Raw genomic sequence first — 112,866 nt, forward strand, 5'->3', positions numbered from 1 at the left:
GGCCGCGGCCCGCGAGGTCCCACACGGTGGCGCCGGCGACGAACTCGGCGCGCCCGCCGCGCAGTGCGACGTACTCCTCGATGCGCTCGCGCCGCACCTCCTTCACCTCGCGGAGGATCGCCACGTCGATGCCGTCGGGGTCGTACACGGCCCCTGAGGAGTCGGATGCGCCGAGGACGGTGCCGCCGAGCTCGTGCACCTTCTCGATCGCGTAGATCGCGACGTTGCCCGACCCCGAGACGAGCACGCGAGCGCCGTCGAACGAGCGGCCGCGGGTCTCGAGCATGTGCTGCGTGAAGTACACCGCGCCGTACCCGGTCGCCTCGGTGCGCACGAGCGAGCCGCCCCAGGTGAGGCCCTTGCCGGTGAGCACGCCCGACTCGTACTGGTTCGTGATGCGCTTGTACTGGCCGAAGAGGTAGCCGATCTCACGCGCGCCGACGCCGATGTCACCCGCGGGCACATCGGTGTACTCGCCGAGGTGCCGGTAGGCCTCGGTCATGAACGACTGGCAGAAGCGCATGACCTCCGCATCCGACTTGCCCTTCGGGTCGAAGTCGCTGCCGCCCTTGCCGCCGCCGATGGGCATGCCGGTGAGCGAGTTCTTGAAGATCTGCTCGAAGCCGAGGAACTTCACGGTGCCGAGCAGCACGCTCGGGTGGAACCGCAGCCCGCCCTTGTACGGCCCGAGCGCCGAGTTGAACTGCACGCGGAACCCGCGGTTGATCTGCACGCGCCCTGCGTCGTCGACCCACGGCACCCGGAAGATGATCTGCCGCTCGGGCTCGCAGATGCGCTCGAGGATCGACGCCTGCACGTACTGCGGGTTGCGCTCGAGCACGCGGTCGAGCGAGCCGAAGACCTCGCGCACCGCCTGGTGGAACTCGAGCTCGCCCGGGTTGCGGGCGAGGATCTGGGTGTAGACGTCGTCGATGGCAGTGCGAGATGCGGTCACGCGCGCTCCTTCATGGTCGAACGGATGCCACGTGGTGCAGTCGCGCGCGGCGTCCTTCCAACATACCCAGTGCTGAGGAAGCCTCTGACACTGTGACGCGATCGGCGCCCGGGTCGCTCAGTGGCCGTGCGCGAGCTGCTGCAGCACCACGACGCCGAGGCCGAGCGCGACGAGCGCGCCGAGCGCGACGACCTGCTTCCACCAGTCGATCCGCGTGCGCCGTACGGCGATGAATCCGATGACGCCGAGCGTCGCGACATAGACGATCGAGGCGGCGCGCAGCGCGTGCTCGAGCTGGATCACGCCGAACGCCGCGAGGCCGAGGAGGAGCAGCGGGACCCCGGCGGAGGCGATCGCCGATCCGGCGATGCGGAGCATCCGGCCGACCTCGGCGCGATCGGGGAAGGCGGCGTGCACGGCGAGATGCGAGATGACGTCGGCGACGAACCCCGCCGTGGTGATCGCGACGATGCCGACGAGCAGCGTCACGACCGCGCGGGGCGCCTCGACGTGCTCGACGTTGGCGTGCTGCACGAGCACGATCGCGAGCCCGGTGAAGGTCGCGTAGACGCGCTCCTTGAGGGCGTCGACGCGCTCGTCGGTCGGCCGGTCGTGACGGTCGTGGCGGTGCCGGCGAGCCTCGCCCCGCTCGCCGTCGACCTCGGGAGCGTCGGCCGCGTCATCCATGCGCGCAACGGTAGCAGCGACGTGCGCGTCTGCGAGGATCGGAGGATGGATGCCCCGCTCCTCGTCTCCGTGCCCGGTGCCACCCTGCGCGATGCCCTCGGCACGCCGCCCGACGGGGTCGACGTCGTCGTCTGGGATCTCGACGGCCCGCCCCCGGCCGAGCACCTCGACCTCGTCGTGCCGCCCTACATGGGCGCCGCCGACCGGCTCGGCGCACTCGCCGGGGTGACCACGCGGCTCGTGCAGTCGCAGTCGATCGGGTACGACGACATCCCCGCGGCCCTCCCGCCGGGGCACGTGTTCGCGAACGCGGCGAGCGTGCACGAGACCTCGACGGCGGAGCTGACGCTGGCGCTCGTGCTGGCGTCGCAGCGAGGCATCCCCGATTTCGTGCGTGCAGCGACCGAAGGCCGCTGGGCGCCGGCACGGCACGCGAGCCTCGCCGACCGGCGCGTGCTGATCGTCGGCTACGGCGGGGTGGGCCGCGCGATCGAAGACCGGCTCGTGCCCTTCGAGGTCGAGATCACGCGCGTCGCCGGGCATGCCCGCGACGACGAGCGCGGGCGCATCCACGGCGTCGACGAGCTGCCCGCGCTGCTGCCCGAGGCCGACATCGTCATCGTCGGGGTACCGCTCAACGAGGCGACGACGGGGCTCGTCGACGCCGGCTTCCTCGCCGCGCTCCCCGACGGCGCGCTCGTCGTGAACATCGCCCGCGGGAAGGTCGCCGACACCGAGGCGATCCTCGCCGAGGCGCGGTCGGGCCGGCTGCGTTTCGCACTGGATGTCACGGACCCCGAGCCGCTCCCCCAGGGGCATCCGTTGTTCGCGCTGCCGAACGTGCTCGTCTCGCCGCACGTCGGCGGTGCGTCGACGGCGATGATCCCCCGCATGGCGCGGTTGCTGCGCGAGCAGATCGAGCGGATGCTCCGGGGCGACGAGCCGCTCAACGTCGTGCTGCGCAGCTGACCCCTCTGCCGCCTCCGGCGAGCGGGGAGACCCGACGGCTCAGCGCGTCCAGGTGCCGAGTCCGCGGGTGTCGAAGAACTGCAGCGTCATCGTCGCCCCCGTCGGGCCGAGCACGAACGTCGCCGAGGAGCGCGATCCCTCGGGCGCGTTCTCACCGCTGGGGGTGAACGCGAAGACGTCGCCGTCCCACGGTTCGAGCGGCACCTCGTAGCCGCCGTCGGGCCCGAGCCGCACCACCAGCGCCTCGCCCTCGACCGAGACCTCGGCGGGGCCGAAGTACTCGTTCGACCACGTGCCGGCGAACGCCTCGAGCGGGGCCGAGGGTTCGGCGGGCGACGACGGCGCGCTCTCGTCGATGAGGTCGCCCGCGGGTTCGCGGTAGTGCGCGAGCGCCTGCCCGTACGCCTCGACCCAGTCGCGCGTCGTCTCGCCGTACTGCACGAGGTCGAGGAACTCGCTCACGATCGCCTCGGCCGCGCCCACGGGCGCGCCGTTCGTGAGGGCCACGACGCCGAGCCCGAGCGACGGGACCAGCTGGAAGTTCGTGCCCGCCCCGAGCACGAAGGCCCCCGAGTGCGAGGCCGTGGCGCGGCCGCTCGTCTGCGTGCCGACGTTGAAGCCGAAACCGTACGAGCCCGACCGCATGCCCGGCTGGTTCGACGGCGCCGAGGTCACCTGCGGACGAAGCGCGGCGGCGAGGTCGGGGGTGTCGATGAGCGTCGCGCCGTCGTGCTCCCCGTCCGCGAGCACGAAGTTCATCCACTTCGCGATGTCGACGGCGTTCGAGCTCACGCCGCCCGCGGGCGACTGCGCGTCGGCGTCGCGCTCGTAGAGCTGCTGGAACTCGCCGTCGACGAGGGCGTGCAGGGCCGCACGATCGTCGCGCGCGAGGAAGTCCTCGTAGCGGGAGCTCGTCGAGGTCATGCCGAGCGGTTCGTAGATCTCGCGCTCGGAGAGGGTCTCCCAGTCGACGCCCGCGGCGTTCGCGACGGCCTGCGCCCCGGTCGTCATGCCGAAGTTGGCGTAGCCGTAGCTGATGCGGAACGGGTCGAGCGGCATGTACCGGAGATGGTCGATCACGTACTCGCGGTCGTAGCCGACGTCTTCGAGGTCGTCGCCGGCGGCGAGCGGCAGGCCCGACCGGTGGGCGTAGAGGTCGCCGACGGTGAGCTGCTCCGTCACCCACGGATCGGCGAGCGCGAAACCGGGCAGCAGCGGCGCAACCTGCGTGTCCCAGCCGACGACGCCCTGGGTGACCTGCGTGGCCACGACGGTCGCGCCGATCGGCTTCGACATCGACGCGATCTGGAAGACCGTCTCGGCATCGACGGGCGCGGGTTCGCCGGCCCCGAGGTCGCGCACGCCGAAGCCCTCGGCGAAGACGGTCTCGCCGTCGTGCACCACCGCGACCGCTGCGCCGGGGACGCCGGTCTCGTCGAGCACGCGCTCGACGAGATCGGGAAGCGACTCGAGGGCGGGGTCGAGCGCTCCCTCTGCGAGTTCGACCGCATCCGCCGGAGGTGCGTCGCCGAGCTCGATCCTCGGCGCGTACGGCTCGGCCGCCGTGCAGCCCGCGAGCGCCACGGCCATGATCACGACCACCGGAACGGCGACCAATCGGACACTGCGCATGGCGTTCCTCCCCATCGCAACGGGCTCCCCGGAGCCCCGGCTCCCCCAAGAACCCGACGAGCGCAGCCTAACGTCGTTCCCGGCCCGGGCGCACCCATCGAGGTCGGACGGGCCCGGTTATTCGGTCACGCTGCCGACCGGCTGCACCGCCGCGTACCCTTCGAGCACGTGCTGGATGCGGGCGAGCGAGGCCGCGTCGAGCCCGCCGTCGCCGGTGACCGCCTGCCATCCGTCGAGCACGACGTCGCCGTAGTTGTGGCCGTGGCTCGCCGGCACGCTCTCGCCCATGAACATGTCGATGACCACCTGCAGCGCGGTCACCGCGGGAATCCAGCGCATGGAGTCGCTGACCTCGTCGGCACGCTCGCCGGGCTTCAGCCAGTCGGGCTCCGCCCAGATCAGCTCGAGACCGAGCCACGTGACCGGGTCGTTCGCGTGCTGCAGGTAGGCGACCCGCGGCTGCTGCCAGTCGGGTCCGAGCGCGTGGAAGTCGCCGGGCACCGAGAGCCACCGCACCTCCGTGCCGCCGTCGACGACGGGCTGCCATTGCGGGCTGCCCGCGTCGCGGCCCTCGGTGAGCGTGCGCCACATGGTCGAGCCGTTCGGGCTGCCGACCAGCAGCGCACCTTCGGTGCGCGCGCGCATCTCGTCGAGTCCGGCGAACGCCTCCTGCGTGCCGTGCGCCCCGAGGCTCAGCCCGTAGACCACGAGCTGCGGGCGCGTCTCCTCGGGCAGCGTCTCCCACTTGGCACGGACGGCGTCGAAGAGGGCGACGGACGACGCGACCGGCGCGTCGGGGTCGAAGACGAACGAGACCCAGCTCGGCGTGTAGGCGTACTGCATCGAGACGATCGCCGTGTCGCCGCCGTGCAGGTACTCGACGGCGTCGACCGCCTGCGGTTCGAGCCATCCCGAGCCGGTGGTCGTCGCGACCACGAGCACCTCACGGTCGAACGCCCCGGTGCGCTCGAGCTCGCGCACGGCGATCGCCGCGCGCTCCTCGACGGTGGGGGCGTTCGCCTGGCCGACGTAGACCCGCACCGGTTCGAGCGCGGGGCGGCCCGTCAGCTCTTCGATGTCGGCCGCGGTCGGACCGCCGCCGAGGAAGGCGGTGCCGTGCCGGCCGACCACGTCCCACTCCACCTCGGAGTCGGGGCCCGACGAGCGGAAGGCGCTCATCGGCTCGGTGACCCACGGCGCCGCCGGACCGTTGTTCGCGAGGTAGAGCCGGTCGAGGCCGAACATCACGACCGAGACCACCACGACGGTCGCTCCGACGACGATCGCCGTGGCGGCCGTCGCACCCCACCCGCGCCCGAGGCGCGCGGTGAGGCGGGTGCCGAGCCGGTGCACGGCACGACCGAGGGCGATGCCGATGAGCACGACCGGCACGAAGCCGAGGAAGAACACCAGTGCGTCGAAGCCGTCGATCTCCGGCAGCTCGACGGTGCGGCGCACCTCGTTCTGCCAGCCCACCGAGGCGAAGCCGAGCACGATCACGAGCAGCACGGCGATGCCGGCCCAGACCCACCACCCGATGCGGCGCTGAGCCGGCGTCGGGCGCCACGTCGTGAAGCGGCGCACCAGCCACCACACCCCGGCCCCGATGCCGTAGCCGATGAGGAACGCGAGCGCGGTGATGATGCCCTGGAACAGCGCCGGGCGCGGCAGCAGGGAGGGCGTCATCGAGAGCGCTGCGGCGAGCAGCCCGACGAGGGCTCCCCCGGGGTCGAGCCGCCACCAGTGAGCCTTCACGCCTGCCCCCTCCCCAGGGTCGCCTCGGGCGGCGACGTCACCGCATCATGGCACGGCACCCGCGCCCGTCCGCGGCGCCGCGGCCCGTCGTGGGCCGTGTCGCCGCGAAACGCGACGGTCGGTCGCTCAGACGGAGGCGTCGGCCAGGGCCGCGAGCTCCGCTCCGGTCAGCTCGAGCCGGATCGACGCGAGCAGGTCGCCGAGCTGCTCGACGCTGCGGGCGCTGGCGATGGGCGCCGCGACGGTCGGCTGCTGCCGGAGCCACGCGAGCGATACCGCCGCGACGGATGCCGCGTGGGCGGCCGCGACCTCGTCGAGCGCGTCGAGCACCCGGCTCCCGCGCTCACCGAGGTACGGTGCCGCACCGCCGGCGCGCACACTCGCGCCGGCGGCGGTGACGTCCGCCTCCGAGCGGTACTTGCCGGCGAGGAACCCCTTCGCGAGCGAGAAGTACGGGAACACCGCGAGCCCCTCGCGCTCCGCCCGTTCGCGCAGGCCGTTCGTCTCGAAGTCGCGCTCGACGAGGTTGTAGTGCGGCTGCAGGGCGACCGCACGGTGGAAGCCGTTCTCGTGCGTCACCCGGAACCACTCGTCGATGCGCTCGGGCGAGTAGTTCGAGATGCCGATCGCGCGCACCTTGCCCGCGTCGACGAGCGCGGACAGCGCGCCGACCGTCTCGCCGAGCGGCACCTCGGCGTCGTCGAAATGGGCGTAGTAGAGGTCGATCACGTCGGTGCCGAGGCGCCGCAGCGAGGCATCCGCCGCTGCGCGGATGTTGGCCGCCGCGAGGCCCTGGTACTCGGGGTGCGTGCTCACCTTCGTCGCGATGACGACGTCGTCGCGCGAACCGCGCGACGCGAGCCACTCGCCGATGAGGCGCTCGCTGTCACCGCCGGTGTTGCCGGGAACCCAGTGGGAGTAGCCGTCGGCGGTGTCGAGGAAGTTCCCGCCTCCGGCGGTGAACGCGTCGAGCACGGCGAAGGTGGCGTCACGGTCGGCGGTCCAGCCGAAGACGTTCGTGCCGAGCGAGAGCGGGGCGATCTCGAGGTCGGATGCGCCGATGCGGGCGCGTGCGGCGGCGGTTGCGGTCTCGGTCATCGGTGCTCCAGTCGAGTCGATCGTCAGGGTCGGCGCCGGCAGGGGCGAGCCCTCCGGCAGTGATCACAACCATGGAGCGGAGCCCGTATTCCCGTGTTGCGCCCCGGGTCGACGGAAGCCCGGCGGCGCGCACCCGACCGGTGCGACCGGCCGGTCGCGCCCGCTCCCGGATCCGTTCAGGTGGGCGGCGTAGCATCGGAGACACACCCTCGATGGAAGGTCTCCATGCCCATCTCGGCAGAACCCCGCGTGGCGCTGTACTTCGACTTCGACAACATCGTCATCTCGCGCTACGACCAACTCCACGGCGACTTCGCCTACCGAAAAGACACCTCACGCTCGAAGGCGCCCTCCGCGGGCACCAAGACGGCCGAGAAGCTGCGCGAGGCGACGGTCGACATCGACGCCGTGCTCGACTTCGCGGCGACGTTCGGCACGATCGCGATCGCCCGCGCGTACGCCGACTGGTCGACGCCGGTGAACGCGAGCTACCGCGGCCAGCTCATCGACCGTGCGGTCGACCTCGTGCAGCTGTTCCCGCTCTCGGCGACGAAGAACGGGGCCGACATCCGGCTCGCGGTCGACGCCGTGGAGGACATGTTCCGCATCGACGACCTCTCGCACATCGTGATCGTCGCGGGCGACAGCGACTACGTCGCCCTCGCGCAGAAGGCGAAGCGGCTCGGCCGCTACGTCGTGGGCATCGGCGTCGCGGGCGGCACGAGCCGCGCACTGACGGCGGCGGTCGACGAGTTCGCCGACTACGACGCGCTGCTCACGACCGACGCCGAGGTGGGCGACGACGCCGACGACGAGCAGGCCGCCCCGGCGGTGGTGGAGCCCGCGCCGAACCGGCGCCGTCGGGCGACCACGAAGACGGCGGATGCCACGCCCGACGCCGCGCCCGAGGCATCCGGCCGCGCCCGTGGTTCGCGACGTGCGAAGTCCGAGCCCGACGAGCCGGCCGAGTCGGCCGAGCCCGTCACCCCGGCCGAACGTCCCTCGGCCCGGGTGCTGCAGTTCATGGCGCCGGGCGACCCGGCGCCGTCCGACGAGACCGGCAGCGGCAGCCCGCGCAACCCCGGGCGACTGCTGCAGAAGGCGATCGAGCTCCTGCACGCGAAGAACGACGAGGAGTGGCAGTCGTCGAGCGCGGTGAAGAACCAGATGATGCGCATGGACCCGTCGTTCCAGGAGCGGCGGCTCGGGTTCGCCTCGTTCACCGAGTTCCTGAAGTCGCGCGGCGGCGTGGTCGAACTCGACGAGACGGGTCGCGGACGCGTGCGCATCCGCCCCCGCAAGGACTAGCGCCCACCTCCTGCGCCATGTGGTCTGACCACACGTGATACCGTGTGGTCAGACCACGCGGCGACCACGGGAGGCATGAGCATGAGCGAGACGCGCGCCTGGCGCACCGTGCTCGAGCACATCGAGACGCAGCTGCTCGACGGCGCGCTCCGCCCCGGCGACCGCCTGCCCGGCGAGCGGGCGCTCTCGGCCGAGCTCGGCGTCGGCCGCTCGAGCGTCCGCGAAGCGCTGCGGGTGCTCGAGGTGCTCGGACTCATCCGCACCCAGGCCGGCTCCGGGCCGAACGCCGGTGCGGTCATCATCGCGACGCCCGGCGGCGGCATGAGCGCGCTCATGCGACTGCAGGTCGCGGCCAGCGGCTTCCCGGTCGCCGACATCGTGCGCACCCGATTGATCCTCGAGAGCGCGGTCGCGGGCGAGCTCGCCGAGCGGGTGGGCCGCGAGGCATCCGCCGCCGTCGAGCTCGGCGCGGCCGACCGCCTGCTCGACGCGATGGACTCCCCCGATCTCGCGCCCGCCGAGTTCCTCGCGCTCGACGCCGGGTTCCACCTCGCGCTGGCCGAGGCCTCCGGCAACCAGGTGATCACCGCCACCATGGCGGGGCTCCGCAGCGGCATCGAGGGCTACGCCCTCGACGGCCTCGCCCGCCTCGACGACTGGCAGGCGACCTCGCGACGACTTCGCGGCGAGCACCGCGGCATCGTCGCCGCGATCAGGGCGGCGGATGCCTCGACGGCACGCGCCCGCACCCACGACCACATCTCGGGGTACTACGCCGAGACCTCGATCCACCAGCACTGACCCCAGTTCGACCAGCACGAGAGGCAGCACCCCGATGGTCCAGCGCCAGTTCCCGAACCCGAAAGAGCTCGCAGAGCTCATGCGCTTCAAGAAGCCCGAGCTGAACGCGACGAAGCGCCGGCTCGACGCCGCGCTGACGATCGCCGACCTCCGCACGATCGCGAAGCGCCGCACCCCGAAGGCGCCGTTCGACTACACCGACGGCGCCGCCGAGGGCGAGCTGTCGCTCGCGCGCGCCCGGCAGGCTTTCGAGGACATCGAGTTCCACCCCGGCATCCTCCGCAACGTGCCCGAGGTCGACACCAGCCGCGAGGTGCTCGGCGGACCGACGGCGCTGCCGTTCGGCATCGCCCCCACGGGCTTCACCCGCATGATGCAGACCGAGGGAGAGATCGCCGGCGCAGGAGCCGCGGGCGCGGCGGGCATCCCGTTCACGCTCTCGACGATGGGCACCACCTCGATCGAGGACGTGAGGGCCGCGAACCCGAACGGGCGCAACTGGTTCCAGCTCTACGTGATGCGCGACCGCGAGCGCTCGTACGAGCTCGTGCACCGCGCCGCCGCCGCCGGCTTCGACACGCTCTTCTTCACGGTCGACACGCCCGTCGCCGGCGCGCGCCTGCGCGACACCCGCAACGGCTTCTCGATCCCGCCGCAGCTCACGCCCGGCACCGTCGTCAACGCGATCCCGCGCCCCGCGTGGTGGGTGAACTTCCTCACCACGCCGAAGCTCGAGTTCGCCTCGCTGCAGTCGACGGGAGGTACGGTCGGCGAACTCATCGACGGCATGTTCGACCCGACGATCGGGTGGAACGACCTCGACACGATCCGCGCCATGTGGCCGGGCAAGATCGTCGTGAAGGGCGTGCAGACCCTCGCCGACGCGAAGGAGCTCGCGGCCCGCGGCGTCGACGGCATCGTGCTCTCGAACCACGGCGGCCGCCAGCTCGACCGCGCGCCCATCCCCTTCCACCTGCTGCCCGAGGTGGCGCGCGAGGTCGGCGGCGACCTCGAGGTGCACCTCGACACCGGCATCATGTCGGGTGCCGACATCGTGGCCTCGGTCGCGCTCGGCGCACGCTTCACCCTCATCGGCCGCGCCTACCTCTACGGCCTCATGGCGGGCGGCCGTGCGGGCGTCGACAAGACCATCGAGATCCTGTCGAAGCAGGTCGTGCGCACGATGAAGCTGCTCGAGGTGCAGACCCTCGACGAGCTCGGGCCGCAGCACGTCACCCAGCTCGCCCGGCTCACGCCGATCGCGCGCCCGGTGCAGGATGCCGCGGCCCAGGCCGCATCGGCCGCGCCGAAGACGGTTCGAGCCCCGCGCGCCACCAAGCCGGCCGCGACGAAGCCCGCCGCAGCGAAGCCGGCCGCGAAGCCGCGCACCGCCGCGAAGAACTGAGTCGCGGGCGGCCGGCCGTGGGCCGGCCGCCGCTCAGCCGCGCCGCGCGTACTCGCCGAACGTCACCCCCGACTCGAACGCCCGCGCCTCGACGGTTTCGAACGCCTGCGGCGCGTACGCGCGCGGCCCGAACAGCGGAACGCCCGCCCCGAAGAGCACGGGGTAGCGCTTGATCACGAGGCGGTCGATCTCGTCGGCGAGCGCCGCTGCGAGCGCCCCGCCGCCGCAGAGCCAGATCGAGTTCCCCTCCTCGGCCTTGAGCTCGCGCACGAACGCGACGGGGTCGCGATCGGTCACCTCGACGCCCTCGACCGGTTCGGCCGAAGCCGCGGCCGCGTGCTCGCGGGAGAACACGATCTGCCGGAGGTGCCGGTACGGGCTCGTGATGCCGTACGGCAGCCCGACGGCGTAGGTGTTCCACCCCATGAGCACGGTGTCGAACATGCGCCCGTCGGCCTCGACCCCGAACGCCTCCGCGACGTGCGTCGCCACGGTGTCGGAGTACCGCTCGTTGATCGCGGTCATGTGGTCGCCCTCGACGGCGAATGCGTCGTACTCGCCGTTCGGCCCGGCGATGAAGCCGTCGAGGCTGACGGCCACGTAGTACACGAGTTCTCGCATCATCTTCCTATCCACTACTGATGTCGTGGTTGCGAAACTACTACAGCTGTCGTGATCTTGTCTAGACTCGGACCATGGCCCGAAACGACGACCGCCGACGCCTGATCGCCGATGCTGGACTCGCCGTGCTCGCCCGAGAGGGCGCCCGCGGCCTCACCCATCGAGCCGTCGACGACGCGGCCGGCGTCCCGACGGGAACGACCTCGAACTACTTCCGCAGCCGCGACGCGCTCATCGCGGGACTCGTGACGCGCATCGGCGAACGGCTCATGCCGACCGAGGCCGACCTCTCGCGCCGCGCTGCGCAGCCGCCGAGCCGCGCCCTCTTCGCGGACTACGTGCGCGACATCGTGAGGCGGCTCGGCGAGCACCCCGATGTGACGCTCGCGCTCTTCGAGCTCCGCCTCGAGGGTGCCCGCCGCCCCGAGGTCGCGGCGATGCTCGCCGAATGGCAGCAAGCCGGCTTCGCGGCCGACATCGAGTTCAACCGCGCCGCGGGCCTGCCGGGCGATGCGCGCGAGATCGCGCTCTTCCACTACGCCATCGACGGCCTCATGCTCGACCGGCTGACGACGCCGATCGACCCGGGCACGACGACCGACGAGGTCATCGACGATCTCGTCGCGGGGCTCCTGCCCGAGGGTTGACCGGCTCGCCCGAACCCGGTGCGTCGTGCTCGTCCGGCATGACGATCACCTGGCCGATCGTGAGCGCCACGACCTTCTCCGCCATCTTGCGCGCCTGCTCGGCCTGCTTGCGACGGCGCTTCACGAGCTCGGCTCGGGCCTTCGCCCGAACCGCGGCATCGGCGCCGACGAGACGCTTCCGGTCACCTCGGCCCGCCTCCGCACCTGTGCTCGACCGCGGCCCGAACCGGATCGACGCCCGGTCGAGTCGCGCAGCCGCACGCTCGGCCCGCCTCGCGGCGAGACCAGGGGCATCGCGTCGCGCTGCTTCTGCAGCGGTCATCTCGGCGTCCGCGAACCTCACCGCAGCCTCGAGGCGCGACCTCGACCGTGTGCCCGCCGGCGATCGCTTCGCCATGCGCCGCACCTCGGCCTCGACCGCCCTGGCCGAGTCGATCGCCCGCTTCGCCTCCCTGCGCTCCCGCCGCATGCCTGCATCCCCTCCGTGATCCCGGACACCTCCGGTCTACGTCACGCGCGTGCGTCCGGCAAGGGGTTGCGGGGGTCGGGAGGCTTCTTCACCCTCGCCCGCGGCGACGAGCGGTAGCGCACGAACCACACGAGCATGAGCGCCGAGGCGAGCAGGTAGAACGTGTGCAGGAACCAGATCGGCCCGAACGGCATGCTCAGCACGTACACCGTGTAGAGCCCGTTGGCGAGATTCGTGATGACGAGGTTGCCGACGCTGTACGACGACAGGTCCTTCGAGCGCGCCGCCTTCACCAGCATGGGCAGATAGCTCATGGCGAAGAGGCCGGTGGAGATCGCGCCGGCGACGACGGCGACGTTCATGCTGCGAACGCTACGAGGGCGAGGGATGCCGCGCACCGGGACCGACCCGCGGACTCGGACGCCGCGCGGAGCCGATCGGATCGGTGAGGCCCCCGACCCGGCCTGCGGGACTACGTCACTGATACCACTGACGGATCAGTGACGTAGTCCCCGCACCCGGCCCGGTCGGGGCTCGCCGCGCGCTACCGGGCCTCGGTCGCCCCCGCGTTCGCCGCGGCGATGAGCTGCTCGATCTGCTCGTACGACACCGGGATGCCCGGGAACCCGACGAGCCGCCCGATCGGGAACGACGCCATCATCTTCGCCATGCCCTCGTCGGTGAACACGTCGGTGTCGGCCATGCCGCCGGCGAGCGAGGCGAGCGCCTGCGCGGCGACCGGCCCGGCGATCGGGTCGGCCATGACGTCGGCGATCGACGACTCCATCGACAGCGGCAGGCGCACGTCGTCGCCCTCGATCGCGACGGTCGTCGCGAGCCGGAGGTCGCGGCTCGACGCCCCGACCTCGACCGAGAGCTCGCCGCCCTCGACGACCCAGCGATCGACGCGGACGTCCCAGTACGCGAGGTCCTCGCGGCGCACCCGCACCTCGACCTCGCGCGATTCGCCTGCGGCGAGCTCGACCGAGGCGAAGCCGGCGAGCACGCGGGGTGCGCGCTGCACCGCCGAGTCGGCGTGGCCGGTGTAGACCTGCACGACCTCGCGCCCGTCACGCGACCCCGTGTTCTCGACCGTCACGCGCACGGCCAGCCCCGAGGCATCCGATGAGACCGAGAGCCCCGAGTACGCGAACGTCGTGTACGAGAGGCCGTGGCCGAAGGGGTAGCGCACGGCCGCGTCGCGCGCGTCGTACCAGCGGAAGCCGACGAAGAGGCCCTCGCCGTAGCGGACGTGTCCGAACTCGCCCGGGAAGTCGAGGAAGGCCGGGGTGTCCTCGAGCCGCAGCGGGATCGTCTCGGCGAGCCGCCCCGAGGGGTTCACGACGCCGTAGAGCACGTCGGCGATGCCGCTGCCGCCGGCCTGGCCGCCGAGCCAGCCCTCGACGATCGCGGGCACGTCGCCGGCGAACGGCAGCTCGACGACGCCGCCGTTGGCGAGCACGACGACGGTGTTCGGGTTCGCGGCGAGCACGGCCTCGACGAGTGCGAGCTGGCCCGAGGGCAGCCGCAGGTGCTCGCGGTCGAAGCCCTCCGACTCGGCCGCGGCCGGGAGGCCCAGGAAGAGCACGGCGACGTCCGCCGCGGCGGCTGCGGCCACCGCCTCCTCGATGAGGGCGGATGCCTCGGCGTCGCCGCCGTTCCCGGCGATCGTGAAGCCCGGTGCGAAGACGACCCCGGCCTCGGCCTGCTCCTCGATCGCTGCGAGCGCGGTGTCGAGGCGGGTCGGGTTGATGAGCGACGATCCGGCGCCCTGGTAGCGCGGCGTGCGCGCGAACTCGCCGATCACGGCGATGTTCTGCGCGGGCGCGAGCGGCAGCAGGCCGCCCTCGTTGCGCAGCAGCACGGCGCCGCGCGCGGCCGCCTCGCGGGCGAGGGCGTGGTGGGCGTCGACATCGTAGCCCGCGTCGGCCGAGGCACCGGCGACGGCCTTCTGCGCGAGCTCGACGGCACGGCGCACCGCGAGGTCGAGCGCGGCCTCGTCGAGCCGGCCGTCGCGCACGGCGGCGACGAGCTGCGCGTCGGTGCGACCGTCGGAGGCGGGCATCTCGAGGTCGAGCCCGGCGGGCAGGCCCTCGACGCGGTCGTTCACCGCACCCCAGTCGCTGACGACGAGGCCCTCGAAGCCCCATTCGTCGCGCAGCACGCTCGTGAGCAGCCATGGGTCCTCGCTCGTGTAGACCCCGTTGAGGCGGTTGTACGAGCACATGACCGTCCACGGCTGCGCGTCCTCGACGACCCGCTGGAAGCCGCGCAGGTAGATCTCGCGGAGCGGCCGCGGGTCGACGTCGCTCGACGCGCGCATGCGGTCGTGCTCCTGGTTGTTTGCGGCGAAGTGCTTGAGCGAGGCGCCGACGCCCTGCGACTGCAGACCGGTGACGAGTGCCGCACCGAGCACGCCCGAGACGAGCGGATCCTCGGAGAGGTACTCGAAGTTGCGTCCGCAGAGCGGCGAGCGCTTGATGTTGATGCCCGGGCCGAGCAGCACGCCGACGCCTTCGGCGCGCGCCTCCTCGCCGAGCGCGCGGCCGACGCGCTCGAGCAGCTCGGGGTCGAAGGTCGAGCCGAGCGCGACCGCGGGCGGGAAGCAGGTCGCCGGCACGCTGTCGCCGATGCCGAGGTGGTCGGCGCTGCCGCGCTGGAGGCGCACGCCGTGGGGACCGTCGGTGAGCACGATCGACGGGATGCCGACGCGTTCGACGGCCTTCGTCGTCCAGAAGCTCGCTCCGCTCGTGAGCGAGGCCTTCTCCTCGAGGGTGAGCTCGGCGACGAGCTCGGCCGCGTTGCGCGCGGCGAAGCCCGTGCTGTCGTCGAGGGCGGTCGGTTCGAGGGTGTCGGTCATGATGCTCCTTCGTTCACCGACGCTGCGATCCCGCGCCGGAAGAGTGGTTTTCCGTAGTCCTTCTGCAGCAGGGTCGCGAACGCCCACCAGATGACGAGCGTCGCGGAGGCCCCGCCGATGATGCCGAACAGGGCGTCCGAGAGCCAGTGCGCGTTGATGAGGGTGCGCTGCCAGATCATGCCGACCACGAGCAGCGCGCCGACGATCCACCAGACGAGCCGCTTCGCCGGCGGCAGCAGCGCGGCGACCGCCACGACGAGGATGCCGGTGCTCACCGCGTGCCCCGAGGGGAACGATCCGTGGTCGACCTGGAACAGCGGGCCGAAGAGCCCCGCGGCCGCGTCGTCGGCCGGACGCGGCCGGTCGACGAGGTTCTTCGTGAGCTGCGAGACGCCGAAGTTGCCGACGAGTTCGGCCGTGAGGAAGAACAGCGCCGAGCGCCAGCGGCGGATGACGAACAGCCACGCCGGGATGAGGAGCATGGTGAGCACGGCACCGGGGATCTGGCCGAGGTGCTGGAAGAGCATCGGCAGCGCCCAGCTCTCACCGCCCGTGCCGGGTGCGAGGCCCACGAGGGCACGCCAGGCGTCGTCGACGGGCTGGGTGAACGGCGCCTCGACGTTCTGCGCGACCGCGAACCCGAAGGCGATGAAGGCGGCCAGCCCTACGAGGCCGGTGACGAGCAGCGCGCGCGGCCGCTTCGGTCGGGCGGATGCCTCGCCGGCATCGGCCCCGAGCCGCTCGGGCGACGAGGAGACCGTGGAGCTCGTGGCATCCGACATCACTTCACCGCCTTGATCGGCCAGACGGCGAACGCGCCGAGGATCGAGAGCACAATCGCGACGGGGAAGAGGCCTTCGAACCCGAATGCGATGACGATCGCGCCGGCGACGCCGGGTGCGAGGGTCTGCGGCAGGGTGGCCGCGATGTTCACGACGCCGAGGTCCTTCGCGAAGGACTTGGCCGACGGCAGCACCTCGCTCATGAGCGCGGTGTCGACGGCCTGGAACATGCCGAAGCCGAGGCCGGCGATGAAGGTCATGATCATCCAGGCGGTGAGGTCGGGCCAGACCCACGGCAGGAGGAATGCCAATCCGGTCACGGCGGACGACACGAAGACGAAGATCTTGCGGCGACCGAGCTTGTCGGAGAGCGGCCCGGAGATGATCGTCGCGATCAGGATGCCGGCGAGGCTGATGAGCCCGAGCATGGGGATCACGTCCTGCGGCCGCTCGACACCGAAGTAGTCGGTGAGGAGATAGAGCTGGTACCCGGTGACGGCGAAGTAGCCCGTGTAGAGGAGGAGTCGGCCGGTGAACGCCCAGAAGAAGTCGGGGTGCTTGATCGGGCTGACCCAGAACGTGCGCAGGAAGTCGCCGAACTTGAAGGGCTCGGGCTCGAGGTCCTTCGAGGAGTAGTCGGGGTTGAAGACGATGAACAGCGTGAGCATGACGAGCGAGAACGCGGCGAACGTCACGTACCCGGCGGCGATGCTGCCGTAGAAGATCGAACCGACGATCTGGCCGCCGAGCGCGCCGACCATGAGGCCGATGCCCGAGAGCGTGGCGAAGGTGCCACGGCGCTTGACGGGCACCCGGTCGGGCATGACGGCGCTGAGCGGGCCCTGTGCGAAGTTGTACGTGATCTGCACGAGCGTCCAGGCGATGACCACGCCGACGAGACTGTTCGCGAAGGCGAGGCCGACGAGGGCGAGGCCGCCGGCGAGCGAGCCGATGAAGATCCACGGTGCGCGACGGCCGAAGCGCGAACGCGTGCGGTCGGAGATCTGGCCGGCGATCGGCTGGGCGATCATGGAGAAGAAGGCGCCGATCGTCATGACGATCGCGAGGTTGCCGATCTTGTCGGCCTCGCCGAACTGCGCGGCGACCTGGGCGGGCAGCAGGATGCCCGGCACGGCTCCCCAGATCAGGAAGATGCCGAGGTTCGCCGGGATGATCCAGCCGAGGAGGCGGCGGACGCCCGTTCTCGGGGCGGGCGGGTCTTCGTTGCCTGCGCCGTCGATGAAGTCGACCGCGTCGTCGGGGTCGTCGAGGAGCTGGCCGGTGGCGCGTTCAGGGGTGGACGCCGTCGTCATGGGGGTTCCTTCTCGATGCGGCCTCGCCGATGAGACCGAGTGCGAAAACCATACGACACTCGGTTTTAGAGTGCAAGCGACTACCATTCAGGTATGGCACGCAGGGGTTCGTACGCGAAGGGGATCGCGAAGCGGGAGGAGATTCTCACCGCGGCGCTCGAGGTGATCGCCCGAGGCGGCTACGGTCGCGCCTCGGTCCGCGAGCTCGCCGACGCCGTCGGCCTCAGCCAGGCCGGCCTCCTGCACTACTTCTCCTCGAAGGAGGAGCTGTTCGCCGAGGTGCTGCGCAAGCGCGACGAGGTCGACCGCGAGACGATCGCCGCGGCCGACGCCGACCACGAGCTCAGCATGCTCGACGGCTTCGTCGGGGTGGTGCGCCACAACGTCGACGTCCCGGGGCTCGTGCAGCTCTACGTCCGCCTCTCCGCCGAGGCGACCGACTCCGAGCACGCCGCCCGCCCGTTCTTCGACGAGCGCTTCCGCGCGTTCCGCGAGATGGCGGCCGAGGGCATCCGCGACGCCCAGCGCGACGGCGACCTGCCCGGCGACCTCGACCCCGAACAGGTGGCGACCATGCTGCTCGCCCTGGCCGACGGCCTGCAGACCCAGTGGCTGATGGACCCGTCGATCGACATGGCCGCGCACATCTCGGGCTTCATCGACATCCTCCGCCGACCGACCGCCTCATGAGCTCGCTCGCGAGCGCCGACGTCCGCCGACACAACCTCTCGCTCGTCGCGACTCGCCTCGCCGAGCTCGGCTCGGCCTCGCGCAGCGATCTGGCGGATGCCACGGGGCTCGCCCGCGGCTCGGTGACCGCGCTCGTGCGACAGCTCGAAGCCGCCGAACTCGTCCGCGAGACCGAACTCGTCGCCGCCTCGGGCAAGGGGCGCCCCCGCACACTGCTCGAGCTCTCGGGCGACCACCTCGCGATCCTCACGATCCTCATCGACGCCGACCACGTCAGCGCCGTCGCCTCGACGCTCGGCGGCGAGCGCCTCGTCCGCGCCGAACGGCGGCACGGCCGCCCCATGGGCGATCCGGGGCGGGTGCTCGACGTCGCGGCGGCGACGGTCGACGCCGCCCTCGCCGAGCTCGCCGGGCGAGAGGTCGCCGAGGCCACGGTCGTGGTGTGGGCACCCGTGGGCGGGGAGCCCGCCGTCGTGCTCGCCGACACCGATCTCGGCTGGGGCCGGGTGGATGCGGTGGCGCTGCTCGCCGAACGCTCGCCGCGGTTCGCCGAGCTCGCGGCGGCGGGGCGCGTGCGGCTCGTCGCCGACACCGATGTGGCCGCGTTGGCCGAGTACGCGGCGACGGGGCGCCCGAGCGAACTCGTCTACCTGAAGAGCGACTCGGGCATCGGCGGGGCGATCGTCGTCGACGGCGCGCCGATCGAGGGCGGGCGCCATCTCGCCGCGGCGCTCGGGCACCTCCCGGTCGTGCCGAACGGGGTGCGCTGCGAGTGCGGCCAGCACGGATGTCTCGTGACCGTCGCCGGCCCCGACGTGCTGCTCGAGCGGGCCGGCCTCGCCGAGTCGGCTCGCGAGGAGGGCCTCACCGCGGCGCTCGACGCCTTCGTCCACCGCATTCGCGAGGGCGAAGCCGCCGCGGTCGCCGCGTGGGACGCGGGCGCCGCCGAGCTCGTACGCACCCTGCAGATCGTGTCGCTCACCGTCGACCCGTCGGTCATCGTGGTCGGCGGGTATCTCGCCGCCCTCGCCGACGATCTCGGCGATCGACTCGCGAAGATCCAGCCCGGCGCCGACGGTGCCTTCCTCGCCGCGCCGCCGGTCGTCGGCAGCGCGCTCGGGCGCGATGCCGCCCTCGTCGGAGCGGAACAGGCGGCCGTCTCGCGCCTGCTCGCCGACCCGGCGGCGCTCGCCCGCGGCTGAGCAACCTCGGCTGAGCGACCTCGGCTGAGCGACCGCGCCCGAGCGGCCTCGCCCGCGGCATCCGCACATAATTCATGACTTGAATTTTCAAGCTGCACGCGTCACACTGATTCCGAATACCGCTCGGTATTCAAGCTTCACGTTCCCCAGAAGACCGCCCGGCCGTCTCAACGAAGAGGAGCCCCCGTTGTCCGTTCAGCCCCCCAGCGATCCCGCCACCGAAATCGCGCCGACCGGCGCCATCTCGGCCACCGAGCCCCTGCCCGGCGACCCGCCCGCGAGCCCGCCCCCGACGAAGCGCACGCTGCCCGGCCTGCTGCTCGTCTCGCTCGCGCTCTTCGCCACCTACGCGGGCCTCATCGCGATCCTGCTGCCCATCCAGGTCGCCCTCATCGATGAGCAGAACAAGGTCGCGAACCTCGCGATCATCGTCACGACGTCCTTCGTGTTCACCCTCTTCGCCCAGCCCATCGTCGGCGCGATCAGCGACCGCACCCGCTCGCGCTTCGGCCGACGCGCCCCATGGATGGTCGGCGGAGCACTCATCGGCGGCGTGCTGCTGTTCGGCATGGGCTACCTCGACTCGATCCTGTGGCTCACGATCTTCTGGGTGCTCATCCAGGTGTCGCTCAACGCCCTCCAGGGGCCGCTCTCGGCGATCACGCCCGACCGATTCCCGCGCGACAAGCGCGGCATCGCGAGCGCCATGATGGGGCTCGGCATGCAGATCGGCGCGACCATCGGCATCGTCCTCGCGGGCCAGTTCGCCGAGAACTTCGGCATCGGCTACTCGGTGTTCGGCGTCATCGTGATCGTCATGACGATCGCCTACGTCGTCATCGACCGCGACTGGTCGTCGAAGGAGGCGACCGTCGCGCCGTGGAGCTGGAAGCAGTTCTTCAGCGGCTTCTGGATCAACCCGAAGCAGCACCCCGACTTCGCGTGGGCGTTCTCGGCCCGCTTCCTGTTCATGCTCGGCTACTTCGTCATCGCGGCCTACGGGCTCTACATCCTCACCGACTACATCGGCATGGGGCTCACCGAGGCGGCCGGCGCGCAGGTCCAGCTGACGCTCGCCGGTCTCGTGCCCACCCTCGTCGCCGTCGCCGTCTCGGGCTGGTGGAGCGACAGGATCGGCCGCCGCAAGGTGTTCATCTACGTCTCGTCGGCGATCATGGTCGCGAGCCTCGCGATGCCGTTGCTCATGCCGAACATGACGGGCATGCTCGTCATGAACATCATCATCGGCTTCGGATTCGGGTTCTACATGTCGGTCGACACCGCGCTCATGACCGAGGTGCTGCCCGGCGGCGGCACCGACGCAGGCAAGGACCTCGGCATCCTGAACATCGCCACCAACATCCCCCAGGCCATGAGCGCGGCCGTCGCCGGCGTCATCATCAGCTCGCTCGGCGGGTACCCGATGCTGTTCGTCTTCGCGATGGTCTTCGTCGTGATCGCCGCGATCGCGGTCGCCCCCATCAAGAGCGTGCGTTAGGAGTTCCACATGTCGCACACCCCCTCCCCCTCCCAGCAGGCCACCGGCATCCAGACGGATGCCACGGCGCCGACCCCGTTCGTCGAGGTCGACACGCTCGCGGGCCGCGTGCGCGGCGCATGGCGCCCGACCGTGCGCCACGCGGGTGACGCCACGGGCGGCGCAGGCGCCGAGGCATCCGCCGCGTTCCTCGGCATCCCCTTCGCCGAGGCGCCCGTCGGCGAGCTGCGATTCCTCGCACCGGTGCCGAAGGCGCCGTGGGAGGGGGTGCGCGACGCCCTCGAGTTCGCGCCGACCGCGCAGCGCGGCGACCCCGGCGTGACGCTCATCCCCGAGCCGTCGGTCCCGGGCGAGTCGACCCTCAACGTCAACGTGTTCACCCCCTCGCCCGAGCGCCCCGCCGACGGCGAGCAGGGCCTCCCCGTGCTCGTCTGGATCCACGGCGGCGGCTACTTCGCCGGCTCCCCCGCGAGCCCCTGGTACGACGGCCGCAACTTCAACCGCGACGGCGTCGTCACCGTGACGCTCTCGTACCGCCTCGGTTTCGACGGCTTCGGCGCGATCGAGGGCGCCCCCTCGAACCGCGGCATCCGCGACTGGCTGCTCGCCCTCGAGTGGGTGCAGCAGAACATCGCGGTGTTCGGCGGCGACCCGTCGCGGGTGACGATCGCCGGCCAGTCGGCGGGCGGCGGCGCCGTGCTCACCCTGCTCGGCATGGAGGTCGCACAGCACCTCTTCCACGGCGTCTACGCGATCTCGGGCGCGACGGCCGACGTCACGCCCGAGCGCGCCGACGCGCTCGCCCGCAAGATCGCCGGCTCGCTCGGCGTCCCGCCGACCCTCGAGGGCTTCCGCTCGGTCGGCGAGGAGCGCCTGCTCGAGGTGCAGAAGGCGGCCACGGCGTTCAGCGGGCCCGAGGAGCTCGAGGAGATGCTGAAGGAGGGTCTCGGCCTCGGCCCGACCATCGACGGCGAGCTGCTGCACCGCCCGACGATCGACTCGCTCGCCGCGGGCGTCGGCGCCGAGAAGCCGCTCGTGCTCGGTGCGACCGACGACGAGTTCTCGATGGCGCTGCTCGACGCGCCGAAGGTGCTGCGCTTCGTGCCGAAGTCGATGCTGCTGAAGAGGTCGGGGCTCACGAAGCCGGTCGCGCGCGAATACCTCGCCGCGAACGGCGACGTCGCGAAGCTCGGCAACACGCGCCTGCTCGGCCGTCTCATCACCGACCGGATGTTCCGTTCTGCGATGCTGAAGCTCGTCGCCGCCCGCGAGACCGGCGCGGCGGCCGGCACCTGGCTCTACCGCTTCTCGTGGCCGTCGGGGCACTTCGGCTTCGCCGAGCACTGCCTCGACGTGCCGTTCTTCTTCGACTGCCTCGACGGCCCCGCGATGGAGCCCCTCGCCGGCCCCAACCCGCCGCAGACCCTCGCCGACGAGGTGCACGCCGCCGCGGTCGCGTTCGTCGCGACAGGCGAACCGGGCGCCGAGTGGCCTCGTTGGTCGGATGCCACGCGTGCGACGCGGGTCTACGACACCCCCTCGCACGTGGTCACCGACGGCTACGCGAGCGTGCGTCCGCTGCTCTGACCCCTCCGTCCGGGCCGGCTACCCCCCGAACGGGGGATACGGCCCGGACGGCTCTGCGCAGCATGCTGGCGACATGACGGCGTCCGGCGACACCTCGGCTCCCAGCACCTCAGGCGTCTCGACGAGCACCGGCCCGCTCGACGCGGTGCACCGCGAGCAGTCGGCCAGACTGCTCGACCATCTCGTCGTGCACGGGCCGGCCACCCGCTCCGAGCTCGCGTCGGCGACGGGGCTCGGTCGCGGCACGATCGCTGGGCTCACCTCGCGCCTCCTCGACGCCGGGGTGCTCCGCCCCGGCGACGCCGCGGCGTCGGGCGACGGCCGGGCCGCGCCGCTCGCCCTCACCGCCGCCGACCGGGTGCTCGTCACCGCGATGCTCGCGCCCGACGAGGCGATCGCGACCGTCGCCACCCTGAGCGGGCACGAGATCGCGCGCTTCGTCGAACCGTTGACCGTGCCCGACGGCGGCGCGGCCGACCCGCTCGAGCTCCTCGCGATCGTCATCACCCGCGCCGTGGCCAAGGCGCAGCGCGCGGGGCATCCGATCGCCGAACTGACCGTGCTCGTCGACGGCGCCGTCGTCGGGCGCCCGGCCGTCGTCGTGACCGACGCGCGACTGGGCGCCGAACCGGTCGATGTGCTCGGCGCCCTTCGCCTGCTCGCGCCGAGCCTCGCCGAACTCGAGCCGCGCCTGTCCCTGCCGATCACGATGCAGCCGGCCGCGGCGGCCGCCGCGTACGCCGAGCACGCCGAGCTGCCGGGCATCGACGAGCTCCTGTACCTCGCGGGCGACGACGCCGTGACGGCCGCCGCGATCTCGGGCGGGCGACCGCTCGCGGGCGCGCACGGCCTCGCCGCGACGTTCGCGCACCTCCCGGTCGTTCCCGGCGGGGCGCGATGCCGCTGCGGACAGCTGGGCTGCCTCGCCACCGTCGCCTCCCCCGAGCTCGTGCTCGAACGCGCCGGGCTCGCCGAGTTCGCCGCGACGAACGGACGCGCCGCCGCCCTCGCCGAGCTCATCGCCCGGGTCGAGGCCGCCGACGACCGCGCCCGCTGGTCGTGGCTCGACGCCGCGCACTGGGTGGGTCGCGCGCTGCAGCTCGTCGTGCCGACGCTCGACCCGTCGGCCGTCATCGTCGGCGGGTACTGGGGGGTGCTGATCGACGACATCGAGGCCGCGTTCCGCGCGAACCGTCCGTCCATCGGCGGCGGGGCGCTCGAGGCGATCCCGACCCTGGCGCCCGCACGGCTCGGGCCGTGGGCGGCGTTCGCCGGCGCACGTCGTCAGGCGCGCGAGCGCCTCGTGGCCGAGCCGTCGCTGCTGGCCGGCTGAGCGGCTCGGCGCTCGCGCCCGAAACGACTCGCGATCCCCCATGCGGTGACATGGAGCATCGCCTCGACGACGATGCCGAGGCTCATCTTCGAGCGGCCGTGCTCGCGTTCGACGAAGGTCACCGGCACCTCGGTGATCGTGAGGCCCGCCTCGCGAGCGTGCCAGAGCATGTCGACCTGGAACCCGTAGCCGCGGGTGTGCACATCCTCGAGCGGAACCCGGCGCAGTGCGTCGGCGCGGAACACCCGGTACCCGGCGGTCACGTCGCGCGTCGGCAGCCGCAGCACCCAGCGGGCGTAGGCGCTGCCGCCGCGCGAGAGCAGCTGACGACGCCTCGGCCAGTTCTCGATCGCGCCGCCCGCGACCCAGCGCGAGCCGATCACGAGGTCGACGGGCTCGCCGGCGGGGTCGACGCCCGAGAGAGCGGCGAGCATCGCGGGCAGCTGCTCGGGCTGGTGCGAACCGTCGGCGTCCATCTGCACGATCGGGTCGTAGCCGTGCGAGAGTGCCCAGTCGAAGGCGGCGAGGTACGCCGCACCCAGCCCCTCCTTGCCTGCCCGGTGCAGCACGTTGACGGCGCTGTCGGCGGCGGCGAGCTCGTCGGCGAGCACCCCGGTGCCATCGGGCGAGGCGTCGTCGACGACGAGCACCGAGGCATCCGGAACCGCCGTGCGCACCCGGCCCACGATGGTGGCGAGGTTCTCACGTTCGTTGTACGTGGGGATCACCACGAGCGGTCGGGACATCCCTCGAATCGTAACCGCTCACGCCGGTCGCGCGCGCCGACTCAGCGCACCCCCGACATGAGCTTCAGCACGCCGCGGCTGCCGACGGCGAGCGCGAGGCCCAGCACGATCGCGATCGCCCCGAGCACGCCGAAGTAGGTCGCCTCGTTCACGAGCGTGTAGAACGCACCCAGCTGGCCCGCGATCGCGGTGCCGAGCGCGACCGACAGGAAGAACAGGGCGACCATCTGCGCGTGGAAGATCGACGGCGCGAGCTTCGTCGTGACCGAGAGCCCGACGGGCGAGAGCAGCAGTTCGGCGATCGTGAACACGAAGAGGATGAGCACCATCCAGAGCAGCGGCGTCGAGTTCGCACCGCCGTCGGCGAACGGCAGGAACAGCAGGAACGCTACACCCATGATCGCCGTGCCGAGGGCGAACTTGATCGGCGTCGAGGGCTGCCGGTCGCCGAGCTTCGTCCAGATCGCGGCGAACACGCCCGAGAGGACGATGATGAAGATCGGGTTGATCGACTGCACCCACGAGACGGGCATCGTCCATCCGAAGATCGTGCGGTCCAACTGCTCGTCGGAGTAGATCGTCAGCACCGTGAACTGCTGCTGGTACAGCGACCAGAACGCCACGCTCGCGATGAACAGCGGGATGAAGCCGTAGACCCGGCGGCGTTCGACGTGCTCGATGTGCTTGCTCGACAGGATCACCGCGAACATCGAGACCGCCGCGACGACGGTGCCCCCGATGACCCAGGTCACGAGGTTCTCGGCGGTGATGAGCCCGGTGAGCACGAGCACCGCGATCGCGATGACGGCGGCCACGGCGATCGCGATCGCGAGGCCGAACTTCGAGCGCGGCAGCGGGTGCGGCACGACGGATGCCTCAGGCGGGAGGCCCTTGCGACCGAACGAGTACTGCAGCAGGCCGAAGCCCATGCCGACCGCCGCGAGCCCGAAGCCCAGGTGGAACCCGAGCGCCGGCGGGTAGCCGTTCTCGGCGGTGAAGGTGTTCTGCAGCAACCCCGTGAGGATCGGCCCGAAGAACGCGCCGAGGTTGATGCCGAGGTAGAAGATCGAGAAGCCCGCGTCACGACGGGAGTCCTTCGCCGAGTACAGCGTGCCGACGACGGTCGTCGCGTTGGCCTTCAGCCCGCCCGAGCCGAATGCGACGAGCACGAGGCCGACGCCGACGCCCCAGAAGCCGGGCAGCAGGGCGAGGGCGATGTGCCCGGCCATGATGACGATGGCGCTCGCGAACAGCACCTTCTCGGAGCCGAGCAGGCGGTCGGCGATCCACGCCCCCAGCACGGTCGAGAGGTACACGGCTCCGCCGTACGCGCCGACGATGCCCGCCGCGACGGCCTTGTCCATGCCGAGGCCGCCCTCGGCGGCCGAGTAGTACAGGTACAGCAGCAGGATGCCCTGCATGCCGTAGAAGCTGAACCGCTCCCACATCTCCACCCCGAAGATGTGGACGAGCGGTCGAGGCTGCCCCAGGAAGCCGTGGTCTCCCCGGGTGTCGCGCTCTCCGCCGTCGGCCACGCCTGGCTCAGGCGGGCCGTACTCCCCCGGGGCCGGTTCTGTGACACTGCCCATGTCGGTCAAGCCTACCGGAGCCCCCTCCGGCGGCGACTCCCGGATCGTCAGTCGCGAACGATCCAGCCGCGCTCGGAGGCATGCCACCCGAGCTGCAGCCGACTCGACACCCCGGCGAGCTGCATGAGCCCGCCGACGCGCCGCTGCACGGTGCGCAGCCCCATGTCGAGGTGCTTCGCGATGCTCGCATCGGTGAATCCGCCGAGGAGGAGCGACATGATCTGGAGGTCCAGCGCGTCGAGACCGCTCTCGCCCTCGACCACCTCATCGGAGCCCGGACCGCCGAGCACGAGGGGCGTGGCATCCCGCCAGACCGACTCGAACAGACCCGACAGCGAGTCGACCAGCCCGCTGGCGTGGATCACGAGGGCGGCCGGCTCGGAGTCGTTGCCGCTGCCGTTCAGGGGCACCATCGCGAGGTTCCGGTCGGCGATCATGAGCTTCGACGGCACGCGATCGACCACCCGGACGACGACGTCGGGTCCGAGCGCGGCCGAGACCTCCGCGAAGTCCGCCGGCGAATCGAGCACGGCGCGTTCGACCACGACCCGGTACGAGACGCCGCGCGAGACGGCCACGCCTTCGGCTTCGTTGTCGGGGCCCGACACCGCCACCGAGTGCTCGGTCACGAACGACATGACCTCGCGCGCGGCGCCCAGGTGCAATTGCAGGAACCGCTGCGACACGGCCGCGGCGCCGACGACCACCTCGACGAGATCACGGGCGTCCGACTCGGCGGCCTCGGCGAGGTACTCCTCGGCGAGCGCGACCGCGGTCAGCTCGGCCTGCTCGAGCTCGATCCGCTGCTGGATGAGGAGCGGACGCAGTGCCACCCCCGGGGGCGCCGCCACCCAGCGCCCACCGGACTCGACCGAGGACTGCGTGGCCAGTCCGCTCTGCTCCAGCGCCCGCAGCCGCCGCCCGACCTCGCCCTCGCCCATGCCGAGTCGCCGATGCAGGTGGCCGACGTCGGCTGCGCCGAGCGCGAGCAGCAGTCGGTAGACGGCTTCCTCGCCATCGTCGAGCCCGATGGCTGACAGCATGCGAACACTCCTCGGCCGCGGATGTCTCAGGGTGGCGGGTAGCGGCCACGGCGTACTCCCGCCTGCCCCATTCTCCCGTTCGGGCCGCCGATTCTGCGAGCCTGACGGCCAAGCCCAGCAGACGCAAGCCGATCCGGCCGTCGTCGTGGGCTCCCCAGAAGGAAGGAAACCGATGCGCCCCATCTGGCGTAGCACCATCACCGCGGCCACTGCCGCCGTGCTGGTCGCAACCACCGCAAGCCCGTCCCATGCCGTCGAACCGAACGGAGCCGACGAGCAGCCCCCGATCGTCGGCAGCGCCGCCTGGCTCGGCAAGAAGGCCGAGCCGCCCGTCACGGTCACCCTGGTCAACGGCGACCGGGTCGTCGTAACCAACGGCAGCACCGTCGCGGTCCTCCCCCGCGAAGACGGCTCGCAGCCGCTCGTGGAGACCCGCCAGGTCGGCGACGACGTCTACGTCTATCCGGCCGACGTGGTCGAGGCGCTGGCCGCCGGCAAGCTCGACGAGGAGCTCTTCAACGTCACCGGCCTGGTGCGGCAGGGCTACGACGACGCTCACAGCGACTCGCTGCCGCTCATCGCGCAGTACGCCGATCCCGCTGCGGCGACGGTGACGCCCCGCGGCGCCGAGACCGGCGTCGTGCTCGCCTCGATCGGCAGCGCCGCGCTCAGCGCGGACAAGGCGACCGCCACGGACTTCTGGGCCGACCTCACCGCCCCCGAGAGCCGCTCAGCCGGCTCGATCGAGAAGCTCTGGCTCGACCGCAAGGTCGAAGCGACGCTCGACCAGTCGACCGCGCAGGTCAATGCGCCGGCAGCCTGGGCGGCCGGGCTCGAAGGTGCGGGCTCGACCGTCGCCGTCCTCGACACCGGCGCCGACGCCGAGCACCCCGACCTCCAGGGCCGCATCGTCGCGGGCGCTGACTTCACCGACTCGGGGTCGTGGAACGACGGCAACGGGCACGGCACCCATGTCGCCTCGACCGTCGGCGGCACCGGCGCGGCCAGCGACGGAGCGAAGCGCGGCGTCGCACCGCAGGCCGAGCTGTTCGTCGGCAAGGTCCTCTCCGACGCCGGCTCCGGCTCGACGTCCGGCATCATCGCGGGCATGGAGTGGGCCGTCGCACAGGGCGCCGACATCGTGTCGATGAGCCTCGGCAACTCCGGCCCGGCCGACGGCTGCGTCGACCCGATGGCGATGGCCGCCGAGTCCCTCTCGGCGAGCAGCGACAGCCTCTTCGTCGTCGCGGCCGGCAACGTCGGCCCCGGCAACAACACGATCTCCTCCCCCGGTTGCGCGCCGTCGGTGCTGACGGTCGGCGCGGTCGACCGCGACGACAGCACCGCGGTGTTCTCCAGCCGCGGGCCGATCGAGGGCACCCACGTGCTGAAGCCCGAGATCACGGCGCCCGGCGTCGGCATCTCCGCCGCGGCGAGCGGCGGACGCGGCCAGTACGCGTACCAGTCCATGTCCGGCACGTCCATGGCGACGCCGCACGTCTCGGGAGCGGCCGCGATCCTGAAGCAGCGCCACCCCGAGTGGGACGGCGAGCAGCTCAAGGCCGCCCTCGTGTCGTCGGCCGAGACCGACATCCCCGGCGACGTCCGCGAGACCGGCGGCGGCCGCCTCGACGTGATCGCGGCGGTGAACGAGACGGTGACCGGTGCACCAGCGCTGCAGGCGGGCACCTTCGACTGGCCGCACGCGAACGACGAGGCCGTCACGATCGACGTGCCGTACACGAACCTCTCGGACGCTGCGGTGACGCTGCGGCTCGAGGTCGAGGGGGTCACCGGCAACGACGGGTCGCCCGTGAAGGGCAAGCTCGCGACGCTCGAGCAGGACACCGTGACGATCGAACCGGGCGCGACGGCGACCGTGCCGCTGCGGGTGAACCCGGCGGCGAAGCTGGCCGCCGAACAGTACGGCGACGTCACCGGCCGGATCGTCGCCACCGGCGACGCCGACGTCTCGACGCCGTTCTCGCTGTACGTGCAGCCCGAGACCGTGCGCGTGACCGTCAAGGTCATCGACCGCAACGGCAACCCCGCGAGCGGCGCGTCGTCGCTCGACATCGTCAACATCGACACGAGCAGCGGCAGTCGCCGGGCCAACGGCGGCGCAGGGGAACACGTCGTCGAGGTCCGCCCCGGGCGCTACTTCGTCTCGAGCTTCGTCGCCACCCCCGATGCCGAGGGCACCACGAAGCTCGTCGACTCGGTCAGCTACCTGGCACGGCCCGAGCTCAAGATCTCGGAGGACACGACCGTCGTGCTCGACGCCCGCGACGCCGAGCGCATCACCGTGAAGACCGATCGTCCCAGTGAGACCCGGGCCATGAGCCTCGCCTTCGTGCGCAGCTGGGACGACACGTGGCGCCACTCGGGCACGCTCACCGCGACCTCCACCGTGAACGCGGTCTACGCCGACGTGCAGGGCAGGGCGCGCGACGGCGAGTTCGAGTTCCGGCACTTCTGGCGCAACGCCGCACCGCTCATCGACGATCTGTCGGTGGTCGGCGGCGACGAGCTGCACCCGACTCCGGCGAGCTACTCCGCGAACAACCTCTCGGGAACGGGACGACTGCCCGTCGCCGACGCGGGCAACGGCACCGCCGCCGAACTCGCGACTGCCGACGTCGCCGGGAAGATCGCACTCGTGCGCATCGCCGACGGCGCCACTTCGGTCCAGGCCGCGGTGTCCGCAGCGCACGCGGCGGGAGCGAAGGCCGTGCTGGCCTTCCACGCCGCGACCGGGCGCTGGCAGCCCAAGACCGGCGCGGGCGCCCAGCTGCCGGCGTACGCGATTCCGTCCGAAGAGGCCGCTGCGCTGCAGGCCCGGCTCGCTGCCGGCCCGGTCGAGCTGCAGTGGGACTTCACCGCGTCGAGCCCGTTCGTCTACAACCTCGCGTTCAGCCAGGACACCCCGTTCACCGATGCCAAGCAGTTCGTCGTACGCGACAAGAAGCTCGGGCGAACCGAGGCCACCTACCAGGCGATGGGCGCGGCGGTCGAGCGTCTCGACATGGCCTCCGCGGTCGACGCCGCCGGCTACGGCGTCTCGGTGGGTTCGTTCCAGCCGGTGCAGGCGCCTTCGACCCGCACCGAGCTCTACACGGCCGCCGGTGGCGTCCGGTGGCAGTCGGCCGTGCTCGGGTACTTCCCGTTCGGCGAGGTGATGCTCGATGAACTGCGCGGGTACGAACCGGGCAGCGTGCGCTCCGACAGCTGGTACGACGGGGTCGTCAGCCCCTCCGCCATGGAGTCGTACACGGGCGAGGTGATGCTGGCCGCCGAGCGACAGGGCAACCTGATCGGCTTCGCGAGCGGCATGTGGGCCGACGGTTCCGGTCATTGGGCCGGCCAGGGTTCGTTCGGCGACATCGGCAACCTCAAGCTGCGTCGGAACGGCGAGGAGATCGGGCGATCGATCTACACCTCCGACGTGTTCGAGGTCCCCGCCGACGACGCGGAGTACGAGCTGGAGCTGTACACCCAGAAGATCGGCGGCCAGCTGGCGACCTGGCAGCGCTCCACCGAGGTGACGACGGTCTGGAAGTTCCGCTCCCAGCTCGACGAGAACGTCCACTCGCAGGGCCTGGCGGTCATGTTCCCCCGCGTCGACCTCCCCGAGGACGGGATGAAGACGCTCGCGGCGAAGGCCGGGCAGGAACTGCAGCTGAGCGTCACCGGTCACGCGGGCTACACGCCCGGCACGATCACGAGCGCGAACCTCGCCACCTCCACCGACGGGGTGACCTGGGTCGACGCCCCGACCGCCGAGAAGGACGGCGAGTGGGTCGCCGTCGTCGACCACTCCGGTGCATCCGGCCGGCCGGTGAGCGTTCGCGTGACGATCACCGACAGCAACGGCAACTCGGTGACGCAGACCGTGGTCCGGGCGTACGACGTGCGCTGATCACCGCTGCGCCCGACGGGACGGCCCTGCGGCCGCTCGGACTCTCGAGTCCGGGCGGCCGCGGGGCCGTTCGTTCGTCGGGCGGCGCGCGCCCACTCCCCCCGCGAGAAACGGGGGCCAGCCCCCGTTCGCCCGCGCGGCGGCATGGCTAGCATCGCTCGTGGGCGGCGGTTTCCGCCCACCGGCGAATGGGGAAGACGATGTCTCGGATGAAGCGCACAGCACGGGCGGGCGCGATCGTCGCGGTCGCGACGACGGCGGCGCTGGCGATGGGCGGATGCGCCTGGCTCGCCCCGCTCGAACAGTTCAGCGACGACACGGCTCTCGACGCGCAGGTGCAGGCGATCGAGATCGAGCACCCCGAGGGCAGCATCACGATCACCGGCAGCGCCGGCACCACGGGCGTCTCCGTCTCGCGAACCGTGTCGTACCGCGGCGAGCGCGAGATCGACGAGACGTTCGAGATGCAGGGCGAGACGCTCGTGCTCGGCGGCTGCGGCCGCAACTGCTCGGTCGACTACACCGTCGAAGTGCCCGCGGGTGTCGAGGTACGCGGGGCGACCTCGAACGGCGCGATCACCCTCACCGGTGTCGGCGACGTCGAGGTCGAGACGTCGAACGGGCGCATCGAGCTCGACGACGTCACGGGCTCCGTCGAGGCGAGCACCTCGAACGGGCGCATCGAAGGCCGCGGTCTCGCGGGCGACGGCATCTCGGCCGAGACCTCGAACGGCGGCATCGAGCTGCGACTGTCGGTGCCGCAGCGCGTCGAGGCGCACACCTCGAACGGCTCGATCGACCTCGCCGTGCCGAACGCAGAGGGCGGCTACCGGGTCGAGACCGACACGTCGAACGGCTCGGTCGACGTCGACATCGACGACCTCGCCGACGGGGAGTTCGTGCTCGACCTCTCGACCTCGAACGGGTCGATCCGCGTCGGGCGGGCGACGGGCGGTTCGGGCGACTGAGCGCTCAGCCGTTGCGGGCGTCGCGCCAGGCGAGCCAGCGCTTCACCGGCCCGAGGTCGTAGTCGGGCCCGTCGACGCCGATCGTGAAGAGCCGCACGCCCGCGTCGAAGAGGGCATCGGCGTGCTCGACGTCGAGCCCGTGGCGGTCGAGCTCGTTCGAGATCGTGATCTCCGTGACATCCCGCCCGACCTCGTCGCCCCAGCGACGCAGCACGTCGAGCTTGTGCGCGATCTCCTCGGGCGCGACGAAGGAGTGCCAGATGTCGGCGTGCTTCGCGACGATCCGCAGGGTCTTCTGCTCGCCCTTGCCGCCGATCATGACGGGGATGGGCCGGGTCGGCGCCGGGTTGAGCTTCCCCCAGCGGGCCTCGATGCGGGGCAGCGCCTCGGCGAGCGCGTCGAGCCGCGACCCGCGGGTGCCGAACTCGTAGCCGTACTCCGCGTAGTCGCGCTCGAACCAGCCGGCGCCCGTGCCGAACACGAAGCGCCCCACGCCCGTGCCCTTCGCCGAGATGTGGTCGAGGGTACGGGCCATGTCGGCCTGCAGGTCGGCGTTGCGGTACGAGTTGCAGTTCACGAGCGTGCCGAACTCGATGCGCTCGGTCTGCTCGGCCCAGGCGCCGAGCATCGTCCACGCCTCGAAGTGCCGGCCCTCGCGGTCGCCGTGGAGCGGGAAGAAGTGGTCCCAGTTGAAGACGAGGTCGGCCCCGAGCTCTTCGAGCCGCAGCACGGCGTCGCGGATCGCGCCGTACTCGGCATGCTCGGGCTGCAACTGCACGCCGAGGCGCACGCGGTCGTCGTAGGGCATGCGGACAGCCTATGGCTGGCAGCGGGTCGGTCGAGTAGCGGAGCGTATCGAGACAATGAGGACCATGGCCTCGATACGCGCTTCGCGCTACTCGACCGGCCGGCTCACTCCTTGAGGTCGAGCATCGGCGTCGGGCGGCGGAAGCCGCGCGTCACGATCGCGAGGATGATCACGCCGACAGCGAGCCACGAGAGGCCGATGATGAACGTGCGGCCCGAGAGACTCGTCCACAGCCACACCGTCAGCGCGAAGCCGATGAGCGGCAGCACGAGGTTGTTGAGCACCGCGAGGCCCGAGCGCTCGCGGCCGTCGATGAAGTAGTGCTTGATCACCGAGAGGTTCACGACCGAGAACGCGATGAGCGCGCCGAAGCTGATCATCTCGCTGAGCAGCATGAGGTCGAACACGAGCGCGAGCATCGAGATCGCCGAGACGATGAGCACCGCGATGACGGGCGTTCCGAAGCGCTTGCTGAGGCGGCCGAACACCGAGCGCGGCAGCACGCCGTCGCGCCCCATCGCGAAGAGGATGCGGGCGACCGAGGCCTGCGAGGTGAGCGCCGAGCCGGTCGCACCGGCGACGTAGCCCGCGATGAACAGCGTCGACAGCCATTCGCCTCCCGCGGCGGCCACGACATCGAGGCCCGCCGAGTCGACGTCGGTGAACGCGTTCGACGGGAACACGAGCTGCGCGGCGTACGAGATGACGATGAAGATCGCCCCGGCCGTGAGCGTCGTGATCATGATCGCGCGCGGCACGCTGCGCTTCGCGTCCTTCGCTTCCTCGGCGAGCGTGGAGACCGAGTCGAAGCCGAGGAACGAGAGGCAGAGGATCGCGGCTCCGGCGAACAGCGCGCCGAAGCCCTCGACGGTGCCGTCGCCCGTGAACGGCAGCAGCGGGTCGACCGCGTTGCCGGCGGCCGTCGAGAATGCGAGCGCGAGGAACACGACGATGAAGATCGTCTGCACGGCGATGATGACGAGGTTCGTGCGGTTCACCGAGACGATGCCGACGACGTTGAGCACCGTCACGAGGGCGATCGCCGCGACGACGAACACCCACGCGGGGATGCCGGGGAACGACGCCGACAGGTAGATGCCGAGCACGAGGTAGTTGATCATCGGCAGGAACAGGTAGTCGAGCAGCAGAGCCCAGCCCGACAGGAACCCGACGGCCCCGCCGAAGCTGCGCTGCGTGTACACGTACGCAGAACCTGCGTACGGGTAGGCGACCGACATGCGCGCGTACGAGCGGGCGGTGAACACCATCGCGACGAGCGTGATGAGGTACGCGAGGGGCACGCGCCCGCCGGTGAGCTGGGTGACGATGCCGTAGGTCGTGAACACGGTGAGCGGCACCATGTAGACGAGCCCGAACAGCACGAGCGAGGGGGTGCCGAGCACCCGCTTGAAGCGGCCCTGGGTCACCTGCGCGGTGGCCTCGGTCGGGGTGATCAGCGGTTCGGGGGTTCTGGGACGGGACATGGACGGGGGGATCCTTTCGTGGTGCGCGGCTACATTGCGGCGCGGTATCGGGGACTTCCTGCGAGATAGGTGGCGATGACGGGGAGGCCGGCGAGCTCGCCGGCCTGCACCTCGCGCGGGTCGCGCGCGAGGTGCACGAGGTCGGCGCTCGCACCGGGTTCGATGCGACCCCATGGGGTGGATGCCTCGTCGGCGAACGCCTGGTGGGCGACGGAGGTCGAGTACGCGTCGAGGGCGCGGGCGACCGGCAGGATCTCGCCGGGAGTCCACCCGCCGGCGGGCACGCCCTCCGCGGTCTGCCGCGACACGGCGATCGCGAGGCCGTCGAGCGGCGCGCCGGAGCTCACGGGCCAGTCGGAGCCGAAGGAGAGCACGGCGCCCGAGTCGTCGAGGGTGCGCATGCGGTACTGCCGGTCGGCGCGCTCCTGCCCGAGGCGGGGCACGGTGAGCACGGTCATGAGCCCGTCGAGCTGCGCCCACAGCGGCTGCATGCAGGCGATGACGCCGAGTTCGGCGAAGCGGGCGAGGTCGGCGTCGTCGACGAGCTGGGCGTGCGCGATGACGGGGCGCCGGTCGCGGGGGCCGTTCACGTCCATCGCGCGTTCGATCGCGTCGAGGGCCTGCCGGACGGCGGCGTCGCCGATCGCGTGGATGTGCACCTGGAACCCGGCCGCGTCGACCGCCCGCACGGCTTCGGCGAGGTCGTCGCCCGGCCACACGGTCATGCCGAGCTTGCGGTCGCCGTGGTCGTGGAGGCCGGTGCAGTAGGGCTCGAGCAGCGCGCCCGTCTCGGACTCGATGACCCCGTCGGCGAAGAACTTCACGGTGTTGGCGGTGAGCATCGGCGAGCCCAGCTCCTCGACGCGGCGGCGCGACGCGCGCATGACGGGCAGCTGCGCGGCGAAGCGGCGCGGGTCGGCGTAGAGCGCGAGGTTGAATCGCACGGGCAGGATGCCACGCGCCGCCGCGTCGACGTAGCTGTCGACGTCGCCCGGTTCCACCCAGGCGTCCTGCACCCAGGTGACGCCCTGCGCGAGGTAGTACTCCCCCGCACGCTGGAGGGCGCGCAGGCGCTCCTCGGCGGGCCGCACGCCGGCGGCGTCGAGGATGAGGTCGACGGCGCCCCACTCGCGCAGGGTGCCGAGCGGGCTGCCGTCGGCGCGGCGGGTGATCTCGCCGAGCACGGGCTCGGGGGTGTCGGCGTCGATGCCGGCGAGCTCGAGGGCCCGCGAGTTCACCCACACCGTGTGGTAGTCGTAGGCGCGCAGCACGACGGGGCGGTCGGCGACGGCGGCGTCGAGCCAGCGCGCGTCGAAGAGCCCCTCCTCGACGAGGCTCGGGTCGTAGGAGGCGCCGATGATCCACTCGTGGTCGGGGTGGGTCGCGGCGTAGTCGGCGACCGCGGCGACGATCTCGTCGACGGTGCGGCAGTCGCGCACGGCGGGGCCTTCGGCCTCGAGGCCGCCGAAGAGCGGGTGGGCGTGCCCGTCGCCGAACGAGGGCATGAGGAACCCGCCGTCGAGGTCGACCGCCTCGACGGGGCCGTTCTGGAGTGCGGCGTCGGCCGCGGCATCCGCCTCGTCGTCGAACGCGACGATCGCGCCGTCCTGCACGAACAGGGTGTGCGCCGTGGGCGCGCCCTCGCCGCGCCAGATCGTTCCGCCGGAGAAATGGGTCGTCGTCATGCTTCGTTGCCTTCGTGGACCGCCGGGTCGAATGACCGCGACGTTGCGAACAATGTTCGTACGAACACTGTTCGTACCGAGTGGTGTGAGGCTACACTCTCGGCAGGGCTGACGGAAGAGGCGGGGAGGATCCGATGGCGACGATCAATCGCGAACAGCTCGTCACCGCCGCCCTCGCGATCATCGACGAGCAGGGCAGCGACGCCCTCACCATGCGCACACTCGCCGCCCGCGTGGACCGACAGGTCTCCTCGCTCTACAACCACGTCGGCAGCCGCGACGAGCTCATCGAGCACGTGCGCGCCCGCATCGTCGCCGGCATCGACGCCTCCGCCTTCGCCGACGAACCGTGGGACGTCGCGCTCGAGGCGTGGGCGCGCTCCTACCTCACCGCGTTCGCCGCCCACCCGAACGTCATCCGCCTCCTCGCGACGACCCCCATCCGCGACCGCTCGACCCTCGCGTTCTACGACCGCGTCATCGGCGCCCTCGTCGAAGCCGGGTGGCCGCTGCGCGACGCGGTCGCCGTCATGCGCACCGTCGAAGCGCACGTGCTCGGCTCGGCGCTCGACATCGAGGCCCCAGGCGACCTCCTCGACCAGGCCACGGTGCCCGCCGAGCTCACGACCTTGCACGCCGCCCTCGACCCCCGCTTCACCGCCTCGACGAACGCGACGGCCGCCTTCGAACTCGGCATCCGAGCCCTCCTCGACGGCCTCCGCACGCAGCACGCCGCACGAATCCCGCGCGCAAGGGTGTAACAGCGCAAAGAACCCGCATACACTCCCAGAATGGACAACCTCGATCGCGCCATTCTCGACCTGCTCCGGCAGAATTCCCGGGCCGGGTACGGCGACATCGGTTCGTCCGTCGGGCTCAGCGCCTCCGCGGTGAAGCGACGCGTCGACCGGCTCGTCGCCGACGGCGTCATCCGCTCCTTCACGATCCAGGTCGACCCCACCGTCGACGGCATGTCGACCGAGGCGTACGTCGAACTGTTCTGCCGCGGCACCGTCGCCCCCGACGAGCTCAAGCGCATCCTGCAGGACGTGCCCGAGGTCGTCTACGCCGGCACCGTGACCGGCAGCGCCGACGCGATCGTGCAGATCCGCGCCCGCGACATCGCCTCGCTCGAAGACGCCCTCGAACGCGTCCGCATCGCGCCCAACGTCGACCACACGCGCAGCGCGATCGTGCTGTCGCGCCTCGTCAACCGGCACCGCGACTGAGCGTTCGCATGGATGCCACGGGCTTCGGCCTCTCGATCGACCCGGCCTCGGCCGTCCCGCCCTTCGAGCAGCTGCGCGGCGCCGTCATCGCCGCGGTCGCCGACGGCCGGCTCGCCCCCGGCTCCAAGCTCCCGACCGTGCGCGGCCTCGCCGACGAACTCGGGCTCGCGGTGAACACCGTCGCGAAGGCGTACAAGGCACTCGAGGCCGACGGCGTCCTCGAGGGGCGCGGGCGCAACGGCACGTTCGTCGCCGAGCACGGCGACCCGGGCGAGCGGCGGCTGCAGCAGGCCGCGGCCGACTACGCGGCGCTCTCCCGCAGGCTCGGGGTCGAGGCATCCGCCGCCCGCGCGATCGTGAACGCGGCCCTCGACGCCGACTGACTCGACTCGATCGCCCGGCGGCGTCGAGGCGCCTGCCCTACTCGGCGACCGGGATCGGCTGCTTCGGGAGCTTCCGCACCTTCGCCCGGCGACGCCGGCGCTCGGGGATCATCGAGCGCATCTCCTCCAGCTTGCCGAAGCACAGCAGGCGGTCGTCGGCCTCGAGCACGACGCCCTTGCGCGGGTTCGGGATGACGGTCGTGCCGCGGTGCAGGGTGAGCACCGTGATGTCGCGCTCCCACAGCCCCGACTCGCCGAGGGTCTTGCCGACGAGGTCGGCGTTGCCGTGCACGAGCAGCTCGGCGACGCCGTACCCGGTCGAGACCGTGAGCCGCTGGCGCACGTCGATCTCGGGGAACGCGACCTGGTTCGCCATGTAGTCGATGATGGCGCCCGCGACATCCAGGTTCGTGGCCGTCTCGATGCCCTGCAGGCCCGGCGAGGAGTTGACCTCCATCACCAGCGGGCCGTCGTTGCCCTCGAGCATGTCGACGCCCGCGACCTTGAGGCCCATGATCTGCGCCGAGCGCACGGCCGCGAGCTCGTACTCGGGGGTGAGCTCGACCGGCTCGACGCTGCCGCCGCGGTGCACGTTCGAGCGGAACTCGTCGCCGTTCGCAACGCGGCGCATCGCGGCGACGACGCGGTCGCCGACGACGAGGGCACGGATGTCACGACCGCGGCTCTCGGCGATGAACTTCTGGATGAGCACGTTCTGCTTCGTCGAGTGCAGCGTCTCGATGATCGCCTCGGCGACCTTCACCTGCGGGGCGAGGATGACGCCGATGCCCTGCGTGCCCTCGAGCAGCTTGATGACGACGGGCGCCCCGCCGACCTGCTCGATCGCGGGCCGCACGTCGGCGCGGTTGCGCACGAACGCCGTCGGCGGCAGCGCGATGTTGTGGCGCGAAAGGATCTGGTTCGCGCGCAGCTTGTCGCGCGCGTTCGAGATGCCGTTCGCCGTGTTCGGCGTGTACACGTCCATCTGCTCGAACTGGCGCACCACGGCCGTGCCGAAGTAGGTGATCGAGTTGCCGATGCGCGGCAGGATCGCGTCGTAGTCGGAGAGCGGACGCCCGCGGAACTGCAGGTCGGGCTCGGGCCCCGAGAGGTCGATCGCGAAGCGCAGGGTGTTGAGCACCTTCACCTGATGACCGCGCTGGAGCGCGGCGGCGCGCAGTCGCTGAGTCGAGTACGCCTGCGGCGCGCGCGAGAGGATCGCGAGTTTCATCGGTGGAGCCCTGCCAAGATGGTCGAGTGAACGCGGAATCCCATTCAAGCACCATCGCCGGGTGGCGCGAATGGGTGAGCCTGCCGAATGCCGGCGTCCCCTGGATCAAGGCGAAGCTCGACACGGGTGCGCGCACCTCGTCGCTGCACGCCTTCGACGTCGAAGAACTGCCCGGCCCGTCGGATGCCTCGGGCGGGTCGTCGCTCGGCCGCGTGCGTTTCGGCATCCGCCCCTGGCAGGAGAGCGACGACGACGCAGTCGTCGTCGAACTGCCCGTGCACGACCGGCGCCAGGTGCGGTCGTCGTCGGGCCACACCGAGGAGCGCATCGTCGTGCTCCTCGACCTCGTGCTGCAGGAGCGCACCGTGACCGCCGAGGTCACGCTGACGAACCGCGACGAGATGGGGTTCCGCATGCTCATCGGCCGCGAGGCCCTGCGGCAGGGGTTCGTCGTCGACTCGGCCCAGTCGTTCGTCGGCGGGCGCGCGCCCCGTGGCATCCGCCGTCGCAATCGCGGGCGCGAGTAGCCGGGTGCGCCCCCTCGACTCACGCGAGTCGCCAGAAAGCGCTGCAACCTCGCCGCTGAAGAGCACTTCTCGGCGACTCGGCGTCGTCGGGCGGATGCTGCGCAGCCCGCTCGTGTGGGCGGCGCTGTGCTTCGCGCTGACCGTGCCGTGGTTCGTCACCGGGCAGGGCATGGAGTTCGTGCCGTACGTGCTGATGCTCGTCGGCGGGTGGCTGTGCGGGTTCTCGTTCGTGAACCTGACGTTCCGCATGACGCCCGAGCGCAACGGGGTGATCGTGCATGTGATCGGCGCGGTCGTGGCGGGGGCGCTCGTCTGGTTGATGGTCGACGTCGGTCAGCCGCTGCTCGAGACCGCACCCGAGCCGATCAAGATCGCGTTCATCATCGCGCAGTTCGCCACCATCCCCGCCGCCGGGTGGATCTGGCTCGGCCTCATCCATCGCATCACCTGGGCGGTCGGGCGCCCCTCGAAGAAGCGGCCCGCACGGGTCACTCCTGAATGGGTGCGCGCCGAGACCGGTCGCGGCTCGGAGGTGCGCTTCACGGCGGTGCCGATGACGATGCGCGCCCTCACGACCGCGATCGTGCTGATCGTCGCGGTGGTGGGCGCCATCGCCGTCGTCGCACTCATCGCCCTCGACGACTACATCATGCAGCTCGGTCCGCGCTTCGCGATCTTCGTCGTCGGCGTCGTGCTCGCGCTGCCCGCGTACGTCATCTACATGGCGATCGTGCAGCGGCGCACGCTCGACTGCACGATCGGGTTCGGCGACGACCGGCTGTGGCTGCGTACGAGCTCGGGCGCCGCGACGGCGACCGAGCCGTCGGCGACCGTCGTGAAGTTCGACCAGCTCGACGAGCTCGTCTGGCGCTGCCGCAGCGACTACGCCCGCATCGAGCTGCGCGGCGCGAACCTCGACCTCTCGCTCATCACGGGCATCTCGAAGAGCAGGCCGGGATTCACCTCCGAACTGCCCGAGCTGCCGAGGCGCGTGCGCGGGCGGCTCGTCGACCTCGGGTTCGAGCTCGACCGGTCCAAGCGCGACGAGGTGCTGACGTTCCGCCGCGCCACGACGCCGTCGGCAGAGCCGGCGGCGTAGCGCTCAACAGGATGAGCCGGCCGGCACCCGCGGCTGCGGGCGTGCCGACCGGCTCATCCTGATCACGTGATTCGCACCGAGCAAACAGCGGTCTCGAGACGGCTGCTCCTCCGTCGCGGCCTCCTCGACCGACGGACTGGGCTCAGATCACCCCGTCCGACAGGGTCGTCGGGTTGCCGAAGCGGTGGTTCGTGATCGAGATCGCCTGCTCGTGCAGGAACGGCAGCAGCTCGACCCGACCCGACGGCGTCACGGCGTGCGACCACACCGCCACGTCGGGCGTGCCGCCGAGTGCCGAGGCGAGCGCCGAGGCATCCCCGCCGACGAGGCGCACGCGGCTCGCGCCGCCGAGCGCGACCGCACGGCCCGCGCGCACCCGCTCGAGCCACGCCGCGTCGCCCTCGCGGGCGACCCGGATGTCGCGGGCGGCGAGCAGCGTGCGCACGCCCTTCGGCAGTTCGACGGCCGACGAGACGGTGAACGCCGACTTCGCGAGGAGACCCGCGGCGATGACGCGGAGCCCCTCGGCGAGCGTCGCCTGCTCGCCGATGCGCACGGCCACCGGCAGCGAACGGTAGCGGAAGAGGTTGCGCTCGACGCCGACGCCCGAGACGTCCTTCACGGTGCCGTACTCCTCGGCCCAGGCGACCTCGTCGCTGAGCGCCGAACGGCGCAGCACGTCGAACGACTCGTAGTCGAGCGCCGACTGCGACGCCTCGATGAGGTCGCTGACGCGTCGCTCGAGTCCGCGCAGGTGCAGCGAGCTCGACGAGGTGCCGCTCGACGGCACCCAGTCGCCGAGGCCGAACAGGTAGTTCGGGCCGCCGGCCTTGGCGCCCGCGCCGACGGCGGAGCGCTTCCACCCGCCGAAGGGCTGGCGTTCGACGATCGCGCCGGTGATACCGCGGTTGACGTAGAGGTTGCCCGCCTCGACCTTGTCGAGCCAGGTCGCGAGCTCCTCGGCGTCGAGCGAGTGCAGACCCGCGGTGAGGCCGTAGTCGACGGCGTTCTGCAGGCGGATCGCCTCGTCGAGATCCTTCGCGTGCATGATGCCGAGCACGGGGCCGAAGAACTCGGTGAGGTGGAAGTACGAGCCTGGTGCGACGCCCGCGCGCACGCCGGGCGACCACAGCTTGCCGCTGCCGTCGAGCGGCTTGGGCTCGACGAGCCACTCCTCGCCGATGCCGAGCTGGGTGAGGGCGTGCAGCAGCTTGCCGTTCGCGGGCTCGATGATCGGGCCCATCTGGCTCTGCGCGTCGGCCGGGTAGCCGACCCGCAGCGAGGTGGCCGCGTCGACGAGCTGGCGGTGGAACCGCTCGGACTTCGCGACGGAGCCGACGAGGATCACGAGCGAGGCTGCCGAGCACTTCTGGCCCGCGTGCCCGAAGGCGCTCTTCACGACGTCGGAGGCGGCGAGGTCGAGGTCGGCCGACGGCGTCACGATGATCGCGTTCTTGCCGCTCGTCTCGGCGAGCAGGGGCAGGTCTTCGCGGAACGAGCGGAACAGCTCGGCCGTCTCGTAGGCGCCGGTGAGGATGACGCGGTCGACCGCGGGGTGCGAGACGAGCTGCTTGCCGAGCTCGCGTTCGCCGATGTCGACGAGGGCGAGGAGGTCGCGCGGGATGCCCGCCTCCCACAGCGCCTCGACCATGACGGCACCCGAACGCTGCGCGAGCTTCGCGGGCTTGATGACGACGCCCGACCCGGCTGCGAGCGCGGCGAGCACACCGCCGGCGGGGATCGCGACGGGGAAGTTCCACGGCGGGGTCACGACGGTCAGCTTCGACGGCACGAACGTCGCGCCCTGCACGTGGTCGAGCTCGCGGGCGCGCTCGGCGTAGTAGTGGGCGAAGTCGATGGCCTCGCTGATCTCGGGGTCGGCCTCGGCGATGGTCTTGCCGGTCTCGGCCGCCATCACCTCGATGAGGCGGTCGCGGTTCGCGGCGAGCGCGAGGCCCGCACGGTGCAGCACGGCGGCGCGCTCGGCGCCGGGCAGTTCGCCCCACACCTTGCCGCGGGCGGCGGCGGTCTCGATGATGCGCTCGAGGGTGCCGAGGTCGTCGACGCGGGCGGCGGCGATCGTGTCGAAGCCGAGCTGCGTGTCGGGCACCCGGGCGAGGATGCGGCGACCCCACTCGCGGTTCGCCGCGAGCGCCGGGTCGGTGTCGGGTTCGTTGCTGAAGCCGGGCGTGACGCCGGGCCCCGCGGGCGCGGCCGGCGGGACGGCGTCGGCCGTCTCGGCGAACTCGGATGCCACGTCGTCGCTCAGCTGGGTTCCCGACGAGCCGCGCGTGATGCCGAGCACGACGCTCGTGAGCGAGGCGTCCTCGCCGTGCTCTGCGCCGGGCGCCGGGGCGGCCGACACGGCGCCCGCTGCGGCGGCGAGCGCGTCGCCGTCCCACTCGGTGCGGCGGTTCTGCGTGCGGTTCGGCGCCGGCACCGTGGCATCCGGCTCGCCCAGCAGCGCCTTGAGCGAACGCTCGTAGCGTGCGCGCTCGCGCTCGAACAGGGCCTCGTTCGCGGCGAGCTCGAACACGGCCGACATGAAGTTGTCCTGGCTGGCGTTCTCCTCCAGGCGGCGGATCAGGTAGGCGATCGCGACGTCGAACTCGGTGGGGTTCACGACGGGCGTGTAGAGGAGGAGGTTGCCGACGTCGCCGCGCACGGCCTCGGCCTGACCGGTCGCCATGCCGAGCAGCATCTCGAACTCGACCTGGCGCTCGACGCCGCGCTCGCGTGCGGTGAGCCAGGCGTGGGCGACGTCGAAGAGGTTGTGGCCGGCGACGCCGAGCTTCACGGCGTGCGTGCGCTCGGGGGTCATCGACCAGTCGAGCACGCGCTTGTAGTTCGTGTCGCTGTCCTGCTTGGTCGAGTAGGTCGCGACGGGCCAGCCGTGCACGGCGGCGTCGACGTGCTCCATGGCGAGGTTCGCGCCCTTCACGACGCGCACCTTGATCGGGGCGCCGCCGCCCGCGCGACGCGCGGTCGCCCAGGTGGTGAGCTCCTGCATCGCGCCGAGCGCGTCGGGCAGGTAGGTCTGCAGCACGATGCCCGCCTCGAGCCCGCGCAGCTGCGGCTGGTCGAGGAGGGTCGTGAACACCGCGATGGTGAGGTCGAGGTCGCGGTACTCCTCCATGTCGAGGTTGATGAACTTCGACTTGCCGCGCGCCTCGCTCGCCGCAGCGAGCTCGTAGAGGGGGGTGAGCTTCGCGACGACCTTCGCGACGGCCTCGTCGAACGACCACATCGAGAGCTGGCTGACGACCGACGACACCTTGATGGAGACGTAGTCGACGTCGTCGCGGGCGAGGAACTCGAAGGTGCCCGAGAGGCGGCGGTCGGCCTCCTGCTCGCCGAGCACGGCCTCACCGAGGAGGTTGAGGTTCAGGCGGTTGCCCGACTCGCGGAGCTTCGCGATCGCCGGGCCGAGCTTCTCGGGCGTCGCGTCGAGCACGAGGTGGCCGACCATGGCGCGCAGCACCCGGCGCGCGATCGGGATGACGACCCAGGGCAGCACGGGCGCGACGACACCGCCGACGCGGATCGCGGCCTTCAGGTACCAGGGCAGGAACTTCGGGGTGAGCTTCGCGACCTGCTCGAGGTTGCGGCCGGCGACGCCGAGGTCTTCGGGGCGCATGACGCCGTCGACGAAGCCGACGGTGAACGCGAGTCCGTTCGGGTCCTTCAGCACGCCGGCGAGGCGCTCGGCGGCGGGCTCGACCGGGTATTTCGCGCTCTCTTCGAGCCAGCGGCGCACGAGGGCGACGACGTGATCGGTATCCGGCCGGGCATCGGTGGCGGCGTTCGACATGGTCACGAGGGTAGTGTCCTTCTCTTCGAGCGCGCCGGGGGTTCGCGCGCGTCGGATCAAGTGTGCGCCCGAGGCATCCATTCGGTACAGCGAATGATTCTGATGAATACTGTTCAGGGAAACCGAACGTTTTCGCGATCGGTGAAGCGGATGCCACGGAGGCCCCCAATGCTCGACGTCAGACGCCTGCGGCTGCTCGTCGAGCTGAGCCGTCGCGGCACGCTCACGGCGGTCGCCGAGGCGCTCTCGTACAGCCCCTCCTCGGTGTCGCAGCAGCTCGCCCTCCTCGAGCGCGAAGCCGGCGTGCCGCTGCTCGTGCAGGTCGGTCGGCGGGTGCAGCTCACCCCGCAGGCGCTCGTGCTCGTCGAGCACGGCCGGGCGATCCTCGACCGGCTCGAAGAGGCGGAGGCCGAGGTCGCGCGCTCCCTCACCGCGGTCGGCGGAACCGTGCGCATCGCCGTGTTCCAGTCGGCGGCGCACGCCGTCGTGCCGCAGGCGCTCACCCTGCTGCGCGCCGAGCACCCCGCCCTGCGGGTCGAGGTCACCGAACGCGAGCCCGAGGTCGGCCTCTTCGAGGTCGCCGCCCGCGACTTCGACCTCGTCGTCGCCGAGCAGTACCCCGGCCACACCAGATCGCACCGCGAGGAGCTCGACCGGGTGCACCTCGCCGCCGACGCGATCCGCCTCGCGCTGCCGCCGCACCCGGTCTCGCGCCCGACGAACCTCGCGCAGGCGGCCGGACTGCCGTGGGTGCTCGAACCCGAGGGCACCGCCTCGCGGGAGTGGGCCGAGCAGCTGTGCCGCGAAGCGGGCTTCGAACCCGATGTGCGCTTCGAGACCGCCGACCTCATGGCGCACATCCGGCTCATCCGCTCGGGCAACGCGGTCGGGCTGCTGCCCGACCTGGTGTGGGCGGGCGAGGCGCCGAGCGTCCGGCTCGTCGACCTACCGGGGCATCCCGAGCGCGAGGTGTTCACCTCGACGAGGCAGGCCGCCGCGACCCGGCCCGCCGTCGTCGCCTGCCGCGACGCGCTCGCCCGCGCGGCGCGGGCGACGGCGACGCCCTCGTCGGCGGCGGCATCTTGAGCCTCGCCCTGTTCGGGGCATGGCGTCGCGCGCCGCATCGCAGTAGTCTCGCGAACATGACCATTCGGGGGAAGGTCGCACGTGGCGCCGGTGCTGCGGCGAGCGCTGCGGCGCTGCTGCTCGCGCTGACCGGCTGCCTCGGCGAAGAAGGTTCCGTCCAGGGCGGCTCGATCGATCCGACCGGCACGTGGGGCGACGCCGACGACAGTGAAGCCCCGTCGCTCACGCTCGAGGACGACGGCAGCTTCAGCGGCACCGACGGCTGCAACCAGCTGACCGGCACGTGGACGGTCGACGAGTCCGACCACATCCACTTCGACGACGCGGCGATGACGCTCAAGGCGTGCGACGGCGTCGACACCTGGCTGTCGGGGCTCGACCAGGCCACGATCGCCGACCACACCATGACCGTGCTCGGTTCGGACGGCGTCGAGATCGGCACGCTCGAGTCGACGGACAGCGTCGAGACCGGCGACGACGAGTGAGCGAACGGGCCAGCACTCGCGGCACGACCGGGTCTCCGCGGGGCAGGCGGGCGCTGCGAGCGGTGGGTGCGGGTTCGTTCACCGCCGCGATGCTCGTGCTTGCCGCGGCCTGCGCGAGCCCCGGCCCCTCGGCCACTCCCCCGGCGAGCGTTCCCGCGACGACTCCGTCGCCGCTGCCCGTCTCGCCCGTGGCCGTCGGCACGTGGGGCGACACGAACGACACGACCTCGCCGTCGCTCTCGCTCGCCGGCGACGGCACCCTCGCCGGCACCGACGGCTGCAACCGCCTCACGGGCCGGTGGGAGGACGAGGGCGGCGGCCGCATCGAATTCGACGACGTGGCATCCACCCGCATGGCGTGCGCGGGCGTCGACACCTGGCTCTCGGCCCTCGACGAGGCGATGATCGACGGCGACACGATGACGGTGCTCGGCGACGACGACGTCGTGATCGGCACGCTGCCCCGTACCGGCTGAATCGCCGACGGTCAGCGGCGGCCGCGCCGCGTCACGCCTCGAGCATGGCGGCGAGCCTCGCGGCCATCGCCACGGGCTCCCAGCTGTGCCACGCGCCCGCGAGCTCCTCGCTGGCTCCGCGCGGGGCCGCGGCGGCGATCGCGTCGGCGGCCGAGGCCATGCCGGGGAACGTCTCGGTGCCGACCACGGCGAGCACGGGCACCTCCAGCGCGCCGAGTGAGGCGGCGGCGCCCTCGGCTTCGACTTCGGCGAGCGCGGTGCCGTCGGGGACCCAGCTCTGCACGAGCCCGGGATAGTCGGGCGACTGCGCGAGCTGCTCGAGCCACTCGGGCGGCATGTCGACCATGTAGGCGGCGACGGCCTGCTCGAGCTCTCCGGCCTCGAGGTGCCGTTCGACCTCGGCCCACCAGGCGGGGGCGCCGTCGGCGAACTGGCCGAGCGGCGCCTCCCAGAGCGTGAGGCCCGCGAGCCGCTCGACGCGCGAGGCTGCGAGCATGGCGATGGCGCACCCCGAGGAGTGCCCGACGAGCACGACCGGGCCGCCCGCCGTTTCGGCGAGCGCGGCGATCGCGTCGAGTTCGCGCTCGAGCGGGATCGGCCCGGCCGCGACCGATTCACCGCGGCCGACCCGGTCGTGCACGAGCGCCTGGAACCCCCGCTCGGCGAGCAGCCGAGCCGTTGCGGTGGTCACCGGGTCGTCGGCGCGCGTCGGCCCGGCCCCGGCGATGAACAGCGCCGCGGGTGCGCCTGCCGCACCGTGGCGGTCGAACACGACGCGGTCGCCCGCGGCCGTCACGAGTGCGGCCCCGATCTCGAGTGCTGTGGTCTGCGACATGATTCCACCCAGTTTCTAGACCTCATAGTCTTATTTCGAATATAGACTCATCGGTATGATGTTGCAAGGAGGTCTTCAGATGCGCCCGAGTTCACTGCAGAAGCGCGAGGCCGCCCTCCTCGCCGCCGAGCGGCAGTTCCTGTCGACGGGGTACGAGTCCGTGACGATGGACTCCATCGCGAAGGAGTGCGGCGTCGCCAAGCAGACGCTGTACAGCCACTTCGGCAGCAAGCGTGCGCTCTTCCTCGAGCTCGTCACGACGAAGACGGTCGCAGCGCGACGGGCAGTGCCTGCGCCGCCCGCATTCGACCCGGCGGCCGACCCCCGCCCGATGCTGCGATCGCTGCTCATCGCACAGCTCGACGCCGTCATGACGCCGACCGTGCTCGGACTCCGCCGCCTCGTGATCGGCGAGCTGACCCGCTCCCCCGAACTCGCGGAGGCGCTCTACGAGCAGGGCCCCAAACGCGGCATCGACAAGCTCGCGACGCTCATCGCCGAGCTCCGCGACGCGGGCGCGGTGCGGGTCGACGACCCCGAGCGAGCCGCCGCGCAGCTGAACTGGCTGGTCATGGGCGAGCCGGTCAACCGGGCGATGCTGCTCGGCGACGACGCGATCCCGACGCCCGACGAGATCGAGGCGCAGGTCGACAGCGCCCTCGACGTCTTCTTCGCGGCGTTCGGCGCAGGCAGCGGCGCAGGCGCCTAAGCCCGGGCGGCCGCCGAGAACCGTTCGGCTTGCGCCGCGAGGAACTCCCGCAGCTCGGGCGAGCCCTCGACGCGATAGGCGACGCCCGCGGGCAGCCACATGAGCGCCATGCCGAGCGCCTCGACCGATTCGGCCTCGATCGGCCATGCGCAGCGGGTCGCGTCGACCGGTTCGACCTCGCGGCCGTACCAGCCGAGGTGCTCGACGAGCTCGGCCTGCGGCAGCTCGACGACGATGCGGGCGCGGATGCTGCGGCGCCGGTACCGCACCGCGCGCTCGACCCGCTCGCGCGCGTCCTCGTCGCTCAGCTCCTGCGGGTCGAAACGCACCCGCGTCGAGAACACCTCGCTGATGCGGTCGAGCCGGAAGGTGCGCCAGTCGAGTCGCTCGCGGTCCCACGCGAGAAGGTACCAGCGGCGTGCGACGGGCACGAGCCGATACGGCTCGACGATGCGGGCCGAGGGCGCGCCCGTGGCATCCGTGTACTTGAAGCGGAGACGTTCGCTGTCTCGGCAGGCGAGCGCGAGGACGGCGAGGAGCTCGGTGTCGACCTCGGGGGCGGGGCGGCCGGACCGGTTCCAGGATCCGCCCGCGCCGACGGCGGCGTGCGACTGCAGCGCCTCGATGCGGCGGCGCAGCGCGGGCGGCAGCACCTGCTCGATCTTCGCGAGCGCCGAGATCGTCGTGTGCTCGGCTCCGCGGAGCCCCGCGGTCGCCTGCGAGCGGAGCCCGAGCGCGATCGCGACGCCCTCGTCGTCGCTCAGCAGCAGCGGCGGCAGGCCGGTGCCCGCCTCGAGCCGGTAGCCGCCGGCGCTGCCGCGCAGCGACTCGATGCCGTACCCGAGCTCGCGAAGACGCTCGACGTCGCGCCGCAGGGTGCGCTCGCTCACGCCGAGTCGATCGGTGAGCTCGCGCGCGCCCCAGTGCCGATGGCTCTGCAGGAGCGAGAGCAGTTCGAGGGTTCTCGAGGTGGTTGCGGCCATGTTCCGATTCTCTCGCGAATCCGGTCAGAAAGTGACCGGATGCCTCGAGATGCTGGTCTCATGACGAACCAGATGATCACTGCACAGGGCCTCACGAAGACGTTCCGCTCGAAGGGGCAGAACGTCGAGGCCGTCCGCTCACTCGACCTCGCCGTCGGCGAGGGCGAACTCGTCGCGTTCCTCGGGCCGAACGGCGCGGGCAAGTCGACGACCCTCCGCATGCTCACGACCCTGCTGCCCGCGACGAGCGGCGAGGCGGTCGTCGCGGGATCCGACATCCGCCGCGACCCCGCGGGCGTGCGCCGCCGCATCGGCTACGTCGGCCAGGGAAATTCGGGCGGGCACACCCAGCGCGTGCGCGACGAGCTGCACGCCCAGGGCGCGTTCTACGGGCTCGGCCGTCGCGAGACGCGCGCCCGGGCGGCCGAGCTCATCGAGTCGCTCGAGCTCGACCAGGTCGCGAACCGCACGGTGCAGTCGCTCTCGGGCGGGCAGAAGCGCCGGCTCGACATCGCCCTCGGGCTGATCCACCGGCCCGAGCTGCTCTTCCTCGACGAGCCGTCGACCGGGCTCGACCCGCACAGCCGGGCGAACCTCTGGCAGCACATCGTCGAGCTGCGCCGCGCGACGGGCACGACCATCTTCCTCACGACCCACTACCTCGACGAGGCCGACCAGCTCGCCGAACGAGTGATGGTGATGGATCACGGCCGGGTCATCGCCGACGACACGGCATGGGCGCTCAAGTCGTCGCTCGCGGGCGACCGGGTCGCGCTGACCTTCGAGAGCGCATCGGATGCCACGACCGCCGCCGCACGCATCGGCGGCGAGACGGGCGGGGCCGACGGCGACGCCGCCCGGGTCGTGACCGTCACGGCCCCCGGCGGCGACCGGGCGCTGCCCCGGTACATCCGCGAGCTCGGGGAGGCGGGGCTCGAGGTGGTCGCCGCGACGCACCGCCAGCCGACCCTCGACGACGTGTTCCTCGCGCTCACCGGCCGCAGCCTCCGCGACGAGGCCGCGCACGCCGAGGCACCCGAGCCCGCCCTCGCCTGATCTCCCCGACCGACCGACGAAACGAAGGAGCAACTCATGACCACCATCGATTCCCCCGCCCGCCCGACGGGCTTCGTCCGCGACACCGCCACCGTGTTCGTCCGCGAGTCGAAGCCGCTCGTGCGCGACCCGTTCAGCGTGATGTTCTCGCTCGTGCAGCCGCTCGTGTTCCTCGGCCTGTTCGGCCCGCTCCTCATCGGCGCGGCCGGCGGCGACGTCGCCGGCACGCTGCAGTGGTTCGTCCCGGGCATCCTCGTGATGGTCGCGCTCTTCGGCACCGCGTCGACCGGCGCCAACCTGCTCTTCGAGATGCAGACCGGATCGCACGAACGCACCCTCGTGGCCCCGCTCTCGCGAAGCGCGCTGCTCGTCGGTCGCGCACTGAAGGAGGTCGTGCCGCTCGTCATCCAAGGCACGATCGTCGTGCTCGTCGCCGTGCCGTTCGGCTTCTCGATGGATGTCGCGGGGCTCGCCGCCGGGCTCGCGATCCTGGCCGTCTTCGGCATCGGCTTCGGCGCACTGAGCTACACGCTCGCGCTCTCGTGCCGCAACCGCGACTGGATGTTCTGGATGGTGCACCAGACGCTGCTGTTCCCGCTCATGATCCTCTCGGGCATGCTGCTGCCGCTCGACGACGGCCCCGGCTGGATGAAGGTCGCCGCCGCGGTGAACCCGCTGAGCTACCTCGTCGGCGCCGAGCGGGCACTCCTCGCGGGCGACTTCGGCGACCCGGCCGTGATCGGCGGCGCGATCGCCGCGGTCGTGACCTGCGCGATCGGCGTGTTCGTGGGGGTGCGGGCGATGCGCCGAGCGAGCTGAGCGCGCCCGGGGCACCTCCCCTCACGCGTTACGTCACTGATACCGCTCACGTATCAGTGACGTAACGCTGCGCGGGCACCACCCGCCCGGGCGACCGCCTACGCTCGATGCATGTCACTCGCCCAGCCCGAGCCGCCAGCGAACTCCGCCCACGACGTCGTGATCGTCGGCGGCGGCCACAACGGCCTCACCGCCGCCGCGTACCTCGCCCGGGCCGGGCTCGACGTGCTCCTCCTCGAGCGCGACGACCACCTCGGCGGCGCCGCCGTGTCGGCGCAGGCCTTCGAGGGCGTCGACGCCCGCCTCAGCCGCTACTCGTACCTCGTGAGCCTGCTGCCGCAGCGCATCATCGACGACCTCGGACTCGACCTCTCCCTCGTGCGGCGGCGCTTCTCCTCGTACACGCCCGACCCGGCGAACCCCGAGCGGGGGCTGCTCGTCGACAATGAGGCCGACGCCGTGGCATCCCGCGCCGCTTTCGACCGCGTGGGCGCGGCCGGCGACGCCGACGCCTGGGAGGCGTTCTATGCCGAGACCGCCCGGCTCGCCGCGCGGGTCTTCCCGACCCTCACCGAGCCGCTGCCGACCCGCGACGAGATGCGCGCCCTCATCGGCGACCAGGCCTGGACCGCGTTCGTCGAGCGCCCCCTCGGCGAGACCGTCGACACCCGCTTCGCGAACGATCTCGTCCGCGGCGTCGTCGCGACCGACGGGCTCATCGGCACGTTCACCGCCCTCGACGACCCGTCGCTCGACGCGAACCGCTGCTTCCTGTACCACGTGATCGGCGGCGGCACCGGCGACTGGGACGTGCCCGTCGGCGGCATGGGCGCGGTCAGCGGCGAGCTCGCGCGCGCGGCGCGCGAGGCGGGCGCCCGACTCGTGACGGGCGCCGAGGTCACCGCCGTCGACCCATCGGGCCGGGTGAGCTATCAGCTCGCAGGCGAGACGCTCACCGCCACCGCCGGCACGGTCCTCGCGAACGTCGCCCCCGCGGTGCTCGATCGGCTCGTCGAATCAGGCGAACCGGATGCCACGGCGGTGCCGCCGACCGTCCGCGAACGCCTGCGCGCGCTGCACGCTCCAGAGGGCGCGCAGGTCAAGGTGAACCTGCTGCTCACGCGGCTCCCCCGCCTCCGCGACGCCGAGGTCGCCCCCGAGCAGGCGTTCGCCGGCACCTTCCACATCAACGAGCTCGCCACGCAGCTCGACGCGGCGTTCGCGACGGCGGCGCGCGGCGGCATCCCCTCGCCGCTGCCGTGCGAGATCTACTGCCACACCCTCAGCGACCCGTCGATCCTCTCGCCCGAGCTCGCCGCCAACGGAGCGCACACGCTCACCGTCTTCGGGCTGCACGTGCCGCACCGCCTGCTCGAGCGCCACCCCAACGACGAACTGCGCGAGCTGCTGCAGCAGGCCGTACTCGACTCCCTCGACTCGGTGCTCGCCGAACCGATCGAGCACGTCATCATGCGGGATGCCACGGGCCGCCCCTGCATCGAGACGAAGACGACGCTCGACCTCGAGGCGGCGCTGCGAATGCCGGGGGGCAACATCTTCCACGGGCCGTTGTCGTGGCCGTGGGCGGAGCCGGGCGCACCGCGCACGACGCCCGCCGAACGGTGGGGCGTCGCCACGCGGCATCCGGCGGTGCTCATCTGCGGATCGGGCGCGGTGCGCGGCGGCGCCGTCAGCGGACTCGGCGGGCACAACGCCGCGATGGCCGTGCTCGAGGCGCGCTCAGCGGGCTAGCCGCCTCGCGCCCGATCGATGACGGGTCAGAAGACGAACATCTGGCCGAGGATCATGATCGCGATGACGAACAGCGCGAAGATGGCGCCAACGACCACCAGCGACTTCACCGAGAGCTTCGCGACGAGGTAGCCGACGAGGAACGGCAGCGCGAAGAGGAAGATCGTCACGACCCACCAGAAGGCCTGGTACCCGCCTGCCGTGGCGTCGGAGAGCCGATTCGCGAAGAGCTGCTGCGAGTGGGGGTGCGTCGCGAACGCGAACGATGCCGAGAGCGGCACCGCGATGAGCGCGAACACGACCAGCCCGGCGAGCGCGCCCCATAGCCCCGACTTGCCCTCGGTGATGTCCATTGCTTCTTCGTGCGCGACGCGCTGCGACCCCTTGGAGCTCATGGCTCCGACTCTAGTGGTTCGAGAGCGCGGCTCTAGTGATTCGCACCCGCCCGGATTAGCCTGAAAGTCACGAGCGAGTGGGGGCGATGATGACCGCGAAACCGACCGGACACTACGTGCTGAAGGCCGACGGCCTGTACCTGCAGTTCGACCGCCTGTACCACGCCCCCATCGAGGACGTCTGGTACAGCCTGACGAACCCCAACGCGATGAAGGGGTGGATCGGCACCTACACGGGCAGTCCGTCGACGGGCGGCGTGCGCTTCCAGATGACCGAAGAGGGCGCCGACTGGATGAACGTGTCCATCCTCGAGTGCCGCGCGCCGCACAGCTTCACCGCCGACTCGGGTTCGGGCCCGACCGGGGTGCGGGTGTTCTGCCACCTCGTCGAGGGCGGCGGCATGACGACCCTCACGCTCGGCCAGCGGGTGAAGGACGCGGCCGACGCCGCGAGCATCGGGCCCGGCTGGGACTTCTACCTCGACCGGCTCACCGCCTCGCGTTCGGGCGCCGAGCTGCCCGTCTGGGAGACCTACTACCCCGAGTTCGCGCCCCACTACCGTGGGCTCACCGTGCCGAGTGCCGCCCGCCCCTAAACTGACGCCGTGAACACGGCAGACCGACTCCGGCAACGCAACTCCACGCGAGCCTCCGAAGCCGAGGAGCGCGGCAGCCTCTTCGCGAACCACCCGCTGCGCTGGGGCTTCATCGTCACGCTCGGCGTCCTGCTCGCGCTGGGGCTCGCGATGGCGGTCGTCAACCTCTCGAGCGTCGTGCTGTCGGTGTTCATCGCGGCGTTCGTCGCCCTCGGCCTCGACCCGCTCATCCGCTGGTTCCAGCGTCGCGGCATGCGCCGGGGCGTCGCGATCGTCACCGTGATCCTGCTCTTCGTCGGCGTCATCGTCGGCATCATCTGGCTCGTCGTGCCGCCCGTCATCGGGCAGGCCGTCTCGTTCGCGAAGGCGCTTCCCGCCGAACTCAAGGACCTCTACTCCTCGGGCTGGTTCGACCGCGTCAACGAGGCGACGAACGGCATGCTCGAGTCCGTGGTCGCGTGGGTCAGCGGCATCATCGCCGATCCCGACTTCTGGGCGGCGGTCGGCGGCGGCGCGCTGCAGTTCAGCGCCGCCGTGCTCGACGGCATCTCGACGGGCGTGTTCGTCGTGGTGCTCTCGATCTACTTCATCGCGACCCTCGACACCACCAAGCGCGCCTGCTACACGCTCGTCTCGGCGAGCCACCGCCCCCAGGTCGAGAGCTACGCCGAGCGCATCATGCAGTCGATCGGCCGTTACCTCAGCGGCATGGTCGTGCTGGCCTTCATGAACGCGGTGTTCTCGACGCTGCTGCTCATCGCGGTCGGCGTGCCGTACGCCCTGTTCATCGGTGCGATGGCGTTCTTCATCACCCTGATCCCCCTCATCGGTACGGTCATCACGACCGTGATCATGACCGTGATCGCCCTGCTCGTCTCCCCGGTCGCCGGCATCGTGGTGCTCATCGCGATGCTCGTCTACATGCAGGTCGAGGCGTACATCTTCACCCCGAAGGTCATGGGCAAGGCGGTGCAGGTGCCCGGCACCATCGTGCTCATCTCGGCCCTCGCCGGCGGCACCCTGCTCGGCCTCCTCGGCGCGCTCGTCGCGATCCCGATCTCGGCGGGCATCCTGCTCATCATCCGCGAGGTCGTCGTCCCGAAGCAGGCGCGCAGCTAGCTCGCGGCCGGCCTCCCGCTACTCCCAGATCGACGGCGCAGCTGCGCGCATCGGCGGCAGCGCGACGTCGGCGCCCCACCGCTCCATCCACTCGGGGATCCCGTCGAAGCCCTCGACGCCGAACGCCTCGACGAGTTCGGGCATGGGCACGACCCCGCCCGCCTTGCGCAGGAACCGCGCCCGGATGTACCCGGTCGCGTAGATCTCGGGCGTGCCCGTGGCATCCGGCCGCACGAAGCGCTGCTCCATGTAGACCGCCTTGTCGTCGTGGCCGACGATGCGCGACTCGATCGTGAAGCGCATCCAGGGGTTCAGCGACTTGCGGAAGGTGATGGTCTCGCTCGCGACGACCGGGTACCAGCCGCGGTCCCGCATGAGCTGCCACACGCCGTTGCGCACGAGCATCTCGAACCGCGCGACATCCATGATCGAGAAGTAGACCCCGTTGTTCATGTGGTTGATGATGTCGAGGTCGGTCGGCAGGGTGATGAAGTTCGTGCGGGCGACGTCGCCGTGGCCGAGCTTCGACCGGAAGCGGGCGAGCACGAAATGCAGCATCGTGCGGAAGAACATGTGCATGATCAACGACTGTATGACGAGATCGCGGTGGGTTTCGATAATCCGTCATTCCCGACAACGAGCGGGCGGATGCCTCGCGCTGAAGTTGTGCCGAACGGGCAGCGAGTCGCCGCCGTAGACTCCCAGCCATGCCGACCGCCGTCATCGCCGACCGCCTCCGCCGCCTCGCCGACACAGCCCGCGAGGCCGGCATCGACGTGGTGCTGATCGCCCCCGGGCCCGACCTCGCCTATCTGCTCGGTCACTCGGTGCCGTCGCACGAGCGGCTCACGCTGCTGGCGGTGCCCGCAGCCGCGCCCGACGATGCGGTGATGGTGCTGCCTGCCCTCGAGCGCGGCGGTTGGGAGGGCAGCACGGCGGAGGCGGCCGGCATCCGCTTCGTCACCTGGCTCGACGGCGATGACCCGTACGCGACCATCCTCGGCGAGCTCGGCGGCGGCACCGAGCTCGGCGCCGCGGCGGTCGACGACCACCTGCCGTACCTTCATGCGTTCCGGCTGCAGCAGGCGCGACCCGAGCTGCGGATGCGGCCCGCCGGCGAGCTCATCGCCGAGCTGCGCATGCGCAAGGAGCCGTTCGAGGTCGACGAGCTCGCCTCGGTCGGTGCGGCGATCGATCGCGTGCACCGCCGAATCGGCGAGTGGCTGCGAGCCGGTCGCACCGAGAACGAGGTCGCCGCCGACATCGCCGGCGCCCTCGTCGAAGAGGGCCATCGCACGGCCGACTTCGTCATCGTCGCCTCCGGGCCGAACGGCGCCTCACCGCACCACGAGGCATCCGACCGGGTCATCGAGGCGGGCGACCCGGTCGTCGTCGACATCGGCGGACCGAACCCGGCCGGCTACAACTCCGACAGCACCCGCACCTATCTCGTCGCGGGCGGCGAACCCGACCCCGAGTTCGCGCGCGTGCACGAGCTCGTGCGCACGGCGCAGCGCGCGGCCGTCGACGCCGTGCGGCCCGGGGCGACGGCCGAGTCGATCGACCGGGCCGCCCGCGACGTGATCGAGCGGGCCGGCTACGGCGAGTACTTCATCACCCGCACCGGCCACGGCATCGGGCTCGAGGTGCACGAGCACCCCTACATCGTCGCCGGCAACACCCGCCCGCTCGAACCCAGCATGGCGTTCTCGATCGAGCCCGGGGTCTACCTGCCGGGGCGGTTCGGCGTGCGCATCGAGGACATCGTCGTGGTCGGCGACGACGGCGCGGTGCTCATGAACACCTCGCCGACCGAGCTGGTCGTCGTCTAGCCGAGAAGGCGGTCGAATCGGCTCGCGGTGGATGCACCGAGACCGACGGACACGATCTCGATCCACTCGTTCGTCGTCACTCCAACGGAGTGCCGCGCAGCACCCGATACTGCAGGTGCGTCGCACGCGCGCCCTGCGCGACGCTGAGCACCTCGAGTTCGACCCGGCGCTCCGCCGTGTCGGGGAAGAGCCTCGACCCGCCGCCGAGCAGCACCGGTACGAGGTGCAGCCGTGCCTCGTCGACGAGGCCTTCGGCGAGCGCCTGACGTGCGACCTCTGCGCCGCCCAGGATGCAGACCGCGGCCGCGCTCGCGGTCTTGCTCGCGAGCGCCACCGCCTCGGCCACCCCGCCGGTGACGAACTCGAACCGCGAGCCGCCCCGTACGACGGGCTCGCGCTCACGGCTGGTCACGACGAAGCACGGCCGGCCCTGCAGGATCGGATCGTCGCCCCAGCGCGCCTCGCCGAGGTCGAACGTTCGGCGGCCGACCACGAACGCCCCGGTCGCCTCGAACATGCGCTCCGCAGCCTCGCGATCGATGCGCGCGGGCTCGGTGTCGACGATGCCGTCGCGGTCGTCGCGCGGCACTGCGCCGTCGAAGAGCTGCGGGCGGGTCCACTCGTGCACGACGTGGTCGTCGACGCCGAGCGGATACCCGACGCTGACGCCCGGAGTGGCGATGACGCCGTCGAGCGTCATCGACATCTCGAGGACGACGTGCGCCATGGTTCAGCCCTTCACGGGCACGTGCCGCTCGTCGACGCCGTTGTACACCGACAGCGGGCGGATCAGGGCGTTCGATGCAGCCTGCTCCATGATGTGCGCCGTCCACCCGGTGACGCGCGACGCCACGAACAGCGGCGTGAACGTCAGGGTGTCGAAGCCCATCAGGTGGTAGGCGGGGCCGGCCGGGTAGTCGAGGTTCGGCTTGATGCCCTTGCGCTCCCCCATGGCCTGCTCGAGGGCGAGGTACAGTTCGAGCAGGTCGGGGCGGTCGTAGTGCTCGACCATGCGCTCCATCGAGTCGCGCATGGTGGGCACGCGCGAGTCGCCGTTCTTGTAGACGCGGTGCCCGAAGCCCATGATCTTGCGCTTCGACGCGAGGGCCTCGTCGAGCCAGGCGACCGCGCGATCCGCTCCGCCGGGGCCCGCGCCGATCTCGTCGAAGGCGTGCATGACGGCCTCGTTGGCGCCGCCGTGCAGCGCGCCCTTGAGCGCGCCGATCGCCCCGGTGACGGCCGAGTACAGGTCGGAGAGGGTCGAGGTGATGACCCGCGCCGTGAACGTCGACGCGTTGAACGAATGCTCGGCGTAGAGGATCATCGACACGTCGAAGGCCGTGGCGACCTCGAGCTCGGGCGCCTCGCCGAACGCCTGCCAGAGGAAGTTCGCCGAGTAGCCGAGGTCGTCGCGGGGCTCGACGAACTCGAGCTCGTGGCGGCGACGCTGGTCGTACGCGACGATCGAGGGCAGCTTCGCGAAGAGGCGGATCGCCTTGTCGAGGTTCGCCTCGGGCGAGTCGTCGGGCGTCGCCGGGTCGCTCGCGCCGATGACGCTCACGGCGGTGCGCACGACGTCCATCGGGTGGGCGGTGAGCGGCAGCTCGTCGATGATGCGCTTCACCTCGTGGTCGAGCCCGCGGAGCGAACGCTCGCGGTCCTCGAATGCGGCGAGCTGCGCGTCGTCGGGGAGTTCGCCGTACCAGAGCAGGTACGCGACCTCTTCGAAGGTGCACGATGCCGCGAGCTCCTGCACGGGGTACCCGCGGTAGAGCAGCGAGTTCGACTCGGGGTTGACCTTCGAGATCGCCGTGTAATCGACCGGCACGCCGGCCAGGCCCTTGTAGATCTCCTGCTCAAGCATTCGTGCTCCTTTGCATCAGTCGTGCGGGTTCGGGGGTCTCGAGACGCTTCGCTACTCGACCGTCGGGGTGTCGCCCACGGTGAAGTTGAAGATCGAGGTGTCGAAGTGGTTGTAGCCCTCGTAGTCGATGAGTTCGTAGAGCTCCGAGCGGTGCTGCATCTCGTCGAGCTGCGCGGTGAGCGAACCGGATGCCTCGAGCTCGTCGAGCCCGCGCATCGCCGACCCCATGGCGAGCCGGAGCAGCGACACCGGCCAGATGACGATGTTCATGCCGACGTCGGCGAGCTGCTGCACGGTGAAGAGCTCGCTCTTGCCGAACTCGGTCATGTTCGCGAGGAGCGGCACGTCGACCGCCGCCCGGATCGCCGCGAACTCCTCGAGGGAGCGCATCGCCTCGGGGAAGATCGCGTCGGCGCCGGCGTCGACGAGGGCCTTCGCCCGGTCGACCGCGGCCTGCAGCCCGTCGACGGCGGCGATGTCGGTGCGCGCCATGATGAGGAAGTTCGGGTCGCGGCGCGCATCGACGGCAGCACGGATGCGGCGGAGCGCCGTCTCGTCGTCGACGACCTGCTTTCCGTCGAGGTGGCCGCAGCGCTTCGGGTTGATCTGGTCCTCGATGTGGAGGCCGGCGAGGCCGGCGTCCTCCATCTCCTGCACCGTGCGGGCGACGTTCATCGGCTCGCCGAAGCCGGTGTCGGCGTCGATGATCGCGGGCAGCTCGGTCATGCGGGCGATCTGCTTGCCGCGCCCGGCGACCTCGGTGAGCGTCGTGAGGCCGATGTCGGGCAGGCCGAGGTCGGCCGACAGCACCGCGCCCGAGATGTAGACGCCCTCGAAGCCGCGTTCGCCGATCAGCTTCGCCGAGAGCGGGTTGAACGCCCCCGGGAACCGCATGATCTCACCCGTCGCGAGCCGCTCGCGGAAGAGGCGGCGCTTCTCGGACGCGGGGGTGGACGAGTACAGCATCAGAACAGCCCCTCGGGGATCTCCACGCCCGTCAGCGCACCCGGCGCGACGGTGAAGGTGAGCCCGCCGAGCTCGTCGGGCGAGAGCTCGGGCAGACGCTGCGCGAGGTCGAGGAACCGCTCGATCTCGTCGGGGGCCACGGCCCACTCGGCGAGGGTGCGGAACTTGTTGACGTACTGCTCGCGGGCGAACGGCCGGGCGCCGAGCGGGTGCGCGTCGGCCACCGCGATCTCGTCGACGATCTCGCCGCCGTCGGCGAGCTTGATGACGACGCGGCCGCCGAAGGCCTTCTCGGCGATGTCGAGCGAGTGGTAGCGGCGCGTCCACTCGGCGTCCTCCACGGTGGAGACCTTGCGCCACAGCTCGACCGTGTCGGCGCGGTGGGCGCGCTCGGGCGAGTAGGAGGTCTCGTGGTCCCACGCGCCGTCCTGCAGCGCGACGGTGAAGATGTACGGGATCGAGTGGTCGAGCGTCTCGCGCGAGGCGTCGGGATCGTACTTCTGCGGATCGTTCGCGCCCGAGCCGATCACGTAGTGCGTGTGGTGCGAGGTGTGCAGCGTGATCGACTCGATGTGCTCGGCGTCGAGGATGAGCGGGTACTCGTCGTGCAGCTTGCGGGCGAGGTCGATCCACGCCTGCGCCTGGTACTCGGCCGAGTGCTCCTTCGTGTACGAGTCGAGGATGGCCCGCTTCGCCTCGCCCACGTCGGGCAGGGGCACGTCGTACGAGGCATCCGGCCCGTCGAGCAGCCACGCGATGACGCCGTCTTCGCCCTCGTAGATGGGCACCGGGCTCGTCTCGCCGCGCATCGCGCGGTCGACGGCCTCGATCGACATCTTGCCGGCGAAGGCGGGGGCGTGCGCCTTCCACGTCGAGATCTCGCCCTTGCGCGACTGGCGGGTCGCAGTGGTCGTGTGCAGCGCCTGGCCGATGGCCTGGAAGATCGTCTCCTGGTCGAGGCCGAGCAGGGTGCCGATGCCCGCGGCCGCCGAGGGGCCGAGGTGGGCGACGTGGTCGATCTTGTGCTTGTGCAGCGAGATCGCCTTCACGAGGTCGATCTGGATCTCGTAGCCCGTGGCGAGACCGCGCACCACGTCGCGCCCGGTGAGGCCGCGGCTCTGCGCGAGGTGCTGGGCGACCGCGACGATCGGGGGGATGTTGTCGCCGGGGTGCGAGTACTCGGCGGCGAGGAAGGTGTCGTGGTAGTCGAGCTCGCGCACGGCGACGCCGTTCGCCCATGCCGCCCACTCGGGGCTCGTGCGGCGGCCCGCGTCGGCGCCGAACACGGTGGCGCCGTCGCCGCCGATCGAGACGGGGTGCGAGAGGGCCTGGCTGCGCGCCGAGACGACGGGGCGGCGGGCGATCGCGGCCGCCGCGACCGAGGCGTTGTCGATGACGCGGTTCACCACCATGTCGACGACGTCGTCGTCGAGCTCGACCGGGTCGGTCGCGACGCCCGCGAGCTTCCAGGCGAGCTGGCCCTCGCGGGCGAGGTTCTCGTCGCTGCGGTGCGTGCGCACGTGGTGGAGATGCATGGAGTGGACCTTTCTGAAGTGTTCCAACGGTCAGGCTACGCGGTGGCCGTCGGGGTGACGAGCCTCGATCGAGGCGAGCGCGTGGCGGAGGCTCTGGTGCAGGTGGACGTGGGTGGCATGGGCGGCGAGGGCGGTGTCGCCGCCCATGATCGCCTCGACGATGAGCAGGTGCTCGGATGCCGCGGAGCGGAGCCGCTCGGGATGGTGGCGTGCGAGCCGCCGCACCCGGGCCGAGTGCAGGCGCACGCTGCGGAGCGCCGCCCCGAGCATGGGGTTCGCGGCCGCGGCCTCGATCTCGTCGTCGAGCGCGTCGACGGCGTCGTAGTAGGCGCGGAGGCCCTCGTCGCCGGTGTCGAGGAGCGCGGGGGCTGCGGCGATGCGATCGCGCAGGGCGGTGAACCGTGCGGGGTCGCGGCGCGCCGCGGCGAGCGCGGCGGCCTTGCCCTCGAGCGCCTCGCGCAGTTCGTAGAGCGCGACGATGCTCGCGGCGTCGAGCGCGGAGACCTGGAGCACCCGAGCCGAGGCGGCGGTGGCGAGGCCGTCGGCCTCGAGCCGGGCGAGCGCTTCGCGCACGGGGGTACGGGAGACGCCGAGCCTCGTGGCCTGCTCGACCTCGGCGAGCGCGGTGCCGGGTTCGAGGGCGCCGTCGAGGATCTCCTCGCGCAATGCGCGGTAGGCGCGTTCACTGGCTCGCACGGCGACCTCCTCGCATCCATGTATACACTCGGCATCGGTTGAGCCGCAATATCTGCCCTCGATTCACAGAACGTATACATAAAGGCGGATCGCGGTGCCCGGAGCGTGGCAGCTGAGCATCTCCCGATTCCGGGCGCTCCCCCGGTTCGACGTGGGACGATTGAAGGGATGAGCATCAGCGATCTCGACACCATCGGGCCGCGCACGGTCACCGACCTCCGCCGCGACTTCCCCGCCTTCGCCGACGGCGCCGCCTACGGCGCCCGGCCCGACGGCGGCGCGCCGGTCGCGTACCTCGACTCGGCCGCCACCGCGCAGCGCCCCGCCGCCGTGCTCGACGCCGAACGCGACTACCTCGTGCAGCACCTCGCGCCCGTGCACCGCGGCGCGAGCGCCGCCGTCGGCCGTTCGACGACCCTCTTCGAAGACGCGCGCGCCACGGTCGCGCGGTTCGTCGGCGCCGGCGAGCGAGAGATCGTCTGGGCCGAGAACGCCACCGATGCGCTCAACATCGTCGCGCTCGGCATGGCGGATGCCTCGGCCGGGCTCGGCGGCCCCGAGGCATCCCGATTCGTGCTCGGTGCCGACGACGAGATCGTCGTGACCGAGGCCGAGCACCATGCGAACCTCATCCCGTGGCAGCGGCTCGCAGCCCGCACGGGTGCGCGCCTGCGTGCCGTGCCCGTCGACGAGCACGGCCTGTGGTCGCTCGACGCCCTCGCCGCCGAGCTCTCCGCACGCACACGCGTCGTCGCGTTCGCCGAGGTCTCGAACGTCACCGGGTACCTCGCCCCCGTGGCCGAGGTCGTCGCCCTCGTGCGCGAGCACTCGCCGCAGGCGCTCGTCGTGCTCGACGCCTGCCAGTCGGTGCCGCACCGACCCACCGACTTCGCCGCGTCGGGCGTCGACTTCGCCGCGTTCTCGGGGCACAAGATGCTCGGGCCGAACGGCATCGGCGTGCTCTACGGCCGCGCCGAACTGCTCGACGCACTGCCGCCCGCGCGCACCGGCGGGTCGACGATCACGCGCGTCATGATCGACCGGGCCGAGTTCCTGCCGTCGCCGCACCGCTTCGAGGCGGGCACGCAGCCCGTGTCGCAGGTCGTCGCCCTGGCCGAGGCGGTGCGCTACCTCGAGTTCGTCGGCATGGGCGCCATCGCCGAGCACGAGCAGCGCCTCGCCGGCCGTGTCGCGGCGCAGCTCGCCGAGGTGCCGGGCGTGCGCCTCGTCGGGCCGCAGGTCGGGTCGCCTCGCGCCGGGCTCGTCTCGGTCGCCGTCGACGGGGTGCACGCGCACGACGTCGGCCAGTTCCTCGACGACGCGGGCGTCATCGTGCGCGTCGGCCACCACTGCGCGCAACCCCTGCATCGGGCGCTCGGCATCACCGCGACGACCAGGGCAAGCGCACACGTCTACACGAGCGCCGACGAGATGGACCGCTTCGTCGCGACCCTCGGCGAGGTGCGCAGCTTCTTCGGCGTCGCGAGCGCCGACACGACGGCGGCGGTGATCGCATGAGCGGGCTCGAAGGGCTCTACCAGCAGATCATCCTCGACCAGGCGAAGCGCCGGAACGGCGACGGACCGCTCGAAGGCGCCGACGCCGAGCACCACGAGTTCAACCCGACCTGCGGCGACGAGATCACGGTGCGGGTGAAGCTCGCGTCCGACGCCGAAGGCGGCGGCTCCCGCCTCGCCGAGCTCGCCTGGCAGGGCGACGGGTGCAGCATCTCGATGGCGTCGGCCTCGACGCTCGCCGAACTCGCGACGGGCCGGCCGGTCGACGAGGTGCACGAGCTCATCGAGGGCTTCCGGGCCATGCTGCGATCACAGGGGGCGGGCGAGCCCGACGAGGAGCTGCTCGGCGACGCGATCGCGTTCCACGGCGTCTCGAAGTACGTCATGCGCGTGAAGTGCGCGATGCTCTCATGGGTCGCGCTCGAAGCGGCCCTCGCGAAGGCTGCGCCGGCCGCGTAACACGCCCGGTGGTCGAGGAGCGCGCGACGAAGGAGCACGCGTCACCCACCGGTGGTCGAGGAGCGCGCGACGAAGGAGCACGCGTCTCGAGACCTGGTGCGCCGGTCTCGAGACGGGGTCACCGGGTCTCGAGACGCGTCCGACTGCGTCGGGCGCTCCTCGACCAGCGGGAGCCGGCGCGCCTCGACCAGCGGAGGTCAGCCGAAGACGGTGCCGAAGCGCGCCTCGTCGAGCACCCGCGCGGCGAGCCCCGCCGGCAGTTCGTCGAGCGTGGCGGGGTTCCACCGGGGCATCCGGTCTTTGTCGATGACCTGCGCGCGAATGCCTTCGCGCAGGTCGTGCTGCTCGATGAACCACGTCACCGCGCGGAACTCCTGCTCGAGCGCCGCCTCGAGGTTCGGCAGGATGCGAGCCCGGCGCACCGACTCGAGGGTGACGGTGAGCGCGGTCGGCGAGAGCGCGCCGAGTTCGTCGGCGGCGGCCGCGGCGTCGGGGTGGCCGTGTTCGCGGAGGCGCGCGATGATCTCGGCGACGGTGGGCGCCGAGTAGCACGCGTCGACCCAGTCGCGCGTGAGCGCGAGGGAGGAGGGGCCGGGGGTCTCGTCGAAGAGCATGACGATCTCGGCCGGGCTGCCCGGATCCGCGCGTTCGGCGAGGGCCTGCAGCACGTGCGGAATGCGCTCTGCGGGCACGTACGAGTCGGCGAAGCCGGCGTGCAGGGCGTCGGCGGCGTCCATCGTGCGGGAGTTCAGGGCGAGGTGCACGCCGAGCTCGCCCGGCGCGTTCGCGAGCAGCCACGAGCCGCCGACGTCGGGCGTGAACCCGATGCGCGTCTCGGGCATCGCGATGCGGGAGCGCTCGGTGACGATGCGCACGGCGGCGTGCCCGGCGAGGCCGATGCCGCCGCCCATGGTGATGCCGTCCATGATCGCGACGACCGGTTTCGGGTAACGGGCGATGGCGGCGTCGAGCCGATACTCGGTGCGGAAGAACTCGCGCGCCTCGGCGTGGTCGTCGTTCGTCGCGTACCGGTGCAGTTCGCGGATGTCGCCGCCCGCGCAGAAGCCGCGGTCGCCCGCGCCGTCGAGCACGACGACGCCGACCTCCGAGTCGTGCCGCCACGCCTCGAGCACCGCGGCGAGCGCGACGATCATCTCGTACGAGAGGGCGTTGATGGCCTGCGGTCGATCGAGCGTGACGTGGCCGACCCCGTCGGCGACGCTCGCTGAGATGTGGTCGCTCACGCCTGCCACCGTATCGCCCGAACCGCCGAGCGGGGCTACGATTCGTCAATGGTCCCCGTCGAGAACCTCTGGGCATTCGTGCTCGCCTCGGTCGTGCTCATCGTCATCCCCGGCCCGAGCGTGCTCTTCGTCATCGGCCGCTCGCTCGCACTCGGCCGCCTCGGCGGCATCCTCAGCGTGGTCGGCAACGCCCTCGGCATGGTGCCCCTGGTGATCGCGGTCGCCCTCGGCGTCGGCGCGATCGTCGCGCAGTCGGTCGTGCTGTTCACGATCATCAAGTTCGCGGGCGCCGCGTACCTCGTCTACCTCGGGGTCCAGGCGATCCGGCACCGCAAGGAGGCCGCCCGCGCGGCGAACGGCGACGTCGCCCCGCGCTCGCACTGGCGGCAGCTCGCCGAGGGTTTCGTCGTCGGGGTCACGAACCCGAAGACGATCGCGTTCTTCGTGGCGGTGCTGCCGCAGTTCGTGTCGTTCGAGACCGGGGCCATCCCCCTGCAGCTCTTCGAGCTCGGCCTCGTGTTCATCGTGCTCGCCCTCGCCTGCGACTCGGTGTGGGCCCTCGCCGCGAGCGCGGCCCGCGACTGGTTCGCCCGCTCGCCGAGGCGCATCGAACACCTCTCGGCCACCGGCGGCGTCATGATGATCGGCCTGGGCGGGGTGCTCGCGCTCAGCGGCAACAAGCACTGAGGCTCCCGCCCGCCGGGTCCCTCCACGCGGCGGTGGGTGCGTCGCCCCCCAAGCGACGCACCCACCGGTCCGGGAGGCCGCTACTCCGTCGCGGGCGCGGCTGCGGGAGCGCCGGGCGCGGCAGGAACCGCGGTCACGGTCTGCTCCCCGGCGTCGGCGCCCGCGGGGGCGGCGGACGACTCGGAGGTCGCGCCCTCGTCGCCGTCGCGGCTCGCGAGCCGGTCGTTCCAGATCTTGAGCACCGACGCGGGCGTCCTCGGGGTGAGGAGGCTCACGACGACGTAGACCAGGAGGCTCGCGCCGAGGCCGAAGTAGATCGGCTCGTTCGCGAGCACGTCGCCCACGACGACCATCGTGCCGAGCGTCACGATCGTGCCGACGGCCATCGACCAGAGCGCGCCGGCTCCGGTCGCGCGCTTCCACACGAAACCGCCGAGGATCGCCACGAGCAGGCCGCCGACGAGGATGTCGTAGGCGACGGTCAGCGCCGCGACGACGTCGTTGAGCAGTGCCGCGACGATGATGACCACGACGCCGAGGACGACCACGTAGAGACGGTTGGAGCGCACGTCGTGCTCGGGGTTCGACGCCGCGGCGGCCTCCTCCCTGCTGCGGCCGACGAGGCGCTTCAGCAACGGCATCACGTCCGCGCGGGCGACGGTCGCGGTCGCGATGAGCGCGCCCGACGCCGTCGACATCATCGCGGCGACGGCCGCGGCGAGCACGATGCCGCTGAGGCCGACCGGCAGGATCTGCTGGGTGATCGCGGCGTATACGTCGTCGCTCGCCTCGATGCCCGGCAGGAACGCCGCAGCCGACATGCCGATGACGGCTCCGGCGACGCCGTAGAGGAGGCAGTAGACCGCAGCGGCCGTGCCGCCCCACTTCGCGACCTTCGGCGAGCGCGCGGTGAACACGCGCTGCCAGATGTCCTGGCCGATGAGCATGCCGAACGTGTAGATGACGAAGAAGGTGATGATCGTGTCGACGCCGATCGCCCCGAGGTCGAAGGCGGCGGTGCCGAGGCGTTCGACGATGCCCTCGTAGCCGCCGGCGTTGAACCAGGCGAAGGGCAGCAGCAGGAAGAACACGCCGATCGTCTTGAGCACGAACTGCACCATGTCGGTGAGCGTGATCGACCACATGCCGCCGATCGAGGAGTACAGCATGACGATGCCGCCGCCGATGATCACCGAGATCGTGCGGTCGGTGCCGAACAGCACGTTGAAGATCGTCGCGTAGGCGATGGTCGACGTCACCGAGAGCATGAGCGTGTACGCCATCATCACGATGCCCGAGGCACTCGTGGCGTTCACGCCGTACCGGAGCTTCAGCATCTGGGCGACCGTGTACACCTTGAGCTTCTGGATGCGCGAGGCGAACAGGATGCTGAGGAGGAAGAGGCCGACGGCGATCGACACGACGAGCCACATGCCCGAGATGCCGTACTTGTAGCCGAGGCCGACTCCGCCGACGGTCGAGGCGCCGCCGAGCACGACGGCCGCCATGGTGCCGGTGTAGAGGCCGGGGCCGAGCCGGCGGCCGGCGACGAGGAAGTCGGCGGAGTTCTTGGTGCGGCTCTTGCCCCACCAGCCGAAGAGCAGCATCGCTCCCAGGTAGATGATGATGATCGCGATATCCATCGTTGGATCCTTTGCGTCGGAGGTCAGTCGGGTTACGGACGGGTGGTTCGGCTGCCGCGGGCGGGCCGCGTCATCCCAGGTGCGTCGGCGCGAACATGCGCAGCACTGCGGGCACGACCACGACGGCGGGGCCGGACTCGGCGAAGGTGCGGGCGATGGTCTCGCCCACGTCTTCGAGGGTCGACTCGTGGGCCGGCACGCCGAATGAGCGCGCCAGGGCCGCGAAGTCGGGGCGGGCGAGCTCGGTGGCGGTGGCCTGTCCGAACGCGTCCGTCATGTACTCGCGGAGGATGCCGTAGCCTCCGTCGTCGATGATGAGCCAGGTCACGTCGGCGTCGTGCTGGCGGGCGGTGGCGAGCTCGGCGATGGAGTACATCGCTCCGCCGTCGCCCGAGACGGCGAGCGTGCGGCGACCCGATCCGATCGCCGCCGCCAGCGCGGCGGCGAACGCGAAGCCGAGGCCGCCCGAGCCCTGCGCCGAGTGGAACTCGCCCTGCTGCGGGTCCCACGCCGACCAGGCCCAATACCCCGCGATCGTCATGTCCCAGAAGGTGTGCGCGTCGGAGGGCACCGCGGCGCGGAGGCTCGCCATCAGCCCGAGCTCGGGTGCGAGGTCCTGGGCGGCGAGCCTCGCCTCGACGTCGGCGCGGAGGCGGGCGGCGAGCTCGGCGCCGCGCGCGGGCGCGTCGTCGGGTCGCGCCGGCAACCGGTCGGCGATCGCCGAGAGCGCGAGGGCGGCATCGGCATGGATGCCGAGCGCCTCGTAGTTCGACTCGAGCACGCGGGCCTCGGCGTCGACCTGGATGAGCCGGCCCTGCGGCGCGAAGGTGAAGTAGTTGCTCGTGACCTCGCCGATCGCGGTGCCGACCGCGAGCAGCACGTCGGCCTGCTCCAGGAGCTCGGTGGTGTGCCGGTCCTCGATCCAGGAGGCCGCGGAGAGCGGGTGGTCGAACGCGATCGCGCCCTTGCCGCCGACCGTCGAGACGACCGGGGCGTCGAGGGCCTCCGCCAGACGGCGCAGCGCGGCCCGGCCGCCGGGCGAGCGGCGGACGCCGCCGCCGGCGAGGATCACGGGATGCTGCGCCGTGGCGAGCAGCCCGGCCGCCTCGTCGACGAGGTCGGGTCGGGGCATCCGCTCGGGGATCGCGGTGACGACCGAGCGCACCGGCGGCACCCGCGTGGCCTCGAGCAGGACGTCCTCGGGGATCTCGACCCAGGTCGGGCCGGCGGGCACGGCCTGCGCGAGCGACCAGGCGTCGGAGAGCGCCGACGGGATCTGGGAGGCCTCGCGGATCACCGCGGTCGACTTCGTCACGTTGCGCGCGCTCTGCTGCTGGTCGTCGAGCTGGTGCAGCAGGCCTTTGCGGGTGCCGCCGAGTCCGCGGCGCGGCACCTGGCTCGTGATGACGAGGAGCGGCACGCCGGTCGCGTAGGCCTCCTGCAGGGCGCCGAGCGCGGTCAGGGCACCGGGGCCGGTCGAGAGGAACAGCACGCCGACCTCGCCCGTCGCGCGGGCGTAGCCGTCGGCACCGAAGGCCGAGTTGTTCTCGACGCGGGAGCTCACGAACTCGAGGTCGCTGCGCCGGATCGCGTCGAACAGGCCGAGCGCGTGCTGCCCGGGGATGCCGAAGACGTGCGTCACGCCGAGCGTCTCGAGGGTCTCGACGACGACGTCGCCGCCGTTGCGCGGCTGCGGCTCAGCCATGGGCGGATGCCTCGGCGCCGGCGCCGACCGCGGCGCGGGCGGGGTTCGAGGCGTGCCGGTCGGCGAGCAGCGACACGAGGTCGTAGGCCACGTGCGATGCGGCGACGCCCGTGATCTCGGCGTGGTCGTAGGCGGGGGCGACCTCGACGACGTCGGCGCCGATGAGGTTCATCCCGCGGAAGCCGCGCAGGATCTCGAGCAGTTCGCGGCTCGTCATGCCACCGGCCTCGGGGGTGCCGGTGCCGGGCGCGTGCGCCGGGTCGAGCACGTCGATGTCGATCGAGATGTAGAGGGGCCGGTCGCCGATGCGGTCGCGGAGCTTCGCGGCGACCTCGTCGGCGCCCTGGCGGTACACGTCGGAGCTCGTCACGATGCCGAAGCCGAAGCGGCGGTCGTCCTCGAGGTCCTTCTTGCCGTACAGCGGCCCGCGCGTGCCGACGTGGCTCAGCGCCTCGGTGTCGATGATGCCCTCTTCGAAGGCGCGGCGGAACGGCGTGCCATGCGTGTACTCGGCGCCGAAGTAGGTGTCCCACGTGTCGAGGTGCGCGTCGAAGTGGAGCAGTGCGACCGGGCCGTGCTGCTTCGCGGCGGCGCGCAGCAGCGGGAGGGCGATGGTGTGGTCGCCGCCGATGGTCACGAGCCGGGTGCCCTCGCGGGTGAGCTCGGTCGCGGCATCCTCGATCGCCTCGATGGCCTCGCCGATGTTGAAGGGGTTCGCGACGATGTCGCCCGCGTCGGCGACCTGGGCGAGCTCGAAGGGCGAGACGTCGAGGGCCGGGTTGTACGGGCGGAGGAGGCGCGAGGCCTCGCGCACGTGGGCCGGGCCGAAGCGCGCGCCCGAGCGGTACGAGACGCCGGCGTCGAAGGGCACGCCGGCGACGACGATGTCGGCGTGCTCGACCTGGTCGAGGCGGGGCAGGCGGGCGAAGTTCGCGGGGCCGGCGAATCGCGGGGTCTTCGAGCTGTCGACGGGACCGATCGGCTGCGTCATGTCACAACCTCCTTGTTGCGTGGTGTGAATCTTTTGTTGCTTGTCAGGCATCTGGCTTGGGACAACATAGCCGTGATGCGAGGAAGCGTCAAGACCTAGGATCGGCGTCAGGGACGAACGGCGCGACGAACCCGCCCGACGGTCGGACGGCGCCGGGGTGCCGGGCGCGCGACCGCCACCACCCGGAGGGCGGGCTCAGCTCAGCTCAGCTCAGCTCAGCTCAGCGAACGATCACGCGCTCCAGAGCGCGGGCACGAGCACCCAGATGACCTCGGCCGAGCCGTCGCCGGCGACCCGCCAGCTGTGCGGCTCCTGCCCGTTGAAGGTGAGGCTGTCGCCCGGGCCGAGCTCCCAGTCTCGATCGGAGAAGCGCACCACGACCTCGCCGCGCAGCACGTGCAGCACGTCGACGTCGGCCGCAACCGCGTAGAGCTCCTGGCCGCCGTGGCCGCCTGGCTCGATCACCGAGCGGATCACCTGCACGCGCGACTCGGATCGCGGGGAGAGCAGGCGCTCCTCGGTGTCGACGCCGCCGAGGTTCACGCGCGGGCCGGTGCCCGCGCGGACGAGCTGCACGTCGGGCTCCTCGAACAGCGACCCCACCGAGATCGACAGCACCGCGCACAGGGTGATCAGCGACGCCACGCTCGGCGAGGTGATGTCGCGCTCGACCCGCGAGAGGAACCCCTTCGTGAGGCCCGTGATCGTCGCGACCTCCTCGATCGTGAGGCTCTGCGCCTGCCGCGCCGCGCGCAGGCGCGAACCGATCGCGACGCGGCGCGGATTGGGCTCGAGCGGCATTGGGCGCATGATGTCACACGCTACCCGATGGGCCGCACCCAGCCCGGGACACTACGCGTCGGCCGGGTTCACCGCCGTACCCGTGAGCACCGCGCGCCCGATGCCGTGGAAGAAACACTGGATCGCCAGGTTCGAGGGCGTCGCCTCTGGGTCGATCGACAGCCGCGGCACGTCGAGGGCGTGCACGACGAACATGTACCGGTGCACGCCGGTGCCGGGCGGCGGCGCCGAGCCGGCGTATCGCCGCTCGCCGTCCTCGTTGGGCAGCACGAGCGCGCCGGCGGGCAGCTTCAGCGCGCCCGGTTCGCCGGCGTCGGCGTCGAGGCTCGTGGTCGCGACCGGCAGGTTCGCGACCGCCCAGTGCCACCAGCCCGATCCGGTCGGCGCATCGGGGTCGAGGCAGGTCAGCGCGAAGCTGCGCGTCTCGGGCGGGAACCCCGACCACGACAGCTGGGGCGAACGGTCGCCGGCGCCCTGCCCTGCGGCGCGCAACGGCAGCGGCAGCGCGGCGCCGTCGACGAAGTCGGCGCTCTCGAGCGTGAACGAGGCCATCGGCTTCAACGCCTGCAATGCGGCGTACGGGTCGTGATCGAACATCGGCGTTCCTCTCGACGGATGCCTCCAGCCTAGGCCGGGCGCACACGGCGAGCACGGAGCATCCGCTCGTAGACTCTCGTGGTGCCGATCGCCAAGATCCTCCTCTACTACGCCTTCACCCCGCTCGCCGACCCCGACGCGATCCGGCTGTGGCAGCGCGACCTCGCCGCCTCGCTCGGCCTGCGCGGGCGCATCCTCGTGTCGAAGGACGGACTGAACGGCACCCTCGGCGGCGAGATGCGCGCCCTCAAGCGCTACGTGCGCGCGACGCGCGACTACCCCGCGTTCAAGGACATCGACTTCAAGTGGAGCGGAGGCACGGGGCTCGATGAGTCGAGGGCGAGCCTCGACTTCCCGAAGCTCAGCGTCAAGGTGCGCGACGAGATCGTCTCGTTCGGCGCACCGCACGAACTCGCCGTCGGCGCCGACGGCGTCATCGGCGGCGGCACGAAGCTCAGCCCCGAGGCGCTGCACGAGCTCGTGGCCGAGCGCGGCGACGAGGTCGCCTTCTTCGACGGCCGCAACGCCCTCGAGGCTGCGATCGGCCGATTCGCGGGCGCCGTCGTGCCCGACGTCGAGACGACGCGCGACTTCGTGGAGCTGCTCGACTCTGGCGAGTACGACGACCTCAAGGGGCGACCCGTCGTGACGTACTGCACGGGCGGCATCCGCTGCGAGGTGCTGTCGAGCCTCATGGTCAGCCGAGGGTTCGGCGAGGTGTACCAGCTCGACGGCGGCATCGTGCGGTACGGCGAGCGCTTCGGCGACGACGGCCTCTGGCAGGGATCGCTGTACGTGTTCGACGGGCGAGGCTCGATCGACTTCTCGGGCCACGCCGCCGTCATCGGCGAGTGCGCACGCTGCGGCGGTGCGACGAATCGCACCGCCAACTGCACGGATGCCTCGTGCGACGTCGAGTTCGTGCTCTGCGCGTCGTGCGACACGGCGAGGTGCCCCGCGCACGCAGCGATGCCGGTCGAGTAGCTCGCGAAGAGGCCTAGTGAACCGCCTTTCGCGGCGGGTCGCCTGGTCTCGATACGTTCCCTCGTCGCTACTCGACCGCCGAGCGCGACTCCCCCGCGATCGCCGCGACCGCGAGGGCGAGCTCGTCGCCGGTCGGCACGAGCCCGGGGTCGACGAGCCACAGGATGCCGAGGCTCTGCACGAGCGCGAAGTCGAGCTTCGCGATCGCCTCGACCTGCGCGTCGTCGAGCTCGGGGCGGGCGGCGCGAAGGTGCTCGGCGATGCCGCGGCCGGCCTCGTTCGTCGCCGCGGCGAGATCGTGCGCCCCGCCGGGGCCGCGCAGCACACGCACGGTGTTCTCGAGGCTCGCGAGCAGTGCTTCGCGGTTGTCGGCGAACACCTCGGGCATGCGGTTGAAGAGCGCCGCGAACCCCTCGAGCCGCGGAAGCGCCGTCGTCTCGCGGATCACCGCCTCCATGCGGTCGCCGATGCCCGAGCCGAGCGACTCGGTGAGGGCCTCGGTGATGAGCTGCTCCTTCGACCCGAAGTGGTAGCCGATCGCCGCGAGGCTGACGCCGGCCTCCGCAGCGATGTCGCGTGCTGTGGCCTTGGCGACGCCGCGCTCGAGGATCACCTTCCGCGCCCCGGCGAGGAGGTCTTCACGATTGCCCATGCCGCCATCGTAGCGAACGATTCAGACATTTGTATTAGACAAACGTCTGAATCGGGTGTAGAACATCTGTATCAGACAGATGTCTCAATCGATGAAGGAGCACGACGATGAGCACGACCCCCGCACCGCACGTCCTGATCTCCGGCGCCGGCATCGCCGGCCTGGCCCTCGCGCTCCAGCTCGTCCGCAACGGCATACGCGCGACCGTCGTCGAGCGCGCCGACGCACCGCGGCCCGGCGGCCAGGCCGTCGACCTCCGCGGCGCGAGCCGCGAGGTCGCCGAGCGCATGGGGCTCATGCCGGGGATCGACCCGCGCCGCGTGCACGAGATCGGCATGTCGTACGTCGACGGCCGAGGCCGCGTCTTCGGCCGCATGTCGATGGCGGACTTCGACGGCGAGGGCGCCGTCGCCGAGATCGAGATCGCCCGCGGCGATCTCGCCGCCGCGCTGCAGGAGGCCCTCGATGAAGCGACGGTCGCCGCGCCGGGCCTCGTCGAGGTGCGCTACGGCGACCGGATCATCGCACTCGAACAGCACGACGACCGGGTCGCCGCCCGGTTCGAGCACGCCGCACCGGCCGAGTTCGACCTCGTCGTCGGCGCCGACGGCGTGCACTCGGCGACCCGCCGCCTCGCCTTCGGGCCCGAGGAACGGTACGCGACACCCCTCGGCGGCTACGCCGCGTTCTTCACCCTCCCGACGCCCGCCGACCTCGAGCCCGGCTGGTTCGCGCTCCGCTTCGTTCCGGGCATCGCGTTCGGGCTCCGGCCCGATCGCGACCCCGCGACCTCGAAGGCGATCCTGACGCTCAGGGTTCCGCGCGACCCCGCGCTGCGCGGCGACCGGGCCGCGCAGGAGGCGCTCGTGCGCCGCGCGCTCGAGGGGGCCGGATGGCACGCCGACACGATCGTCGCGGCGATGGCCGAGGCATCCGACTTCTACTTCGACGAACTGGTGCGCATCGACCTCGACGACCCCGTGAACGGACGCGTGGTGCTGCTCGGCGACGCCGCCTCGTGCGGCTCGCCGCTAACCGGCATGGGCACGGCGACCGCCCTCATCGGCGCGTACCTGCTCGGCGAGCGCATCGCCGCGCAGCCCGGCGACCTGCCCGCCGCGCTCGCGCGCTACTCGTCCGACATCGCGCCGTTCACGGAGGCGGGCAAGGCGATCCCGTTCGGCGGGCTCGAGCGCATGGTGCCGCGGAGCCGATTCGCGGCGGCGATGGCGAGGGCGACGACCCGGGTCATGCTGTCGAAGCCGTTCCTGCCGATCATGCGGCGCATGTTCGCTGCGGGGACGCCTGAGCTCGCGCTGCCGACCTTCCGGCCGTCGAACGTGCGCGCGCACGCCGAGGTGTGAGCGCTCGGCGCACGCGGCGGCGTGGTTCAGCGGCGACGCCGGGCGTACGCGCGCGCGTTCCGGCTCGACAGGGCGAGCAGCACGAGGATGTCGAGGGCGAGGGTGATGAGGGTCGTGCGCAGCGTGATCTCGGCGTCGCCGCCGAAGTAGTCGATCGCCGACCAGGTGATGCTGATCGTCGCCACGATCATGACGGTGATGCGCGCCCAGTTGCTGCCGCGGTAGACGAGCACCGCGAACACGAGCTCGACGGCGAGCACGACACCGCCGCCGACGAGGATCACGGCGAGCCCGACGTCCGACACCTCCTGCGCCGTCACGTCGCCGTCGATCACGATGCCGAAGTCGCTCTCGAGCAGGTGGCGCCACTGCAGGGCGAGCGCGATGAGCCACACCACGCCGGCGATCACGCGCAGCACGACGAGGACGGCGCCGAAGGCGGTCGCCGCCGGGCGGCGCATCGAAGCGGATCCGCGGTCGAGTGGGCGGGCGAGGTCGCCGGGCGACTCGTAGGCGCGGCGCTTGCCGCCGCTCACGGGGTGCCCTCCGGGTGCGCGGGCTCGATCGCCGCGAGCGGCACCTCCCGCACGTCGAGCACGGGAAGTCCGCCGTCGGTGCTGATCGAGTCGCCGCCGCCGTTGCGCGAGTGGTAGCCGGTCGAGAAGTCGGCGAGCACGTCGACCGTCGCCCGCGGGTTCGCGCCGAGCACGGTTGCGACGATGTGATCGCGCTCGACGTCGATGTCGGCGTCGATCTTGTGGGTGATCTGCAAGGTGAAGAGCGAGAACCCCACGGCCCGGTCGAAGGTGCCGGCGGCGAGCCAACCGACCCGGCGTCCGCCTGGCAGGAGCCAGTCGTCGGGGGTGCGCCAGAACCGCACGTGGTGACGCTTGGCCGGGTTGCCCTCGACCTCCTGCTGGTAGGCGAAGTCCTGCTGACGACCGAAGAGGAAGAGCGGGCTGACCGGGGCTTCGTCGTAGCTCTTGCGGGTGACGGTCGACGTGATGATGCGCCAGCTCGACCCGCCGGTGATGTCGTCGGCGCGCGTCCACCCGGCGGCGCGCATCGCGGCGTGCAACTGCGCCTCGTCGCCGTCGACGGCGAGGTTCACGGGGTCGCCGAGCAGCCCGTCGCTCGTCCGGGCGCGGCCGATGAAGTAGTCGGGCACGTAGATCGTGGTGAGGATGCGGTGCAGTCGCGGCAGCACGAGGTACGCGAGCAGCAACCAGAACGCGACGAAGAACGCGAGCCCGAACCATCCCCAGTCGAAGCTCTGCTCGAGGATGAGCCAGGCGAGCCAGATCGCCGCGAGGCCGGCGTAGACGAAGAAGAATCCGTCGAGCAGGGCGTTGGCCGAGAAGCGGCGTTCACGCCGGTTCGAGGATGCTCCGCTCGACGTCTCCCCCATGTCGGAATGCTACCCAACGTCCGCGGGGCTGCGGGGTCTCGAGACGCGTGCTCCTTCGTCGCGCGCTCCTCGACCACCGGAGAGGGCAGCGGGCGTCACTGCTCGGCGTCGACGAGCAGACGGCGCGCGATCGTTTCGGCCGGGAGGTCGGCATTGCTCAGGACGATCGTCGCGACCCCGGCGTCGCGATCGATGAGCAGCGCGGAGCCGAATCCGCTGGTTCGACCCGGGTGCCAGGTGATCGTGCGCGCTGGGACCTCATCGATCCACCAGAAGTACCCGATCGAGGTGCCCGGTTCGATCTCCGTGATCGGCTCGAGCGCCGCACTGTGCTGCAGCCGGCCGTCGAGCACCGCTTTGGCGAGTGCCACGAGATCGCCCAGCGTCGCATCGACGCCGCCCGCCGGGGCGAAGGCACCCCACGAGATCGGCGCCACCGACTGCCCTGCTGCGGTGGTCCCGCCGGCATGCGTTTCGGGAACCTGCGCGTCGGTCTCGACGAGCACGGCGTGCTCCATGCCGAGCGGTTCGAGCACGCGCTCCTGCAGCAGGCGGGAGTACTCCGTCCCCGCTGCCGACGCGAGCGCCTGCCCGAGCAGCGCGGCGCCCAGGTTGCTGTACTCGAACCCGGCTTCGGGTGCGACCCCAGTTGTGCGCGCGAGGGCGAGCAGCGTCGCCAGGTCACCGCCCCAGGGATCCTCTCGGGCGAAGTACCGTTCCTCGTACTCGGCGCGCCAGACGGGGTCGTCCGGCAGCACAGGAAGCCCCGAGGTGTGTGTGGCGAGCCCGCGGAGCGTGACCGCTGCCGACGGCGACCCGCCGAGATCGAGGTACTCGCCGAGCGTGTCGTCGAGCGCCACCTCGCCGCGCTCGATCGCGATGGCGAGAAGTTCGCCCGTGAGCACCTTCGTGATCGAGCCGATCTCCCAGGCGGTCGACTCGTCGGCGTCGACGTACGCGGTGCGCACCTCGTCGCCCTCGACGATCGCGACGGCCGCTCGCTGGTACTCCTCGGCGAACGTCGACCCGATTTCGGCGACGAGGTGCTCGTCGCCCGATCCGCGGCGGATCTCGGCGGCGGCTCCTGCGCCCGTCGAAAGCGCGCTCTCGCCCTGGGTTCCGTCGGCCTCGACGCACCCGGCGAGGAAGAGCGCGACGAGCACGGCCCCGAGGTACGCGGTGCCGCGCCGCGCAGCGCGCAGTGCGGGCATGATCGGATCGTACTCCAACGATGAGCAATCCTCATCTCAAGGATTCCCACCCGAGCGAGAAACCCTCAGTTGGCCCCTTGCGTGCTCTTAAGGTTAGCCTTACCTTGCTTAGGGTTACCTCAGTAGTCGCGCAGTCGCGGCGCCTCCTCCCCACCACGGAAAGCGAGAGTTCACCATGCCCAGACGCCGTTCGGCGCTGACCGTCTCCGCCGGCCTCCTCGCCGTCGCCGCCCTCGGACTCGCCGGTTGCGCGAGCACCGCCGAGGCCGAACCCGAGGCCGCCGCCGCGAGCGGCACCGTCACGATCGTCGACAACCACGGTGAGGTCGAGGTTCCGGTGAACCCCGAGCGCGTCGTCGCCCTCGACAACCACGTCTTCGAGACGCTCTCCGCCTGGGACATCCCGCTCGTCGCCGCCCCGAAGCAGATCATGGGAACCGAGATCTGGCCCGAGTACACCGGCGACGAGGAGGTGCTCGACGTGGGCGCCCACTTCGAGCCGAACCTCGAGTCGATCGTCGCGGCGCAGCCCGACCTCGTCATCGGCGGCTACCGCTTCGCCGAGTCGTACGACCAGATCGTGAAGCAGAACCCCGACGCGGCCGTCATCGAGATCGCGCCGCGCGAGGGCGAGGACCCGAACGCCGAACTCGCCCGCGAGATCGAGATCCTCGGTCAGATCTTCGACTGCGAAGACGAGGCCGCCGAACTCATCGCCGCCTTCGACGACGCGACCGCTGCAGCCGCCGACGCGTACGCCGGCACCGCCGACGGCACCTCGACCGTCGCGACCCTGCTCACCTCGGGCGGCGAGATCTCGTACATCGCCCCGGTCACGGGCCGCAGCCTCGGCGTGCTGTACCCGACCGCTGGCCTCACCCCCGCGATCGAACAGGCCGCGGAGGACACCTCGCACGGCGACGACATCAGCGTCGAGGCGATCGCCGCGGCGAACCCCGACTGGATCATCGTCATGGACCGCGAAGGCGCGATGACCGACGCCGAGGGCTACGTGCCCGCGAAGCAGCTCATCGAGGGCTCCGAGGCGCTCGCGAACGTCACCGCCGTCACGAAGGGCCAGGTCGTCTACGTCGACCCGGCGTTCTACCTGACCGAGGACATCCAGTCGTACACGGCGCTCTACGAGCAGCTCGCGAAGGCCTTCGCCGACGCGGCGTGACGCCTGACGTGTCACCCCAGCCCGTGGCATCCGCCACCACCCCCGAGGCGCGTACCGAGACCGGTGCGCGCCTCGGGCGCGCGCGCCGCAGCGCAGGCCGCGCTGCGCTCCCCCTCGCGATCCTCGCCACGCTCGGCCTCCTCACCGTGTCGCTCTTCGTCGGCGTCTACGACGTCGTCGGCGCCGAGGGCGGCGGCGAGATGTTCTTCATCACCCGCGTGCCGCGCACCGTCGCGCTCATGCTCGCGGGCTGTGCGATCGCGGTCAGCGGACTCGTGATGCAGATGCTCACGCAGAACCGCTTCGTCGACGCGACGACCGCCGGCACCACCGAGTGGGCGGCGCTCGGCCTGCTGCTCACGGTGCTGCTCGTGCCGGGCGCGAGCCTCGAGGCGCAGATGGTCGTCGCGAGCCTCGCCGCGTTCGTCGGCACCCTCGTCTTCCTCGGCATCCTCCGCCGCGTCGCGATTCGCACGACCCTCGTGGTGCCGCTCATCGGCATCATGCTCGGAGCGGTCGTGAGCGCCTTCACGACCTACCTCGCCGCCTCGACGAACTCGTTGCAGATGCTCGGCACCTGGTTCATGGGCAGTTTCACGAGCGTCGTGCGCGGCCGCTACGAGGTGCTGTGGGTGGTCGCGATCGTGACCTTCCTGATCTTCCTCGTCGCCGACCGCCTCACCGTCGCCGGCCTCGGCAAGGACGTCGCGACCACCGTCGGCGTGCGCTACGAGGCCGTCCTCGTCCTCGGCACCTCGCTCGTCGCGGTCGCGACGGGTGTCACGACCGTCGTCGTCGGCTTCCTCCCGTTCCTCGGGCTCGTCGTGCCGAACATCGTGTCGATGATCCGCGGCGACGACCTGCGCGGCAACCTGCCGTGGGTGTGCGTCGGCGGCGTCGCCCTCGTCACCGTGTGCGATCTCATCGGCCGCACGATCCGGATGCCGTTCGAGATCCCCGTGTCGATGGTGCTCGGCATCGTCGGCAGCGTCGTCTTCATCGCCCTGCTGCTGCGGAGGCCCCGTGGTTGAGCTGCGCGCGGCTGCGCCCGCGGAACAGGGGCGGATTCCACGCGCGGCGACCCGCACGAGGCATCCCCGCCGTCTCGCGATCATCATCGCGGGGGCCGCGGCGCTCGTCTTCTCCGTCGGCATCCTCGTGTGGGACAACCCCGTGCCCTACGGGCAGCCGGGCTTCTGGATCATCGTCGAGTCGCGCTCGGTCGCCGTGGCGACGATCGCGCTCGTCGCGGTGTGCCAGGCGATGGCGACGGTGCTGTTCCACACGGCGACGGGCAACCGGATCCTGACGCCGTCGATCCTCGGATTCGACGCGCTGTACACGCTCATGCAGACATCGCTCGTGTTCGTGTTCGGCATGACGGCGACGCAGGTCGAGGGCCCCCTCAAGATCGTCGTGCAGAGCCTCGCGATGATGGCGTTCGCGACCCTCCTGTACGGCTGGTTGTTCTCGGGCAGGCGGCAGAACCTGCACGTGCTGCTGCTCGTCGGCGTCGTGCTCGGCGTCGGCTTCGGCTCGGTGTCGACGTTCATGCAGCGCATGCTCACGCCGAGCGAGTTCGACGTGCTCGCCTCGCGACTGCACGGTTCGATCGGCAACGCCAACCCCGATGTGCTGCCGTGGGCGGCGCTCATCGTCGCCGGGCTCGCCGTGTTCGTATGGTCGCGGCGGCATCGGCTCGACGTGCTCGCGCTCGGCCGCGACGCCTCGCTGAACCTGGGCCTCGGCTACCGGCGCGAGGTGGTGGCGCTGCTCGTGATCGTCGCGGCGCTCATCGCGATCTCGACGACGATGATCGGGCCGATGACGTTCTTCGGGTTCCTCGTGGCGACGCTGACGTACCAGTTCGTGCGCACCGACCGGCACGGCGAGGTGCTGCCGCTCGCGATCCTCGTCGGGCTCGCCGCGCTCACGGGCGCGTACTTCGTCATGCAGCACGTGTTCTATGCAGCGGGGCTCGTGACCGTCGTCATCGAGTTCGTCGGCGGCATCGCCTTCCTCGTCGTCATCCTGCGAAAGGGGCTCAGATGACCAACCTGGATGTCTCGGCCACGGCTTCGGCCGCCATGATCACCCTCGACGGCATCGCGAAGGGCTACGGGCGGACCCGCGCGCTCGGGCCCGTCGATCTCGAGATCGCACGGGGCGGCATCACCGCGCTCGTCGGCCCGAACGGCGCGGGCAAGTCGACGCTGCTCACGATCGCGGGGCGCCTCCTCGGGGCCGACGCGGGCACGGTGCGCGTCGGCGGGCTCGACGTCGCGACGGCGAAGCCGCGCGAGCTCGCGAGAGTCGTGTCGATGCTCAAGCAGGAGAACCACTTCGTCGCCCGGCTCACGGTGCGGCAGCTCGTGGCGTTCGGCCGGTTCCCGCACTCGCAGGGGCGGCTGACGGCCGCCGATCATGCGGCGATCGACGAGGCGATCGCGTTCCTCGACCTCGAGCACCTCGACGACCGCTTCCTCGACGAGCTCTCGGGCGGGCAGCGACAGCGCGCCTTCGTCGCGATGGTGCTCGCCCAGGACACCGACGTGGTGCTGCTCGACGAGCCCCTGTCGAACCTCGACATGCGGCACGCGGCATCCATGATGCAGCAGTTGCGCGACGCGGCCGACGTGCTCGGCAAGACGATCGTGCTCGTCGTGCACGACGTGAACTTCGCCTCGGTCTACGCCGATCGCATCATCGCCCTCTCGGGCGGCGAGATCGTCGCGTCGGGCACGCCCGAGGAGATCATGCGCGCCGAGGTGCTGTCGCGCGTGTTCGACACCCCCGTCGACGTCGTCGAGCATGCGGGGCAGCGCCTCGCGGTCTACTACAAGCCGTCACCCCATCTCGTAACCCCCTGAACCAGAACCCATTGGAGTCGCCATGACCTTCACCCTCGCCCGCCGCTCGAACGAGCTCGTCTTCCGCCCGGCGCGACTGGTGTCGCGCACCTTCCTCGCCGACGACTACGTGCGCCTGCGACTCGAAGGCGAAGCCCTCGAGGGCTTCGACTCCCCCGGCGCCGACGACCACATCCGCGTGTTCTTCCCCGACGCCGACGCCGCGGCGCTCACCGTCGACGAGTTGCGCGCCGCGCCGAGCCGCGAGTACACCCCCCTGTCCTGGGACGGCGCGGGCGTGCTCGAGCTCGAGTTCCTCGTGCACGGCGACGAGGGCGTCGCCGGCCGCTGGGCGGCCGACGCCCCGATCGGCGCCTCGGTCGGCGTCGGCGGCCCCCGCGGGTCGATGGCCGTCGAGGGCGAGCCCGAGGCGTGGTTCCTCGCGGGCGACGAGACCGCGCTCCCCGCGATCCGCCGTCTCCTCGGCGGGATGCCCCGTGGCGCGCGCGGCCTCGTCGTGCTCGAGGCGAGCGGGGCGGGCGAGGAGTACGCGCTCGAGACCCCCGAGGGCGTACGCGTCGAGTGGCTGCCGCGCGCGGCCGCCGGTGCGGGCGCCTCGGCGGCGCTCATCGCACGCCTCGACGCGCTCGGCGCCGACGACCGACCCACCGGCGACGTGTTCGTGTTCGTCGCCGCAGAGCAGGCGGTCGTGAAGCCGGGGCGCGCGCTGCTCGCGCGCTGGGGCGTCGACCCCGAGCGCGCGGTCGTCAAGGGCTATTGGCGCCGTGGCGATGCCGAGTACCACGCGCCGCACTGACGTCGCTCACCACTCGGCGTCGACGAGCAGCCGGCGCGCGACCGGCGCGTGGCGGACCCCTCCCCCTGGATCCTCTCCCTCGCTATCCTCGCTCCATGGCTTACGACGTCGCGCGGATCCGTTCCGAGTTCCCTTCTCTCGAGAGCGGGTGGGCCCAGTTCGACGGCCCGGGTGGCACGCAGACGCCGCGGTCGGTGGGCGAGGCCGTGGCATCCGTGCTCACCGGCCCGCTCTCGAACCGCGGCTCCCTCGGCGTCTCGGAGCGACTCGCAGAGGAGGCGGTGCACGGGTTCCGACTCGCGATGGCCGATCTCGTGAACGGCCACCCGCGCGGGATCGTGCATGGGCGCAGCGCGACCCAGCTCGCCTACGACTTCTCGCGGCACCTCGCGAAGGAGTGGGCGCCGGGCGACGAGGTCGTCGTGACGCGGCTCGACCACGACTCGAACGTCCGCCCCTGGGTGCAGGCGGCCGAGCGAGCCGGCGCGACCGTGCGGTGGGCGGACTTCGACCCCGAGACGGGCGAACTGCCCGTCGAGGCCGTCACCTCGGTGCTCGGTGAGCGCACCCGGCTCGTTGCGATCACGGCGGCGTCGAACCTGATCGGCACGATGCCCGACATCCCGGCGATCGCGGCCGCAGCCCACGCGACGCGCGCGCTCGTCTACGTCGACGGCGTTCACTACACGGCGCACGAGCTCCCCGACATCGGCGCGCTCGGAGCCGACTTCTTCACCTGCTCGCCCTACAAGTTCCTCGGCCCGCACTTCGGCGTGCTGGTGGCGGCGCCCGAGCTGCTCGAGACGATCTCGCCCGACAAGCTCGAGCCATCGACCGACGTCGTGCCCGAACGATTCGAGTTCGGCACGCTGCCCTACGAGCTGCTTGCAGGCGGCACTGCGGCGGTCGACGCGCTCGCGGGCCTGTCGGACGACCCGGACGCCGCGAGCTCGCGGCGCGCCCGCCTCGTCGCCTCGTACGCGGCCCTGCACGAGCACGAGGCACGGCTCCGTACCCGCATCGAAGCCGGCCTCGCCGAGCTCTCCGGAGTGACCGTCCGATCGCGTGCTGCGCGCCGCACGCCGACCCTGCTGATGACCTTCGAGCACCACGAGGCAGCCGAGGTGTCGAAGCGTCTGGCCGCACAGCGCGTGCTCGCACCCAGCAGCAACTTCTACGCACTCGAAGCTTCGCGACGCCTCGGCCTCGGCGACGCCGGCGGGTTGCGGGTCGGGCTCGCCCCCTACAACGACGAAGACGATGTCGAGCGGCTGCTCGACGGGATCTCGGCTGCGCTCGCCTGACGAGCGCGCCGCTTCCGGGCCTGCGCTACCGCGAGCCGCTCAGCGCCCAGCGCTCGGCGGCGTCCGCGGTGACCGCCGTGACGGGCGCACCCGATGACGCCCCCGCCTCGACCGAGGTGCTGACGCGCTCGCGCATGCCGGCCTCGTCGGCGGCCGGCCCGTCGGGGCCGGCGAATCCGAGGGCGACGAACCCGGCGACGATGACGGCCGCGACGATGATGCGATCCATGCGTTTTCCTTCCGCTCGCTCCGAGCGTGCCGGGCGATCGCGGCGGCGGCATCCGGATCGACTCCTCAGATGACGGTCGGCGGCCCCTCAGATCCGCTGCGCCCGTAAGGTGATGGCATGACCCTCATCGAGACCGCCGCCGAACTCCGCCGCCTGCACGCCGCCCCCGAGCTCCTCCAGGTCGTCAACGTGTGGGACGTCGTGAGCGCCCGCGCCGTCGCCGCCCTCCCCGAGACCCGCGCCCTCGCCACGGCCGGCCACTCGATCGCCGCGTCGTTCGGCTACCCCGACGGCGAGATCCCGGTCGACCTCATGCTCGAGATGGCGGGGCGCATCGCGCGCGCCGTCGACGTGCCCGTGAGCGCCGACCTCGACGACGGCTACGGCGACGCCGGCGAGACCGTGCGTCGTGCGATCGGCGAGGGCATCGTCGGGGCGAACATCGAAGACCGCCTGAAGCCGCTCGCCGAGTCGGTGGCCGTGGTCGAGGCGGCCGTCGCCGCGGCCGAGGCCGAGGGCGTGCCGTTCGCGCTCAACGCCCGCACCGACGCCTGGCTCCGCGGCCACGACCGCCCGCGCGAGGTGTGGATCGCCGACGTCGTCGAGCGCGGCCGGGCCTTCCTCGACGCCGGCGCGACGAGCGTGTTCGTGCCCGGTGTGCTCGGCGAGGCCGAGATCGAGGAACTCGTCGCCGGCATCGGCGAGCAGAAGCTCGCGCTCATCGGGCTGCCCGGCATCCCGGCGCCTGCGCGGCTCGAAGCGCTCGGGGTGGCCCGCCTCTCGTACGGCCCCACGACGCAGCGCGTCGCGCTCGGCGCCCTGCAGGACCTGGCGGTCGAGCTCTACGCGGGCGGCGTGCTGCCCGACGGCATCCGCCCGCTGAACTGATCGGCGACGAGTTCCCCCGCCTGATCTGCGAATCCCCCACGAGACGGATGCCTCGCGCCGTCCGATCTCGCTAGGGTGAGCATGTCCGGGCCTCGGCCCGGACATGGGTCGTGCGGGGGCGCGGCCCACCTGCGGCTCACGACGGCCCCCGACGTGAGGAGCGCGCATGGCCGACGGCATCCCCATCGAGATCACGGGGCTCAGCAAGCACTTCGGCGCGGTCACCGCCGTCGACGACCTCAGTTTCACGGTCGAACCCGGAAGGGTCACGGGGTTCCTCGGACCGAACGGCGCGGGCAAGACGACGACGCTGCGCATGCTGCTCGGGCTCGTCCGCCCGAGCTCGGGCACCGCGACCTTCGGCGGCACTCCGTACCGGGCGCTGCCGCGTCCGCTCGAGACGGTCGGCGCGGCGCTCGACGCGAACTTCCACCCGGGGCGCACCGCACGCAACCACCTGCGCGTGTACGCGACCTCGGCGGGGCTCGCATCCGCCCGCGTGCCCGTCGTGCTCGAGCAGGTCGGGCTCACCGAGTTCGCCGATCGGCGGGTCGGCGGCTACTCGCTCGGCATGCGGCAGCGACTGGCGCTCGCGTACACGCTGCTCGGCGACCCGGGGGTGTTCGTGCTCGACGAGCCGATCAACGGCCTCGACCCCGAGGGCATCCGGTGGATCCGCGTGTTCCTCCAGTCGCTCGCCCGCGAGGGCCGCACGGTGCTCGTCTCCTCGCACCTGCTCAGCGAGGTGCAGCAGTCGGTCGACGAGGTCGTCATCATCTCGCGCGGGCGGCTCGTGAAGCGCGGCACGCTCGCGAGCCTCGAACTCGACTCGGCGCCGCGCACGATCGTCGACTCGCCCGACCGCGAGGCGCTCGCGACCGCGCTCGACGCGGCGGGCCTCGAGTACGACTCGGGCCGCAGCGGCTTCATCGTCGCCGAACCCGACCCGGGGAGGGTGGGGCACGCGGCGTTCGTCGGCGGCGTCGAGCTCAGCGCACTGCACCGGCTGAAGTCGGGGCTGGAGGAGTCGTTCCTCTCCCTCGTGGGCGAGGAGGGGCAACCCGACGACGCCGCACCCCCGGGCGCACCGCCGGCCGAAGCGCCCGGCGCACCGCCTGAGGCCACGTCCGCCGATGAACCGGGCACCGACGAAGGAGGTGCGCGATGAGCTTCTTCCGCGCCCTCGCCGCCGAGTTCCAGAAGCTCGTCACCACCCGCATGTGGTGGCTGCTCGCCATCCTCCTCGCCGTGTACGTCGCCTTCATGGCGGGCGGGCTCGGCGCCCTCTTCAGCTCGCTCACGACCGACCCCGAGGCGGCTGCCGCGTCGGGCGGCACGGGGCTGCCGAGCGACGTCGAGCTCGCGCCGCTGCTCTACAGTTTCGCGTCGAGCATCGGCTACGTGTTCCCGCTGCTCCTCGGCGCCCTCGCGGTGACGAGCGAGTTCCGGCACAAGACGCTGACCCCGACGTTCCTCGCCGCACCGCACCGGCAGGTCGTGCTCTCGGCGAAGTTCGTCTCGCAGCTGCTCGCGGGCGCCGTGCTCGGCGCGATCGGCTACGCCGTCTCGGTCGGGTCGGCGGCGGCGGCGCTCTCGGCCTTCGGTCTCGACACCGGACTCGACTCGAGCGACACGTGGGCGCTCATCGGCCGCGGCATCCTCGCGATGGCCCTGTGGGGCGCGATCGGCGTCGGTGTCGGCGTACTCGTCACGAACCAGGTGGCCGCGGTCGTGATCGTGATCGCGTTCACCCAGTTCGTGGAGCCGATCCTCCGGTTCGCGGCATCGCTCAGCGACGTGACCGCGTCGATCGGGCGGTTCCTGCCCGGCGCCGCGAGCGACGCCCTCGTCGGCGCGTCCTTCTACACCGTCGCCTCCTTCGGCGGCGCCGAGACGCTCGAGTGGTGGCAGGGCGGGCTCGTCCTCTTCGGCATCGCCGTCGTGACCACCGTGATCGGCGGCGCGACGACCTGGCGGAGGGACGTGTCGTAGGTGGAACCCGCCGAGCTGCGCTCGCGACGCCTGTTCGCGCAGGGGTTGCGCGGCCCGGTCGTCGGCGCCGAGCGCTCCGGCGGTGTGCGCTCAAGCAGGGCGGATGCCACGGCGTCGCCGCCGCCCACGACGCCCGAGGGGGTCGTGGCCCGGGCCCTCGCGGTGCAGGCACAGGAGTACCTGCCCGCGCAGTGGGGCCTCGCGCAGCGTCTGCCACGGTCGATGCGACCCGATGCGGCGGCCGTCGGCGGCCGCATCGACGAGGGGGCGATCCTCCGCACGCACGTGCTGCGGCCGACGTGGCACTTCGTCGTGCCGGCCGACGCGCGCTGGCTGCTCGAACTCTCGGCACCGCGCGTGCGGCAGCAGATGGCGGGCACGATCCGCAAGGCCGGGTGGGACGGCGAGGCGGGCAGCCGTGCCGTCGAGGTCGTCGCGCGCGAGGTCGCGGGCGGTCACCGCACGCGCGGCGAGATCGCCGAGGCGCTCGTGCAGGCCGGCCTCCCGAAGGACGGGCTCCTGTTCGTGCTGCTCATCGCCGAACTCGAACTCGTGGCGATCTCGGGCGCGAACGTCGGCGCGCAGCGCAGCTACGCCGCCTTCGACGAGCGCGTGCCCGCCGGCCCGCCCCGCCCGCGCGAGGAGGCGCTGGCCGAACTCGTCGAGCGGGCAGTGCTGACGCGCGGCCCCGCCACGGTGCGCGATCTCGCGAGCTGGTCGGGGTTCACGCTCCGCGACGTCCGTGCCGCGCTCGTCGAGGCATCCGATCGCACCGGCGGCCGCATCGAGCGGATCGACGACCCCGACGAGACCGAGCTCTGGCACGACGCGGCCGTCGCCGCGGCGTGGAGCGCACGCGATGCGACGGACGCGACCGCCGACGACGACCCCGCACGCATCGACCTGCTGCAGGGCTACGACGAGTACGTCATGGGCCACGCGATGCCGCGCGCCTACCTGCAGCCGCCGGGCATCGCGGCGCCGATCATCCCCGAGTTCCCGCTGCACGCGATGCTCGCCGGCGGCACCATGATCGGGCGCTGGGCGCCCGTCGTGCAGGGTCGACGTGCGACGCTCAGGGTCGTGCCGTGGCGGGCGTTCGCCCGTGCTGAGCGACGCTCGCTCGACGAACGCCTCGACGAGGTCGCCGAGTTCCTCGGGATGCCGTCGGAGGTCGAGATCGAGCCGGTCGCGCCGGCCTGATCGGCGTCCAGCGGAGGAACGCCCGGCGGCGGCGGCTCAGCCGAGCAGTTCGCCGAACACGGTCGCGACGATCGCGACGAGCCCGCCGAGGCTGAGGAGGCACGTCCCCGCGAACACGGCCATGGACACGATCGCAGTGCGCCGGGTGCGCCGTTCGACCGACGGCAGCGCCACGGTCGTGTCACGGGTCGGCGGCGCGCCGGGCTCGAACCGCGGCGGCTCGGGCAGCCGGGATGCCTCGGGCTCACGCGCCTCGTAGCGGTCGAGCACTCCGGGGCCCGCGCCGGGCTCGACCGTGCGCAGCACCGCCTCGGAGACGGGCGCGGGCGCCGGGCGGCGCCGGTCGCGCCGCGTCGGCGCACGCATGACCGCTGCGGCCTCGTGCGCGAGCCGGGGCTTCGACGCGCTGCGGTCGACGACGACCGTGGGCACGTCGGCATCGGCGACGTCCGCCTCGGCGGCCGCGTCGGCGCCGCGGGAGACGACCACGGTCGCGTCGTCCGAGCCCTCGTCGTCGACGGATGCGGCTGAGCGGTTCACCACGACCGTCGCGTCGTCGCCGCGATCGACCACCACCGTCGCGTCGTCGGCGCGAGCCACGACGACGGTCGCATGGTCGTGCAGGTCGTCGTACTCGATCTCGTCGAGCACCACCGGGTTCTCCTCGGTCATGACTTCCTCCGCACGGGGATCGTCGTCTCGTCGTCGACGTCGGGCTGCGCACCGGCGGGCGAACGGCGCGGCACGCCCGTCGTGGCATCCGCGTGCTCATCGGAGCCGCCCGCGATGACGTCGATGACGACCACCGTGATGTTGTCGCGACCACCGGCCTGGCGGGCCCGCTGCACGAGCGCCGCGGCCGCGGACTCGGGGCGGCCGCTCATCGTGAGGATCGCGCGGATGCCCTCATCGCTCACCTCGCCGGTGAGACCGTCGCTGCAGATCAACAGTCGCTCGCCGTTCACCACCGGCAGCAACCAGCTGTCGGCGGTGCTGTCCGGGGCACCGATCGCACGGGTGATCACGTTGCGCCGATCGAAGGTCGCGAGCTCGTCGGGGCGCATCGATCCGCTGTCGACGAGTTCCTGGCCGAGCGAGTGGTCGACCGTGAGCTGTTCGAGCTCGGTGCCGTGGTGCCGGTAGACGCGCGAGTCGCCCACGTTGAAGACGAGCCAGGCCGGCGCCCCCTCGTCGTCGACGAGGGCGACCCCCGCGACGGTGCTGCCCGCGCCTCGGGCGGTACCTGCGGCGACCTTCGCGACCCCCGCCGAGGCGGCCGCGAGCGCCTCGCGCACCTCGACGACCGTCGCGAGCGGTCGCCCGACGACGTGCGCGCGGAACGCCTCGACGACGGCCGCGCTCGCGCGATCGCCCGCCTCGTACCCGCCCATGCCGTCGGCCACGAGGTAGATCGGCCACTCGGCGAGCGCGGAGTCCTCGTTGGCGCGGCGAACGAGCCCGACGTCGCTTGCAGCGGCGGCGGCGAGCTTCACGCGGTGGCTCGGCATCAGCGCGGCGCCTCGCTTCCCTCGCGCTCGAGCGCGACGGCGAGCGTACCGAGCACCAGACGCCCCCCGACCGGCGTCGGAACGCCCGGGTCGATCAGCTGGTCGGTGCCCGACGCGTCGGGAACCATGACGCCGTTCGTCGAGTCGAGATCGGTGACCGTCCACTGCTCGCCGTCCTGGCGCAGCACCGCGTGCGTCTTGGAGAGCGTGCGGCTCGTGTCGGGGACGACGAGTCGCTGCTCGCCCGTGAGCGCTGCGCGCGGGTTGCGACCCAACACGACGACCGGGGCATCGAGCTCGAGGGCGGTGCCGTCGCCGAGGACGAGTCGCCAGCGGACGATCGGACGGCGGGCCACGACGACCGTGCGGTCGAAGAGGTCGTCGTCGAGGTCGCCGGTCACGATCGTGGGAGCATCGGCCGGCTCGAAGCCGTCGAACGGCTCGGCGACGGGCGGCGGAGCGGTCGGGGCCGCTGCCGACGCCCCGAGCGGCGCGGCGAGCGTCGCGTACGCGGCGGCCGCACCGGTCAGCGGCTGCTGCGGCAGGGCTGCGGGGGCCGTGGGCGGCGCCGCGGGAGCGGGCGCTGCCGGGGCGGCGGCCTGGATCGGCACCTCGGCCGGCGCGGTGACGGGCGGGAGCGGGGGCAGCGGATCGATCCGGCCGGGGATGCGCGGTGCGTCGACGCCGTGGTCGGTGCCCGCCGGTGCCGGGGCGGTTGGCGGGGCACTCGGCGGGGCGAAGAGCGAATCGACCGAGGCGGGCGGGGCGGCGGGAGCGGGCGGCGCCGCGGGAGCCGGCGGGGCGGCAGGAGCGGGCGGGGCAGCCGGCGCTGCGAAGCCGGGCGCGACGGGCGGCTCGGGGATCGATGCGTCGTTCAGCGGCGACGCCCACGCCTGGGCGGCCGCCGACATGTGCGCTGGCGCAGCGGGTGCGGGTGCGGCCGGGATCCCGACGGGCGGGGCCGCGATCGGTGCGACGGGAGGCGCTGCCTGGGCGGCGGGAGGCGCTGCCTGGGCAACGGGAGGCGCTGCCGGGGCGGCGAACTGCGGATGCGCGGAGAACTGCGACTGAGCGGCGGGTGCGGCAACCGGACCCGGAGCGGCCGAGGGCGCAGGTGCGAAAGCGGGAGCAGCGGCCGGAGCAGGTGCGGCAACGGGCATCGGCGCGCCGGGCACGGCTGCACCGCCGAGCGGCCCACCGGGAACGCCGGGCGCCATCGGCGGGATCTCTCCGGTGCCGGTGGCCCCCCGCATCGGCATGCGGCCGATCTCGGGGTCGGGCGAGGGCCCGGTCGCGAGCACCGTCGCCCAGACGGGCGGCACCAGCACGCCGAGCACGGTGGTGCCGACACCCCGCCAGCTCTGCTGGCTGATGCGGTGCAGCGCGAACACCTTGAACACGATGCCGACGATCTGCGCGAGCGGCACGTAGAGCAGCAGGGCGAGCCAGGGCTGCTGTCCGCCGATCTTGAAGAGCTGCATCTCGTTGTAGACCGGAACCCACGCCGACCAGCCCGGCTGTCCGAAGCGCACGAAGACCTTCGAGAGCATGGCCGCGTACCAGACGTAGAGCCCGATCCCGATGAGGAGGGAGAAGCCGACCGACATGAGCGAGGCGGCGACGAGCTGCTGGGAGTCGACTGGGGTCATCGTGCGGGCTCCTCGAGTGCGCGAGCGGGGCGGATGGGGCGGATCAGGGATGCGAAGGAGAGACGAGCGGCGAGGCGACGTCGGGCCCGGGCGCCGGCACGGAGCTCGGCGCGTTCGGCGTCGACGATCGCCCAGGCCGCTGCTGCGTCGGCGGCGGTCGGCGGGTCACCGGCGAACACGGCGCCGTCGACCCTCGAGGCGAGCTCCACGGCGGCACGACGACCCGAGGCCAGCGCGGTGGCGGCGCGATCGGCGCTCACCCCGGCGAGCACGCCGTGATCGACGTACAGGTCGACGAGTTCGTCCCATGCACCGACGATACGCACCTCGGGCACCGGGTCGTGCCGGCGACGGCGCGAACGGGCGCCCTTCGCCGCGAGGAGCACGATGAGCGGGAGCAGCGGCAGGAGCACCGTCGCGAGACCGAGCGCCGTCCACTTGAGGATGGTGAGCAGCGATGCTGCGCCGAGGTCGACGTCGTCGGGCGGGGCCGCGGCCGAATCGCTCGACTCGCTCTGCGCGGCCGGCGGGTCGACCGTCGCCGTGTCGGTACGGTCGGGCGTGGTCGGGTGCTCGGGGAGCTGCTCGCCCTCCTTGATGAGGCTCGGGGCGACCTCGTGCTGCGGGGTGACGTCGATGGGCGCCCACGCGCCGTCGTCCCCGGCGACCTCGGTCCACACGCTGAGGGAACCGCCCGTGCAGACCTCGGTGCAGGCGGTCGCGCCGGGAACGTCCTCGGCACCCGCCAGACGGAAGCCGAGCACGACCCGCGAGTCGTAGCCGAGGGCACGCGCGAGCAGGGCGACCGCGGTCGCGAACTGCTCGTCGTCGCCGACGCCGGCGACGAGGGCGGCGTCGGATGCCTCGGGGCCGGCCAGGCGCTGCTGGTCGACGAGCTGCGTGAAGAGGGCTTCGATGCGCGCGGCCGAATGCCCCGAGTAGCTCGGCAGGAAGGTGTAGCCGGCGTCGAGGCGGCCGATCCACTCGGCCGCGTCGGGGCCGTCGACGGCGGAGTGGCTGAGGTAGCCGCGGGCGCGAAGCCGTTCGACGAGTTCGGCGAGACCCCCCGCCGTGGCGGGCTGCGCCTGCAGCTCGAGCCATTCGGCGAGCGCCGGGTACTCGTCGAGGTCGATGCGGGGCGACGAGGCCGGGGCGCCGAGCTTCGTCTGCGCATCGGGCGCCGAGATGATCGAATAGGCGTCGCCCGGAAGCAGGCCGTGGTCGGGGCCGGCGGCCAGCGCCGTGGCATCCGGCACCGTCGCGATGTCGATCGCCGTCGCACCGTCGGCCGATCGGTGGAAGCCGTCGGAGAGCGTCGCCCGCCGGGGGCCGTCGAAGGCGGGCGCTGCGCGGAGCCCGAGCGGCGCGGGCACCCAGATGCCCGCGTAGCCGTCGTCGACGGCGAGCGAGAACTCGACTTCGCCGGGCAGCTTCGCGGCGGCGCGCGGCAGCCGGCTGAACCGAGCCGCGTCCTCGTCGCCGCGGGAGGCCGCGACGTGGAACGTCTCGCCGTCGTACGCGTCGAGCGTCGCGAGCCGGAGCCGCTCGACACCGCCAGTGCCGCCCTCGATGGCGAGCCACGGCTCGTCGATGCGGTCGGCGCCGAACGCCGCACGGTAGCTCGCGAGCGGCGTCGCCGTCTGCCGCAGCACGACGGCCGGCTCGACCTGATCGCGCAGGGCCGAACGGTCGGCGAACTGGGCGGCGGCCGGGGTGACGACCGCGCCGACGACGAGGGCGAGCGCGATGAGCACCGCGGCGAGTGCACGGCGGCGCAGCGCCGGCCACCCCGAGAGACCCGAGCGCAGCACCGTCCCGGCGGTCGCCCGACGGAGCGCGACCGAGCGGATCGAACGCGAGCGCAGCAGCAGCCACACGAGCGCGGCCGCGAGCCCGCCGATGCCGACCGCGAGCTCCCGCGGAGCGGGCACCACGAGGGCGCCGATCACGAGCGGGTCGCTCAGCGAGCTCGAGCCGAACGCGAGGCCGAAGCCCGACATCGCGAATCCGACGACGACCGCGATCGGCGAGGATCGGCGATCGGGCACGACGAGCAGCGTCGCGACGAGCGTGCCGACGAGCATCACGAGGAAGAACGGCACGAGCACCGCCTGGTACTCGCCGAGCGGGAGCGAGAGGGTGAGCAGCTGCTTCCAGCCGACGACCACGCCGACGAAGCCGTCGCGGATGCCGCGCAGCCACATGGGCGCATCGCCGACCGCGCCCGGGATCGCGACGGGCACGACGAGCACGGCGTAGGCGACGACGGTCGCACCGATGACGAACAGGGCGGCGAGCGCTCCCCGCAGGCGCAGCAGGCGGGTGAGCGCCGCGATTCCGAGGCCCGCGATGACGCCGACGACGGCGACCACGATCATGCGCGGCGCCTCGTAGACGGGCCATGCGGCGATCGTCGCGAGCGCCGCGGCGACGAGGACGTAGCCGACGCCGAGCACCGTGCGAACGGGATCGAGCCCGAGCGGGCCCGGTGCGTCGCCGCGGCGGCCGCCGCCGGCCGTGGGCGCGCCGACGGGTGCGGGTGCGGGTGCGCTCATCGCAGGGCTCCTCTCGCGAGCAGCTGCCCGAGGTCGCCGAGCTCGCCGAGCGTGAGCACGGTGATCTCCTTCGACCGGCGCGCGCCCGGCTCGGCGCCGGGCTCGCTGCGCACCGCGACGACGGCGATGCCCGGCGGCAGCGTGATCGCCGCACGGCGCAGACGCTGCAGCGGCACGAGCGATCCCGTCACGAGGAACGCGATGGAGAGGTCGCCGAACGACTGGGCGACGAGGCCGGCGAGCTGCTCGAGGCGGATCACGCCGGCGCCCGCCCCCGACGCGGAGGCGCCGTCGAGACCGGCGACGCCGTCGAGGAGCACCCGGGGCGTCACCGTGGGCAGCGCCCGCATCGACTGCACGGCGCCGCGGTCGGCCGAGTCGAGCTCGGCGCTCACGCCCACCAGCACGTCACGACCCTCGCGGACGCCCTGCACGCCGAGGGAGGCGGCCGCGCTCACCGCCTGCTCGAACTCGTCGTCGCTCGCATAGCCGTCGAGGTCGAGGTCGAGCAGCACCGCGATGCGCGCGTGGCGGGACTCCTCGTACTGGCGCACCATGAGCTTGCCGGTGCGTGCGGTCGACTTCCAGTGCACGTGGCGCTGCGAGTCGCCGACGACGTACTGGCGCACCGCGTGGAAGGACAGATCGGCGTCGACGAGCTGGTTCGACGGCGCGCCCTCGAGGTCGCGGATGAGGCCGGCGCTCGACGGCGGCAGCGCGACCGTGACGGGGTGCACGTGCACCCGCTGCACCTCGGGCCAGCTCATCTCGCGGCGCAGCACCCGCAGCGGGTCGCCGCGCGAGATGGTCATCGGGCCGACGTCGATGATGCCGCGACGCTGCGCCGCGATCACGAGCTGCTCGCGGTGGTGTCCGCCGCCGCGGAGCATCGGCACGTGCGCCTCGACGAGCCCGTCGCCGACGGGGATGTCGACGACGCCGGGCAGTGCGGGGCGGCTGCCGCTGTTCACGAGGTCGAGCGTGCCGCGGATCTCCGACCCGGCGATCACGCGATCGCGATCGAGCACGAGCTGCACCCGGTAGTCGTGGGCGCCGAGCAGGAACGGCACGCACACGAGGAGCAGCGTCGCGGCCATCGCGGCGACCACCCATCCCTCGAACCAGCCGAACGCCCAGCCGGCGGCGATGCCGGCCACGACGAGGCCGACGAGCAGCATCCCGGCCGGCGAGACCGTCTCCCGCACCCATGCGCCCGCGCGCGCGAACGCACCGCCCACCGAGCGGGTGGTGCGGCGCAGCCGCGCCGCACCCTCGGCCACCCGGCCGCGGCGCGTGCGCGCAAGCCGCGTGACCGTGGCGCCACGGGTCGAGGAGGTGACCGTGTCGGTGGTCGCGGGCTTGCGAAGGAGGTCGGTCGGTCCGGTCACGCCACCCCGTTCTCCCGGGGCGCGGCCACGTCGAGCAGGATCTGGTTGATGACCGCGATCGCGGTGACCCCGTCGAACTCGGCCTCGGGTTCGAGCACGAGGCGATGCGCGAGGGCCGCCACGGCCAGCTCGCGCACGTCGTCGGGCGTCGCATAGGTGCGGCCGGCGGCGGCCGCCCACGTCATCGCGAGGCGCGAGAGCGCGATCGCGCCGCGCACGCTGACGCCGAGGCGCACCTCGGTCGCACGGCGCGTCGCGTCGACGAGGCGCATGATGTAGTCGGAGACGAGCGGGTTGACGTAGACGCCGCGCGACAGCTCGGTCATCGCGACGATCGTGTCGGTGCCGACGATGCCGTCGAGGTTCGGCTTCGGAGCGCCCACTGCCTGCAGGATCCGCATGGTCGAGGCCTCGTCGGGGTAGCCGATCGAGGTCTTCACCGAGAAGCGGTCGAGCTGCGCCTCGGGCAGACGGTACGTGCCGCCCTGCTCGATGGGGTTCTGGGTCGCGATGACCATGAACGGGTTGCCGACGGGGCGGGTGACCCCGTCGGTCGTGACGTTGCCCTCCTCCATCACCTCGAGGAGCGCCGACTGCGTCTTCGGGCTCGCGCGGTTGATCTCGTCGGCGAGCACGATGTTCGCGAACACGGGGCCCGCGTGGAACTCGAACTGCCCCGCCTTCTGGTCGTACACCGTGATGCCGGTGACGTCGCCCGGCAGCAGGTCGGGCGTGAACTGGATGCGCGAGCTCGTGCCGTGGATCGTCTGCGCGATCGCACGCGCGAGCGCAGTCTTGCCCGTGCCGGGCGCGTCCTCGAGCAGGACGTGGCCGCCCGAGATCGCCGTCGCGAGGACGAGCTCGACGACGTGGCGCTTGCCGAGCATGGCCTGCTCGACGTTGTCGGCGATGAGCGAGAACGTCTCGGCGAACCAGGCTGATTGCTCAGGGGCGATCGTCACGGGGCGGTTCCTCTCGAATGGGGCTGGATGTCACGGGGCGGAAGTGCGGGCGGCGTCAGGGGCCGGTGGGGTTGCCGTTGCCGTTTCCGTTGCCGGGAGCGCAGGGGTCCCCGGTCCTGGTGATCGGGGCGAGCTTGGCGTACGAGCCGTTGAAGGTGAGTGTGAACGAGACCTTGCCGGTGGTGGCATCGGGGGCGGTCACGGCGGAGAGGACGAACGACCCGGCGGCGGCCGGAGAGACCGTCACGCCGCGCTCGAAGGGGCCGTCGCCGGGCTTCGGCGTGACGATGCAGCTCTCCGCGAAGTCGACCGTCACCGTGGTCGGCACGGTGGTCGCGGTCACCGGGATCTCGTTCGAGCAGTACGAGCTGCCCCAGAAGTCGTGGCACTGACGCGCCGTGACGCCCGACGGCGGCGAATCGGAGGAGAGCTGGAAGTCCTGGCGCCACTGCCCGTACAGCCAGTACTCGATGTGGAAGTCCTCCGCTGCCTGCATCGTCGGCGCCTGCGCGAGGTCGTAGCTGAACGAGTCGCCGCCGCCCGCCGGCGCGGTCGCGACGGTGTACGTGGCGCTCCCGGTCGGGGCGTTCACATCGGTGTACACGCGCACCTCGTTCACCCACGAGACGGCGACGCCGTAGCCGTTCGAGGCGCAGGCCTTGACGTAGTAGCGCTTTCGCTCGCTGAGTCCGCCGATCGTCGACTCGGAGCTCACGACCGCCCCGCGTGCGTCGTACGCGAGCGCACCCGAGCCGTCGGCCCAGCACTGGGGTTCGCCGCCGTCGCGCCAGGCGAAGTACACGAGCTGGCCGCCGAGCTGACTGTGATTCGCCTCGGGTCGGACGCCGCTGATGAGGATCGAGGAGTTCGTGAGCGCCGTCGCGGAGATGTTGTTCGGGTCGAAGTACGGGGCACCGGCCACGGTGACCTGCTTCGACGCGGCCCCGCCCTCGTTGCCGCCGCGACCGGTCGGCGGTTCGAAGATACTGATCGGCACAACCGTGACGTACTGCGCGCCGGGCGTGAGCGCGAGGTCGACCCGGGTCTGCTGACCCTGACGGTCGATCATCTGGCCCGTCTCGGCGATCCGGAACGCCCGCGCATCGGGGTTCGCGGTGATGACCACCTCGACGACGCCGACCGACGGCGAGGTCGTGCCCTGGCGGTAGACGGGGGCGACGTCGAGCGCCGCGACGCTCGGCGCCTGGTACGCCCAGGTCGTGACCGAGTTCGTCGGCGAGGACGCTCCGACGCTGTTCACGACGCGGGCCGCGTAGTCGTGGCGCTCACCGGGGATGAGCCCGCTGACGACGCACCACCACACGCCTGGGGCTCCGGGCGTGCAGCTCGCGCCCACATTGCGTCCGCCCTCGAGGATCTCGACGCCGGTCACCGCGGGGTGGGCGCGCAGCGCCTCGCCGAGCGAGACCTCGAGGGTCACGCTGCTGCCGGTGTAGTCGGCGGTCGAGATCGAGGAGGGCGGCTGCGGGAGTCCGAGCAGGTCGACCGTCAGGCGCCCCTCGCCCGGGCGCCCCTGGGCGTCGACGACGGTGTACGGCACGACGCACTCGCCGCCGAACGCGTTCTGCCCGCTCGGCCAGGTGACGACGATCGAACGGTCGTCGGCGGCGCGCATGGTGGCGACCTGGCAGCTGTTCGCCCCAGCACCGAGGCCCTCGAGCTTGAGGCCCGCACCGGTCTTCCCGGCGAACGGGTCGTACTCCCCCGCGACCCCGATCACGGCGATCGTGCACGACGAGCCGCTGCCGACGGAGCACTGCTGGGTGAACACGGCACCGCGCGGCGAATCGGCCGGAGCCTGGCCGACGACGAGCGTGATCGCCGAGGAGACGCCGCCGAACGCGCTCACGCTGACGGTCGCGGTCTCGCGGGTGCCTGGCCGGGCGTCGGCCCGCGCCTCGAAGCTCACCGAGCCGCCCGACTGGACGACGGTGAACGCGGTGCCCGAGTACGCGACCGAGTAGTCGAGCTTCGAACGGTCGCCCTCGCGTCCGCCCTCCCAGGTCGTCATCTCCTCGTAGAGCTTCACGGACTCGGTCGCGCCGGGCGCGACCGTCCGGCTCACGGCCGAGAGGATCGCCTGCGGGTCCTTCGGGACGATCGCGATCGGCACGCCGACCCACGACCAGGTCTTCTGCCCCTCGAGCCGCACCGGGATGAGGCAGCGGTCGCTCCACGGGGCATCCGCGCCGGCCGAATACAGCGCGCGCCCGCCCGACGCGGGCGTGCAGCTCGCCGTCGCACGCTGCACGGCGTACGCGCCGTCGGCGCCGACCTCGATCGCGTCGCCCTTCGGCAGGTCGAGGAGTTCGCGCACCTCGAACTCGAGCTGTGTCTCCTCTTTCACCTCGAGCTGTTCGGCATCGGCGCGCAGCTGCACGCGGAGGTCGTCGGCGGCGGGCACGATCAGGAACCCGAACGCCTCCGCCTCGCGGCCGGCGCGGTCCTCACCGTGCAGACGGAACGGCACGAGCGCGCCGCCGTCGGGCAGCGGCCCCGTGATGCGATGGCCCTCGACGCGGTAGGCGCCCGCGTCGGCCGCGGCCCCCCAGAGCTCGAGCTCGAGCTCGGACGGCTCGCCCGAGGCCCAGACGACGTGGCCGGCGACGACGTCGAGGCCCTTCGTCGGGAGTTCGGCACGCGAACGGGCCGTGACGACGGTGTCGGTGACGAGCGGCGCGTCGGGCGACTCGCCCTCGATGACGTTCACCACCACGAGTCCTTCGGCGGTGCTCGAACTGCGCAGCGACTTCACCGTGTAGCGGTACGAGTTCGCACCGACGACGTCGCCCGGGCGAAGCACGACGCGCCCCTCCTCGAGCGAGGTCGACGCGTCGACGAGCGCCTCGAGACGCGCGTACTCGGTGCTGCCCTCGGGGGCGTTCGGCACGAGTCTCACGAGTTCGAGCTCGCCCTGCGCGGGGTCGAGGTCGTTGCCCGCGGGCTCGACCGTGACGGGCGAGTCGCCCGAACGCTGCACCCGCACGTAGTCGCTGAAGGTGATGGGCGCCGCATCGGAGATCGCCGCAGCGAGCACGCCGATGCGCACCTGCGCGGTGCCCTCGGAGCCCGAGGCGTCGCGGACGGTGTACTCGAACGCGGGCTGCGTCTCGCCCGAGGCGCTCTCGGGCGCGGTGTAGACGATCGCATCGCCCTCGGCCGAAATCGTCGCGATGCCGAGACCGGCATTCGGCTGGGTGACCGAGGCGAGCACGGTGCGGTCGCCGTCGGGGTCCATGCCGGTGGCGTCGACAGGGATGCGCACGCTCTGGCCGCTGAGCACGCGGGCGACGAGCGGGTGCGGCTCGGGTGCGCGGTTCGCGCCCTCGGGGAGCACGGTCACGGTGACGGTCGAGTGGTCGAGGCGTTCGGGCGCCTGCTCGAGGCCGACGGCGTAGCCGAGCTCGTAGGTTCCGGGCGTGGTGGGCGCGAGGTAGCGCACCTCGTCGCCGGCGGCGAAGGCGAGCTCGCCCGCCGCACCCGAGGACGTGACCTCGGGGTGGACCACGAGCCGCTCGGCGCGAGGGCTGACGTCGTTGGCCGTCACCGGGATCGACATGAGCTCGCCGGCCCGCATGGTGACGGTGTCGGGCATCGCGATGGGGCTGAGACCCGCCGAGGGCGCCACGAGGAAGACGTTGAGGTCGCCGACCGCGGTCGCTCCCGCGCCGTCGGCGACGGTCACCTTCGCGCGGCCGACCAGGCCGGGCCGACCGTCACGGGTGACGCCCGTCGCGCGCACCTGCGACTGTGCGACCACGGCGACGCCGAGCTCGGGCGTCATGGCGACGGCGTCGGTGACGACGAGCACGCGGCCGCTCGTGTTCTGCGCGGCGCCGAGCACGTCGATCATGGCGTCCTCGCCGACCCGCACGAACGCCGTCATCGGGGCCAGTGCGAGCGGCGCGCCGGGGGCGGCGACCGTCACGCGGATCGTCGCGGTCTGCTCGGCCCTCGTGACGACGTCCTGCACGGTGAAGGTCGCGAGGTAGGCGCCCGGCGTCGCCGCCGACAGCTCGACCTCGCCCGCGGCCGCGTTCGGCACCACGGTGAGGCCGCCGCTCGCGGCCGCCGCCGTCGGCACCGCGTCCAGCAGCCGCACCGAGCCCGAGCCGCCGCTCACGTGCTCGACGATCTCGACGATCGCCGTCTCGCCTGCACCGGCGGTGACCGCGACCGGGGTGACCGCGAGCGAGGCGCTCGACGTCACCCTGAGGTCGAGCGTCGCCTCGGCCTCGGCGCCGTGCACATCGGCGACGGTGACCCGCACCTGCACCTTCTCGCCGGCCGCGTTCGGGTCGGTGTGCCGGATCGCGACCCGGCCGTCGGCCATCGGCACGACCGAGACGGGCGACGCGGGGTCGACGGGCTGCGCGTCGGCAAGCACGAAGGCGTCGCCCTCGGGGTCGACCCAGCCGGTCAGCACCGAGACGAGGGCCGTGCCGCCCGGCATGAGCTGCGGCTCGGGCCAGCGCTGCGCGCAGTCGGCGACACCGCACCAGACGGGCGCGCTGTTGACCTCGTCGGGCACGACGTTGAGGGTGACCGTCACGGGCGCCGAACTCGCGGCGCCGTCGGTCACGGCGTAGCTGAACGTCGTCGACCCGGAGCTCGCGCGCACGCGCACCGCGGGCGTCTGGTCGTTCGAGGTGAGCACGAGTTCGCCGAAGCCGGCGTCGGCGAGGCCGCCCGAGATCGACGCGGGGTCGACGGTGAGCACGTCCTTCGCGTTCGGGTCGTGGTCGTTGAGGAGCACGGGGAGCTCGACCTGCTGGCCTGCGCGCACGCCGAAGCTGTCGGCGACCGCGACGGGCGGCTCCTGGCGCGCCAGGTCCTCGACCTCGCGGGTGCCGACGCGGTCCTCCACCTCGTCGTCGAGCGACCACTGCTCGATCGGCACGAGCCGGCCGTCGGGCACCGTCCAGACGAGCCCCGACGAAGTCTCGTTGAGCACGGCGCGATCGCCGTTGCCGCGGAGCACCGGGGTGATCGCCTGCGGCCCCTCGGTCTCCTGCGCGCCGTCGGGCGTCTCGAGGGCGACCGTCTCGCCGCTGTCGCTCGTCCATGCGGCGCCGCCGTCGACGGTGAGCCACGCGGCCGCGAGCTCGCCGCCCACGACGATCGGCGCGGCGGGCGTGCCGCTCGCGTCGACGATGCGTTCGCCGTCGCCGTCGAGGGGCAGCTCCACGAGTCCGGCCGAGTCGGCGATGAGCACGGATGCCGCGGCCCTCGAACCCTGCTGCAGGCGGGCGTCGGGCTCCACCTCGACGGGCACCGCACCGTCGCGACCTGAGATCCAGGCCCGGCCCTCGGCCGCGTCGAGCATGATCCAACGTTCGCCGATCACCGTGAGCTCGAGACGGGCGTCGGGTGCGGGCGGCTCCGCGATGGTCGCGGCACGGCCGACGAACTCGCCGTCGGCGGCGTCGTAGAGCCGTACCGCCTCCTCGCGGGCGGAGTACATCGCGATGAGCCCGTCGGGCGAGACGCCGACGGCGGCGGCCGCGTAGGTCTTCTCCTCGTCGTCCTCCGTGCGCTCCTCGGCGTACGGGTCGACGGGGAACGCCTCGTCGCCCTCGACCCGGCCCGCGTGCACCGTGCCGGTGTCGGTGCGGTAGACGAGCCAGTCGCCGGCCGAGACGACGTCGCGCGTGCCGACCGGGGTCGGCACCGAGCCTCCGCCGTCCTCGGCGACGAGGTCGACCGGGTCGGCGGCGTCGATGGCCCAGCGCTGCCGGAAGCCCTGGCTGTAGAGGGACACCTCGGAGCCGGCCTGCGCCACCCCGCTCGGGTCCTCGACGTCGCGCACGAGGTCGATCTCGGCGAGGTCGGTGTTGACGCGGGCGTACTGCCCGGCGTCGCGCGTCACCCACACCGAGGTCTCGAGCCGGGGCACCTCCTGCGCCTCGTACCCGTTCGCGGTCACCGCGAGGGTGACGACGGTCGCGACCGCGGCGACGCCCGCGACGGCGGCGATGATCGTTCCCCGTCGCCCGGCTCCGCCGCGCCCTCGCGCGCCTGCCGTGCGTGCACCCTTCGATGCGCGCGCCCCCCGTCCGGCCATCAGATCACTCCAGCCACGACGAGCCCGATCGCTCCGGCCGCGAGCACGGCGACGGCCGCGCCGACGCCGATGAGCACGGGCTTCAGCCACCCGCCGCGCGCCCGGGCGGGCGCGAGCCCGCCGTCGTCGACCACGGGACCCGAGGGCCGCGCCGCGGCGACGGCCGCCGCACGGTCGGCCCGTCGCGAGTCGGGGTTCACGGTGGTCACGACCGGGCCGCGGGCCGTGGCATCCGCGAAGCCGAGCGGCGCAGCCGCCGCCCACTCGGGCGACGCGACCTCGAGCGCGGTCGGGGCGATGCCGAGTTCGTACTGCGCCCAGCGCAGCGCCTCGCCGAACTCGTGCATCGAGGCGTAGCGCCGCGCGGGGTCGCGCTGCATCGCCGTCGAGAGCACGGTGTCGAGGCGCGCGGGCACGCCGCGCGGCGCGAGCGGCGTGTACTTCGCGCCGAGCACGCGGCGCGACAGCTGGTCGACGCTGTTGCGGCTGCGGTCGGCGAGCTCGAACGGGCTGTGCCCGGCGAGCAACGTGTAGAGGGTCGCGCCCAGCCCCCACACCTCGGTCGCGACGGTGCCGGTGGTGCGTTCGCCGAGCACCTCGGGCGCACTCCACGGGATCGACATCGCGAAGGTGTCGCCTTCGCCGTCGCCGATCGTCCCGGCGATGCCGAAGTCGGCGAGCACCGGCGCACCGAGCGAGTTGACGAGCAGGTTCGAGGGCTTGATGTCGCGGTGCAGCAGCCCCGAGCGGTGCGCCGTCTCGAGGGCGGCCGCCATGCGCACGCCGATGTCGAGCACCTCGCCGACCGGCACCGGGCCGCGCTTCGCGCGCGCGCCGAGCGACTCGGGGCAGTACTCCATGACGAGGTAGGGGCGGCCGTCGGCCGAGATCGAGGCCTGGTGGATCGTCACGATCGACGGGTGCCCGCTGAGCCTTGCCATCGCGTCGGCCTCGGCGGTGAACGCGCGACGCGCCTCGGCGTCGACCACGTCGACGAGCAGCACCTTCACGGCCGTGACGCGCCGTGGAAGGTCCTGTTCGTAGAGGAACACATCGGCGAAGCCGCCGGTGCCCAGCGGACGGACGTAGCTGTACCCCGAGAGGACCGGCGGCGGGGAGGGCAGGCGCTTCGCCACGAGCGGGTGGCCTCCTGCCGAGGTTCGGGGTCGCGGGCGCGCCGGACTGGTGTCGGATCGAGAGAACGCCCCTTGCCGACACCGTCGGGAATTGCAGGGCCCCCGGCGGCGGCGCGGCGATGCCGCGGCGTCCGGGGGACATCCTAGGCGAGCCGGATGCCACCGCCGAATCGGAGACGGAATGCGGCGTCGGGCGCTACGAGGCGGCGGGGCCGCCCGGCTCGTCGAGCGGCGTCAGCCGCAGTCGGTCGATCAGTTCGGCCGCGTGGTTCGTGCTCAGGATGATGCGGGCGAACTCCCCGTCGGCCAGCTCGAGCACGACGGCCTGCCGCTTGCCCTTGACGATGACGAAGTCGCTTCCGCCGTGGTACTTCCACACGCCGACGGCGACGACGAGCGGGATCTCGGTGCCGCGACGCCGGATGCCGCGGATCCAGATCCAGGGGTCGTCGGTGATCGTCGCCGATCGGATGTCGTCGCGCTGCACCACGAGGTCGTCAGCGCGGAGCGAGAGCGACTTCTCGGCCGCGGTGAGGTGGACCTCGACCCGGTCGCTGTGCACTCGAAGCTTCGCCATGTTCCCATCCTGCCCGATATCCGGCCCCGCCGGTTGAGGAGCGAGCGACGAAGGAGCCACGCGTCTCGAAACCCCGCAACCCGGACTCGACACCGGCGCACCGGGTTTCGAGACGCGTCGCCGCTGCGCGTCGGCGCCCTCGACCGCCGAGACCCCCGGTCGAGGAGACTCAGCCCACGGGCGGGGTCGCGGCAGCGGCGGCCTTCGCCGCCGCGGGCAGCGCGTCGACGATGCGCGAGATCACGGCGTCGTCGTGCGCGGCCGTGACGAACCAGGCCTCGAACACCGACGGCGGCAGCGAGACGCCTTGGTCGAGCATCGCGTGGAAGAACGGCGCGTAGCGCCACGACTCCTGCCGCAGCACCGTCGCGTAGTCGCGCACCTCGGTGCCCGCGACCTCGCCGAACACGAAGCTGAACAGGTTGCCCGCACGCTGCACCCGGTGCGCGACGCCCTCCGCGGCGAGCGCGGCGGAGGTCGCCTCGCTGATCGCCTCGGCGGCGACGTCGAGCTTCCGGTACACGTCGGCGTCGGCCGCACGCAGCGTCGCGATGCCCGCGGCGACCGCGACGGGGTTCCCCGAGAGGGTGCCCGCCTGGTACACGGGGCCGAGCGGCGCGAGCCGCTGCATGATCTCGGCGCGGCCGCCGAGCGCGGCGACGGGCATGCCGCCGCCGATGACCTTGCCGAAGGTCATCAGGTCGGGGGTGTACGCGGATGCCGCGTCGCGGGCCTCGACGCCCCACCAGCCCGCCGAGGAGACGCGGAACCCGGTGAGCACCTCGTCGCTGATGACGAGCGAGCCGTTCTCGTGGGCCAGCTCGACGAGCGCGCGGTTGAACCCGGGCGCGGGCGGCACGACGCCCATGTTCGCCGCCGCGGCCTCGACGATGACGGCGGCGATGCGGTCGCCGTGCTCGGCGAACACGGCGCGCAGCGCGTCGAGGTCGTTGTAGGGCACCACGAGCGTGAGCGCGGCGATCTCGGCCGGCACCCCCGCCGAGCCCGGCAGGGCGAACGTCGCGAGCCCCGAGCCGGCCTCGGCGAGCAGCCCGTCGGAGTGGCCGTGGTAGTGGCCGGCGAACTTCACGAGCAGGTCTCGCCCGGTGAATCCGCGCGCGAGGCGGATGGCGCTCATCGTCGCCTCGGTGCCGGTCGACACGAGACGCAGCTGCTCGACCGGGGCGACGCGGCCCTCGACGAGCTCGGCCAGTTCGGTCTCCGCGGGCGTCGACGAGCCGAACGAGAGGCCTCGGCCCGCGGCATCCTGCACCGCCTGGATGACCCGCTCGTCGGCGTGACCCAGGATCGCGGGCCCCCACCCGGCGACGAGGTCGACGTACTCGCGCCCCTCGGCGTCGGTGACGACCGCGCCCTTCGCGGAGACGAGGAAGCGCGGCGTGCCGCCGACCGAGCGGAAGGCGCGCACCGGCGAGTTCACCCCACCGGGGATCGCGGCCTGCGCGCGGGCGAAGAGTTCGGCGTTCGTGGCGTTCATGCGGTCTCTCCGTTGCGGATCCATTCGGCCAGCTCGACCGCCCAGTAGGTGAGCACGACGTCGGCGCCGGCCCGCTTGATCGAGCGCACCGACTCGATGACGGCGCGCTTGCGGTCGATCCAGCCGTGTGCGGCGGCGGCCTCGATCATCGCGTACTCGCCCGACACCTGGTAGGCCCAGACGGGCACCTCGCTCGCGGCGGCGACGTCGGCGAGCACGTCGAGGTAGCTGCCGGCGGGCTTCACCATCACGACGTCGGCGCCCTCGTCGATGTCGATCATCGCCTCGCGCAGTCCCTCGCGCCGGTTGCCCGGGTCGAGCTGGTAGGTGCGGCGGTCGCCCTCGAGGGTCGACTCGACCGCGTCGCGGAACGGCCCGTAGAACGCGCTCGCGTACTTGGCCGAATAGGCGAGGAGGGCGACGTCCTCGTGGCCGGCATCGTCGAGCGCCACGCGCACCGCGGCGACCTGGCCGTCCATCATGCCGCTGAGGCCGAGCAGTTCGGAGCCCGCACGCACCTGCGCGAGCGCCATCGCCACGTAGCGTTCGAGGGTCGCGTCGTTGTCGACCCGGCCGCGCTCGTCGAGCACGCCGCAGTGGCCGTGGTCGGTGAACTCGTCGAGGCACAGGTCGGTCTGCACCACGAGACGACCGGCGGATGCCTCGCGCGCGACGCCGGTCGCGACGTTGAGGATGCCGTCGGGGTCGGTGGCCCCCGAGCCGCGCGCATCGCGCACCGCGGGGACGCCGAAGAGCATCACCCCGCCGACGCCGACGGCGACGGCCTCCTCGATCGCCTGCGGCAGGCTCTCGAGCGAGTGCTGCACGACGCCCGGCATCGACGCGATCGGCAGCGGCGCCGAAGCGCCCTCGCGCACGAAGATCGGCAGGACGAGGTCGGCGGGGTCGAGACGGGTCTCGGAGACGAGGCGGCGCAGGGCCGGGGTCTCACGGAGTCGGCGCGGACGGACGCGGGGCAGCGGCGTGGAACTCACCGAACCAGCCTACGCGCGCCAGCCTGAGCGTCGCCCGCGTTCCCCGGTGGTCGAGGAGCGCGCGAAGCACGCGTCTCGAGACCCGCTGCGCGAGTGCCGTCGCCGCGTCGACGACCGCGTCGATGCGCGACTCGGCCGTGCGGGGTCGATATGGTGTGCGGATGACCGACCCCCGCCCGCTCCTCGATCGGGTCGCCGCACGTTGGGCCGCGAGGTGCGGGTGCACCGTCCGGCTCGTCGAGCCGCTCTCGGGCGGGTTCGCGAACACGGTCGCCCGGGTGACGCTCGACGACGGGCGCACCGCCGTCGTGAAGCTCGCTCCCCCGCCCGTCGCGGGCCTGACGCACGAGCGCGAGCTCCTGCGCACCGAGGCCTTCGCGCTCACGGCGCTGGCCGGGGCCGACGCCCCGCAGCCCGAGCTGCTCGGCACAGTCGAGCTCGAGGGCTGCGAGGCGATCGTGCTCTCCGAGCTGGACGGAGCACCCCCGAGCGACGGGATCGACCCGGCGGAGCTCGGTCGGCTGCTCGCCGCGCTGCATCGCGCGGGTACCGGCAGCGGCGCCGTCGGGAACCCGGCGGTGTTCGGCTACCCCTTCCGCACCGAGCTGCAGGCGCCGACCGCCCGTGCCGCCTACCTCGCGCAGCTCGACGCCGTGCTCGCCGACGCACGCCGCTTCGGCGTCGGACTCCCCGTCGACGCGCGAGTGCTGCGCGAACTCCTGCACGAGGCATCCGCGGCCTTCGACGAGGTGGTGACGCCGACGCTCGTGCACTTCGATCTGTGGGACGGCAACCTGCTCGCCCGCGACGGTCGGATCACCGGGGTCATCGACCACGAGCGCGCCATGTGGGCCGACCCGACCGCCGACCTGCCGTCGCGCTACCTCATGCGAGCGGTGCCGGCGGCGGTCGACGCCGACGAGGAGTTCCGCAGGGCGTACACGGACGCGAGCGGGATCGAGCCGATGCCCGGGGCGGCGGCCCGGACGCGCACGCGGCTGTGGACCGCCTACCTCGCGCTCGTCATGACGGTCGAGGCGGCGCCCCGCGGGTACTCGGGCGCCTGGTTCGAGGAACACGACCGAGCGGTGCGGCGCTGGCTCGTCGAGACGGTCGACGAGCTCGGATGACCGAACCGGCTCGCTAGGCGAGCGCCGTCGCCGCGTCGACGACCGCGTCGATGAGCGACTCGGCCGAGCGCTCGCGCGCGACGACGTCGACACGGAGCCCCACGGCAGCCGCGTCGCGCTTGGTCTGCGGGCCGATGGCCGCGACGAGCGTCGACTCGGGCAACGGGCCGAGCTGCTCCTGCACCTGTTCGGCGACGCTGCCCGAGGTGACGAGCACGGCGTTCACGAGGCCGGCGCGCACATCGGCGAGGACCTTCTCGGTGACGGGGACCCCGACGGTGCGGTACGCGACGACCGCCTCGACGTGGTGGCCCATGCGTTCGAGCCCGATCGAGAGCACCTGCTTCGCGATCGCCGAGCGCAGGGCGAGCACGCTCAGCCCGCTGGCGCCCTCGGTCGCGGCCTCCCACTCCTCGAGCATGCCGCGGGCCGAGTTGTCTTCGGCGGGCACGATGTCGGCGTGGTAGCCCGCGGCGACGAGCGCGGCAGCGGTCGTCTCGCCGACCGCTGCGACCTTCGTCGTCTCGGGGATGACCGCGCCGTACGAGGAGAGCACGTCGACGGTGGTCGCACTCGTCACCGTCAACCAGTCGAAGCCGCCTGCGGCGAGCTTCGCGAGCGCCGCCTCGAGGGCGGGCTGGTCGTCGGCGGGTGCGAAGTTGATGAGGGGGGCCACGATGGGGGATGCCCCGCGCGAACGCAGTGCGGCGGCGACGCCGTCGCCCCAGGGCCCGCCACGGGGCACGAGCACGCGCCAGCCGGCGAGCGGCTTGGCGCCGTCGCCCGACGCGGGCAGGTTGATGGCGCCCGTCATCGGTTCGAATTCAGTCACGGCTGCTCCTCAGGGGGAACGAGGTCTGCGGCGCCGTTGCCGAGGAGTTCGTCGACGACGCGGTCTGCGACGTCGCGTGCCGCATCCGCCAGATCGGCGGCCGAGCGGCTTTCGGGGGTGGCCGCGTGCGAGCTGGTGAGTCGCCGCGTCCCGTCGGCACTGTACACGCTCGCCGTCAGGAACAGAAGTTCGTCCTCGATGAAGGCGGTCGCCCCGACCGGTGCTGCGCACCCGGCTTCGAGTCCGGCGAGCACGAGCCGCTCGGCGAGCACGGTGGCCCGGGTGACGGCGTGGTCGATCGCCTCGAGCGCGCGTTCGAGGTCGCGGTCGCCGCGTTCGCGCCGCACCTCGATGGCGAGGGCGCCCTGCCCGGGGGCGGTCGGCCAGTCGCTCAACGAGAGGTGGTCGGTCGCGGCATCCAGTCGCCCGAGGCGACCGAGCCCGGCGGCGGCGAGCAGCACCGCGTCGAACTCGCCCGACTCGACCTTGCCGAGGCGGGTGTCGATGTTGCCGCGCAGGTCGACGGCGACGACGTCGGGGCGGGCGGCGCCGAGCTGCGCGATGCGTCGCGGCGAACCGGTGCCGACGCGGGCGCCCTCGGGCAGCGTCTCGAGGGTGAGCCCGTCACGGGCGCACAGCACGTCGCGGGCGTCGACGCGCTTCGGCACGGCGCCGAGGCGCAGCCCCTCGTGCTCGGCCGTCGGCAGGTCCTTCAGCGAGTGCACGACGAGGTCGCACTCGTCGGCGAGGAGCGCCTCGCGCAGCGCCGCGGCGAACACGCCGGTGCCGCCGATGGACGAGAGCGAGGCGCGCGAGGTGTCGCCCTGGGTCGTGATCGGCACGAGCTCGATCTCGGCCTTGGCGGCCTTCGCGATGCGCTCGGAGATCTGTCGCGTCTGCGCCATCGCGAGTGCGCTGCCGCGGGTGCCGACCCGGATGACGCCGGCCATCAGGCGGTCGCCTCCTGCGCGTCGACGACGGCGCCGCCCGCGATGCGGGCGTGGTCGGGCCAGGGGCCGAGCGCGGTGAGGTGCGGGCGCTCGGCGTCGGGCACGTCGTTCACCCGCTCGAGGACGAGGTCGACGAGGCCGGCGACGTAGGCCGGGTGCACCCCGGGCGTCGGCACGCGGCGGGCCTTGAGCCCGTGCTCGCCGGCGGTCTCGAGCGCCTCGTTGTCGAGGTCCCACATGACCTCCATGTGGTCCGAGACGAAGCCGAAGGGCACGATGACGATCGCGTCGGTCCCGCCCGCCGCGGCGAGCTCCTCGATCGCGTCGTTGATGTCGGGCTCGAGCCACGGGGTGCGCGGGTCGCCCGAACGCGACTGGTAGACGAGCGATCGCGGCGAGTCGGGTGCCGCCTGCTCGCTGATGACGGCGGCGACGGCGAGGTGCTGGGCGACGTACGCGCCGCCCTCGTCGGTGCCGACCCGGTCTTCGAAGCCGACGCCCGAGGCCTTCGCCGCGGTGTTCGGGATCGAGTGCGTGACGTACATGATGTGGGTGCGCTCGGGCGCGACGCCCTCGGCGCGAAGCTCGGCCGTGGCCTCCGCGACGCCCTCGACGAAGGGCTGCACGAAGCCGGGGTGGTCGAAGTACTCGCGCACCCGGTCGATCGCGACGTCGGTGCCGGCCGTCGACTTCTCGAAGTCCTCGCGGTACTGGCCGACGCCCGAGTAGCTCGTGTAGGCGCTCGTGACGAGCCCGAGGAGGCGGGTGTGGCCCGCCGCCGATGCCTCGGCGACGACGTCGCCGAAGTAGGGCGCCCAGTTGCGGTTGCCCCAGTACACGGGCAGTTCGATGCCGCGTGCGGCGAGCTCGGCCTCGAGCGCGGCCTTCAGCTGCCGGTTCTGCTCGTTGATGGGGCTCACACCGCCGAAGTGGCGGTAGTGGTGGGCGACCTCTTCGAGGCGCTCGTCGGGGATGCCGCGGCCGGCGGTGACGTTGCGCAGGAAGGGGATCACGTCGTCCTGGCCCTCGGGGCCGCCGAACGACGACAGCAGGATCGCGTCGTAGTGCGTCATTACTGGAGGACCTCCACAAGTTCGGCGGTCGTGATCCGGCGACCGGTGTAGAACGGCACCTCTTCGCGCACGTGCATGCGCGCATCGGTGGCGCGGAGTTCGCGCATCATGTCGACGAGTTCGGTGAGTTCGTCGGACTCGATCGGCAGCAGCCACTCGTAGTCGCCGAGGGCGAAGGCGCTGACCGTGTTCGCGATCGCGCCGCGGAACGAGGCGCCCTTGCGGCCGTGCTCGGCGAGCATGCGGCTGCGCTCGGCGGGGTCGAGCAGGTACCAGTCGTAGCTGCGGACGAAGGGGTAGACCGTCATCCACGCCTTGGGCTCGAGCCCGCGGAGGAACCCGGGCACGTGCGCCTTGTTGAACTCGGCGTCGCGGTGCACGCCCATGGCGTTCCACGTCGGCAGGAGCGCCTTGAGGAGGCGCGCCCGGCGCAGTTCGCGGAGCGCCCACTGGAGGCCCTCCGCGCTCGGGCCGTGCAGCCACAGCATGACGTCGGCGTCGGCGCGGAGGCCTGAGACGTCGTAGATGCCGCGGAGGGTCACGCCCTCGTTCTCGACGAGCGAGATCACGCCGTCGAGCTCCTCGACGACGCGGCGCACGTCGTGGCCGTCGAAGTCGTCGGGGCGGGCGGGGTCGCGACGGAGCACCGCGAAGACCGTGTAGCCCTCGGGCGACTGCTGGCCGTCGGCCCCTGCAGCATCGGAATTGTTCTGGAACGCGTCGGCTGCCGCTTCGGCAGCGGGGGAAGACATGCCTCCAGTCTCCCCCTTTCCGGGTGAACGGCCAAAAGCGGTTCGGATGCCGCGCGCCGTCGCCGTCCGTCAGGCGCGTCCGTGCCGGGGTCGGACTGCGCGGTCCCGCTGCGCTTAGGCTGCCTGCCATGCGGATCTGGTCGGTGCACCCCCGGTATCTCGATCGCCAAGGGCTCACGGCCTGCTGGCGCGAGACGCTGCTCGCGCAGGCGGTGCTCGAGGGGGCGACGCGCGGCTACACGAACCACCCGCAGCTCGAGCGCTTCCGCGCGGTGCCCGACCCGCTCGGTGCGATCGGCGACTACCTCGCTGCCGTGGCCGCAGAGGCCGGCGAGCGCGGGTACCGCTTCGACGCGGCGAAGGTGCATCGACGGAGCGCCTCGCCGGTCTCGATCGAGGTCACGCGCGGTCAGCTGGCGCTCGAGTGGCGGCACCTCGTGGCGAAGCTCGAGGCGCGCTCGCCCGAGCTCGCGCTGCGGTGGGCCGAGGTCGAGCTGCCCGAGTCGCACCCGTTGTTCGCGGTGGTGCCGGGCGAGGTCGCGTCGTGGGAGCGGGCCCGACCCGGCGAGTGAGACCGACGGCGGCGCCGACGCGGCAGCAGCGGGCGTTCAGTCGTTCGCGGCCTCGTGCGCGGCCTCGTGCCCGCCGTCGCCCTCGGTCGCACTGAGCGCGTCGAGGAAGCGGATGACCACCTCGCGCTCCTCGGGCGAGAGCGCCGCGGCGACGGCGAAGCGGCGGGCGTGCAGGCGCCCGACCGATTCGCGGGCGACAGCGCGGGTCTCGTCGGTGACGGTGATGGCGAGGGCGCGCCGGTCGCTCGGGTGCGGCGCCCGCACGATGTGGCCGCCGCGTTCGAGCCGGTCGAGGAGTTTCGTGGTCGAGGCGCTGGAGATGCCGAGGTAGTCGCTGAGCGCGCCGGGCGTGGCGATCTCGCCCTGGTTGCGGGCGGCGATCAGGAACCGGAGGGCGCGCATGTCGGTCTCGTTGAGCTTCATGTAACGGCTGGATGCCTCGCTCATGCGCCGTGCGGCGTCGTGCCAGCCGCGCAGGCTCTGCATGAGCCGCACGACCTGGTCGACGTCGTCGTCGTCGAGGCCCGTGCGATCGACGAGCTCGCCGGCCGCGTCGAACACGCGTGGGTCGTGCATCGCCCCGCGGATGTCGTGCCCCGGTCCCCCGTCGACTGCCATGGAGAGATTCTAGCGAATGCAGCATGTTTCTAGCTAAGCTAGTAATTAGCCGAAGCAGATTCATCGACGCATTGCCGCCCCGACGGATGGAGACACGATGCCCCTCACCGCCATCGAGGAAGTCGTGCTCCTCGACGCCGACGACCGCCCGATCGGCCGCGCACCGAAGGCGAGCGTGCACGGCGCCGACACCGCTCGGCACCTCGCCTTCTCGTGCCACGTCTTCAACGCCCGGGGTGAACTGCTCGTCACCCGCCGCGCCCTCGCGAAGCAGGCCTGGCCCGGCGTGTGGACGAACTCGTTCTGCGGGCACCCCGCCCCGGCGGAGACGCTCGTGCATGCGATCCGGCGCCGCGGCGAGTTCGAGCTCGGCCTCGCCCTCGACGACATCCAGCCCGTGCTCCCGACGTTCCACTACCGCGCGACCGACGCCTCGGGCATCGTCGAGAACGAGCTCTGCCCCGTCTACACCGCCCGAAGCTCCTCGATCCCCGAACCGCACCCCGGCGAGGTCGCCGAATACCGCTGGGTCGAAGTCCGCCGGCTCGCCGTCGCGATCGAGCACGCCCCGTGGGCGTTCAGTCCGTGGTTCGTGCTGCAGGCGCGGCTGCTGCCGTTCCTCGGCGGATCGCTCGAGGGTTCGCCGAGCGGTTCGCCGAGCCGTTCGCTGAACGGCTCGCGCGCCGAGCGGGAGGCGATCGCCTCATGATCGGCACGCTTCTCGATCGCCCGGTCGACGGGGCCGCGGCCGTCGACGCCTTCCTCGACGGCTGGTTCACCGAACGGCTCGATCGGGCCGCGAGCCACGGCGACGACTACGTGCTCCTCTGGCGGACCGCCCGCGACGGCGCCGCCGGCGGCAAGCGCATCCGCCCCGCGCTCGTGCTCGAGGCGCACGCCGCCTTCGCCGGGGCGCGGTCCCACGAGGCAGTGCGGCTCGCCTCGGCGTTCGAGCTGCTGCACACGGCGTTCCTCATGCACGACGACGTCATCGACCACGACCTCGTGCGCCGCGGTGCGCCGAACGTCGCGGGGCGTTTCGCGATCGAAGGCCTGGCCCGTGGCCTGTCGAGCGCCCGCGCGAACGAGCTCGGCGAGGCCTCCGCGATCCTCGCGGGCGACCTGCTGCTGAGCGGTGCGCACCGGGTGGTCGCCGGGCTCGACGCCCCCGTCGAGGTGCGCGAGCTCCTGCTCGCGATCCTCGACGAGTGCGTCTTCCTCGCCGCGGCGGGCGAGCACGCCGACGTCCGCCAGGCGGGCGGCGCCCCGGGCGAGGGCGACATCCTCGCGATGATCGAGCACAAGACCGCCTCGTACTCGTTCAGCGCGCCGCTCCAGGCGGGGGCGGTGCTCGGCGGAGCGCCGACGCGTGCGGTGCTCGAGCTCGGTTCGATCGGCCGCCACCTCGGCGTCGCCTTCCAGTTGCGCGACGACGTGCTCGGGGTGTTCGGCTCCGCGCGCGCCACCGGCAAGTCCGTCGTGGGCGACCTGCGCGAGGGCAAGGAGACGCTGCTGATCGCCTA

General features: G+C 72.2%; 101 protein-coding genes (2 of these 101 cut by a window edge). 46 read left to right on the top strand and 55 right to left on the bottom strand.

Features of this window, described 5'->3' with window-relative positions; translation table 11 throughout:
- Positions 1-955, bottom strand: partial view of an NADP-specific glutamate dehydrogenase gene (gene gdhA / locus ACFVTX_RS15215; protein WP_386901528.1) — the 5' portion only. 407 nt of this gene lie to the left of the window's left edge; the window shows 955 of its 1,362 coding nt (coding positions 1-955); the start codon lies at positions 953-955; its stop codon lies off the left edge, out of view.
- A gap of 117 nt (positions 956-1,072) precedes the next feature.
- Entirely contained in the window at positions 1,073-1,642 is a 570-nt protein-coding gene (locus ACFVTX_RS15220) for a hypothetical protein (protein WP_386901529.1), read from the bottom strand.
- A gap of 45 nt (positions 1,643-1,687) precedes the next feature.
- Here ACFVTX_RS15220 and ACFVTX_RS15225 point away from each other — a divergent pair, with 45 nt between their 5' ends.
- The gene (locus tag ACFVTX_RS15225) at positions 1,688-2,611 is read left to right on the top strand and encodes a 2-hydroxyacid dehydrogenase (RefSeq protein WP_386901531.1); all 924 of its coding nucleotides are present in this window, start codon (positions 1,688-1,690) and stop codon (positions 2,609-2,611) included.
- Between the two features lie 39 nt (positions 2,612-2,650).
- On the opposite strand, the gene ACFVTX_RS15230 is transcribed toward ACFVTX_RS15225, so the two are convergent.
- The 3 genes from ACFVTX_RS15230 to ACFVTX_RS15240 all read right to left on the bottom strand — a co-directional run bounded on the left by ACFVTX_RS15230 (position 2,651) and on the right by ACFVTX_RS15240 (position 7,096).
- A complete protein-coding gene (locus tag ACFVTX_RS15230) occupies positions 2,651-4,243 on the bottom strand; it encodes a serine hydrolase (RefSeq protein WP_386901533.1) in 1,593 nt (530 codons plus the stop codon).
- Between the two features lie 117 nt (positions 4,244-4,360).
- Positions 4,361-5,998 (bottom strand): alpha/beta hydrolase, encoded by a 1,638-nt coding sequence (locus tag ACFVTX_RS15235; protein WP_386901535.1) that lies wholly within the window; start codon positions 5,996-5,998, stop codon positions 4,361-4,363.
- Between the two features lie 126 nt (positions 5,999-6,124).
- Positions 6,125-7,096, bottom strand: a complete 972-nt coding sequence (locus ACFVTX_RS15240) for an aldo/keto reductase (RefSeq protein WP_386901537.1) — start codon at positions 7,094-7,096, stop codon at positions 6,125-6,127.
- Between the two features lie 225 nt (positions 7,097-7,321).
- On the opposite strand from ACFVTX_RS15240, the gene ACFVTX_RS15245 reads away from it, so the two are divergent.
- The 3 genes from ACFVTX_RS15245 (at position 7,322) to ACFVTX_RS15255 (ending at position 10,610) form a co-directional block, all read left to right on the top strand.
- Entirely contained in the window at positions 7,322-8,404 is a 1,083-nt protein-coding gene (locus ACFVTX_RS15245; protein WP_386901539.1) for an NYN domain-containing protein, read from the top strand.
- A gap of 81 nt (positions 8,405-8,485) precedes the next feature.
- Positions 8,486-9,205, top strand: a complete 720-nt coding sequence (locus ACFVTX_RS15250) for a FadR/GntR family transcriptional regulator (RefSeq protein ID WP_386901540.1) — start codon at positions 8,486-8,488, stop codon at positions 9,203-9,205.
- 34 nt (positions 9,206-9,239) lie between these two features.
- Positions 9,240-10,610, top strand: a complete 1,371-nt coding sequence (locus ACFVTX_RS15255) for an alpha-hydroxy-acid oxidizing protein (RefSeq protein ID WP_386901542.1) — start codon at positions 9,240-9,242, stop codon at positions 10,608-10,610.
- Between the two features lie 33 nt (positions 10,611-10,643).
- On the opposite strand, the gene ACFVTX_RS15260 is transcribed toward ACFVTX_RS15255, so the two are convergent.
- A complete protein-coding gene (locus ACFVTX_RS15260; protein ID WP_386901543.1) occupies positions 10,644-11,234 on the bottom strand; it encodes a dihydrofolate reductase family protein in 591 nt (196 codons plus the stop codon).
- Between the two features lie 71 nt (positions 11,235-11,305).
- Between ACFVTX_RS15260 and ACFVTX_RS15265 the strand changes: the two genes are divergently transcribed.
- Complete coding sequence (locus ACFVTX_RS15265) at positions 11,306-11,878, top strand: TetR/AcrR family transcriptional regulator (protein ID WP_386901545.1); 573 nt, start codon at positions 11,306-11,308, stop codon at positions 11,876-11,878.
- On the opposite strand, the gene ACFVTX_RS15270 is transcribed toward ACFVTX_RS15265, so the two are convergent.
- The 5 genes from ACFVTX_RS15270 to ACFVTX_RS15290 all read right to left on the bottom strand — a co-directional run bounded on the left by ACFVTX_RS15270 (position 11,838) and on the right by ACFVTX_RS15290 (position 17,302).
- On the bottom strand, positions 11,838-12,200 hold the full coding sequence (locus ACFVTX_RS15270; RefSeq protein WP_386901547.1) for a hypothetical protein: 363 nt from the start codon (positions 12,198-12,200) through the stop codon (positions 11,838-11,840). The genes ACFVTX_RS15265 and ACFVTX_RS15270 overlap by 41 nt on opposite strands.
- Positions 12,201-12,388: 188 nt before the next feature.
- On the bottom strand, positions 12,389-12,709 hold the full coding sequence (locus ACFVTX_RS15275) for a hypothetical protein (protein WP_386901549.1): 321 nt from the start codon (positions 12,707-12,709) through the stop codon (positions 12,389-12,391).
- A 182-nt stretch (positions 12,710-12,891) separates the two neighbouring features.
- Positions 12,892-15,207: a glycoside hydrolase family 3 C-terminal domain-containing protein gene (locus ACFVTX_RS15280; RefSeq protein WP_386901551.1), complete on the bottom strand. Its 2,316-nt coding sequence runs from the start codon at positions 15,205-15,207 to the stop codon at positions 12,892-12,894.
- On the bottom strand, positions 15,204-15,989 hold the full coding sequence (locus ACFVTX_RS15285; protein WP_386901553.1) for a phosphatase PAP2 family protein: 786 nt from the start codon (positions 15,987-15,989) through the stop codon (positions 15,204-15,206). The genes ACFVTX_RS15280 and ACFVTX_RS15285 overlap by 4 nt, the downstream gene beginning before the upstream one ends.
- Positions 15,989-17,302: an MFS transporter gene (locus tag ACFVTX_RS15290; protein WP_386901555.1), complete on the bottom strand. Its 1,314-nt coding sequence runs from the start codon at positions 17,300-17,302 to the stop codon at positions 15,989-15,991. Before ACFVTX_RS15290 ends, ACFVTX_RS15285 begins: the two co-directional genes overlap by 1 nt.
- A 93-nt stretch (positions 17,303-17,395) precedes the next feature.
- Between ACFVTX_RS15290 and ACFVTX_RS15295 the strand changes: the two genes are divergently transcribed.
- From ACFVTX_RS15295 to ACFVTX_RS15315, 5 genes are all read left to right on the top strand, one after another.
- On the top strand, positions 17,396-17,992 hold the full coding sequence (locus tag ACFVTX_RS15295) for a TetR/AcrR family transcriptional regulator (protein WP_386901557.1): 597 nt from the start codon (positions 17,396-17,398) through the stop codon (positions 17,990-17,992).
- Complete coding sequence (locus ACFVTX_RS15300) at positions 17,989-19,194, top strand: ROK family protein (RefSeq protein WP_386901559.1); 1,206 nt, start codon at positions 17,989-17,991, stop codon at positions 19,192-19,194. The genes ACFVTX_RS15295 and ACFVTX_RS15300 overlap by 4 nt, the downstream gene beginning before the upstream one ends.
- Before the next feature lie 187 nt (positions 19,195-19,381).
- A complete protein-coding gene (locus ACFVTX_RS15305) occupies positions 19,382-20,692 on the top strand; it encodes an MFS transporter (protein ID WP_386901561.1) in 1,311 nt (436 codons plus the stop codon).
- 9 nt (positions 20,693-20,701) lie between these two features.
- Positions 20,702-22,279 (top strand): carboxylesterase/lipase family protein, encoded by a 1,578-nt coding sequence (locus ACFVTX_RS15310; protein ID WP_386901563.1) that lies wholly within the window; start codon positions 20,702-20,704, stop codon positions 22,277-22,279.
- Positions 22,280-22,352: 73 nt separating this feature from the next.
- Positions 22,353-23,612 (top strand): ROK family protein, encoded by a 1,260-nt coding sequence (locus ACFVTX_RS15315; RefSeq protein ID WP_386901565.1) that lies wholly within the window; start codon positions 22,353-22,355, stop codon positions 23,610-23,612.
- Here ACFVTX_RS15315 and ACFVTX_RS15320 read toward each other — a convergent pair.
- The 3 genes from ACFVTX_RS15320 to ACFVTX_RS15330 are packed head-to-tail and all read right to left on the bottom strand — an operon-like array spanning position 23,564 to position 26,990.
- Positions 23,564-24,358 (bottom strand): polyprenol monophosphomannose synthase, encoded by a 795-nt coding sequence (locus ACFVTX_RS15320; protein WP_386901566.1) that lies wholly within the window; start codon positions 24,356-24,358, stop codon positions 23,564-23,566. The two genes, ACFVTX_RS15315 and ACFVTX_RS15320, sit on opposite strands and share 49 nt — an antisense overlap.
- A 41-nt stretch (positions 24,359-24,399) precedes the next feature.
- On the bottom strand, positions 24,400-25,947 hold the full coding sequence (locus ACFVTX_RS15325; RefSeq protein ID WP_386901567.1) for a peptide MFS transporter: 1,548 nt from the start codon (positions 25,945-25,947) through the stop codon (positions 24,400-24,402).
- A gap of 47 nt (positions 25,948-25,994) precedes the next feature.
- Complete coding sequence (locus tag ACFVTX_RS15330) at positions 25,995-26,990, bottom strand: helix-turn-helix transcriptional regulator (protein ID WP_386901569.1); 996 nt, start codon at positions 26,988-26,990, stop codon at positions 25,995-25,997.
- Positions 26,991-27,162: 172 nt separating this feature from the next.
- Between ACFVTX_RS15330 and ACFVTX_RS15335 the strand changes: the two genes are divergently transcribed.
- Positions 27,163-30,909 (top strand): S8 family serine peptidase, encoded by a 3,747-nt coding sequence (locus ACFVTX_RS15335; protein ID WP_386901571.1) that lies wholly within the window; start codon positions 27,163-27,165, stop codon positions 30,907-30,909.
- Positions 30,910-31,118: 209 nt separating this feature from the next.
- Positions 31,119-31,877: a DUF4097 domain-containing protein gene (locus ACFVTX_RS15340; RefSeq protein ID WP_386901572.1), complete on the top strand. Its 759-nt coding sequence runs from the start codon at positions 31,119-31,121 to the stop codon at positions 31,875-31,877.
- 4 nt (positions 31,878-31,881) lie between these two features.
- Here the strand turns inward: ACFVTX_RS15340 and ACFVTX_RS15345 are convergent, their stop codons facing one another.
- The 3 genes from ACFVTX_RS15345 to ACFVTX_RS15355 form a co-directional block, all read right to left on the bottom strand.
- Complete coding sequence (locus tag ACFVTX_RS15345) at positions 31,882-32,685, bottom strand: LLM class F420-dependent oxidoreductase (RefSeq protein ID WP_386901573.1); 804 nt, start codon at positions 32,683-32,685, stop codon at positions 31,882-31,884.
- 104 nt (positions 32,686-32,789) lie between these two features.
- A complete protein-coding gene (locus ACFVTX_RS15350) occupies positions 32,790-34,169 on the bottom strand; it encodes an APC family permease (RefSeq protein WP_386901575.1) in 1,380 nt (459 codons plus the stop codon).
- A gap of 29 nt (positions 34,170-34,198) precedes the next feature.
- Positions 34,199-35,854, bottom strand: coding sequence for an amidohydrolase (locus ACFVTX_RS15355; RefSeq protein ID WP_386901577.1), 1,656 nt, complete (start codon positions 35,852-35,854; stop codon positions 34,199-34,201).
- A gap of 134 nt (positions 35,855-35,988) precedes the next feature.
- Here ACFVTX_RS15355 and ACFVTX_RS15360 point away from each other — a divergent pair, with 134 nt between their 5' ends.
- Genes ACFVTX_RS15360 through ACFVTX_RS15370 form a run of 3 tightly spaced genes read left to right on the top strand, consistent with a single transcriptional unit; the run spans position 35,989 to position 37,466 of the window.
- Positions 35,989-36,615 (top strand): TetR/AcrR family transcriptional regulator C-terminal domain-containing protein, encoded by a 627-nt coding sequence (locus ACFVTX_RS15360; RefSeq protein WP_386901579.1) that lies wholly within the window; start codon positions 35,989-35,991, stop codon positions 36,613-36,615.
- 30 nt (positions 36,616-36,645) lie between these two features.
- Complete coding sequence (locus ACFVTX_RS15365) at positions 36,646-37,083, top strand: Lrp/AsnC family transcriptional regulator (RefSeq protein ID WP_386901580.1); 438 nt, start codon at positions 36,646-36,648, stop codon at positions 37,081-37,083.
- An 8-nt stretch (positions 37,084-37,091) separates the two neighbouring features.
- Positions 37,092-37,466 carry a GntR family transcriptional regulator gene (locus tag ACFVTX_RS15370; protein ID WP_386901582.1) on the top strand — a complete coding sequence of 125 codons (375 nt, stop codon included), beginning with the start codon at positions 37,092-37,094 and terminating at the stop codon, positions 37,464-37,466.
- Between the two features lie 37 nt (positions 37,467-37,503).
- On the opposite strand, the gene ACFVTX_RS15375 is transcribed toward ACFVTX_RS15370, so the two are convergent.
- Positions 37,504-38,697, bottom strand: a complete 1,194-nt coding sequence (locus ACFVTX_RS15375; RefSeq protein ID WP_386901583.1) for a RimK family alpha-L-glutamate ligase — start codon at positions 38,695-38,697, stop codon at positions 37,504-37,506.
- Between the two features lie 26 nt (positions 38,698-38,723).
- On the opposite strand from ACFVTX_RS15375, the gene ACFVTX_RS15380 reads away from it, so the two are divergent.
- A complete protein-coding gene (locus ACFVTX_RS15380) occupies positions 38,724-39,224 on the top strand; it encodes an ATP-dependent zinc protease (RefSeq protein ID WP_386901585.1) in 501 nt (166 codons plus the stop codon).
- Positions 39,225-39,318: 94 nt separating this feature from the next.
- The gene (locus ACFVTX_RS15385) at positions 39,319-40,323 is read left to right on the top strand and encodes a hypothetical protein (protein WP_386901587.1); all 1,005 of its coding nucleotides are present in this window, start codon (positions 39,319-39,321) and stop codon (positions 40,321-40,323) included.
- Positions 40,324-40,465: 142 nt separating this feature from the next.
- Here the strand turns inward: ACFVTX_RS15385 and ACFVTX_RS15390 are convergent, their stop codons facing one another.
- Positions 40,466-44,134, bottom strand: a complete 3,669-nt coding sequence (locus ACFVTX_RS15390) for a proline dehydrogenase family protein (RefSeq protein WP_386901588.1) — start codon at positions 44,132-44,134, stop codon at positions 40,466-40,468.
- A 168-nt stretch (positions 44,135-44,302) separates the two neighbouring features.
- On the opposite strand from ACFVTX_RS15390, the gene ACFVTX_RS15395 reads away from it, so the two are divergent.
- From ACFVTX_RS15395 to ACFVTX_RS15405, 3 genes are all read left to right on the top strand, one after another.
- Positions 44,303-45,220, top strand: coding sequence for a LysR family transcriptional regulator (locus tag ACFVTX_RS15395; protein ID WP_386901590.1), 918 nt, complete (start codon positions 44,303-44,305; stop codon positions 45,218-45,220).
- 56 nt (positions 45,221-45,276) lie between these two features.
- Positions 45,277-45,705: an META domain-containing protein gene (locus ACFVTX_RS15400; protein ID WP_386901592.1), complete on the top strand. Its 429-nt coding sequence runs from the start codon at positions 45,277-45,279 to the stop codon at positions 45,703-45,705.
- Positions 45,706-45,794: 89 nt separating this feature from the next.
- Positions 45,795-46,181, top strand: coding sequence for an META domain-containing protein (locus ACFVTX_RS15405; protein ID WP_386901594.1), 387 nt, complete (start codon positions 45,795-45,797; stop codon positions 46,179-46,181).
- Positions 46,182-46,212: 31 nt separating this feature from the next.
- Here ACFVTX_RS15405 and ACFVTX_RS15410 read toward each other — a convergent pair whose 3' ends face one another.
- Positions 46,213-47,016, bottom strand: coding sequence for an alpha/beta fold hydrolase (locus tag ACFVTX_RS15410; protein ID WP_386901596.1), 804 nt, complete (start codon positions 47,014-47,016; stop codon positions 46,213-46,215).
- Between the two features lie 79 nt (positions 47,017-47,095).
- On the opposite strand from ACFVTX_RS15410, the gene ACFVTX_RS15415 reads away from it, so the two are divergent.
- Entirely contained in the window at positions 47,096-47,725 is a 630-nt protein-coding gene (locus ACFVTX_RS15415; protein WP_386901598.1) for a TetR/AcrR family transcriptional regulator, read from the top strand.
- On the opposite strand, the gene ACFVTX_RS15420 is transcribed toward ACFVTX_RS15415, so the two are convergent.
- Entirely contained in the window at positions 47,722-48,708 is a 987-nt protein-coding gene (locus ACFVTX_RS15420; protein ID WP_386901599.1) for a helix-turn-helix transcriptional regulator, read from the bottom strand. The genes ACFVTX_RS15415 and ACFVTX_RS15420 overlap by 4 nt on opposite strands.
- A gap of 60 nt (positions 48,709-48,768) precedes the next feature.
- On the opposite strand from ACFVTX_RS15420, the gene ACFVTX_RS15425 reads away from it, so the two are divergent.
- From ACFVTX_RS15425 to ACFVTX_RS15435, 3 genes are all read left to right on the top strand, one after another.
- Complete coding sequence (locus tag ACFVTX_RS15425; RefSeq protein WP_386901601.1) at positions 48,769-49,764, top strand: ATP-binding cassette domain-containing protein; 996 nt, start codon at positions 48,769-48,771, stop codon at positions 49,762-49,764.
- A 36-nt stretch (positions 49,765-49,800) separates the two neighbouring features.
- A complete protein-coding gene (locus ACFVTX_RS15430; protein WP_386901603.1) occupies positions 49,801-50,583 on the top strand; it encodes an ABC transporter permease in 783 nt (260 codons plus the stop codon).
- Between the two features lie 111 nt (positions 50,584-50,694).
- A complete protein-coding gene (locus ACFVTX_RS15435; RefSeq protein ID WP_386901605.1) occupies positions 50,695-52,335 on the top strand; it encodes a phytoene desaturase family protein in 1,641 nt (546 codons plus the stop codon).
- Between the two features lie 26 nt (positions 52,336-52,361).
- Here the strand turns inward: ACFVTX_RS15435 and ACFVTX_RS15440 are convergent, their stop codons facing one another.
- A complete protein-coding gene (locus ACFVTX_RS15440; RefSeq protein WP_386901607.1) occupies positions 52,362-52,730 on the bottom strand; it encodes a hypothetical protein in 369 nt (122 codons plus the stop codon).
- Positions 52,731-52,819: 89 nt separating this feature from the next.
- On the opposite strand from ACFVTX_RS15440, the gene ACFVTX_RS15445 reads away from it, so the two are divergent.
- Both ACFVTX_RS15445 and ACFVTX_RS15450 read left to right on the top strand, forming a co-directional pair.
- Positions 52,820-53,326: an SRPBCC family protein gene (locus tag ACFVTX_RS15445; RefSeq protein WP_386901609.1), complete on the top strand. Its 507-nt coding sequence runs from the start codon at positions 52,820-52,822 to the stop codon at positions 53,324-53,326.
- Positions 53,327-53,335: 9 nt separating this feature from the next.
- On the top strand, positions 53,336-54,445 hold the full coding sequence (locus ACFVTX_RS15450) for an AI-2E family transporter (RefSeq protein WP_386901611.1): 1,110 nt from the start codon (positions 53,336-53,338) through the stop codon (positions 54,443-54,445).
- An 18-nt stretch (positions 54,446-54,463) separates the two neighbouring features.
- Here the strand turns inward: ACFVTX_RS15450 and ACFVTX_RS15455 are convergent, their stop codons facing one another.
- Positions 54,464-55,024, bottom strand: a complete 561-nt coding sequence (locus tag ACFVTX_RS15455) for a thioesterase family protein (RefSeq protein WP_386901613.1) — start codon at positions 55,022-55,024, stop codon at positions 54,464-54,466.
- A 128-nt stretch (positions 55,025-55,152) separates the two neighbouring features.
- On the opposite strand from ACFVTX_RS15455, the gene ACFVTX_RS15460 reads away from it, so the two are divergent.
- The gene (locus tag ACFVTX_RS15460; protein ID WP_386901615.1) at positions 55,153-56,277 is read left to right on the top strand and encodes a M24 family metallopeptidase; all 1,125 of its coding nucleotides are present in this window, start codon (positions 55,153-55,155) and stop codon (positions 56,275-56,277) included.
- Between the two features lie 76 nt (positions 56,278-56,353).
- Here the strand turns inward: ACFVTX_RS15460 and ACFVTX_RS15465 are convergent, their stop codons facing one another.
- From ACFVTX_RS15465 to ACFVTX_RS15485, 5 genes are read right to left on the bottom strand one after another with little or no spacing between them, the layout of a single operon-like run.
- Positions 56,354-57,004: a dihydrofolate reductase family protein gene (locus ACFVTX_RS15465; RefSeq protein ID WP_386901617.1), complete on the bottom strand. Its 651-nt coding sequence runs from the start codon at positions 57,002-57,004 to the stop codon at positions 56,354-56,356.
- A 3-nt stretch (positions 57,005-57,007) separates the two neighbouring features.
- Complete coding sequence (locus ACFVTX_RS15470) at positions 57,008-58,141, bottom strand: bifunctional 2-methylcitrate synthase/citrate synthase (protein ID WP_386901619.1); 1,134 nt, start codon at positions 58,139-58,141, stop codon at positions 57,008-57,010.
- A 51-nt stretch (positions 58,142-58,192) separates the two neighbouring features.
- Positions 58,193-59,107 (bottom strand): methylisocitrate lyase, encoded by a 915-nt coding sequence (gene prpB / locus ACFVTX_RS15475; protein WP_386901620.1) that lies wholly within the window; start codon positions 59,105-59,107, stop codon positions 58,193-58,195.
- Positions 59,107-60,642 carry an MmgE/PrpD family protein gene (locus ACFVTX_RS15480; RefSeq protein ID WP_386901622.1) on the bottom strand — a complete coding sequence of 512 codons (1,536 nt, stop codon included), beginning with the start codon at positions 60,640-60,642 and terminating at the stop codon, positions 59,107-59,109. The genes prpB and ACFVTX_RS15480 overlap by 1 nt, the downstream gene beginning before the upstream one ends.
- A gap of 30 nt (positions 60,643-60,672) precedes the next feature.
- A complete protein-coding gene (locus ACFVTX_RS15485; RefSeq protein WP_386901624.1) occupies positions 60,673-61,338 on the bottom strand; it encodes a GntR family transcriptional regulator in 666 nt (221 codons plus the stop codon).
- Between the two features lie 168 nt (positions 61,339-61,506).
- On the opposite strand from ACFVTX_RS15485, the gene ACFVTX_RS15490 reads away from it, so the two are divergent.
- Together ACFVTX_RS15490 and sufU are read left to right on the top strand one after the other, a co-directional pair.
- Positions 61,507-62,856: an aminotransferase class V-fold PLP-dependent enzyme gene (locus ACFVTX_RS15490; protein WP_386901626.1), complete on the top strand. Its 1,350-nt coding sequence runs from the start codon at positions 61,507-61,509 to the stop codon at positions 62,854-62,856.
- Positions 62,853-63,314, top strand: coding sequence for a Fe-S cluster assembly sulfur transfer protein SufU (gene sufU, locus ACFVTX_RS15495; protein ID WP_386901628.1), 462 nt, complete (start codon positions 62,853-62,855; stop codon positions 63,312-63,314). Before ACFVTX_RS15490 ends, sufU begins: the two co-directional genes overlap by 4 nt.
- Before the next feature lie 197 nt (positions 63,315-63,511).
- On the opposite strand, the gene ACFVTX_RS15500 is transcribed toward sufU, so the two are convergent.
- Positions 63,512-64,558: an enoyl-CoA hydratase/isomerase family protein gene (locus ACFVTX_RS15500; RefSeq protein ID WP_386901630.1), complete on the bottom strand. Its 1,047-nt coding sequence runs from the start codon at positions 64,556-64,558 to the stop codon at positions 63,512-63,514.
- A 48-nt stretch (positions 64,559-64,606) separates the two neighbouring features.
- Here ACFVTX_RS15500 and ACFVTX_RS15505 point away from each other — a divergent pair, with 48 nt between their 5' ends.
- Positions 64,607-65,245, top strand: a complete 639-nt coding sequence (locus ACFVTX_RS15505; protein ID WP_386901632.1) for a LysE family translocator — start codon at positions 64,607-64,609, stop codon at positions 65,243-65,245.
- Positions 65,246-65,325: 80 nt separating this feature from the next.
- Here the strand turns inward: ACFVTX_RS15505 and ACFVTX_RS15510 are convergent, their stop codons facing one another.
- The 5 genes from ACFVTX_RS15510 to ACFVTX_RS15530 all read right to left on the bottom strand — a co-directional run bounded on the left by ACFVTX_RS15510 (position 65,326) and on the right by ACFVTX_RS15530 (position 70,982).
- Positions 65,326-66,888, bottom strand: a complete 1,563-nt coding sequence (locus tag ACFVTX_RS15510) for a sodium:solute symporter (RefSeq protein WP_386901633.1) — start codon at positions 66,886-66,888, stop codon at positions 65,326-65,328.
- Between the two features lie 70 nt (positions 66,889-66,958).
- Entirely contained in the window at positions 66,959-68,593 is a 1,635-nt protein-coding gene (locus ACFVTX_RS15515; RefSeq protein WP_386901635.1) for a thiamine pyrophosphate-binding protein, read from the bottom strand.
- Complete coding sequence (gene speB / locus ACFVTX_RS15520; protein ID WP_386901637.1) at positions 68,586-69,584, bottom strand: agmatinase; 999 nt, start codon at positions 69,582-69,584, stop codon at positions 68,586-68,588. The genes ACFVTX_RS15515 and speB overlap by 8 nt, the downstream gene beginning before the upstream one ends.
- Before the next feature lie 231 nt (positions 69,585-69,815).
- A complete protein-coding gene (locus tag ACFVTX_RS15525) occupies positions 69,816-70,394 on the bottom strand; it encodes a helix-turn-helix domain-containing protein (protein WP_386901639.1) in 579 nt (192 codons plus the stop codon).
- A 42-nt stretch (positions 70,395-70,436) separates the two neighbouring features.
- Positions 70,437-70,982, bottom strand: a complete 546-nt coding sequence (locus tag ACFVTX_RS15530; RefSeq protein WP_386901641.1) for a YbhB/YbcL family Raf kinase inhibitor-like protein — start codon at positions 70,980-70,982, stop codon at positions 70,437-70,439.
- An 81-nt stretch (positions 70,983-71,063) separates the two neighbouring features.
- On the opposite strand from ACFVTX_RS15530, the gene ACFVTX_RS15535 reads away from it, so the two are divergent.
- On the top strand, positions 71,064-71,966 hold the full coding sequence (locus ACFVTX_RS15535) for a rhodanese-related sulfurtransferase (RefSeq protein WP_386901643.1): 903 nt from the start codon (positions 71,064-71,066) through the stop codon (positions 71,964-71,966).
- Positions 71,967-72,033: 67 nt separating this feature from the next.
- Here the strand turns inward: ACFVTX_RS15535 and ACFVTX_RS15540 are convergent, their stop codons facing one another.
- A complete protein-coding gene (locus ACFVTX_RS15540; protein WP_386901645.1) occupies positions 72,034-72,618 on the bottom strand; it encodes a TetR/AcrR family transcriptional regulator in 585 nt (194 codons plus the stop codon).
- A 107-nt stretch (positions 72,619-72,725) separates the two neighbouring features.
- On the opposite strand from ACFVTX_RS15540, the gene ACFVTX_RS15545 reads away from it, so the two are divergent.
- Complete coding sequence (locus ACFVTX_RS15545; RefSeq protein ID WP_386901647.1) at positions 72,726-73,982, top strand: FAD-dependent monooxygenase; 1,257 nt, start codon at positions 72,726-72,728, stop codon at positions 73,980-73,982.
- A 26-nt stretch (positions 73,983-74,008) separates the two neighbouring features.
- On the opposite strand, the gene ACFVTX_RS15550 is transcribed toward ACFVTX_RS15545, so the two are convergent.
- The 3 genes from ACFVTX_RS15550 to ACFVTX_RS15560 form a co-directional block, all read right to left on the bottom strand.
- Positions 74,009-74,518, bottom strand: coding sequence for a hypothetical protein (locus ACFVTX_RS15550; protein WP_386901649.1), 510 nt, complete (start codon positions 74,516-74,518; stop codon positions 74,009-74,011).
- Positions 74,515-75,390 carry an LssY C-terminal domain-containing protein gene (locus ACFVTX_RS15555; RefSeq protein WP_386901651.1) on the bottom strand — a complete coding sequence of 292 codons (876 nt, stop codon included), beginning with the start codon at positions 75,388-75,390 and terminating at the stop codon, positions 74,515-74,517. The genes ACFVTX_RS15550 and ACFVTX_RS15555 overlap by 4 nt, the downstream gene beginning before the upstream one ends.
- A gap of 95 nt (positions 75,391-75,485) precedes the next feature.
- On the bottom strand, positions 75,486-76,601 hold the full coding sequence (locus ACFVTX_RS15560) for a serine hydrolase domain-containing protein (protein WP_386901653.1): 1,116 nt from the start codon (positions 76,599-76,601) through the stop codon (positions 75,486-75,488).
- Between the two features lie 175 nt (positions 76,602-76,776).
- On the opposite strand from ACFVTX_RS15560, the gene ACFVTX_RS15565 reads away from it, so the two are divergent.
- The 6 genes from ACFVTX_RS15565 to ACFVTX_RS15590 all read left to right on the top strand — a co-directional run bounded on the left by ACFVTX_RS15565 (position 76,777) and on the right by ACFVTX_RS15590 (position 82,751).
- Positions 76,777-77,781 (top strand): siderophore ABC transporter substrate-binding protein, encoded by a 1,005-nt coding sequence (locus ACFVTX_RS15565; protein ID WP_386901655.1) that lies wholly within the window; start codon positions 76,777-76,779, stop codon positions 77,779-77,781.
- Positions 77,782-77,789: 8 nt separating this feature from the next.
- Positions 77,790-78,812 (top strand): ABC transporter permease, encoded by a 1,023-nt coding sequence (locus ACFVTX_RS15570; RefSeq protein ID WP_386901657.1) that lies wholly within the window; start codon positions 77,790-77,792, stop codon positions 78,810-78,812.
- A complete protein-coding gene (locus ACFVTX_RS15575; protein ID WP_386901659.1) occupies positions 78,805-79,833 on the top strand; it encodes an iron chelate uptake ABC transporter family permease subunit in 1,029 nt (342 codons plus the stop codon). Before ACFVTX_RS15570 ends, ACFVTX_RS15575 begins: the two co-directional genes overlap by 8 nt.
- A 35-nt stretch (positions 79,834-79,868) precedes the next feature.
- The gene (locus ACFVTX_RS15580) at positions 79,869-80,651 is read left to right on the top strand and encodes an ABC transporter ATP-binding protein (protein ID WP_386901771.1); all 783 of its coding nucleotides are present in this window, start codon (positions 79,869-79,871) and stop codon (positions 80,649-80,651) included.
- 22 nt (positions 80,652-80,673) lie between these two features.
- A complete protein-coding gene (locus ACFVTX_RS15585) occupies positions 80,674-81,447 on the top strand; it encodes a siderophore-interacting protein (RefSeq protein ID WP_386901661.1) in 774 nt (257 codons plus the stop codon).
- 95 nt (positions 81,448-81,542) lie between these two features.
- Entirely contained in the window at positions 81,543-82,751 is a 1,209-nt protein-coding gene (locus tag ACFVTX_RS15590; protein WP_386901663.1) for a cysteine desulfurase-like protein, read from the top strand.
- A 25-nt stretch (positions 82,752-82,776) separates the two neighbouring features.
- Here ACFVTX_RS15590 and ACFVTX_RS15595 read toward each other — a convergent pair whose 3' ends face one another.
- A complete protein-coding gene (locus tag ACFVTX_RS15595; RefSeq protein ID WP_386901664.1) occupies positions 82,777-82,980 on the bottom strand; it encodes a hypothetical protein in 204 nt (67 codons plus the stop codon).
- Between the two features lie 117 nt (positions 82,981-83,097).
- On the opposite strand from ACFVTX_RS15595, the gene ACFVTX_RS15600 reads away from it, so the two are divergent.
- From ACFVTX_RS15600 to ACFVTX_RS15615, 4 genes are all read left to right on the top strand, one after another.
- Positions 83,098-83,868, top strand: a complete 771-nt coding sequence (locus ACFVTX_RS15600; RefSeq protein WP_386901666.1) for an isocitrate lyase/phosphoenolpyruvate mutase family protein — start codon at positions 83,098-83,100, stop codon at positions 83,866-83,868.
- A 166-nt stretch (positions 83,869-84,034) separates the two neighbouring features.
- Positions 84,035-85,036: an ABC transporter ATP-binding protein gene (locus tag ACFVTX_RS15605; RefSeq protein WP_386901668.1), complete on the top strand. Its 1,002-nt coding sequence runs from the start codon at positions 84,035-84,037 to the stop codon at positions 85,034-85,036.
- Complete coding sequence (locus tag ACFVTX_RS15610) at positions 85,033-85,860, top strand: ABC transporter permease (protein ID WP_386901670.1); 828 nt, start codon at positions 85,033-85,035, stop codon at positions 85,858-85,860. The genes ACFVTX_RS15605 and ACFVTX_RS15610 overlap by 4 nt, the downstream gene beginning before the upstream one ends.
- Entirely contained in the window at positions 85,861-87,063 is a 1,203-nt protein-coding gene (locus ACFVTX_RS15615) for a winged helix DNA-binding domain-containing protein (protein ID WP_386901672.1), read from the top strand.
- 36 nt (positions 87,064-87,099) lie between these two features.
- Here ACFVTX_RS15615 and ACFVTX_RS15620 read toward each other — a convergent pair whose 3' ends face one another.
- The 11 genes from ACFVTX_RS15620 to hemB all read right to left on the bottom strand — a co-directional run bounded on the left by ACFVTX_RS15620 (position 87,100) and on the right by hemB (position 105,416).
- On the bottom strand, positions 87,100-87,735 hold the full coding sequence (locus ACFVTX_RS15620; RefSeq protein WP_386901674.1) for a hypothetical protein: 636 nt from the start codon (positions 87,733-87,735) through the stop codon (positions 87,100-87,102).
- Positions 87,732-88,571: a PP2C family protein-serine/threonine phosphatase gene (locus ACFVTX_RS15625; RefSeq protein ID WP_386901676.1), complete on the bottom strand. Its 840-nt coding sequence runs from the start codon at positions 88,569-88,571 to the stop codon at positions 87,732-87,734. Before ACFVTX_RS15625 ends, ACFVTX_RS15620 begins: the two co-directional genes overlap by 4 nt.
- A complete protein-coding gene (locus ACFVTX_RS15630; protein ID WP_386901677.1) occupies positions 88,571-90,220 on the bottom strand; it encodes a DUF5684 domain-containing protein in 1,650 nt (549 codons plus the stop codon). Before ACFVTX_RS15630 ends, ACFVTX_RS15625 begins: the two co-directional genes overlap by 1 nt.
- The gene (locus tag ACFVTX_RS15635; protein WP_386901679.1) at positions 90,217-92,775 is read right to left on the bottom strand and encodes a transglutaminase domain-containing protein; all 2,559 of its coding nucleotides are present in this window, start codon (positions 92,773-92,775) and stop codon (positions 90,217-90,219) included. Before ACFVTX_RS15635 ends, ACFVTX_RS15630 begins: the two co-directional genes overlap by 4 nt.
- Positions 92,772-94,163, bottom strand: coding sequence for a DUF58 domain-containing protein (locus ACFVTX_RS15640; protein ID WP_386901681.1), 1,392 nt, complete (start codon positions 94,161-94,163; stop codon positions 92,772-92,774). The genes ACFVTX_RS15635 and ACFVTX_RS15640 overlap by 4 nt, the downstream gene beginning before the upstream one ends.
- On the bottom strand, positions 94,160-95,125 hold the full coding sequence (locus ACFVTX_RS15645) for an AAA family ATPase (protein ID WP_386901683.1): 966 nt from the start codon (positions 95,123-95,125) through the stop codon (positions 94,160-94,162). Before ACFVTX_RS15645 ends, ACFVTX_RS15640 begins: the two co-directional genes overlap by 4 nt.
- A gap of 55 nt (positions 95,126-95,180) precedes the next feature.
- Positions 95,181-101,210, bottom strand: coding sequence for an Ig-like domain-containing protein (locus tag ACFVTX_RS15650; protein ID WP_386901685.1), 6,030 nt, complete (start codon positions 101,208-101,210; stop codon positions 95,181-95,183).
- Positions 101,210-102,346: a serine/threonine-protein kinase gene (locus tag ACFVTX_RS15655; RefSeq protein WP_386901687.1), complete on the bottom strand. Its 1,137-nt coding sequence runs from the start codon at positions 102,344-102,346 to the stop codon at positions 101,210-101,212. The genes ACFVTX_RS15650 and ACFVTX_RS15655 overlap by 1 nt, the downstream gene beginning before the upstream one ends.
- 196 nt (positions 102,347-102,542) lie before the next feature.
- Positions 102,543-102,923 (bottom strand): hypothetical protein, encoded by a 381-nt coding sequence (locus ACFVTX_RS15660; protein WP_386901689.1) that lies wholly within the window; start codon positions 102,921-102,923, stop codon positions 102,543-102,545.
- Between the two features lie 169 nt (positions 102,924-103,092).
- Positions 103,093-104,421, bottom strand: coding sequence for a glutamate-1-semialdehyde 2,1-aminomutase (gene hemL / locus ACFVTX_RS15665; RefSeq protein WP_386901691.1), 1,329 nt, complete (start codon positions 104,419-104,421; stop codon positions 103,093-103,095).
- Positions 104,418-105,416 (bottom strand): porphobilinogen synthase, encoded by a 999-nt coding sequence (hemB, locus tag ACFVTX_RS15670; protein WP_386901693.1) that lies wholly within the window; start codon positions 105,414-105,416, stop codon positions 104,418-104,420. Before hemB ends, hemL begins: the two co-directional genes overlap by 4 nt.
- Positions 105,417-105,577: 161 nt before the next feature.
- On the opposite strand from hemB, the gene ACFVTX_RS15675 reads away from it, so the two are divergent.
- A complete protein-coding gene (locus ACFVTX_RS15675; protein WP_386901695.1) occupies positions 105,578-106,546 on the top strand; it encodes a phosphotransferase in 969 nt (322 codons plus the stop codon).
- 13 nt (positions 106,547-106,559) lie between these two features.
- Here the strand turns inward: ACFVTX_RS15675 and ACFVTX_RS15680 are convergent, their stop codons facing one another.
- From ACFVTX_RS15680 to hemQ, 4 genes are read right to left on the bottom strand one after another with little or no spacing between them, the layout of a single operon-like run.
- Complete coding sequence (locus ACFVTX_RS15680; RefSeq protein ID WP_386901773.1) at positions 106,560-107,360, bottom strand: uroporphyrinogen-III synthase; 801 nt, start codon at positions 107,358-107,360, stop codon at positions 106,560-106,562.
- A 14-nt stretch (positions 107,361-107,374) separates the two neighbouring features.
- Positions 107,375-108,328, bottom strand: a complete 954-nt coding sequence (gene hemC / locus ACFVTX_RS15685; RefSeq protein WP_386901697.1) for a hydroxymethylbilane synthase — start codon at positions 108,326-108,328, stop codon at positions 107,375-107,377.
- Entirely contained in the window at positions 108,328-109,401 is a 1,074-nt protein-coding gene (locus tag ACFVTX_RS15690; protein ID WP_386901699.1) for a ferrochelatase, read from the bottom strand. The genes hemC and ACFVTX_RS15690 overlap by 1 nt, the downstream gene beginning before the upstream one ends.
- The gene (hemQ, locus tag ACFVTX_RS15695; protein WP_386901701.1) at positions 109,401-110,153 is read right to left on the bottom strand and encodes a hydrogen peroxide-dependent heme synthase; all 753 of its coding nucleotides are present in this window, start codon (positions 110,151-110,153) and stop codon (positions 109,401-109,403) included. The genes ACFVTX_RS15690 and hemQ overlap by 1 nt, the downstream gene beginning before the upstream one ends.
- Positions 110,154-110,281: 128 nt before the next feature.
- Between hemQ and ACFVTX_RS15700 the strand changes: the two genes are divergently transcribed.
- A complete protein-coding gene (locus ACFVTX_RS15700) occupies positions 110,282-110,725 on the top strand; it encodes a pyrimidine dimer DNA glycosylase/endonuclease V (protein WP_386901703.1) in 444 nt (147 codons plus the stop codon).
- Between the two features lie 36 nt (positions 110,726-110,761).
- Here ACFVTX_RS15700 and ACFVTX_RS15705 read toward each other — a convergent pair whose 3' ends face one another.
- Complete coding sequence (locus tag ACFVTX_RS15705) at positions 110,762-111,343, bottom strand: MarR family winged helix-turn-helix transcriptional regulator (protein WP_386901705.1); 582 nt, start codon at positions 111,341-111,343, stop codon at positions 110,762-110,764.
- Between the two features lie 97 nt (positions 111,344-111,440).
- On the opposite strand from ACFVTX_RS15705, the gene idi reads away from it, so the two are divergent.
- Positions 111,441-112,052 (top strand): isopentenyl-diphosphate Delta-isomerase, encoded by a 612-nt coding sequence (gene idi / locus ACFVTX_RS15710; RefSeq protein ID WP_386901707.1) that lies wholly within the window; start codon positions 111,441-111,443, stop codon positions 112,050-112,052.
- Positions 112,049-112,866: the 5' portion of a polyprenyl synthetase family protein gene (locus tag ACFVTX_RS15715; RefSeq protein ID WP_386901709.1), read on the top strand. 244 nt of this gene lie beyond the right edge of the window; the window shows 818 of its 1,062 coding nt (coding positions 1-818); its start codon is at positions 112,049-112,051; the stop codon falls past the right edge of the window. The genes idi and ACFVTX_RS15715 overlap by 4 nt, the downstream gene beginning before the upstream one ends.

Source organism: Agromyces sp. NPDC058136 (assembly GCF_042884375.1).
In the GTDB taxonomy this organism is placed as follows: Bacteria; Actinomycetota; Actinomycetes; order Actinomycetales; family Microbacteriaceae; genus Agromyces.

Coding starts and splice junctions, on each gene's coding strand:
- ACFVTX_RS15350 (WP_386901575.1), bottom strand. CDS start 34,169: ATGTCCCGTCCCAGAACCCCCGAACCGCTGATCACCCCGACCGAGGCC.
- ACFVTX_RS15465 (WP_386901617.1), bottom strand. CDS start 57,004: ATGGCGCACGTCGTCCTCGAGATGTCGATGACGCTCGACGGCGTCATC.
- ACFVTX_RS15580 (WP_386901771.1), top strand. CDS start 79,869: ATGATCACCCTCGACGGCATCGCGAAGGGCTACGGGCGGACCCGCGCG.
- ACFVTX_RS15345 (WP_386901573.1), bottom strand. CDS start 32,685: ATGCCCTACGACGACCGCGTGCGCCTCGGCGTGCAGTTGCAGCCCGAG.
- ACFVTX_RS15405 (WP_386901594.1), top strand. CDS start 45,795: ATGCTCGTGCTTGCCGCGGCCTGCGCGAGCCCCGGCCCCTCGGCCACT.
- ACFVTX_RS15545 (WP_386901647.1), top strand. CDS start 72,726: ATGAGCACGACCCCCGCACCGCACGTCCTGATCTCCGGCGCCGGCATC.
- ACFVTX_RS15620 (WP_386901674.1), bottom strand. CDS start 87,735: ATGACCGAGGAGAACCCGGTGGTGCTCGACGAGATCGAGTACGACGAC.
- ACFVTX_RS15470 (WP_386901619.1), bottom strand. CDS start 58,141: ATGCTTGAGCAGGAGATCTACAAGGGCCTGGCCGGCGTGCCGGTCGAT.
- ACFVTX_RS15430 (WP_386901603.1), top strand. CDS start 49,801: ATGACCACCATCGATTCCCCCGCCCGCCCGACGGGCTTCGTCCGCGAC.
- ACFVTX_RS15245 (WP_386901539.1), top strand. CDS start 7,322: ATGCCCATCTCGGCAGAACCCCGCGTGGCGCTGTACTTCGACTTCGAC.
- ACFVTX_RS15490 (WP_386901626.1), top strand. CDS start 61,507: ATGAGCATCAGCGATCTCGACACCATCGGGCCGCGCACGGTCACCGAC.
- hemC (WP_386901697.1), bottom strand. CDS start 108,328: ATGGCCGGCGTCATCCGGGTCGGCACCCGCGGCAGCGCACTCGCGATG.
- speB (WP_386901637.1), bottom strand. CDS start 69,584: ATGACGCAGCCGATCGGTCCCGTCGACAGCTCGAAGACCCCGCGATTC.
- ACFVTX_RS15600 (WP_386901666.1), top strand. CDS start 83,098: ATGACCCTCATCGAGACCGCCGCCGAACTCCGCCGCCTGCACGCCGCC.
- hemL (WP_386901691.1), bottom strand. CDS start 104,421: ATGAACGCCACGAACGCCGAACTCTTCGCCCGCGCGCAGGCCGCGATC.
- ACFVTX_RS15565 (WP_386901655.1), top strand. CDS start 76,777: ATGCCCAGACGCCGTTCGGCGCTGACCGTCTCCGCCGGCCTCCTCGCC.
- ACFVTX_RS15270 (WP_386901547.1), bottom strand. CDS start 12,200: ATGACCGCTGCAGAAGCAGCGCGACGCGATGCCCCTGGTCTCGCCGCG.
- ACFVTX_RS15700 (WP_386901703.1), top strand. CDS start 110,282: ATGCGGATCTGGTCGGTGCACCCCCGGTATCTCGATCGCCAAGGGCTC.
- ACFVTX_RS15290 (WP_386901555.1), bottom strand. CDS start 17,302: ATGACGACGGCGTCCACCCCTGAACGCGCCACCGGCCAGCTCCTCGAC.
- ACFVTX_RS15320 (WP_386901566.1), bottom strand. CDS start 24,358: ATGTCCCGACCGCTCGTGGTGATCCCCACGTACAACGAACGTGAGAAC.
- ACFVTX_RS15680 (WP_386901773.1), bottom strand. CDS start 107,360: ATGACGGGCGCCATCAACCTGCCCGCGTCGGGCGACGGCGCCAAGCCG.
- ACFVTX_RS15385 (WP_386901587.1), top strand. CDS start 39,319: ATGCTGCGCAGCCCGCTCGTGTGGGCGGCGCTGTGCTTCGCGCTGACC.
- ACFVTX_RS15390 (WP_386901588.1), bottom strand. CDS start 44,134: ATGTCGAACGCCGCCACCGATGCCCGGCCGGATACCGATCACGTCGTC.
- ACFVTX_RS15440 (WP_386901607.1), bottom strand. CDS start 52,730: ATGAGCTCCAAGGGGTCGCAGCGCGTCGCGCACGAAGAAGCAATGGAC.
- ACFVTX_RS15525 (WP_386901639.1), bottom strand. CDS start 70,394: ATGCGCCCAATGCCGCTCGAGCCCAATCCGCGCCGCGTCGCGATCGGT.
- ACFVTX_RS15330 (WP_386901569.1), bottom strand. CDS start 26,990: ATGCTGTCAGCCATCGGGCTCGACGATGGCGAGGAAGCCGTCTACCGA.
- ACFVTX_RS15340 (WP_386901572.1), top strand. CDS start 31,119: ATGAAGCGCACAGCACGGGCGGGCGCGATCGTCGCGGTCGCGACGACG.
- ACFVTX_RS15400 (WP_386901592.1), top strand. CDS start 45,277: ATGACCATTCGGGGGAAGGTCGCACGTGGCGCCGGTGCTGCGGCGAGC.
- ACFVTX_RS15590 (WP_386901663.1), top strand. CDS start 81,543: ATGGCTTACGACGTCGCGCGGATCCGTTCCGAGTTCCCTTCTCTCGAG.
- ACFVTX_RS15225 (WP_386901531.1), top strand. CDS start 1,688: ATGGATGCCCCGCTCCTCGTCTCCGTGCCCGGTGCCACCCTGCGCGAT.
- ACFVTX_RS15690 (WP_386901699.1), bottom strand. CDS start 109,401: ATGACGCACTACGACGCGATCCTGCTGTCGTCGTTCGGCGGCCCCGAG.
- ACFVTX_RS15365 (WP_386901580.1), top strand. CDS start 36,646: ATGGACAACCTCGATCGCGCCATTCTCGACCTGCTCCGGCAGAATTCC.
- ACFVTX_RS15325 (WP_386901567.1), bottom strand. CDS start 25,947: ATGGGCAGTGTCACAGAACCGGCCCCGGGGGAGTACGGCCCGCCTGAG.
- ACFVTX_RS15375 (WP_386901583.1), bottom strand. CDS start 38,697: ATGAAACTCGCGATCCTCTCGCGCGCGCCGCAGGCGTACTCGACTCAG.
- ACFVTX_RS15275 (WP_386901549.1), bottom strand. CDS start 12,709: ATGAACGTCGCCGTCGTCGCCGGCGCGATCTCCACCGGCCTCTTCGCC.
- ACFVTX_RS15510 (WP_386901633.1), bottom strand. CDS start 66,888: ATGGATATCGCGATCATCATCATCTACCTGGGAGCGATGCTGCTCTTC.
- ACFVTX_RS15660 (WP_386901689.1), bottom strand. CDS start 102,923: ATGGCGAAGCTTCGAGTGCACAGCGACCGGGTCGAGGTCCACCTCACC.
- ACFVTX_RS15595 (WP_386901664.1), bottom strand. CDS start 82,980: ATGGATCGCATCATCGTCGCGGCCGTCATCGTCGCCGGGTTCGTCGCC.
- ACFVTX_RS15285 (WP_386901553.1), bottom strand. CDS start 15,989: ATGTCGGATGCCACGAGCTCCACGGTCTCCTCGTCGCCCGAGCGGCTC.
- ACFVTX_RS15560 (WP_386901653.1), bottom strand. CDS start 76,601: ATGCCCGCACTGCGCGCTGCGCGGCGCGGCACCGCGTACCTCGGGGCC.
- ACFVTX_RS15625 (WP_386901676.1), bottom strand. CDS start 88,571: ATGCCGAGCCACCGCGTGAAGCTCGCCGCCGCCGCTGCAAGCGACGTC.
- ACFVTX_RS15630 (WP_386901677.1), bottom strand. CDS start 90,220: ATGACCCCAGTCGACTCCCAGCAGCTCGTCGCCGCCTCGCTCATGTCG.
- ACFVTX_RS15295 (WP_386901557.1), top strand. CDS start 17,396: ATGGCACGCAGGGGTTCGTACGCGAAGGGGATCGCGAAGCGGGAGGAG.
- ACFVTX_RS15255 (WP_386901542.1), top strand. CDS start 9,240: ATGGTCCAGCGCCAGTTCCCGAACCCGAAAGAGCTCGCAGAGCTCATG.
- ACFVTX_RS15460 (WP_386901615.1), top strand. CDS start 55,153: ATGCCGACCGCCGTCATCGCCGACCGCCTCCGCCGCCTCGCCGACACA.
- ACFVTX_RS15635 (WP_386901679.1), bottom strand. CDS start 92,775: ATGAGCGCACCCGCACCCGCACCCGTCGGCGCGCCCACGGCCGGCGGC.
- ACFVTX_RS15300 (WP_386901559.1), top strand. CDS start 17,989: ATGAGCTCGCTCGCGAGCGCCGACGTCCGCCGACACAACCTCTCGCTC.
- ACFVTX_RS15605 (WP_386901668.1), top strand. CDS start 84,035: ATGGCCGACGGCATCCCCATCGAGATCACGGGGCTCAGCAAGCACTTC.
- ACFVTX_RS15530 (WP_386901641.1), bottom strand. CDS start 70,982: ATGTTCGATCACGACCCGTACGCCGCATTGCAGGCGTTGAAGCCGATG.
- ACFVTX_RS15425 (WP_386901601.1), top strand. CDS start 48,769: ATGACGAACCAGATGATCACTGCACAGGGCCTCACGAAGACGTTCCGC.
- ACFVTX_RS15415 (WP_386901598.1), top strand. CDS start 47,096: ATGCGCCCGAGTTCACTGCAGAAGCGCGAGGCCGCCCTCCTCGCCGCC.
- ACFVTX_RS15555 (WP_386901651.1), bottom strand. CDS start 75,390: ATGGGGGAGACGTCGAGCGGAGCATCCTCGAACCGGCGTGAACGCCGC.
- ACFVTX_RS15395 (WP_386901590.1), top strand. CDS start 44,303: ATGCTCGACGTCAGACGCCTGCGGCTGCTCGTCGAGCTGAGCCGTCGC.
- ACFVTX_RS15705 (WP_386901705.1), bottom strand. CDS start 111,343: ATGGCAGTCGACGGGGGACCGGGGCACGACATCCGCGGGGCGATGCAC.
- ACFVTX_RS15515 (WP_386901635.1), bottom strand. CDS start 68,593: ATGGCTGAGCCGCAGCCGCGCAACGGCGGCGACGTCGTCGTCGAGACC.
- ACFVTX_RS15220 (WP_386901529.1), bottom strand. CDS start 1,642: ATGGATGACGCGGCCGACGCTCCCGAGGTCGACGGCGAGCGGGGCGAG.
- ACFVTX_RS15260 (WP_386901543.1), bottom strand. CDS start 11,234: ATGATGCGAGAACTCGTGTACTACGTGGCCGTCAGCCTCGACGGCTTC.
- ACFVTX_RS15410 (WP_386901596.1), bottom strand. CDS start 47,016: ATGTCGCAGACCACAGCACTCGAGATCGGGGCCGCACTCGTGACGGCC.
- ACFVTX_RS15505 (WP_386901632.1), top strand. CDS start 64,607: ATGGTCCCCGTCGAGAACCTCTGGGCATTCGTGCTCGCCTCGGTCGTG.
- ACFVTX_RS15265 (WP_386901545.1), top strand. CDS start 11,306: ATGGCCCGAAACGACGACCGCCGACGCCTGATCGCCGATGCTGGACTC.
- ACFVTX_RS15610 (WP_386901670.1), top strand. CDS start 85,033: ATGAGCTTCTTCCGCGCCCTCGCCGCCGAGTTCCAGAAGCTCGTCACC.
- ACFVTX_RS15355 (WP_386901577.1), bottom strand. CDS start 35,854: ATGACGACGACCCATTTCTCCGGCGGAACGATCTGGCGCGGCGAGGGC.
- sufU (WP_386901628.1), top strand. CDS start 62,853: ATGAGCGGGCTCGAAGGGCTCTACCAGCAGATCATCCTCGACCAGGCG.
- ACFVTX_RS15280 (WP_386901551.1), bottom strand. CDS start 15,207: ATGACCGACACCCTCGAACCGACCGCCCTCGACGACAGCACGGGCTTC.
- idi (WP_386901707.1), top strand. CDS start 111,441: ATGCCCCTCACCGCCATCGAGGAAGTCGTGCTCCTCGACGCCGACGAC.
- ACFVTX_RS15370 (WP_386901582.1), top strand. CDS start 37,092: ATGGATGCCACGGGCTTCGGCCTCTCGATCGACCCGGCCTCGGCCGTC.
- prpB (WP_386901620.1), bottom strand. CDS start 59,107: ATGCTGTACTCGTCCACCCCCGCGTCCGAGAAGCGCCGCCTCTTCCGC.
- ACFVTX_RS15675 (WP_386901695.1), top strand. CDS start 105,578: ATGACCGACCCCCGCCCGCTCCTCGATCGGGTCGCCGCACGTTGGGCC.
- ACFVTX_RS15240 (WP_386901537.1), bottom strand. CDS start 7,096: ATGACCGAGACCGCAACCGCCGCCGCACGCGCCCGCATCGGCGCATCC.
- ACFVTX_RS15435 (WP_386901605.1), top strand. CDS start 50,695: ATGTCACTCGCCCAGCCCGAGCCGCCAGCGAACTCCGCCCACGACGTC.
- ACFVTX_RS15420 (WP_386901599.1), bottom strand. CDS start 48,708: ATGGCCGCAACCACCTCGAGAACCCTCGAACTGCTCTCGCTCCTGCAG.
- hemQ (WP_386901701.1), bottom strand. CDS start 110,153: ATGTCTTCCCCCGCTGCCGAAGCGGCAGCCGACGCGTTCCAGAACAAT.
- ACFVTX_RS15455 (WP_386901613.1), bottom strand. CDS start 55,024: ATGCACATGTTCTTCCGCACGATGCTGCATTTCGTGCTCGCCCGCTTC.
- ACFVTX_RS15540 (WP_386901645.1), bottom strand. CDS start 72,618: ATGGGCAATCGTGAAGACCTCCTCGCCGGGGCGCGGAAGGTGATCCTC.
- ACFVTX_RS15480 (WP_386901622.1), bottom strand. CDS start 60,642: ATGCATCTCCACCACGTGCGCACGCACCGCAGCGACGAGAACCTCGCC.
- ACFVTX_RS15335 (WP_386901571.1), top strand. CDS start 27,163: ATGCGCCCCATCTGGCGTAGCACCATCACCGCGGCCACTGCCGCCGTG.
- ACFVTX_RS15315 (WP_386901565.1), top strand. CDS start 22,353: ATGACGGCGTCCGGCGACACCTCGGCTCCCAGCACCTCAGGCGTCTCG.
- ACFVTX_RS15585 (WP_386901661.1), top strand. CDS start 80,674: ATGACCTTCACCCTCGCCCGCCGCTCGAACGAGCTCGTCTTCCGCCCG.
- ACFVTX_RS15230 (WP_386901533.1), bottom strand. CDS start 4,243: ATGCGCAGTGTCCGATTGGTCGCCGTTCCGGTGGTCGTGATCATGGCC.
- ACFVTX_RS15310 (WP_386901563.1), top strand. CDS start 20,702: ATGTCGCACACCCCCTCCCCCTCCCAGCAGGCCACCGGCATCCAGACG.
- ACFVTX_RS15360 (WP_386901579.1), top strand. CDS start 35,989: ATGGCGACGATCAATCGCGAACAGCTCGTCACCGCCGCCCTCGCGATC.
- ACFVTX_RS15445 (WP_386901609.1), top strand. CDS start 52,820: ATGACCGCGAAACCGACCGGACACTACGTGCTGAAGGCCGACGGCCTG.
- ACFVTX_RS15650 (WP_386901685.1), bottom strand. CDS start 101,210: ATGGCCGGACGGGGGGCGCGCGCATCGAAGGGTGCACGCACGGCAGGC.
- ACFVTX_RS15250 (WP_386901540.1), top strand. CDS start 8,486: ATGAGCGAGACGCGCGCCTGGCGCACCGTGCTCGAGCACATCGAGACG.